The organism is Erwinia sp. 198 (assembly GCF_003937915.1).
Lineage (GTDB): Bacteria > Pseudomonadota > Gammaproteobacteria > Enterobacterales > Enterobacteriaceae > Erwinia > Erwinia aeris.
In genome coordinates this window covers 165,403-267,068 of record NZ_RHUM01000008.1, presented here as the reverse complement: position 1 = coordinate 267,068, position 101,666 = coordinate 165,403, and the positions used below count along the sequence as shown (strand labels likewise).

97 protein-coding genes, 1 tRNA gene and 2 other RNA genes (1 of these 100 running past the window's edge) are annotated in these 101,666 nt (G+C 56.7%); 43 read left to right on the top strand and 57 right to left on the bottom strand.

What is annotated here, in order from left to right:
• Positions 1-79 precede the first annotated feature (79 nt).
• The 4 genes from EGK14_RS13500 (at position 80) to EGK14_RS13485 (ending at position 972) form a co-directional block, all read left to right on the top strand.
• Positions 80-155, top strand: a tRNA-Lys gene (locus tag EGK14_RS13500).
• Between the two features lie 31 nt (positions 156-186).
• A non-coding RNA gene (locus EGK14_RS13495) (RtT sRNA) lies at positions 187-311 on the top strand.
• A 31-nt stretch (positions 312-342) separates the two neighbouring features.
• A non-coding RNA gene (locus EGK14_RS13490) (RtT sRNA) lies at positions 343-467 on the top strand.
• Between the two features lie 154 nt (positions 468-621).
• Entirely contained in the window at positions 622-972 is a 351-nt protein-coding gene (locus EGK14_RS13485; protein WP_125289612.1) for a FlxA-like family protein, read from the top strand.
• Here the strand turns inward: EGK14_RS13485 and EGK14_RS13480 are convergent.
• Positions 969-1,889 (bottom strand): LysR family transcriptional regulator, encoded by a 921-nt coding sequence (locus tag EGK14_RS13480; RefSeq protein ID WP_125289611.1) that lies wholly within the window; start codon positions 1,887-1,889, stop codon positions 969-971. The two genes, EGK14_RS13485 and EGK14_RS13480, sit on opposite strands and share 4 nt — an antisense overlap.
• Before the next feature lie 95 nt (positions 1,890-1,984).
• Between EGK14_RS13480 and EGK14_RS13475 the strand changes: the two genes are divergently transcribed.
• A complete protein-coding gene (locus tag EGK14_RS13475) occupies positions 1,985-3,001 on the top strand; it encodes a bile acid:sodium symporter family protein (RefSeq protein WP_125289610.1) in 1,017 nt (338 codons plus the stop codon).
• Positions 3,002-3,033: 32 nt separating this feature from the next.
• Here the strand turns inward: EGK14_RS13475 and EGK14_RS13470 are convergent, their stop codons facing one another.
• The 3 genes from EGK14_RS13470 to zipA form a co-directional block, all read right to left on the bottom strand.
• Positions 3,034-3,249 carry a DUF3820 family protein gene (locus tag EGK14_RS13470; protein ID WP_125289609.1) on the bottom strand — a complete coding sequence of 72 codons (216 nt, stop codon included), beginning with the start codon at positions 3,247-3,249 and terminating at the stop codon, positions 3,034-3,036.
• Positions 3,250-5,268: an NAD-dependent DNA ligase LigA gene (gene ligA, locus EGK14_RS13465; protein ID WP_125289608.1), complete on the bottom strand. Its 2,019-nt coding sequence runs from the start codon at positions 5,266-5,268 to the stop codon at positions 3,250-3,252. It lies immediately after the preceding gene.
• Between the two features lie 73 nt (positions 5,269-5,341).
• The gene (gene zipA / locus EGK14_RS13460) at positions 5,342-6,379 is read right to left on the bottom strand and encodes a cell division protein ZipA (protein WP_125289607.1); all 1,038 of its coding nucleotides are present in this window, start codon (positions 6,377-6,379) and stop codon (positions 5,342-5,344) included.
• A gap of 219 nt (positions 6,380-6,598) precedes the next feature.
• Here zipA and cysZ point away from each other — a divergent pair, with 219 nt between their 5' ends.
• From cysZ to crr, 5 genes are all read left to right on the top strand, one after another.
• Entirely contained in the window at positions 6,599-7,360 is a 762-nt protein-coding gene (gene cysZ / locus EGK14_RS13455) for a sulfate transporter CysZ (RefSeq protein WP_125289606.1), read from the top strand.
• 128 nt (positions 7,361-7,488) lie between these two features.
• A complete protein-coding gene (gene cysK, locus EGK14_RS13450; RefSeq protein ID WP_125289605.1) occupies positions 7,489-8,457 on the top strand; it encodes a cysteine synthase A in 969 nt (322 codons plus the stop codon).
• A 389-nt stretch (positions 8,458-8,846) separates the two neighbouring features.
• On the top strand, positions 8,847-9,104 hold the full coding sequence (gene ptsH, locus EGK14_RS13440) for a phosphocarrier protein Hpr (protein WP_125289603.1): 258 nt from the start codon (positions 8,847-8,849) through the stop codon (positions 9,102-9,104).
• 185 nt (positions 9,105-9,289) lie between these two features.
• Entirely contained in the window at positions 9,290-11,017 is a 1,728-nt protein-coding gene (gene ptsI, locus EGK14_RS13435; protein WP_125289602.1) for a phosphoenolpyruvate-protein phosphotransferase PtsI, read from the top strand.
• 43 nt (positions 11,018-11,060) lie between these two features.
• Positions 11,061-11,564, top strand: a complete 504-nt coding sequence (gene crr, locus EGK14_RS13430; protein WP_125289601.1) for a PTS glucose transporter subunit IIA — start codon at positions 11,061-11,063, stop codon at positions 11,562-11,564.
• A 51-nt stretch (positions 11,565-11,615) separates the two neighbouring features.
• On the opposite strand, the gene EGK14_RS13425 is transcribed toward crr, so the two are convergent.
• From EGK14_RS13425 to EGK14_RS13375, 11 genes are all read right to left on the bottom strand, one after another.
• Positions 11,616-12,299, bottom strand: coding sequence for a GntR family transcriptional regulator (locus tag EGK14_RS13425; RefSeq protein WP_125289600.1), 684 nt, complete (start codon positions 12,297-12,299; stop codon positions 11,616-11,618).
• Positions 12,300-12,356: 57 nt separating this feature from the next.
• The gene (locus EGK14_RS13420; protein WP_125289599.1) at positions 12,357-13,706 is read right to left on the bottom strand and encodes an ATP-binding protein; all 1,350 of its coding nucleotides are present in this window, start codon (positions 13,704-13,706) and stop codon (positions 12,357-12,359) included.
• The gene (locus tag EGK14_RS13415; RefSeq protein WP_125289598.1) at positions 13,703-14,383 is read right to left on the bottom strand and encodes a response regulator transcription factor; all 681 of its coding nucleotides are present in this window, start codon (positions 14,381-14,383) and stop codon (positions 13,703-13,705) included. Before EGK14_RS13415 ends, EGK14_RS13420 begins: the two co-directional genes overlap by 4 nt.
• 145 nt (positions 14,384-14,528) lie before the next feature.
• The gene (gene cysM / locus EGK14_RS13410) at positions 14,529-15,416 is read right to left on the bottom strand and encodes a cysteine synthase CysM (protein ID WP_125289597.1); all 888 of its coding nucleotides are present in this window, start codon (positions 15,414-15,416) and stop codon (positions 14,529-14,531) included.
• Between the two features lie 74 nt (positions 15,417-15,490).
• A complete protein-coding gene (gene cysA, locus EGK14_RS13405) occupies positions 15,491-16,585 on the bottom strand; it encodes a sulfate/thiosulfate ABC transporter ATP-binding protein CysA (protein WP_125289596.1) in 1,095 nt (364 codons plus the stop codon).
• Positions 16,582-17,442, bottom strand: coding sequence for a sulfate/thiosulfate ABC transporter permease CysW (gene cysW, locus EGK14_RS13400; protein WP_125289595.1), 861 nt, complete (start codon positions 17,440-17,442; stop codon positions 16,582-16,584). The genes cysA and cysW overlap by 4 nt, the downstream gene beginning before the upstream one ends.
• Entirely contained in the window at positions 17,442-18,275 is an 834-nt protein-coding gene (gene cysT / locus EGK14_RS13395) for a sulfate/thiosulfate ABC transporter permease CysT (protein ID WP_125289594.1), read from the bottom strand. Before cysT ends, cysW begins: the two co-directional genes overlap by 1 nt.
• Positions 18,275-19,288 (bottom strand): sulfate ABC transporter substrate-binding protein, encoded by a 1,014-nt coding sequence (locus tag EGK14_RS13390; protein WP_125289593.1) that lies wholly within the window; start codon positions 19,286-19,288, stop codon positions 18,275-18,277. The genes cysT and EGK14_RS13390 overlap by 1 nt, the downstream gene beginning before the upstream one ends.
• A 359-nt stretch (positions 19,289-19,647) precedes the next feature.
• Positions 19,648-20,259 carry an RpoE-regulated lipoprotein gene (locus EGK14_RS13385; RefSeq protein ID WP_125289592.1) on the bottom strand — a complete coding sequence of 204 codons (612 nt, stop codon included), beginning with the start codon at positions 20,257-20,259 and terminating at the stop codon, positions 19,648-19,650.
• Positions 20,260-20,353: 94 nt separating this feature from the next.
• Positions 20,354-20,806, bottom strand: coding sequence for a DUF2919 domain-containing protein (locus tag EGK14_RS13380; RefSeq protein WP_125289626.1), 453 nt, complete (start codon positions 20,804-20,806; stop codon positions 20,354-20,356).
• Between the two features lie 19 nt (positions 20,807-20,825).
• Positions 20,826-21,251: a GNAT family acetyltransferase gene (locus EGK14_RS13375; RefSeq protein ID WP_125289591.1), complete on the bottom strand. Its 426-nt coding sequence runs from the start codon at positions 21,249-21,251 to the stop codon at positions 20,826-20,828.
• Positions 21,252-21,527: 276 nt separating this feature from the next.
• On the opposite strand from EGK14_RS13375, the gene amiA reads away from it, so the two are divergent.
• The 7 genes from amiA to tkt all read left to right on the top strand — a co-directional run bounded on the left by amiA (position 21,528) and on the right by tkt (position 27,977).
• On the top strand, positions 21,528-22,388 hold the full coding sequence (amiA, locus tag EGK14_RS13370) for an N-acetylmuramoyl-L-alanine amidase AmiA (protein WP_125289590.1): 861 nt from the start codon (positions 21,528-21,530) through the stop codon (positions 22,386-22,388).
• A gap of 48 nt (positions 22,389-22,436) precedes the next feature.
• Complete coding sequence (gene hemF, locus EGK14_RS13365; protein ID WP_125289589.1) at positions 22,437-23,345, top strand: oxygen-dependent coproporphyrinogen oxidase; 909 nt, start codon at positions 22,437-22,439, stop codon at positions 23,343-23,345.
• Between the two features lie 280 nt (positions 23,346-23,625).
• Positions 23,626-23,895 carry a hypothetical protein gene (locus EGK14_RS13360; protein WP_125289588.1) on the top strand — a complete coding sequence of 90 codons (270 nt, stop codon included), beginning with the start codon at positions 23,626-23,628 and terminating at the stop codon, positions 23,893-23,895.
• Positions 23,888-24,199 carry a contact-dependent growth inhibition system immunity protein gene (locus EGK14_RS13355; RefSeq protein ID WP_125289587.1) on the top strand — a complete coding sequence of 104 codons (312 nt, stop codon included), beginning with the start codon at positions 23,888-23,890 and terminating at the stop codon, positions 24,197-24,199. Before EGK14_RS13360 ends, EGK14_RS13355 begins: the two co-directional genes overlap by 8 nt.
• On the top strand, positions 24,154-24,555 hold the full coding sequence (locus EGK14_RS13350; protein WP_158616053.1) for a hypothetical protein: 402 nt from the start codon (positions 24,154-24,156) through the stop codon (positions 24,553-24,555). The genes EGK14_RS13355 and EGK14_RS13350 overlap by 46 nt, the downstream gene beginning before the upstream one ends.
• 376 nt (positions 24,556-24,931) lie before the next feature.
• Positions 24,932-25,882, top strand: coding sequence for a transaldolase (gene tal, locus EGK14_RS13345; RefSeq protein WP_125289585.1), 951 nt, complete (start codon positions 24,932-24,934; stop codon positions 25,880-25,882).
• 94 nt (positions 25,883-25,976) lie between these two features.
• A complete protein-coding gene (gene tkt / locus EGK14_RS13340) occupies positions 25,977-27,977 on the top strand; it encodes a transketolase (protein ID WP_125289584.1) in 2,001 nt (666 codons plus the stop codon).
• Here tkt and EGK14_RS13335 read toward each other — a convergent pair.
• Together EGK14_RS13335 and hprR are read right to left on the bottom strand one after the other, a co-directional pair.
• Positions 27,974-29,353 (bottom strand): heavy metal sensor histidine kinase, encoded by a 1,380-nt coding sequence (locus tag EGK14_RS13335; RefSeq protein ID WP_125289583.1) that lies wholly within the window; start codon positions 29,351-29,353, stop codon positions 27,974-27,976. The two genes, tkt and EGK14_RS13335, sit on opposite strands and share 4 nt — an antisense overlap.
• Positions 29,346-30,026 (bottom strand): response regulator transcription factor HprR, encoded by a 681-nt coding sequence (gene hprR, locus EGK14_RS13330; protein ID WP_125289582.1) that lies wholly within the window; start codon positions 30,024-30,026, stop codon positions 29,346-29,348. Before hprR ends, EGK14_RS13335 begins: the two co-directional genes overlap by 8 nt.
• A gap of 134 nt (positions 30,027-30,160) precedes the next feature.
• Between hprR and hiuH the strand changes: the two genes are divergently transcribed.
• Positions 30,161-30,571: a hydroxyisourate hydrolase gene (gene hiuH / locus EGK14_RS13325; RefSeq protein ID WP_370256381.1), complete on the top strand. Its 411-nt coding sequence runs from the start codon at positions 30,161-30,163 to the stop codon at positions 30,569-30,571.
• Positions 30,572-30,671: 100 nt separating this feature from the next.
• Here the strand turns inward: hiuH and EGK14_RS13320 are convergent, their stop codons facing one another.
• The 4 genes from EGK14_RS13320 to EGK14_RS13305 form a co-directional block, all read right to left on the bottom strand.
• Positions 30,672-31,757, bottom strand: coding sequence for a DUF1176 domain-containing protein (locus tag EGK14_RS13320; RefSeq protein ID WP_125289580.1), 1,086 nt, complete (start codon positions 31,755-31,757; stop codon positions 30,672-30,674).
• Positions 31,758-32,337: 580 nt separating this feature from the next.
• Positions 32,338-32,919 (bottom strand): GDP-mannose pyrophosphatase NudK, encoded by a 582-nt coding sequence (gene nudK / locus EGK14_RS13315; RefSeq protein ID WP_125289579.1) that lies wholly within the window; start codon positions 32,917-32,919, stop codon positions 32,338-32,340.
• A gap of 116 nt (positions 32,920-33,035) precedes the next feature.
• The gene (gene ansP / locus EGK14_RS13310) at positions 33,036-34,505 is read right to left on the bottom strand and encodes an L-asparagine permease (RefSeq protein WP_125289578.1); all 1,470 of its coding nucleotides are present in this window, start codon (positions 34,503-34,505) and stop codon (positions 33,036-33,038) included.
• Positions 34,506-34,816: 311 nt separating this feature from the next.
• The gene (locus tag EGK14_RS13305; RefSeq protein WP_125289577.1) at positions 34,817-35,089 is read right to left on the bottom strand and encodes a YdgH/BhsA/McbA-like domain containing protein; all 273 of its coding nucleotides are present in this window, start codon (positions 35,087-35,089) and stop codon (positions 34,817-34,819) included.
• 111 nt (positions 35,090-35,200) lie between these two features.
• Between EGK14_RS13305 and EGK14_RS13300 the strand changes: the two genes are divergently transcribed.
• The 3 genes from EGK14_RS13300 to acrD all read left to right on the top strand — a co-directional run bounded on the left by EGK14_RS13300 (position 35,201) and on the right by acrD (position 40,296).
• A complete protein-coding gene (locus tag EGK14_RS13300) occupies positions 35,201-35,491 on the top strand; it encodes a hypothetical protein (protein WP_125289576.1) in 291 nt (96 codons plus the stop codon).
• Positions 35,485-36,999 carry a type IV pili methyl-accepting chemotaxis transducer N-terminal domain-containing protein gene (locus EGK14_RS13295; protein WP_125289575.1) on the top strand — a complete coding sequence of 505 codons (1,515 nt, stop codon included), beginning with the start codon at positions 35,485-35,487 and terminating at the stop codon, positions 36,997-36,999. The genes EGK14_RS13300 and EGK14_RS13295 overlap by 7 nt, the downstream gene beginning before the upstream one ends.
• Positions 37,000-37,179: 180 nt before the next feature.
• Entirely contained in the window at positions 37,180-40,296 is a 3,117-nt protein-coding gene (gene acrD, locus EGK14_RS13290; protein ID WP_125289574.1) for a multidrug efflux RND transporter permease AcrD, read from the top strand.
• 94 nt (positions 40,297-40,390) lie between these two features.
• Here acrD and ypfM read toward each other — a convergent pair whose 3' ends face one another.
• Positions 40,391-40,453, bottom strand: a complete 63-nt coding sequence (gene ypfM, locus EGK14_RS21165; protein ID WP_148101251.1) for a protein YpfM — start codon at positions 40,451-40,453, stop codon at positions 40,391-40,393.
• Between the two features lie 415 nt (positions 40,454-40,868).
• Positions 40,869-41,063, bottom strand: a complete 195-nt coding sequence (locus EGK14_RS13285) for a hypothetical protein (protein ID WP_125289573.1) — start codon at positions 41,061-41,063, stop codon at positions 40,869-40,871.
• Positions 41,064-41,195: 132 nt separating this feature from the next.
• On the opposite strand from EGK14_RS13285, the gene EGK14_RS13280 reads away from it, so the two are divergent.
• Genes EGK14_RS13280 through EGK14_RS13270 form a run of 3 tightly spaced genes read left to right on the top strand, consistent with a single transcriptional unit; the run spans position 41,196 to position 42,883 of the window.
• Positions 41,196-41,555, top strand: a complete 360-nt coding sequence (locus EGK14_RS13280; RefSeq protein WP_125289572.1) for an ArsC family reductase — start codon at positions 41,196-41,198, stop codon at positions 41,553-41,555.
• Between the two features lie 2 nt (positions 41,556-41,557).
• A complete protein-coding gene (gene dapE, locus EGK14_RS13275) occupies positions 41,558-42,685 on the top strand; it encodes a succinyl-diaminopimelate desuccinylase (RefSeq protein WP_125289571.1) in 1,128 nt (375 codons plus the stop codon).
• Between the two features lie 9 nt (positions 42,686-42,694).
• Positions 42,695-42,883 (top strand): YpfN family protein, encoded by a 189-nt coding sequence (locus EGK14_RS13270; protein WP_125289570.1) that lies wholly within the window; start codon positions 42,695-42,697, stop codon positions 42,881-42,883.
• 24 nt (positions 42,884-42,907) lie between these two features.
• On the opposite strand, the gene EGK14_RS13265 is transcribed toward EGK14_RS13270, so the two are convergent.
• The 5 genes from EGK14_RS13265 to dapA all read right to left on the bottom strand — a co-directional run bounded on the left by EGK14_RS13265 (position 42,908) and on the right by dapA (position 48,758).
• On the bottom strand, positions 42,908-44,926 hold the full coding sequence (locus tag EGK14_RS13265) for a tRNA(Met) cytidine acetyltransferase TmcA (RefSeq protein WP_370256379.1): 2,019 nt from the start codon (positions 44,924-44,926) through the stop codon (positions 42,908-42,910).
• Position 44,927: 1 nt separating this feature from the next.
• The gene (locus tag EGK14_RS13260) at positions 44,928-45,785 is read right to left on the bottom strand and encodes a neutral zinc metallopeptidase (protein WP_125289569.1); all 858 of its coding nucleotides are present in this window, start codon (positions 45,783-45,785) and stop codon (positions 44,928-44,930) included.
• A gap of 169 nt (positions 45,786-45,954) precedes the next feature.
• Positions 45,955-46,668 (bottom strand): phosphoribosylaminoimidazolesuccinocarboxamide synthase, encoded by a 714-nt coding sequence (gene purC, locus EGK14_RS13255; RefSeq protein WP_125289568.1) that lies wholly within the window; start codon positions 46,666-46,668, stop codon positions 45,955-45,957.
• A gap of 164 nt (positions 46,669-46,832) precedes the next feature.
• On the bottom strand, positions 46,833-47,864 hold the full coding sequence (gene bamC / locus EGK14_RS13250; RefSeq protein ID WP_125289567.1) for an outer membrane protein assembly factor BamC: 1,032 nt from the start codon (positions 47,862-47,864) through the stop codon (positions 46,833-46,835).
• Positions 47,865-47,879: 15 nt separating this feature from the next.
• A complete protein-coding gene (dapA, locus tag EGK14_RS13245; protein WP_125289566.1) occupies positions 47,880-48,758 on the bottom strand; it encodes a 4-hydroxy-tetrahydrodipicolinate synthase in 879 nt (292 codons plus the stop codon).
• 158 nt (positions 48,759-48,916) lie between these two features.
• Between dapA and EGK14_RS13240 the strand changes: the two genes are divergently transcribed.
• Both EGK14_RS13240 and bcp read left to right on the top strand, forming a co-directional pair.
• Positions 48,917-49,528 carry a glycine cleavage system transcriptional repressor gene (locus tag EGK14_RS13240; protein WP_125289565.1) on the top strand — a complete coding sequence of 204 codons (612 nt, stop codon included), beginning with the start codon at positions 48,917-48,919 and terminating at the stop codon, positions 49,526-49,528.
• Positions 49,488-49,955, top strand: a complete 468-nt coding sequence (gene bcp, locus EGK14_RS13235; RefSeq protein WP_125289564.1) for a thioredoxin-dependent thiol peroxidase — start codon at positions 49,488-49,490, stop codon at positions 49,953-49,955. Before EGK14_RS13240 ends, bcp begins: the two co-directional genes overlap by 41 nt.
• Before the next feature lie 51 nt (positions 49,956-50,006).
• Here bcp and EGK14_RS13230 read toward each other — a convergent pair whose 3' ends face one another.
• From EGK14_RS13230 to EGK14_RS13210, 5 genes are all read right to left on the bottom strand, one after another.
• Positions 50,007-50,297, bottom strand: a complete 291-nt coding sequence (locus EGK14_RS13230; RefSeq protein ID WP_125289563.1) for a hypothetical protein — start codon at positions 50,295-50,297, stop codon at positions 50,007-50,009.
• Between the two features lies 1 nt (position 50,298).
• Positions 50,299-50,859 carry a peptidoglycan-binding domain-containing protein gene (locus tag EGK14_RS13225; protein ID WP_125289562.1) on the bottom strand — a complete coding sequence of 187 codons (561 nt, stop codon included), beginning with the start codon at positions 50,857-50,859 and terminating at the stop codon, positions 50,299-50,301.
• 197 nt (positions 50,860-51,056) lie between these two features.
• Entirely contained in the window at positions 51,057-52,130 is a 1,074-nt protein-coding gene (locus tag EGK14_RS13220) for an AI-2E family transporter (protein WP_125289561.1), read from the bottom strand.
• Positions 52,131-52,209: 79 nt separating this feature from the next.
• On the bottom strand, positions 52,210-53,808 hold the full coding sequence (locus EGK14_RS13215; protein ID WP_125289560.1) for a sensor domain-containing diguanylate cyclase: 1,599 nt from the start codon (positions 53,806-53,808) through the stop codon (positions 52,210-52,212).
• A 234-nt stretch (positions 53,809-54,042) separates the two neighbouring features.
• Positions 54,043-54,648, bottom strand: coding sequence for a DsrE family protein (locus tag EGK14_RS13210; protein WP_125289559.1), 606 nt, complete (start codon positions 54,646-54,648; stop codon positions 54,043-54,045).
• Between the two features lie 657 nt (positions 54,649-55,305).
• Between EGK14_RS13210 and EGK14_RS13205 the strand changes: the two genes are divergently transcribed.
• Positions 55,306-56,760, top strand: coding sequence for a M48 family metallopeptidase (locus tag EGK14_RS13205; protein ID WP_125289558.1), 1,455 nt, complete (start codon positions 55,306-55,308; stop codon positions 56,758-56,760).
• A 4-nt stretch (positions 56,761-56,764) separates the two neighbouring features.
• The gene (arsC, locus tag EGK14_RS13200) at positions 56,765-57,121 is read left to right on the top strand and encodes an arsenate reductase (glutaredoxin) (RefSeq protein ID WP_125289557.1); all 357 of its coding nucleotides are present in this window, start codon (positions 56,765-56,767) and stop codon (positions 57,119-57,121) included.
• On the opposite strand, the gene hda is transcribed toward arsC, so the two are convergent.
• The 3 genes from hda to upp form a co-directional block, all read right to left on the bottom strand.
• On the bottom strand, positions 57,118-57,825 hold the full coding sequence (gene hda, locus EGK14_RS13195) for a DnaA inactivator Hda (protein WP_125289556.1): 708 nt from the start codon (positions 57,823-57,825) through the stop codon (positions 57,118-57,120). The genes arsC and hda overlap by 4 nt on opposite strands.
• An 85-nt stretch (positions 57,826-57,910) precedes the next feature.
• Positions 57,911-59,188, bottom strand: a complete 1,278-nt coding sequence (gene uraA, locus EGK14_RS13190; RefSeq protein ID WP_125289555.1) for a uracil permease — start codon at positions 59,186-59,188, stop codon at positions 57,911-57,913.
• Positions 59,189-59,348: 160 nt separating this feature from the next.
• On the bottom strand, positions 59,349-59,975 hold the full coding sequence (gene upp, locus EGK14_RS13185) for a uracil phosphoribosyltransferase (protein WP_125289554.1): 627 nt from the start codon (positions 59,973-59,975) through the stop codon (positions 59,349-59,351).
• A gap of 243 nt (positions 59,976-60,218) precedes the next feature.
• Between upp and purM the strand changes: the two genes are divergently transcribed.
• Both purM and purN read left to right on the top strand, forming a co-directional pair.
• A complete protein-coding gene (gene purM, locus EGK14_RS13180; RefSeq protein ID WP_125289553.1) occupies positions 60,219-61,259 on the top strand; it encodes a phosphoribosylformylglycinamidine cyclo-ligase in 1,041 nt (346 codons plus the stop codon).
• The gene (gene purN, locus EGK14_RS13175; RefSeq protein WP_125289552.1) at positions 61,256-61,894 is read left to right on the top strand and encodes a phosphoribosylglycinamide formyltransferase; all 639 of its coding nucleotides are present in this window, start codon (positions 61,256-61,258) and stop codon (positions 61,892-61,894) included. The genes purM and purN overlap by 4 nt, the downstream gene beginning before the upstream one ends.
• Positions 61,895-61,922: 28 nt before the next feature.
• Here purN and pstB read toward each other — a convergent pair whose 3' ends face one another.
• Genes pstB through EGK14_RS13160 form a run of 3 tightly spaced genes read right to left on the bottom strand, consistent with a single transcriptional unit; the run spans position 61,923 to position 66,462 of the window.
• Positions 61,923-62,690, bottom strand: a complete 768-nt coding sequence (pstB, locus tag EGK14_RS13170; RefSeq protein WP_125289551.1) for a phosphate ABC transporter ATP-binding protein PstB — start codon at positions 62,688-62,690, stop codon at positions 61,923-61,925.
• Positions 62,691-62,704: 14 nt separating this feature from the next.
• Complete coding sequence (gene pstA, locus EGK14_RS13165) at positions 62,705-64,342, bottom strand: phosphate ABC transporter permease PstA (protein ID WP_125289550.1); 1,638 nt, start codon at positions 64,340-64,342, stop codon at positions 62,705-62,707.
• Positions 64,339-66,462, bottom strand: coding sequence for an ABC transporter permease subunit (locus EGK14_RS13160; RefSeq protein WP_125289549.1), 2,124 nt, complete (start codon positions 66,460-66,462; stop codon positions 64,339-64,341). Before EGK14_RS13160 ends, pstA begins: the two co-directional genes overlap by 4 nt.
• A 157-nt stretch (positions 66,463-66,619) precedes the next feature.
• Here EGK14_RS13160 and ppk1 point away from each other — a divergent pair, with 157 nt between their 5' ends.
• The 3 genes from ppk1 to tehB are packed head-to-tail and all read left to right on the top strand — an operon-like array spanning position 66,620 to position 70,808.
• Positions 66,620-68,680 carry a polyphosphate kinase 1 gene (gene ppk1, locus EGK14_RS13155; protein WP_125289548.1) on the top strand — a complete coding sequence of 687 codons (2,061 nt, stop codon included), beginning with the start codon at positions 66,620-66,622 and terminating at the stop codon, positions 68,678-68,680.
• Between the two features lie 5 nt (positions 68,681-68,685).
• The gene (gene ppx, locus EGK14_RS13150; protein ID WP_125289547.1) at positions 68,686-70,215 is read left to right on the top strand and encodes an exopolyphosphatase; all 1,530 of its coding nucleotides are present in this window, start codon (positions 68,686-68,688) and stop codon (positions 70,213-70,215) included.
• Positions 70,212-70,808, top strand: a complete 597-nt coding sequence (tehB, locus tag EGK14_RS13145) for a tellurite resistance methyltransferase TehB (RefSeq protein WP_125289546.1) — start codon at positions 70,212-70,214, stop codon at positions 70,806-70,808. The genes ppx and tehB overlap by 4 nt, the downstream gene beginning before the upstream one ends.
• Positions 70,809-70,811: 3 nt before the next feature.
• On the opposite strand, the gene EGK14_RS13140 is transcribed toward tehB, so the two are convergent.
• The gene (locus EGK14_RS13140; RefSeq protein WP_233598495.1) at positions 70,812-73,061 is read right to left on the bottom strand and encodes an EAL domain-containing protein; all 2,250 of its coding nucleotides are present in this window, start codon (positions 73,059-73,061) and stop codon (positions 70,812-70,814) included.
• A gap of 284 nt (positions 73,062-73,345) precedes the next feature.
• Between EGK14_RS13140 and EGK14_RS13135 the strand changes: the two genes are divergently transcribed.
• The 5 genes from EGK14_RS13135 to EGK14_RS13115 all read left to right on the top strand — a co-directional run bounded on the left by EGK14_RS13135 (position 73,346) and on the right by EGK14_RS13115 (position 78,998).
• Positions 73,346-73,522, top strand: coding sequence for a YfgG family protein (locus tag EGK14_RS13135; RefSeq protein WP_125289545.1), 177 nt, complete (start codon positions 73,346-73,348; stop codon positions 73,520-73,522).
• A 101-nt stretch (positions 73,523-73,623) separates the two neighbouring features.
• Complete coding sequence (mgtE, locus tag EGK14_RS13130; protein ID WP_125289544.1) at positions 73,624-75,063, top strand: magnesium transporter; 1,440 nt, start codon at positions 73,624-73,626, stop codon at positions 75,061-75,063.
• A 506-nt stretch (positions 75,064-75,569) separates the two neighbouring features.
• Entirely contained in the window at positions 75,570-76,346 is a 777-nt protein-coding gene (locus tag EGK14_RS13125; RefSeq protein WP_125289623.1) for an MBL fold metallo-hydrolase, read from the top strand.
• Between the two features lie 57 nt (positions 76,347-76,403).
• Entirely contained in the window at positions 76,404-77,366 is a 963-nt protein-coding gene (locus EGK14_RS13120) for a GlxA family transcriptional regulator (protein WP_125289543.1), read from the top strand.
• Positions 77,367-77,840: 474 nt separating this feature from the next.
• Complete coding sequence (locus tag EGK14_RS13115) at positions 77,841-78,998, top strand: epoxide hydrolase family protein (protein ID WP_199746434.1); 1,158 nt, start codon at positions 77,841-77,843, stop codon at positions 78,996-78,998.
• Between the two features lie 311 nt (positions 78,999-79,309).
• Here EGK14_RS13115 and EGK14_RS13110 read toward each other — a convergent pair whose 3' ends face one another.
• A complete protein-coding gene (locus EGK14_RS13110) occupies positions 79,310-80,497 on the bottom strand; it encodes an MFS transporter (RefSeq protein WP_125289542.1) in 1,188 nt (395 codons plus the stop codon).
• Positions 80,494-81,477, bottom strand: coding sequence for an aldo/keto reductase (locus tag EGK14_RS13105; RefSeq protein ID WP_125289541.1), 984 nt, complete (start codon positions 81,475-81,477; stop codon positions 80,494-80,496). Before EGK14_RS13105 ends, EGK14_RS13110 begins: the two co-directional genes overlap by 4 nt.
• Positions 81,478-81,538: 61 nt before the next feature.
• On the opposite strand from EGK14_RS13105, the gene EGK14_RS13100 reads away from it, so the two are divergent.
• Positions 81,539-82,480, top strand: a complete 942-nt coding sequence (locus EGK14_RS13100; protein WP_125289621.1) for a LysR family transcriptional regulator — start codon at positions 81,539-81,541, stop codon at positions 82,478-82,480.
• A 70-nt stretch (positions 82,481-82,550) separates the two neighbouring features.
• Here EGK14_RS13100 and guaA read toward each other — a convergent pair whose 3' ends face one another.
• Together guaA and guaB are read right to left on the bottom strand one after the other, a co-directional pair.
• On the bottom strand, positions 82,551-84,131 hold the full coding sequence (gene guaA, locus EGK14_RS13095; RefSeq protein WP_125289540.1) for a glutamine-hydrolyzing GMP synthase: 1,581 nt from the start codon (positions 84,129-84,131) through the stop codon (positions 82,551-82,553).
• 76 nt (positions 84,132-84,207) lie between these two features.
• The gene (guaB, locus tag EGK14_RS13090; protein WP_125289539.1) at positions 84,208-85,674 is read right to left on the bottom strand and encodes an IMP dehydrogenase; all 1,467 of its coding nucleotides are present in this window, start codon (positions 85,672-85,674) and stop codon (positions 84,208-84,210) included.
• A gap of 170 nt (positions 85,675-85,844) precedes the next feature.
• Here guaB and xseA point away from each other — a divergent pair, with 170 nt between their 5' ends.
• Positions 85,845-87,215: an exodeoxyribonuclease VII large subunit gene (gene xseA / locus EGK14_RS13085; RefSeq protein WP_125289538.1), complete on the top strand. Its 1,371-nt coding sequence runs from the start codon at positions 85,845-85,847 to the stop codon at positions 87,213-87,215.
• A 112-nt stretch (positions 87,216-87,327) separates the two neighbouring features.
• Here xseA and EGK14_RS21300 read toward each other — a convergent pair whose 3' ends face one another.
• From EGK14_RS21300 to EGK14_RS13075, 3 genes are read right to left on the bottom strand one after another with little or no spacing between them, the layout of a single operon-like run.
• A complete protein-coding gene (locus EGK14_RS21300; RefSeq protein ID WP_158616052.1) occupies positions 87,328-87,480 on the bottom strand; it encodes a hypothetical protein in 153 nt (50 codons plus the stop codon).
• Positions 87,481-87,489: 9 nt separating this feature from the next.
• Positions 87,490-87,753: a hypothetical protein gene (locus tag EGK14_RS13080; protein WP_125289537.1), complete on the bottom strand. Its 264-nt coding sequence runs from the start codon at positions 87,751-87,753 to the stop codon at positions 87,490-87,492.
• A 20-nt stretch (positions 87,754-87,773) separates the two neighbouring features.
• Entirely contained in the window at positions 87,774-87,965 is a 192-nt protein-coding gene (locus EGK14_RS13075; protein ID WP_125289536.1) for a hypothetical protein, read from the bottom strand.
• 89 nt (positions 87,966-88,054) lie between these two features.
• Here EGK14_RS13075 and EGK14_RS13070 point away from each other — a divergent pair, with 89 nt between their 5' ends.
• Positions 88,055-89,068: a M4 family metallopeptidase gene (locus tag EGK14_RS13070; protein WP_125289535.1), complete on the top strand. Its 1,014-nt coding sequence runs from the start codon at positions 88,055-88,057 to the stop codon at positions 89,066-89,068.
• Positions 89,065-89,397: a protealysin inhibitor emfourin gene (locus EGK14_RS13065; RefSeq protein ID WP_125289534.1), complete on the top strand. Its 333-nt coding sequence runs from the start codon at positions 89,065-89,067 to the stop codon at positions 89,395-89,397. Before EGK14_RS13070 ends, EGK14_RS13065 begins: the two co-directional genes overlap by 4 nt.
• A 47-nt stretch (positions 89,398-89,444) precedes the next feature.
• On the opposite strand, the gene EGK14_RS13060 is transcribed toward EGK14_RS13065, so the two are convergent.
• Positions 89,445-91,877, bottom strand: a complete 2,433-nt coding sequence (locus tag EGK14_RS13060) for a glucose/quinate/shikimate family membrane-bound PQQ-dependent dehydrogenase (protein WP_125289533.1) — start codon at positions 91,875-91,877, stop codon at positions 89,445-89,447.
• A gap of 322 nt (positions 91,878-92,199) precedes the next feature.
• Here EGK14_RS13060 and EGK14_RS21595 point away from each other — a divergent pair, with 322 nt between their 5' ends.
• Positions 92,200-92,343 (top strand): hypothetical protein, encoded by a 144-nt coding sequence (locus tag EGK14_RS21595; RefSeq protein ID WP_233598494.1) that lies wholly within the window; start codon positions 92,200-92,202, stop codon positions 92,341-92,343.
• Here the strand turns inward: EGK14_RS21595 and EGK14_RS13055 are convergent.
• The 9 genes from EGK14_RS13055 to EGK14_RS13015 all read right to left on the bottom strand — a co-directional run.
• Positions 92,318-92,545, bottom strand: a complete 228-nt coding sequence (locus EGK14_RS13055) for a zinc ribbon domain-containing protein (RefSeq protein WP_125289532.1) — start codon at positions 92,543-92,545, stop codon at positions 92,318-92,320. The genes EGK14_RS21595 and EGK14_RS13055 overlap by 26 nt on opposite strands.
• A gap of 218 nt (positions 92,546-92,763) precedes the next feature.
• Positions 92,764-94,254 carry a ribosome biogenesis GTPase Der gene (der, locus tag EGK14_RS13050; RefSeq protein WP_125289531.1) on the bottom strand — a complete coding sequence of 497 codons (1,491 nt, stop codon included), beginning with the start codon at positions 94,252-94,254 and terminating at the stop codon, positions 92,764-92,766.
• Positions 94,255-94,406: 152 nt separating this feature from the next.
• On the bottom strand, positions 94,407-95,588 hold the full coding sequence (bamB, locus tag EGK14_RS13045; RefSeq protein ID WP_125289530.1) for an outer membrane protein assembly factor BamB: 1,182 nt from the start codon (positions 95,586-95,588) through the stop codon (positions 94,407-94,409).
• A 31-nt stretch (positions 95,589-95,619) separates the two neighbouring features.
• Positions 95,620-96,240, bottom strand: coding sequence for a YfgM family protein (locus EGK14_RS13040; RefSeq protein ID WP_125289529.1), 621 nt, complete (start codon positions 96,238-96,240; stop codon positions 95,620-95,622).
• Between the two features lie 11 nt (positions 96,241-96,251).
• Entirely contained in the window at positions 96,252-97,541 is a 1,290-nt protein-coding gene (hisS, locus tag EGK14_RS13035; RefSeq protein ID WP_125289528.1) for a histidine--tRNA ligase, read from the bottom strand.
• A gap of 60 nt (positions 97,542-97,601) precedes the next feature.
• Complete coding sequence (gene ispG / locus EGK14_RS13030; RefSeq protein ID WP_125289527.1) at positions 97,602-98,723, bottom strand: flavodoxin-dependent (E)-4-hydroxy-3-methylbut-2-enyl-diphosphate synthase; 1,122 nt, start codon at positions 98,721-98,723, stop codon at positions 97,602-97,604.
• A 37-nt stretch (positions 98,724-98,760) separates the two neighbouring features.
• Complete coding sequence (gene rodZ / locus EGK14_RS13025) at positions 98,761-99,756, bottom strand: cytoskeleton protein RodZ (RefSeq protein ID WP_125289526.1); 996 nt, start codon at positions 99,754-99,756, stop codon at positions 98,761-98,763.
• Positions 99,746-100,468: a type IV pilus biogenesis/stability protein PilW gene (gene pilW, locus EGK14_RS13020; RefSeq protein ID WP_125289525.1), complete on the bottom strand. Its 723-nt coding sequence runs from the start codon at positions 100,466-100,468 to the stop codon at positions 99,746-99,748. Before pilW ends, rodZ begins: the two co-directional genes overlap by 11 nt.
• Positions 100,469-100,534: 66 nt before the next feature.
• On the bottom strand, positions 100,535-101,666 hold the 3' portion of the coding sequence (locus EGK14_RS13015; RefSeq protein ID WP_125289524.1) for a bifunctional tRNA (adenosine(37)-C2)-methyltransferase TrmG/ribosomal RNA large subunit methyltransferase RlmN. Its footprint extends 29 nt past the window's final position; the window shows 1,132 of its 1,161 coding nt (coding positions 30-1,161); its start codon lies beyond the right edge, outside the window — the gene reads right to left on this strand; it ends in the stop codon at positions 100,535-100,537.

Below are 101,666 nucleotides of genomic sequence, written 5' to 3'. Positions count from 1 at the left end.
GGTGATTAGCTCAGTTGGTAGAGCATCTCCTTTACACGGAGGGGGTCGGCGGTTCGAGCCCGTCATCACCCACCACTTCGGGTCGTTAGCTCAGTTGGTAGAGCAGTTGACTTTTAATCAATTGGTCGCAGGTTCGAATCCTGCACGACCCACCAATGTAAAAAGGCGCCCTAAAGGCGCCTTTTTGCCGTGCGTAATTCGGGCAGGGTTCGAACCTGCAGCAGGTCGGGTCGACCAAAGGGAGACAGCGTTGCCGCAGGCAACGACCCGAAGGGCGAGGCTTCAGCCGAGTCATCCTGCACGACCCACCAATGTAAAAAGGCGCCCTAAAGGCGCCTTTTTGCCGTGTGTCATTCGGGCAGGGTTCGAACCTGCAGCAGGTCGGGTCGACCAGAGGGAGACAGCGTTGCCGCAGGCAACGACCCGAAGGGCGAGGCTTCAGCCGAGTCATCCTGCACGACCCACCAATGTAGAAAAGTTAACTTTCGCACATGCCTTTTGCCGGCAACGTAATTTTCCGCCCCCTTTTCAAATCCTTATCACTTCTTTTACGCTTTATAAGTTCAAGTCTCCTGGGATGCTTACCGATAACCGTAGTGGTTAATTACAAAGGAGATAGCGATGACAACGATTACAACCAGTACCAACACTTCGATCGGTTCCGGCAGCTCATCGACCGGTGCGACGTCTAAAATTGCTGCGTTGAACAAGCAGGTAGTCAACCTGCAAAACCAGCTAAAATCGCTGGCGACGGATACCACCCTCACCGATGAGCAAAAAACGGAGCAGGAGCAGGTTATCAACAGCCAGATCCAGCTGCTGCAGGCGCAGATCGCCCAGCTTGAGCAGCAGCAGACGCAGAAAGCTCAGGACAAAAAGGAAGCACAGCAGGATCCGACTGCGGCCTACAGCAAAGTAGCCGACGGCGTAAACCGGCCAACCGCAGCTAATTCGCTCAACGTTTATATCTAAAACGCAGGCGCAAGCGCGCGTTGCTGCGTCAGCAGGGCAGCCTGCTGACGCACTTCCTGCCAGATAGCTTCCGCCGCGGGCGACAGCGAGCGGTTTTTGCGTCTGACCAGCATAATCGAGCGATTGATTTCCGGCGTTATTCTTCTTACCAGTAGCGGCCTCCCCTGCGGCAGCGGCAGCGCAAGCGCCGGCAAAATGCTGATGCCTATTCCCGCTTCCACCATTGGATAAAGCGTCGCCGGATGCCCTATCTCCTGCACGATGTCCACTTTTACCTGTTGCTGGCGCAACGCCTCGTCGATTAATACCCGACTGCCCGATGAATAGTCCTGGAGCACCAACAGCCGCCGGTTCAGCATCTGCCAGCTAATTTTTTTCTCTGCGGCGAGCGGATCGTCCTGACGACAGAGCAGCAGAAAGGGTTCCTCCAGAATCGCTTCGTCCTCCAGATCCTCTACCTGGAGCGGCCCTATGACGATCCCGAAATCCACTTCCGCATTGCGGATGCTTTGCAGTACCCACTGCTGGGGCCTGTCGCGAAGCATGATTTTAATTTCAGGAAAATGCAGCTGACTGGCGGCCAGACACTGTGGCATCAGATGCGCGGAAATCGTCTGGCTGGCGGCGATCCTGACCGTGCCGCTGCGCTGCTGACCGTAGCTGCGCACGTCCAGCAGCGTGGTATTCAGCTCTTCTAACAGGCGCTCCAGGCGACTGGCCAGCTGTACGCCGGCTTCGGTCAGCATCACTTCACGCGTCGTGCGATCGAGCAGACGAATACCCATCTCGCTTTCCAGCTCTTTGACGCTGTGGCTGACGGCCGACTGGCTCAGTCCTATCATCTGGCCCGCGTGGCTGAAACTCCTCTGCTGCGCGACGGCGACAAATACCCGCAGCTGCCTGAGCGTATAATTCATCGATTTAACTCATATATGAATTCAATAAATCAATTTTATTTCTAAACACTGCTGACGCACAATAGCGGCATTGATTTATTAACGAGGCATTAACAATGCGGTTTCTCCGGCTCGATCCCATGATGGTTAAACTGATTATTACCGTACTGCTGGCAACATTTCTGCCCGCGCGCGGCCACTTTGTGACTTTCTTTGAATGGCTGACCACGGCCGCTATCGCCCTGCTGTTTTTTATGCACGGTGCCAAGCTGTCACGTGAAAAAATCATTGCCGGCGGCGGCCACTGGCGGCTGCATTTATGGGTAATGATCAGTACCTTCGTGCTGTTTCCTTTGCTCGGCCTGCTGTTTGTGTGGTGGCATCCACTACCGGTCAGCGCAGAAATCTATACCGGCTTCCTCTACCTCTGTATTTTGCCCGCGACCGTGCAGTCGGCGATTGCGCTTACTTCACTGGCAGGCGGCAACGTGGCGGCTGCGGTGTGCAGCGCGTCGGCTTCCAGCCTGCTGGGCGTGTTTATCTCTCCGCTGCTGGTCGGGCTGGTGATGAACGTGCATAACGATGCCGCCAACGGCAGCCTGACGCAGATCGGCAGCATTATGCTGCAGCTGCTGGTGCCTTTTATTCTGGGACATATCTCACGTCGCTGGATTGCAGAGTGGGTTGAAAAACATCGCGGGCTGATTGGTAAAACGGATCAGGCTTCTATTCTGCTGGTAGTCTATTCCGCCTTTAGCGAAGCGGTGGTAAACGGCATCTGGCACCGCGTCGGCGCGATGACCCTGCTCTACATCCTGATCGGCAGCCTCGGTATCCTGTTTGTGGCGCTGACCCTTAATCTGCTGGCCGCGCGTCTGTTTGGCTTTAACCGGGCGGATGAGATTACCATCCTGTTTTGCGGATCGAAAAAGAGTCTGGCGAACGGTGTGCCAATGGCGAATATTCTGTTTCCTTCTGCTGCGGTCGGCATCATCGTGCTGCCGCTGATGATTTTCCATCAGGTACAGCTGATGGTCTGCTCTGTGCTGGCGCAACGCTATAAAAAAGCCGGAGAAAAACAGGCGGACAAGCAGGTGCAGAAAGCTAAAACGGTGGTGGAATCGCAGAAATAGCCGCAGCGGGGGAAGCAACTTCCCCCGGTACTTCAGCTTTTTTTGAGTGGTTTAAGCAGGCCTTCCAGGCCTTCAATCTTTATTGCCAGCGTAAGACGCATTAACTCGCCCAGATGGCCTGCCGGAAATTCATCCTTACGCGCAAACCACAGCAGATAAGGCTCCGGCAAATCTATCAGGAAACGCCCTTTATATTTTCCAAAGGGCATTTCGGTGTTGGCAATCTCAATCAGGTGCTCTTTTTCCATTTATTCACCCAGCAGTCGAATCATCTCCGCTTCGTCGATCACCGTAATTCCCAGCTCCTGCGCCCTGGCCAGCTTGGAGCCTGCTGCTTCCCCGGCAATCACCAGATCGGTTTTTTTCGAGACGCTGCCGCTGACTTTGGCGCCCAGCGTGGTCAGGCGATCTTTGGCCTCATCGCGCGAAAGCTGCGTCAGCGACCCGGTCAGCACCACGGTTTTACCGGCAAAAGGACTGTCGATCTCCTCCGCTTTGACTACCGCAACCGCTGGCCAGTGAATACCGGCCTCTTCCACCAGCTGGCGGATAACCTCGCGGTTGCTCTCCTCGTCCATGAAATTTCGCACATGGGCAGCCACTACCTTACCGACATCCTGCACGCCGATCAACGCGTCCAGATCGGCGCTGATGATGCTTTCCAGCGAGCCAAAATGCGCGGCGAGATTGGCCGCCGTCGCCTCGCCCACTTCCGTAATGCCCAGCGCATAGAGGAAACGGGCCAGCGTGGTTTGCTTCGATTTTTCCAGCGCGTCCACCACATTCTGCGCAGACTTCGGCCCCATGCGCTCCAGACCGGTGAGCTTGCCCGCGGTCAGCTTATACAGGTCGGCAGGCGTTTTGACGTACTCTTTTTCCACCAGCTGATCGATAATTTTATCGCCCATGCCGTCCACGTCCATTGCACGGCGGGAAACGAAATGTTTTAACGCGCCTTTGCGCTGCGCGCCGCAAATCAGGCCGCCGGTGCAGCGCGCCACCACTTCGCCTTCTACACGCTCCACGTCCGAACCGCAAACCGGGCAGTGTACAGGGAATTCTACCGCTCTGGCATCTGCCGGACGATCGGCTTCGATCACGCCGACCACCTGCGGGATAACGTCACCCGCACGGCGGATCACCACCCGATCGCCGATACGCAAGCCCAGACGGTCTATCTCATCAGCATTGTGCAGCGTGGCGTTGCTGACCATCACGCCCGCGACCTGTACGGGCTCCAGCCTGGCGACAGGGGTAATCGCGCCCGTCCGGCCAACCTGAAATTCAACGTCGCGCACGTGCGTCATCTGCTCCTGAGCCGGGAACTTAAACGCTATCGCCCAGCGCGGCGCGCGCGCCACGAAGCCCAGCTGCTCCTGGAGATCCAGCGAGTCCACTTTGATCACCACGCCATCAATATCGAAGCCCAGCGTAGCGCGATCCTCTTCCACCTTGCGGTAGAAAGCCAGCACCTCTTCCGGCGTATGGCAGAGGCGTACACGGTCACTGACCGGCAGCCCCCACGCCTTGAACTGTTGTAGACGGCCCAGGTGGCTGCGCGGCATCTCGCCGCCTTCCAGCAGCCCCAGCCCGTAGCAGAAAAACGTCAGCGGACGCCTGGCGGTAATACGCGGATCGAGCTGGCGCAGCGACCCGGCCGCTGCATTACGCGGGTTGGCGAAAACTTTACTGCCGGTACGCCGCGCTTCTTCGTTCAGCGCCTCGAAACCGGCCTGCGGCATAAAAACCTCACCGCGTACTTCAACGCGTGCCGGGATATTGTCACCGTGCAGCCGCAGCGGTATAGCGCGGATAGTGCGCACGTTAGAGGTAATATTCTCGCCGGTGGTGCCGTCGCCGCGCGTTGCCGCCCGCACCAGCAGGCCGTTCTCATACAGCAGGCTGACGGCCAGGCCGTCCAGTTTTAGCTCACAGCAGAAAGTGATTTCATCAACGCTTTTCAGCCTGTCCTGCACGCGTTTGTTAAAGGCAAGGTAGCTTTCATCATCGAAAGCATTGTCCAGCGACAGCATCGGGATTTCATGACGTACCTGCTCAAACGCGCTCAGCGGCGCGGCGCCTACGCGCTGGGTCGGCGAATCGGGCGTCACCAGATCGGGATGCGCCGCTTCCAGCTTGCGCAGTTCGCCCATCAGGCGATCGTATTCCGCGTCAGGCACTACCGGCTCATCAAGGACGTGATACTGGTATTCGTAATGGCGGAGCGTGGTTTGTAGAGCGATGATTTTGTCTTGTACGGATTCCATAGCGGCACCATAGCGATAAAAAACCCCCGGCTGGCGGGGGTCTTGTGTACAGAGAGGAAGGCGTGCCGGTAACTCAGGCATTCGCCTCAATAACGTCACGAATGCGGTTTTTATAGGTCTCCAGCTTTTGCGGCGTCATCATGCGCCGCTCGTCGTCCAGCACCACGCCGCCAACGTCGTCAGCGATGCGCTGGGCGGACTGCAACATCAGCTTAAAGTTCTGATTCGCATCGCCGTAGGAAGGCACCATCATAAAGATAGAGACGCCAGGCGTAGAAAAATCTGACATTTCATCAGGATTAAACGAGCCGGGCTTGACCATGTTCGCCAGGCTAAACAGCACCGGCCCGCTGCCCGCCGGGCTGAGATGACGATGGAAAATGTTCATTTCGCCAAACTGGAAACCAGCCTGCAGCACGCCCTGCAGGAGCGCCTCGCCGTTCAGTACGCCGCCGGCGTGGGCGCTGACATGCAGCACCAGTACCGTCTCTTTAGGTTTTTCCTGCGGTACGACCGGGCGTTCAGGCTGCGGCGCGGGTTCCGGCGCCGGCTCGACGAAGGTCGGTTCAGGCTGAACCGGCTGCGAAGGCTGCGGCCGTGCCGGAGCGGACTGAACCGGCTGAGACGGCTGCGGCTGTACCGAAGCAGGCTGAACCGGCTGAGGCTGTACCGGAGCAGACTGAACCGGCTGCGGCGCCTCCGGCTGCCTGCGGCCTGCCGGAACGGACGGTTCATCATCGGTTTCCTGCGGCAAATCGCCGCCGAAGAGCGGATCCAGCTCGGGAGACTCATCGACCGGGTGCTGATGACGAACGGGTTCTGGCTGAGCGCGCGGTTTTACCGGGCGCGGCGGCGCCTGCTCGTCAAAGCTGCCGACCACCGGCTCATCTTCTTCTGCTTTACGCGGACGCAGGCTTTTGCCGCGAGCGCTGCCCGCGTCATCATCGACGTCGTCAAAAGCCTCTTCTCTATCCTGTTTTAAACGTTTGTGAGGACGATCGCGAAAAACGGATGAGCGCTCTTTACGGCTGGTCCAGAAGCCGTGAAGCAGAAGCGCTATTATAGCGATCGCGCCAACAACGATTAATATCAGACGCAAATCCTGCATCATTGTATTCTCTGTTGTTCCAATACCTTGCCACCGCGGCAAACTTTATCCCCTAACTGTATTTGCCCCGCTGCACAAGTGCAAGTCCGTGCAGTATTTTCTGACAAATAAGCGTGAAACGACACGGTTATTTGCTGTTTTTTCGCGCAAATCTCTTCTGCTCAGCGCAAACGGCTGAGTTATGATAGCCGCGCACGGCTTGTTAACTTAAGGAAAGCAGACATGGCTCTTCATCGTACCGGCGCTTCCGGCAATGGGATCCACTATTTTGCCCGGGGCTGGCAGCTGATCCGACTGCCCGGCATTCGCCGCTTTGTTATTGTGCCTCTGGCGCTTAATTTTTTATTGATGGGCGGCGCGTTCATCTGGCTGTTCTTCAAGCTGGAGCAGTGGCTGCCCGCTTTAATGTCTCATGTACCCGACTGGCTGCACTGGCTCAACTATCTGCTGTGGCCGCTAACGGTTATTTTTGTGCTGCTGGTATTCAGCTATTTTTTTTCGACCGTCGCTAACTGGATAGCCGCGCCCTTTTGCGGGCTGTTAGCCGAACAGCTGGAGGCTAAACTCACCGGAAAACCGATGCCGGACAGCGGCTGGGCGGGCATGGTGAAGGATGTCCCGCGCATTATGAAGCGCGAATGGCAAAAACTGGCGTGGTATCTGCCACGCGCGCTCGTTCTGCTACTGCTCTATTTCATCCCCGGATTTGGGCAAACGGTCGCGCCTGTGCTGTGGTTTTTATTCAGCGCCTGGATGCTGTCGATTCAGTACTGTGATTATCCATTTGATAACCATAAGGTCAGTTTTCGGCAGATGCGTACATCGCTAAAGCGGCATAAAACGGATGTGATGCAGTTCGGCGCGCTGGTGAGTTTATTTACCATGGTGCCGATACTGAATCTGGCGATTATGCCGGTGGCCGTTTGCGGCGCGACCGCCATGTGGGTCGATCGCTATCGCGGCGCGCTGGGGCAGGTAAAATAAGGCTTATGCTTTTTGCTTCACCCTTATTGCCGCAGAACATATATATATACTATTTCTTTACTTCCTTGAAAAATTGAACCGGGTATGCTTGATGCAGTTCCCATTTTTCATACAGTTAAGGACGGGTTATGAGTAAGATCTATGAAGACAATTCGTTAACAATCGGCCATACGCCTCTGGTTCGCCTGAACCGGATTGGTAACGGACGCATTCTGGCTAAAGTCGAATCCCGTAACCCGAGCTTCAGCGTAAAATGCCGCATCGGCGCCAACATGATTTGGGATGCCGAGAAAAGAGGCATTCTGAAACCTGGCGTTGAACTGGTTGAACCAACCAGCGGCAACACCGGCATTGCGCTGGCCTACGTAGCCGCCGCGCGCGGCTACAAGCTGACGCTGACCATGCCGGAAACCATGAGCGTGGAGCGCCGCAAGCTGCTGAAGGCGCTGGGCGCGAATCTGATCCTGACGGAAGGCGCCAAGGGCATGAAGGGCGCAATTGCCAAAGCGGAAGAAATTGTCGCCGGCGATCCGGACAAATTTGTGCTGCTGCAGCAGTTCAGCAACCCGGCCAACCCGGAAATTCATGAAAAAACCACCGGCCCGGAAATCTGGGAAGATACTGACGGCGAAGTCGACGTCTTTATCGCTGGCGTGGGCACGGGCGGCACGCTGACCGGCGTCAGCCGCTATATCAAAAATACCAAAGGCAAAAAAGATCTGATCGCCGTCGCGGTAGAGCCTGCGGATTCACCGGTCATTGCTCAGGCGCTGGCTGGCGAGGAGATCAAGCCTGGCCCGCATAAAATTCAGGGTATTGGCGCCGGTTTTATCCCTGGCAACCTGGATTTGGATCTGGTCGACCGCGTGGTGGCTATCACTAACGAGGAGTCTATCTCTACGGCGCGCCGTCTGATGGAGGAAGAAGGCATTCTGGCCGGGATATCCTCTGGCGCTGCGGTTGCCGCTGCTCTCAAGCTGCAGGAAGATGAAGCTTTTGCCAATAAAACTATCGTGGTGATCCTGCCTTCTTCCGGCGAGCGTTATTTAAGTACGGCGCTGTTTGCCGATCTCTTTACCGAGAAAGAATTACAGTAGCGATTGCGATTGCCTGAAACTGTCTGAAAAAGCACCCGCCAGGGTGCTTTTTTGTGGAGCACGTCAAACTTTTGCCACTTCCCACATTGCTTTTACCTGCGGGTGTCTGGTATCTAAGCAACCAATTATTTCGAACCTCAAAATTAATCGCTGCGTGAATTGCCCGTAGCTGAATCGATTTACCGGTTTGGCGCGAAAGCAGAAAGCACGGCATAATGAAGAGGGAGAAAGCGCAGCCGGTGTGCCATGTTATCCGCGCGCTATCTGTCATATTCGGCGCATTTCTGGCACGTTGTTAAACACGGACCTGCGCGAGACATTCAGGCCAAAGCGGCGCCGCCAGGCTAAGCTTTGGAATAACGCCAAATAAATTAAGTTGGGGAAACAACATGTTCCAGCAAGAAGTCACCATTACCGCGCCTAACGGTCTACACACTCGCCCTGCCGCTCAGTTTGTTAAAGAAGCTAAGGCTTTCGTTTCTGAAATTACCGTGACCTCCAACGGCAAATCTGCCAGCGCCAAAAGCCTGTTTAAACTGCAGACGCTGGGCCTGACTCAAGGCACCGTCGTGACGCTTTCCGCAGAAGGCGAAGACGAGCAGAAAGCCGTTGAGCATCTGGTCAAACTGATGGCCGAACTCGAATAAGCGCCAGCTTTTTCTACGCGACAGGCACTTTATTGCAACATAATTGATCGCGGACAGCATGTCCGCGTTGTTGTTTTAATACAGTGGAGCGCCTGTCAGATGCGGGTGGCCGCCGGGTTTCTCGCCGGTGCCGGGTTCGCCGCAGTTTCTCGCTCGCGATTATCAGTAATTAAAAAGGTAGGGTTATGATTTCAGGCATTTTAGCATCACCGGGTATCGCTTTTGGCAAAGCGCTTCTGCTGAAAGAAGATGAAATAGTCATCAACCGGAAAAAAATTACTACCGACCAGGTTGAGCAGGAAGTTCAGCGTTTTCTCGATGGTCGCAGCAAGGCTGCCGCGCAGCTTGAGGCGATTAAAACCAAAGCCGGAGAAACCTTCGGTGAAGAGAAAGAGGCCATCTTTGAAGGCCACATCATGCTGCTGGAAGATGAAGAGCTTGAGCAGGAAATCATAGCCCTGATTAAAGACGAGCTGGCTTCAGCCGACTCGGCCGCCCACTCCGTGATTGAAGGCCAGGCGAAAGCGCTGGAAGAACTGGACGACGAGTACCTGAAAGAGCGCGCCGCTGACGTGCGCGACATCGGTAAACGTCTGCTGCAAAACATTCTTGGCCTGCATATCGTCGATCTCAGCGCCATTGCCGAAGAAGTGCTACTGGTTGCCAAAGATCTGACGCCGTCTGAAACCGCACAGCTGAACCTGAACAAAGTGCTTGGGTTTATCACCGACCTGGGCGGCCGCACCTCCCACACCTCCATCATGGCGCGCTCGCTGGAGCTGCCGGCCATCGTCGGCACGGGCGACGTGACCAGCCAGGTGAAGAATGGCGATTATCTGATTCTGGACGGCGTGAACAACCACGTTTACGTCAATCCAACGCCGGAGCAGATCGACGAACTGAAAGCTATCCACACCCAGTACGTGACGGAAAAGAACGATCTGGCCAAGCTGAAAGATCTGCCTGCGGTAACGCTTGACGGTCATCAGGTTGAGGTCTGCGCCAACATCGGCACCGTGCGTGATGTGGCTGGCGCGGAGCGTAACGGTGCAGAGGGCGTAGGCCTCTACCGTACCGAGTTCCTGTTTATGGATCGCGACTCGCTGCCGAGCGAAGAAGAGCAGTTCCAGGCCTACAAAGCCGTGGCGGAAGCGATGGGTTCACAGGCCGTTATCGTGCGCACGATGGACATCGGCGGTGATAAAGATCTGCCGTACATGAACCTGCCGAAAGAGGACAACCCGTTCCTGGGCTGGCGCGCCATCCGTATTGCTATGGATCGCCCGGAAATCCTGCACGCCCAGCTGCGCGCTATCCTGCGCGCCTCCGCTTTCGGCAAGCTGCGCATCATGTTCCCAATGATAATTTCCGTTGAGGAAGTACGCACGCTGAAGGCCGAGCTGGAAACGTTGAAGGCGCAGCTGCGTGAAGAAGGCAAAGCTTTTGACGAGCAGATTGAGGTCGGCATTATGGTGGAAACGCCCGCTTCAGCCGCAATCGCCCATCATCTGGCTAAAGAAGTCGATTTCTTCAGTATCGGCACCAACGACCTGACGCAGTACACGCTGGCGGTCGATCGCGGTAACGATCTGATTTCGCATTTGTACAACCCGATGACCCCTTCCGTGCTGACGCTGATCAAGCAAGTTATTGACGCATCTCATGCTGAAGGGAAATGGACAGGGATGTGTGGTGAGCTGGCAGGCGATGAACGTGCTACACTACTGTTACTGGGAATGGGGCTGGACGAATTCAGCATGAGTGCCATTTCTATCCCGCGCATCAAAAAAATTATTCGTAATACGAATTTTGAAGATGCAAAGGCGTTAGCAGAACAGGCTCTGGCTCAACCGACAGCGGAAGAGTTAATGAACCTGGTCAACAAGTTCATTGAAGAAAAAACACTCTGCTGAGATCCAGAAGCGCTGGCCAAATATTACTGCTTAGGAGAAGATCATGGGTTTGTTTTCAAAACTTTTTGGCGATAAGTCAGATACCGCATCTGGTGCCATTGAGATCGTGGCACCGCTGTCCGGCGAAATCGTAAACATTGAAGACGTGCCGGACGTGGTATTTGCGGAGAAAATTGTTGGCGACGGTATCGCAATCAAACCTGCCGGCAACAAAATGGTGGCGCCTGTTGACGGTACCATCGGTAAAATCTTCGAAACCAATCATGCATTTTCCATTGAATCGGACAGCGGCATTGAGCTGTTCGTTCACTTCGGGATTGATACCGTTGAACTGAAGGGTGAAGGGTTTAAGCGTATCGCTGAAGAAGGCCAGAAAGTGAAGAAAGGTGACGTGATCATCGAATTCGATCTGCCTTTGCTGGAAGAAAAAGCGAAATCTACGCTGACGCCGGTGGTGATCTCCAATATGGACGAGATCAAAGAGCTGGTTAAGCTGACGGGTAGCGTTACCGTGGGCGAAACACCGGTGATCCGCATTAAAAAGTAAGCCGCCGTGTCTGTCTGAAAGGTCGCCTGAGCAATCAGGCGGCCTTTTTTTTCAGGCCAACGCGTCGCGCAGGCTGGGTACTTCTTCTATCTCATCCAGCGACAGCTGTAGCTCAAGTTCGTGCATATGATGGTGCATTAACTGCTGCGCGCGGTGGTTGTCACCCGCCTGCAGCGCAGCAACTATCGAGCTGTGCTGTTCGCAGTGGCTGGCCGGATCCTCATTGCGCTGGTAGAGCGCGACGATCAGTGAACTACGTACGGTAAGATTGGCAAGGATTTCACTGAGCACGCGATTATCGCTGATTTCTGCCAGCAAAAGATGGAACTGCGACAGCTGACGTACAATTTCCAGGCGGTTATTGCTGGCAATCGCCTCTTTTTCCGCCTGACGCTGCGCGATCAGCTCCGGCTGATAGCGCTGCATCTGCTGCGTGGTGATACCGGCTATAATGGCACTCTCTACCGCTCGCCGGGCGGTAAAGACCTCCCGGGCCTCGCGCGCTTCCGGTTTGGCGACCATCGCGCCACGATGCGGTTCAATGGTGACGATATGCTGCATCGCCAGACGCTGTAGCGCACTCTGCACGTGATTGCGGTTGGCCACCAGCACCTCGACAATCTGGGCTTCGATTAACCGTGTGCCCGGCTTAAGCCGATGCTGCGCAATGGCGTTGGAGATGGCATCCACAATCCGCTGCACTTCCTGTTGCTTACTGGGCGACGCTTTATTCATCCTTTACCTCATAAATGCGAATAAAAGGTGTCGGACAATGATAGCATCCTCGTTAAGCTAAGCCACCCAGTGCGGCAGCTTCAGCGTCAGTTCCAGCCCGCCGTTTTTACCATTCACCGCGCTGACCTCGCCCTGATGCGCCAGGATCACCTTACGCACGATTGACAGCCCCAGGCCATAGCCCTTCCCCGATAGCGGCGAATTCACGCGTACAAACGGATCGAAAATGCTGGAAAGCTTGTCCGCATCCACGCCAGGCCCCTGATCGCTGACGCCGATGGTGAGCCAGCCGCTGTCCTGCTGCAGCGAGATCCTGACCTGCTGCCCCTGCCCGGAAAAACGCAGTGCGTTACGCACCACGTTTTCCACTGCGGAACGGATCAGCTTGGCATCGCCTTTAACCGTATAGTCGCCGCTCTGGCCCGCCTCCAGCATGATTTCCACACCGGAACCCTGAGCCTCATAACGCGCATCGTTGGCGACCGCCTCCAGCAGCCCAAACAAATCGAAATACTGCTCGTCCGGCAGGCTTTGATGCTCGGCACGTGACAGCGTCAGCAGCTCGCCGATCATCTTATCCAGCCGCCGCGCCTCTTCGTCGATCCTGTCGAGCGATTGCCCTACCGACTCCGGCGTTTGCCGCGCCAGACCGGTCGCCAGCTGAAGACGCGCCAGCGGCGAGCGCAGCTCGTGAGAAACATCGTGCAGCAGCTCTTCGCGCGCCTTAACCAGCACGGAAAGGCGTTCAACCATGGCATCAAAGTCCCGCGCCACCACCGACAGCTCGTCATGTCGCCGACGCATTTCAGGAAACAGCCGCACGGAGAGATCGCCTTTGGAGACGCGATCGAAACCTTCACGCAGCTGACGCATAGGCCGGGTCAGGTTCCACGCCAGAAACAGGCTGAACAGCAGCCCGCCGCCGCCCGCGATAAACAGCATGGGTTCAGGAATATTCAGAAAGCTACGGTGGCCACCGGCCATATGGCTGTCTTCGCGCAGTCCCTGCACGTCGTAGCGCAGCTGATACTGCTGACCATCGGCACCGGTCACCCATTCGATCACTTCTTTCGGGAAAGCGCCGGGCCGTAAATCACGATTAAGATCGCCGTGTGGCAGCTCCTGTGGCGGCTTTTTCATCACCTGTACCGAGAAGAAACGGCGATCGTTAGCGGACCAGTCCGCCATCATATCGTTAAGCGCATCCATGCCGCCGCGCTGCAATACCGAGACGGCCGAGGTCATCTGCAAATTAACGATGCGCCGGGCCGCCAGATTTTCCGGCGGTTCGTGGTGCCGGCCATACAGGGAAAAGCTCAGCCACAGCAGCTGGCTCATAATCAGAAACGTCAGCCAGAAACCCAGCAGGATCTTCCAGAAGAGCAGCCCGCGTAAGCCCGCCGTCATCGGATGCGATAGCCGATGCTACGAACGGTTTCAATGGTGATGGCGTCACGGGTTAAAGCGGAAAGCTTCTGACGAATATTACTGATATGCACGTCCACGCTGCGATCGTAGGCTTCGCGAGGACGACCCAGCCCCTTTTCCGACAGCTCATCTTTAGAGACCACGCGGTCGGGCGAGCGCAGCAGCAGATCCAGCAGATTAAATTCCGAAGCGGTGAGATCGAACGGCTGCTTCTGCCATTGGCTGATACGCGTGGCCGGGTTTAGCGTCAGCTCGCCCCAGCTGACCACTTCACGGCTTTCCACCACCACCGGCTGTTCTTCAACGCGGCGCAGCACGGCGCGCAGCCGGGCGACCAGCTCGCGCGGATAGCAAGGTTTAGGCATATAGTCATCGGCCCCCATTTCCAGGCCGATGACGCGGTCGATATTGTCGCCCTTCGCTGTCAGCATGATGACCGGCAGGCGGCTACTCTGCCGCACCTGACGCAGCACATCAATGCCGCTCATATCCGGCAGCATGATATCCAGGATCATTGCGCTATAGCCGCCCGACATCGCCCCTTCAATCCCTGCTTTGCCGCTCAGCACCAGCGTGGCGTCAAATCCTTCGGCAATCAGATACTGGCTGAGCATGGTGCCCAGCTCCAGATCGTCATCAACCAGTAAAATTTTCATGCGTTATCTCTCTCCAGGCCAGGCACTATTTTCACCTGTTGCTCAAACAATAGCAGCAGGTTTTACCCAATCCTTACAGTGTAACGGCATGAGCACAAATTGAACGGAAGAGCGGCCCGAAAACGCGGGCCGGTCAGGAGGGATATCAGGCTGGCGTGTGCACGCCGGTAGAGAGGTATCTGTCGCCACGATCGCAAACAATAGCGACAATAACGCTGCCGGGCTGCTCTTGCGCAATACGCAGCGCGCCGGCCACCGCCCCGCCGGAACTGACGCCGCAGAAAATACCTTCACGGCGCGCCAGCAGACGCATGGTTTCCTCCGCCTCCTGCTGGGTCATATCCAGGATGCGGTCGATCAGCTCCGGCCGATAGATGGCGGGAAGATAGGCCTGCGGCCAGCGGCGAATGCCGGGAATGCTGTTGCCTTCGGCGGGCTGTAATCCCACGATAGCAACCGTTCCGCTCTGCTCTTTCAGATAGCGTCCCACGCCGGTGATGGTGCCGGTGGTGCCCATACTGGAGACAAAGTGCGTCAATCTTCCTGCGCTTTGCTGCCAGATTTCCGGGCCGGTGGTGGCGTAATGGCCCAGCGGATTATCGGGATTATTAAACTGATCGAGCACTTTGCCCTCTCCACGCGCTTCCATATCACGGGCTAAATCACGCGCGCCTTCCATGCCCCGCTCGCGGCTTACCAGCAGCAGCTCCGCGCCGTAGGCCCGCATCGCCGCCTGGCGCTCGATGCTCATGTTATCGGGCATCAGCAGCTTCATACGGTAGCCTTTCATCGCGGCGATCATCGCCAGCGCGATACCCGTATTGCCGCTGGTCGCCTCGATCAGTATATCGCCGGGCCGGATTTCGCCACGCTGCTCCGCCTGTTGGATCATCGACAGCGCGGCGCGATCTTTGACCGAGCCGCCGGGGTTATTGCCCTCAAGCTTCAGCCAGATTTCGCTGCCGTTATCCGGTGTCAGCCGCTGAAGCCTGATCAATGGCGTGTTGCCGATGGTTTGTTCGAGCGTGGTCAAGTGATGGTTCCTGAAGAAGGCCTTACCGGCAAAAAAGGTCAGGCATAACCTGACCCGGATGGCGGTAGAAAATATCAGGCGCTCTGCGCAAAGGCAACCTGCCGCAGCGGCGTATCGCCTTTATAAAGGCGCGCCTGTTGCAGGCCGACAAAGAGGCGCTCGCCGCGGATCGGCGCGCTTTGCTCGCCTTCCATCACTACCGTGATCGGTTCATGCTGCTCACCCCAGCCCGCCGGCTGCGCCACCAGCTGCCAGTAGTGACCGCGCGGGCTGACTTCCAGCACCTGCACCGGCAGCGGCGTTTCCAGGCTGCTCTGGCGGCTGACGTCGATTTCCCACGGGCGCAGGAACAGTTCGACCGCGCCCTGATGCGCTGGCGCATAGCCCAGCGGCCAGCGATGCGCGCCAACGTGGAACTGCGAACCGTGCACTTCGGCATCAAAGCGGTTCACTTCGCCCAGGAATTCCAGCACGAAACGGGTGGCCGGCTCGCGCCATACTTCATCCGGCGCGCCAGCCTGCTCAATATTACCCTGGCTCATCACCACCACGCGATCGGCGACTTCCATCGCCTCTTCCTGATCGTGGGTAACAAAGACGCTGGTGAACTTCAGCTCTTCGTGCAGCTGTCGCAGCCAGCGGCGCAGCTCTTTACGCACCTGCGCATCCAGCGCGCCGAAGGGTTCATCAAGTAGCAGAATTTGCGGATCGACAGCCAGCGCGCGCGCCAGCGCCACACGCTGTTTCTGTCCGCCGGAAAGCTGTGCCGGGAAACGCCCGGCCAGATGTCCCAGCTGCACCATCTCCAGCAGGCGCGTGACTTTTTCTTTAATGGCCGCCGCAGAAGGGCGTTCCCGACGCGGCAGCACGGTCAGGCCAAACGCGATATTGTCGAATACCGTCATATGACGGAACAGCGCATAGTGCTGGAATACAAAGCCGACGCGACGATCGCGGGCGTGCAGCCGCGACACGTCGTTGCCGTGAAAGCTCAGACGGCCGCTGTTCTGGCTCTCCAGGCCAGCGATAATACGCAGCAGCGTGGTTTTCCCGGAGCCGGACGGGCCCAGCAGCGCCACCATCTGACCAGAAGGGATATCCAGCGAAATATCGTTCAGCACTTTAGTCCGGCCAAAGGATTTGTTGATGTTACTGATTTCAATGCTCATTGTTCCCCCTCCCGTTGCGCGCGGCGTTCTAAACGCCATTGCAGCGCGCTTTTCAGAAACAGCGTGACTATCGCCATCAGGGTCAGCAGCGCGGCGGCGGTAAAAGCGCCCACGCTGTTGTAGTCCTGATGCAGTAATTCTACCTGTAGCGGCAGCGTGTAGGTTTCGCCGCGAATCGATCCCGAAACCACTGAAACCGCGCCAAACTCGCCAATCGCACGCGCGTTGGTTAATACCAGGCCGTACAGCAGCGCCCAGCGGATATTCGGCAGCGTAACGCGCCAGAACATCTTCCAGCCGGAGGCGCCAAGCAGCACTGCGGCTTCATCTTCACTGCTGCCCTGGCTCAGCATCACCGGCACCAGTTCGCGCACCACAAACGGACAGGTCACGAAAATGGTGACCATCGCCATACCCGGCCAGGAGAACATCAGCTGAATGCCGTGCTCGTCCAGCCAGCCGCCAGCCGGGCCGTTAACCCCCCAGAACAGCAGATACATCAGCCCCGCCACCACCGGCGACACGGCAAAAGGAATATCAAACAGCGTCAGCAGCAGCTGGCGGCCAGGAAAGGTAAAGCGCGTCACCAGCCAGGCCAACAGCGTGCCGAACACCAGGTTAACCGGCACGGTGATCAGCGCCATCAGCACGGTCAGCCAGATGGCGTGCAGCATGTCGCCATCTTTCAGGTTGCTGAACATCGCCATCACGCCGTCGGAAAAGGCGCTGGCGAAAATAGCGATAAGCGGTACCACCAGCAGGCCGAGCGAGACGATCATGCCCGTGGCGATCAGCAGCCACTTGCCCCAGCGCGGACGATCGCGTCCAATGTGATTCAGTTCGGTAACGTCAGCCATTATTGACCTCCAAGACGACGGCCAAAGCGGCTTTGTAGGATGTTAATCGCAAACAGCAGCAGCAGCGAGGCGGCCAGGATCACCGAAGCGATGGCGCTGGCTGCCGGATAGTCGAACTCCTGCAGGCGCACGAAAATCATCAGCGAGGTCACCTCGGTTTTCCAGGCGATATTACCGGCAATAAAGATCACCGCGCCGAACTCGCCCAGGCTGCGGGTAAAAGAGAGCGCCGTGCCGGCCAGCAGCGCCGGGCCAACTTCCGGCAGTACTACGCGGCGGAAACTCTGAAACGGCGTGGCGCCGAGGGTTTCTGCCGCCTCTTCATATTCCGGGCCAAGCTCTTCCAGCACCGGCTGCACCGTGCGCACCACGAAAGGAATGCTGGTAAAGGCCATCGCCACGGCGATCCCGAGCCAGGTGTAGGAAACTTTAATATCGAACTGCGCCAGCCACTGCCCGTACCAGCCGTTCACGGAAAAAAGCCCGGCCAGCGTCAGGCCCGCTACCGCCGTCGGCAGCGCAAAAGGTAGATCCATTAAGCCATCCAGCAGCGCGCGCCCCGGAAAACGGTAGCGGGTCAGGATCCAGGCCATCAGCATGCCGAAAAAGGCGTTAAACAACGAGGCGACGCCCGCCGACAGCAGCGTTACCTTATAGGCCGCAATCATTTGAGGATTGGTTACCACGTCCCAATACTGCGCCAGTGTCATCTCAGACAGCTGCATCAGCAGCGCGCTGATCGGCAACAGCAGGATCAGACAGGTAAAAAACAGACTACTGCCCAGGCTCAGTCCAAAGCCGGGCAGCACGCGCTTACTTTTAGTGGCAAACATTACTCACGTCCCGCTGCTAACAACTTATCCAGTTCGCCACCGCTGGCGAACTGCGTTTTCATGACCTGCTCCCAGCTGCCGAATACCTGTTCCACGCGGAACAAATCGACGGCCGGAAAGCGCTGCTGCTGCGCCATCAGCTCAGGATTATTTACGCGGTAATAATATTGAGTGATGATTTTCTGCGCCGCAGGCGTGTAGAGATAGTTCAGGTACGCTTTGGCCGCTTTTTCCGTATGGTTGACCGCCACGTTTTTATCGATCCATGTGACCGGGAATTCCGCCAGCACGTTGCTGTGCGGGACAATTACCTCAAAATCCTGCTGCGGGTACTGATTACGGATAGTGTTCACTTCCGACTCAAAACTGATCAGCACGTCGCCAAGCCCGCGCTCGACGAAAGTGGTGGTCGCGCCGCGCCCGCCGGTATCAAAAACCTCGACGTTTTTAAGGAACTGCGCCATAAACCTTTCGGTTTTTGCTTTGTCGTGTCCGTCCGCTTTATCCGCCGCACCCCACGCGGCCAGCCAGGTATAACGACCGTTGCCGGAAGTTTTTGGATTAGGAAATATTAGCTTTACGTCGCTTTTGACCAGGTCGCGCCAGTCATGAATCCGCTTTGGATTGCCCTTGCGCACCAGAAAAGCCATGGTGGAATAGAAAGGCGAGCTGTTGTTGGGTAAACGCTGCCGCCAGTCCGCCGGAATAAGGTTGCCGCGATCGTGCAGGATCTGCACGTCGGTCAACTGATTATAGGTGACGACATCGGCTTTCAGGCCCTGCAAAATGGCCAGCGCCTGTTTGGACGAACCGGCATGTGACTGCCTGATCGTCAGCTTGTCACCGCCGTTTTGCTGCGCCCAACTTTGTTCAAAAGGCGTGTTCAGGGCCGCAAACAGTTCGCGTGAGACATCATAAGAGCTGTTCAGCAGCTCTGTCGCCTGGGCTGAGCCGGCCAGCAGCAGCAGAACGGCGCCGCTACAGATTTTTTTCAGTGTGGTCATGCTGTTCATCCCGGAAAGATGGCCCGTCTCACGGCCTGAGAGGGTTCAGTTTATTTATAACCACACGAAAAGGAGTAACTGTTTTATATACCGTTTGGTGATTTGGAAGTTTAAAAAGCTATAAGCGGGCGGGACAGGTTATGCAACGCGCAGAAATAGAAAGCCTGTTTGAAGAAACTACCGCGCAAGGGGAACGTCATGTAAAGGGAACAGCCGCGGATACGCCGGACGGCCTGTAATGACGCGGCCGGGAACGCTACGCGCGTAAAACAATCGGAAAAAGAACGGCAAGCGCAATTACTGTTCCAATCTGTTTCTGATAACGGTAGCGGCGGCGGCCCTTCTTCTGACACGCCGCCGCAGGCCAATCAGCGGCGCCAGACGATCTGGCTTACCTGCCATTTTTTCAGCGTATCGTCAGACGGCAACAGCCCTTCCGGCCCGTGCCATTCGCCGGTAAAGACGTAGCTGATATGCTGGCTGTCCGGCGCGCGGCACTCGACTCCCTTGCCGCCCGCCGCCTTCTGACAGGCACCGAAAGCGCGGCTATAGAGGTCGCTGAAAGGCGTGCCTATCTTCACGCCAGAGGTAGTCTGGATGCTGTCATCCATTACCCTCACCTCGCTGACGCTGGTTTCGCCCGTGATTTCCAGCTTCACCTCTTTGCCGTCGAGCGCCTGGAAGAAGGTGATAACCTTGCCGTTTTCGCCGCGCATCCCTTTACGTATCTGATAGTCGCCGTTCAGCGCTTCGCCAACCGCCTGCTCGTTCATCGCGGTAGCGCCGTTCAGGCCGCCAACGCCCTGCTCGCTGGCCTCAATAGCAGAACCGAACCAGTGCCAGGGCGAGAGGCTGGACCAGGAATAGGTCAGCGGATTCCACCAGGTGGCCCCGTGAGTGGCCGGTGCGGCGTCGCCGGAGCTGGCGCAGCCAGCCAGCATAACGGCCGCGGCCAGGGCTAAAGGACGAACGGTTTTCATGAAAACTCCTGACAAAAAGAGAGGCGGCTGCCATAGCACATCGCCTTTTACGGCAGCCCCAAAGAAAGGTTGGAGTACGGATCGGCAGAAAAGTTTATTCGAGGTGCTGCTCAGGCGCAAAACAGTCGCGCAGCCGTGCGCTAAAGGCAAACCAGCCCAGCGCCAGCAGATCGAAACCGGTAAACAGGATCATCCACGGCGACAGCGTGTCCTCGCCCAGCCAGAGGCTGGCGAACTGCACGCAGAGCATCACGGCCAGCGACAGGCAAAGTACCCAGCGCCACGTCTGCCAGAGCCGCGGCAGACGCTGGCGATAGCCGGTCAGCAGCAGCCCCAGCGCTGCAGGCACGCCCAGCGCAATGCCCGTCCAGAACGCGCGCGTATCCGGGTAGAACAGCGCCAGCAGCGCCGTGCCCTGGTCGCGAGAAGCACCGGCCATAATAAACAGTAGCCAGGTGCGCGCCTGCAGTAACAGCACGCCCCAGAAGGCCAGCGGCAGTTTCAGCTGGCCTTTGGCATCGTAATCGTCGGGCGTGTAGAAGCGCATGGCGGAACGGTCGGCTGGCTTAATATTCGCGGTCTTCAATCAGGCGCTTACCAAGTAACATGCTGTCCTGCGTCTCGTAGTCCAGCTTTTCATAGAAACCCAACACCGCGTCGTTCTCTTCCCGCACCATCACGTTGATTTTCGGGCAGCCGCGCGCAATCAGCTTTTTCTCAAGCCGGTTGATCAGCGCATTGGCGAAGCCACGGCCCTGATAGTCGGGATGCACGCCCAGATAGTAGGCTGAACCGCGATGGCCATCATAACCGCCCATCAGCGTACCGACCACGGCGCCGCCGACCACCGCCACCAGAAACAGGTCGGGATCGTGATTAAGTTTGCGCTCAATATCCATTTCCGGATCGTTCCACGGGCGCAGCAGATCGCAGCGTTCCCACAGGGTGATCACTTCTTCAAAATCGTCCTGGCTAAATACGCGAATTTCCATAGCGTTGTCCCAGATGTTAACCACAATTCGTTGATTATCGCGGTTTCTTTCGCGGGCGCAACCCTCCGAAGAGATAATTGCCTGAAAGTGGCAGAAAGCGGCTACATAATCCCCAGATAGCGCGCGATCGCTTTTCCAGCTGGCTGCACGAGCAGTGAATTTACGCTGCCGTTAGCGGCCTGAAATAAAAAGTAAAACGTTGAAATAGTTCCCGCCTCGCTGTCGCCTTATTGTTACGATATAACAGTAAGCACTTTGCGCCCTGAGGATGTTGTAATGAAAAAGTTTGGCCCGATGACCCCGCTTACTTCCCGCCGTCAGCTGCTGCTTTCCGGCCTGGCGCTGGCGCTGCTGGGCGGCAGTGCCGCCAGGGCAAAAGAAGCGCCGCTTAAAACAGCACCCGCGCACGGGGCCACGCCGCCTAAAGCAAAGGGTAAAAGGATTGTGATGATCGATCCCGGCCACGGCGGCATCGATTCCGGCGCGGTAGGGGAAGAAGGTTCGGAAGAAAAACACGTGGTGCTGGAGATAGCCGGACATATCCGTCAGATGCTGAGCGATCATCCTCATATCGAGGCGCGACTGACGCGGGATAACGATCGCTTTATCCCGCTGGGCGAGCGCGTGGAAATTGCACACCAGCACGGCGCCGATCTTTTTATGTCGATACACGCCGACGGTTTTACCAGCCCCGATGCCAACGGCGCTTCGGTTTTCGCCCTTTCCAACCGTGGTGCCAGCAGCCGAATGGCCCGCTATCTGTCCGAGCGCGAAAACGCTGCCGATGCCGTGGGCGGCGTCAAGGTAGCGCAAAAGGATCACTATCTACAGCAGGTGCTGTTTGATTTGGTGCAGACTGATACGATTAAAAATAGCCTGACGCTGGGCAAACACGTGCTGAGCCAGATCCGGCCGATTCACCATTTGCACAGTCAGCATCCCGAGCAGGCCGCTTTTGCCGTGCTGAAATCGCCTTCTATCCCTTCGGTGCTGGTGGAAACCTCTTTTATTACCAACCCCGCCGAAGAGCGCTTGCTGGGCACCACCGCTTTTCGTCGGAAAATCGCCGGCGCTATAGTGGATGGCGTTATCAGCTATTTTAATGAGTTCGATGCCAACAACCGCCGCCCCGGCTAGGGCATTTTGACGTATACTTCGCGCGTCATTTTACAGTCAGGCAAAACCATGAATACACCCGATATCGCCCTGGTAAAGCAGTTTCTGCTCAGGTTACAGGACACAATCTGTCAGCAGCTGGCGCAGGCTGACGGCAAGGCGCAGTTTGCGGAAGACAGCTGGACGCGCGAAGGCGGCGGCGGCGGCAGAAGCCGCGTGCTGCGCAACGGCGCGGTGTTTGAACAGGCTGGCGTTAACTTTTCTCATGTGCACGGCGACCAGATGCCCGCCTCCGCCACCGCGCATCGGCCGGAGCTGGCCGGCCGCAGTTTTGAAGCGATGGGCGTATCGCTGGTGATCCATCCGTCCAATCCTTACGTGCCCACCAGCCACGCCAACGTGCGCTTTTTTATTGCCGAAAAGCCGGGCGCCGACCCGGTATGGTGGTTCGGCGGCGGTTTCGATATGACGCCTTACTATGGCTTTACGGAAGACGCGGTGCACTGGCATCAAACCGCGGCCGATCTCTGTCAGCCATTTGGCGAAGAGGTCTATCCGCGCTACAAAAAGTGGTGTGACGACTATTTCTTTATCAAACACCGTAACGAGCAGCGCGGCATCGGCGGCCTGTTTTTTGACGATTTGAACACGCCGGATTTTGACCACTGTTTTCGCTTTATGCAGGCGGTCGGCGAAGGCTTCCTGACCGCCTATTTGCCGATAGTGGCGCGACGCAAGGCGCTGCCGTGGGGCGAACGCGAGCGCCAGTTCCAGCTTTACCGCCGTGGCCGCTACGTAGAGTTCAACCTTGTGTGGGATCGCGGCACGCTGTTTGGTCTGCAGACCGGCGGCCGTACCGAATCCATTCTGATGTCGATGCCGCCGCTGGTGCGCTGGGAATACGACTACCAGCCGCAGCCGGGCACGCCGGAAGCCGCGCTGTACACCGATTTCCTGCCGGTTAAAGCCTGGATTTAATAATTCAGCCTGTTATGCGAGACCGCTTCAAAAGTTAGCAGCCGCTGCTATCACTTACCTTAAGCCTGTCATATTGTGAGAGGCTTAAAATATTTATGCTAAGTGAGACCTGAATGGATCTGTGGAATCAGCCTTTGACAGGTGACGTTGAGGCAAGGCTGCTGACTGACATCATGTCAGATATCTTGAAAACCGATTTAAGACAGCATGAGGCGCCCACAAAACCCGGCGGCCATACGCTTGCGCGTCACGTTAATAAAACCGATACGGAACTGACTGAATGCGCGATTTTCTCAGCCCCGTGCACCTTCCAAAAACGGCTGGTGCGGCAGCTGGAATCGATGAGGAAGAAGTTCGGGATTTAGCGGTAGAATATACGAATAATTATCCCATCGGACGTTTTTTTCGTTACCGTCCCGCAGGCGGCGCGCCGATAGTTAGCAGAACATTAATTGTTATCCTGCAATGGGCGGAAGAAGGCCTGACGATTCATGATCGTGACAAATTTATTCTGACGGTCTATCCAAAACCGGAGCCGACGTATGATTGACAGCTACCCGCGATTGAAAAAGCTAATGATGACGTACATCAATATGGATGCTGAAGAGATCACCGGCGAAGATACGCTTGAAGGAATGCTTAGTTATTACGCGACTCGCGTTTCCGGTAAAGCGATCCGGGAACTGCTGGCCGAAGTTTCTGTTTTCCGGCAGGCATATCAGGACGATCTTGACACCGCCTTTTTACGCCGTTTCGATTATGGTGCCGATATTCCTGACGTAGCGTCTTTTTTTCAACCATTGAGCAAGTGCTGGCCAGTAAGCAGCCTGCGCAAGCTGACAAGCCGGCGTTAACTTTAACGACGCCGATTAATGAGCAAGGTACGGTAGCAAATGTGCTACTGAAAGCTATTGCCTGTGTCGGCTTAAAAGCGTTTTTAAATGAAATGGAGTCTTCAGACGCTGTCAGGGCGCTGATAAAGTCATTGCGCGGTTCCGCATTCCCGGAAAACGAGGCGCAAGCTTCACTGTCCTTTAAGAAAGATCTTTATCATCAGCTGGTGAACTTGACGCTTAATACCTGTGGCCCTGAAAGCAGCGAGTATCAACATGCTCTAAAGAGCGCCGTTAAGCATTCAGGCTATCTGCAAGAGAGATCGCAGGAGACAACCGATTATAAAAACTTTTCTGAACAACTCCCCAAACACTAGTTCACTATAAACAAGCAGCCGGTGCTGGAGGCATTGTTCCCGATAGCTCGGCTGGATGTACTCCGCGATACCCAAAATGTAGCAGCCAGTGCTGCCGCCTGCCGCAATCCTGAAGAAGTGCTACACTTTCAGGTACCGCGTTTTACCAGCCATTGGGCTAACCCATTGCAACAATCAGAGAAAACGCATTCCCATTACAGGACGTCTGATGCAATGTTTGGCCTGAGAATAATCCACCGCGTCGGAAGCCGGCCCTGCGTAAATGCACAGGATTGCGGCCCGGTTCGTTCGCTATTGGGCTTTGTAGCCCGGCGACAGCCGATGTTCCGGCACGGTCATCATTAGTTTTGCAGATTGCCCATCAAGGAGCCATGAGATGAACCAGCTAGACGCACTGAAACAATACACCACCGTGGTGGCGGACAGTGGCGATATCGAATCTATTCGTAATTATCACCCTGAAGATGCCACCACCAACCCATCTCTGATCCTGAAAGCCTCCAGCCTCGACTCTTACAAGCACCTGATCACCGACGCTATCGACTACGCCAAAAAACAGGGCGGCAGCAAAGAGACGCAAATTATCAACGCCAGCGACAAAGTCAACGTCAACCTCGGTATGGAAATCCTGAAAAGCGTGCCTGGCCGCGTTTCTACCGAGGTGGACGCTCGCCTGTCGTTTGACCGCGGCATGTGCGTGACCAAAGCCGAGAAGCTGGTGAGAATGTACGAAGACAACGGTATCGACCGTTCGCGTATTCTGATCAAGCTCGCTTCCACCTGGGAAGGCATCCGCGCGGCGGAAGAGCTGGAGAAAAACGGCATCAACTGTAACCTGACGCTGCTGTTCTCCTTTGCCCAGGCGCGCGCCTGTGCGGAAGCGGGCGTGTTCCTGATTTCGCCGTTTGTCGGCCGTATCTACGACTGGTACAACAGCCGCAAGCCGCTTGACCCTTATGTAGTGGATGAAGATCCAGGCGTGGTTTCCGTTCGTAAAATCTACGAGTACTACAAGCAGCACCGCTATAACACCATCATTATGGGCGCCAGCTTCCGTAAAACGGAGCAAATCATCGCGCTGGCGGGCTGCGATCGCCTGACTATTTCACCAAACCTGCTGGAAGAGCTGCAGGCCAGCGACGCGCCGGTTGAGCGCAAGCTGACGCCGTCAACTGAAGCTTTCCATCAGCCTGCTCCGCTTTCTGAATCGGAGTTCCGCTGGGAGCACAATCAGGATCCTATGGCGGTAGAAAAACTGGCCGAGGGCATCCGCCAGTTTGCCGTTGACCAACAGCACCTGGAAGACGTGCTGGCCGCTAAGCTGTAATTTCGTTCACGGGCCTCCCCGACGCGCGCGTCGGGGAAAGTCGCCCGACGTTTATTTGCCCAGTTCGTCCCCAAAAAATATCAGGGAGAAAAATATGTCTTCACGTAGAGAGTTGGCTAATGCAATCCGTGCGTTGAGTATGGATGCGGTGCAAAAAGCCAAATCGGGTCACCCAGGCGCCCCAATGGGTATGGCAGATATCGCAGAAGTGCTGTGGCGCGACTTTTTGCATCACAACCCGACTAACCCTGCCTGGGCCGATCGCGACCGTTTTATCCTTTCCAACGGTCACGGCTCCATGCTGCTGTACAGCCTGCTGCACCTGAGCGGCTATGACCTGCCGATTGAAGAACTGAAAAACTTCCGCCAGCTGCATTCCAAAACGCCGGGCCATCCGGAAATCGGCTACACGCCGGGCGTGGAAACCACCACCGGCCCGCTGGGTCAGGGTCTGGCCAACGCCGTGGGTCTGGCGATTGCCGAACGCACGCTGGCCGCGCAGTTTAACCGTCCCGATCATGAGATCGTCGATCACCATACCTATGTGTTTATGGGCGACGGCTGCCTGATGGAAGGTATCTCGCATGAAGTTTGCTCGCTGGCCGGCACGCTGGGCCTTGGCAAGCTGATCGGCTTCTACGATCATAACGGCATTTCGATCGACGGCGAAGTGGAAGGCTGGTTCAGCGATGATACCGCCAAGCGTTTTGAAGCCTACAACTGGCATGTGATCAGCGAAGTAGACGGTCACGACGCCGAAGCGGTAGCGAAAGCGATCAAAGAAGCGCAGAGCGTCACCGATAAGCCTTCTCTGATCATCTGCCGTACCATTATCGGCTACGGTTCACCGAATAAAGCCGGTAAAGAAGAAGCGCACGGCGCGGCGCTGGGCGATGAAGAGATCGCACTGACCCGCAAACAGCTGGGCTGGAACTATCCGCCGTTTGAAATCCCGCAGGAAATCTACGCACAGTGGGATGCCAAAGAAGCGGGCCAGCAGTACGAAAAAGCGTGGAACGACAAATTTGCTGCTTATAAAGCGGCTTATCCGGAACTGGCGAAAGAGTACGCTCGTCGTATGGATGGCGGTATGCCGGAAAACTGGCAGCAGGAAACGCAGAAGTTCATCGAACAGCTGCAGGCTAATCCGGCGAAAATCGCCAGCCGTAAAGCTTCTCAGAACTCGCTGGAAGCCTACGGCAAGCTGCTGCCGGAATTCCTGGGCGGTTCCGCTGACCTGGCGCCAAGCAACCTGACTATCTGGTCCGGTTCCAAATCGATTAAAGACGATCTGGCGGGTAACTATATTCACTACGGCGTGCGCGAATTCGGTATGACCGCTATCGCTAACGGCATCGCGCATCATGGCGGCTTTGTGCCTTATACCGCTACCTTCCTGATGTTCGTCGAGTATGCACGTAACGCCGTGCGTATGGCCGCGCTGATGAAGGCGCGTCAGATCCTGGTCTACACGCACGACTCCATCGGCCTGGGCGAAGATGGCCCGACGCACCAGCCGGTTGAGCAGATCGCCAGCCTGCGCGTTACGCCAAACATGAGCGTCTGGCGTCCTTGCGACCAGGTAGAAACCGCCGTGGCCTGGAAACACGCGATTGAGCGCCACCACGGCCCGACCGCGCTGATCCTTTCCCGTCAGAACCTGGCGCAGCCGGAGCGTACTAAAGAGCAGCTGGAAAACATTTCTCGCGGCGCCTACGTCCTGAAGGATAGCGAAGGCACGCCGGAAGCGATCCTGATTGCAACCGGTTCTGAAGTGGAAATCACGCTGGGCGCGGCAGCAAAACTGACCGCCAACGGCCATAAAGTTCGCGTGGTGTCTATGCCGTCAACCGACCTGTTTGATAAGCAGGATCTGGCCTATCGCGAATCGGTGCTGCCTTCCGGCGTTACCGCTCGCGTGGCGGTGGAAGCGGGCATCGCAGACTACTGGTATAAGTATGTCGGCCTGAACGGCGCAATTGTCGGTATGACTACCTTTGGTGAATCCGCACCGGCAGAGAAGCTGTTTAATGAGTTTGGCTTTACGGTGGAAAACATCGTCAGCCACACGGAAAAATTGCTGAAGCCTCACTAAGCCTGTTCTCCTGCCCGCCCCCGGCGGGCAGGAGTTTCACCGCCCAGCCTGATACCAAACAGATTTTCCCCTTCGCGATGCTGATACCAGGCGTAGCCGCCGTGCAGTTCCGCAATAGCTTTAACCAGCGCCAGACCCAGCCCCGACCCCACGCTGTTGCGCGCCTCGTCTCCGCGCCAGAAGCGCTCGAATAATTTTCCCGTCTCCGCCAAAGGCTCACCCTTGTTACTTACGGCTATATCGACAGCCTCGCCTGCCGCCTCGGTTATTATACGAACAAGCGTGTTTTCCGGCGCGTGGCGCACGGCATTGGTAATCAGATTGACCAGCGCCCGCTGAAACAGCATCTTATCGGCCTGAATATTACCCTCTGCCTCCAGCGCAAAACGTAACCCTTTTTCTTCCGCCAACGGCTCCAGAAAATCGGTGATATTTTCCAGCGTGTCGGGCAGCGAAAAAACCTCTTTTCTGAGCGCCACGTTGTGGTGATCGGCTCTGGCGAGAAACAGAATGTTGTCGGTCAGGCGAGAGAGATTCTCCAGCTCTTCGATATTACCTTCCAGCAGCTGCTGGTACGCTTCCGGCGTACGCTCCTGCCCCAGCGCAACCTGATTCTGGCTGAGCATGACGTTGACCGGCGTGCGGAGTTCGTGGGCCAGATCGTCGGCAAATCGGGTCAGCCGGGTAAAATCGTGCGCCAGGCGACTGCGCATCACGTTAAGCGCCTCACCCAGCGGCAGCAGCTCGCGAGGCAGCGTATTTAGCGGGACGCTATCGGAAAGCCTGTCGGCATGGGTGGCCGCGGTGATCTTGCTGAGCGCGCCTATGGCTCTTAGTCCCCGTCGGATTAGCAGAGGGCTCAGGATAGCCCCCAGCGTCAGCGCAGCCAGGCACACCAGCAGGCTTTCTCGCCGATACTGCTCCAGCATTTTGGCTCTTTCGCGCGCCAGCCGCGCTACGGTCAGCGTTACCGCGCCGCCGTTCGATTCGCCTTGCAGGCTGAAAACGGTTAGATCTTCGCCTTCGTTAGTCCGCTGTCGGCGAAGCACGCCCGGCTGGTTTTCTGCGGTCAACGCCGCCAGTCCAATGCCCGTCTGGTTAATCGTCACGTCCGGCCCCGCCGCCTGACGGATTAGCAGGATATCCTGCTGCGTGTCCACCATCCGGCTGAAATAAAGCGGCAGCATTTCCGGCTTCGCGCCATCCTGCAATAGCTGGCGCAGCTGAAGCGCCCGATTAATCAGCGTGCGATCGTCACGCCAGATCAGTTCGTGGCGTAACGCGCCGTAAAGCGTCAGAGTAATGCCGCCACAGGCCGCCGCCATAATCAGAACAAAAATGATCGTGAGCCGGGCCGTCAGCGAGATCTTACGCATTTGGTTCTCCCGGATCTGCCAGCCGGTATCCCATCCCGCGCACGGTATCGATCAGTTTCGGCTCATAGGGATCGTCTATCTTGCGGCGCAAACGGCGGATGGCTACGTCAACCGTGTTCGTTTCACTGTCAAAATTAATACCCCAGACCTCACTGGCGATCAGCGTTCTCGGCACTATTTCTCCGCGTCGGCTGACCAGCAGCCACAGCAGCGCGAACTCTCTACGGGTCAGCGCGACCGATTCGCCCTGCCGGCTGGCCGTCTGCCGTACCGAATCCATTACCAGATCGCCAACCTTCAGCACCGCTTGTGTAGGGTGATTCTGGCGCAGCTGCGCTCTGATGCGGGCCAGCAGCTCGGCAAAAGAGAAAGGTTTGACCAGGTAATCATTGGCGCCCAGCTCCAGCCCTTTAACGCGATCGTTAACCGAATCTCTTGCCGTCAGGCAAATCACCGGCGTGGCGCGGGCGGTACGCAACGAGCGTAACACCTGCCATCCGTCCATGCCGGGCAGCATAATATCCAGCACGATGAGCGCATAGTTCTGGCTCAGGGCCAGGTGCAGCCCGTCGCGGCCGTCAGTGACGCTGTCCACCACAAATCCGGCCTCGCGCAGGCCCTGACAAAGCCAGTCGCTGGCTTTCTGGTTATCTTCAATCAGCAATAGTTTCATAAGCACAAGTCTGCCACGAGGCGGAAATTTTGTCCCCGAACTTCAGCCAATCTGACATTTTTGTCATGCTCGCGTCAGGTTGTTTGTGTTTGTTCTGGGTTATAAAGAGGAATATTCAAACAGGAGAAGTCATGATGAAACAGTATTTCAACGTGGCGGCGCTGGCGCTGGCCCTCACCGCTTCTGCCTCCGCAATGGCCGCTGAGCAGAATCTTTTAAGCGTACACGTGCTGAACCAACAAACCGGCAAACCGGCACCGAATGTGGAAGTTACGCTGGAGCAGAAGCAGGACGCGGGCTGGAAATTCCTTAACAAGGCCAGCACCGATAAGGATGGACGCATTAAACAGTTCTGGCCTGCACAGCCTGCGGCTACCGGCGATTACCGCGTCGTATTTAAAACCGGACGCTATTTTAGCGAGCAAAAGCAGGAGAGCTTCTTCCCGGAGATCCCGGTAGAGTTTCATATCAGCAACACGACCGAGCATTATCATGTGCCGCTGCTGCTTAGCCAATACGGCTACTCAACCTATCGCGGCAGCTGATCGCGTAAACGGGCGCCTCACCGGGCTGGGGCGCCGCAATGCCGACAGGCGTGATTTTTGATTTTGCGGCGGTCGGGAAAGCCTGGTGACTAAAGCCTTTTCAATCCATAGCCGCCTGCTCTGGCGCAGACGGCATATCCCTTTTACTGGTCCAGAGCGTCGGCCAGTCGTCGCTGCCGTGCCACGCATCGCAGGTTCCTTCTTCCGCATATTCCGTCAGCACAAACTCACGCCCGTCATACTGCCAGCGGGTAGCCGTGCCGCAGTCGCCAAGACCTCTTCCTTTGCCAAACGTCAGCAGCTCGCCGCGACTGGCATCGTAATCGGCATTGATGAGTTCCAGCTTTTTTTCTCCATGACGCGGCGGCGTAAAAGGCAAGGTCAGAGTCAGTCCTCTGGCCATATAAGGCTGGCTGCGCGTGACCTCGAAAGCAAGATCGATAACGTTATAGGCGCCCATTTCACAGCTGACCAGCAGCAGAGCTTTTTTATCGTTCAGCGGCGCGACGCTGACCTGTCGACGCTGAGGATCCAACGAGCAGCGATCGGTATTGACGCGCCAGGTGCCGTAATCCAACAGGCCGGTGGTTTCTTCACGCGTCAGGGCGGGCGGCACCGGTTGCGAACGGGGAGCTTCGGGGAAATCGGGCGGCGGCGGCACGTCCATTGCCGGACGTTCGCCCTTTTTAATCCAGGCGCTCATGCCGTTGACCCGGCCCTGGATATCATCCATCAGCAGCAGCGCCGCTTTCAGGCCATGCAGCGAAATAGTGGCGCGCGGCCGATAAAGCAGCTGTAGATTATCCGCGTCCATCACCAGCGACAGAAACTCATTGATGGAGATAGCATGGCCGGTAGAAAGGTGATGCGGCTGAACCTCCCAATGTTTTAAATCGGGCTTCAGCCGCTGGCCGTCCAGCAGCAGATTGTCCTGCAAAGGTGCGCCGCTTAGCCTGCCGGTATAGCGACTGCCGTAATCAATGCGCAGAAAAGGCCGATCGTTAACCCCGGCATGACGGCTGATGGTCATCACCAGCCCGTTGACGCCCGGCACGCTCCGGGCCACGCAATAGTTCTGGTTATTACAGGTTATCTGCCAGTCAGAAAAGGTTTTTTGCAGGGGTTCGGCATGCAGTCCGGCGGCAAAAAACAGCAGCGCCAAAGGTAACTTTATCCAATAATGCATCGATACCCGTATCCCCGAATGACAGTTAAGCAGTAAGCATAGCGTAGCGGTTAACGCCCGGCACAATTAAATCAGCCGCAGCGCATTAAAAGAAGAGTTACCCGCTTTAATTATATTGAACTTTATGTGCAGGCGGCTCAATCAGATAAATCGGACAAGGAAAAAAGCGCCGCAGGGCCGTCAAAAAATCGCTTATTATCGGATGAAAATAAAGTTATTTTGTTTGGACAGCATTAAACCTGAGGTAATAGTGTGAGCTTTATCACCTTTTTTATGCCATGCGGCAAAGCCTGTGCGACGGCGGCCATCTGTCCGAATAAGATGATTAAGCCTGAAATTTCATCGCTTAAGCAGATAGTTCTGAGGCCATCCTGAATAGCCTGCTCAGAGACGCATCCGAAAAGTTTATTATCCTCCCCGTTTAGCTTAAATTTATGCCATCGTCTGCGAAGTGATTAAATAAATTATTAACTGAAGTTAACCCGCAAAAACTAAGGTTAATATTTACGGGTTATTTTATTTATTGAGCCGGGCATTTTTATCTTATTAAGCCCCGCTGTTAACCATAAGGCCGTCATTTTTAACCCAGCGTTAACCAGCCTTCAATCAGCGCATACTGGAGCAGCATCACCGTTTTAGCATCTTTAATCTGTCCTGTTTTCACCCTGCTCCAGGCGTCGGGAAAGCTCAGCTCCATCACGTCAATATCTTCATCGTCAACGCCGCCGCCTGCCGTGGCCCGCAGCGAATCGTTATACTCTGCGGCAAAAAAATGCAGCCGTTCGGTTACCCCCCCTGGCGACATATAAAGATCGTAAAGCTTGACCACTTCTCCCACTTCGTAGCCGGTTTCTTCAACCGCTTCCTTACGTATACAGATTTCCGGCGAGTCATCGTCCAGCAAGCCGGCGCAGGTTTCGATTAGCAGGCCGCTGTCATTGCCGTTCAGCCAGGTGGCGATACGAAACTGACGGGTCAGTACCACGCTGTTTTTTTCACGGTTGTAAAGCAGGATAGTGGCGCCGTCGCCGCGATCGTAAACTTCGCGTTTATGACGCAGGGTTTCTCCATTTTTCGTCGTAAGGTCATAGGTGAAGTTGCGCAGCAGGAACCAATTTTCCGACAGGATTTTATCTTTGATCACTTCGACTTTAACTGACATACAGGCTCCGTTGCCTTTAGCGAAAGTGAGCCATCATAAAGCCTGCCTCAGGGGAAAACTATCAGCAGACATAAAAAAGGCGGCCACCGGGGCCGCCTTTTATTGCTGTTTCAGCTTCAGCGCGTTGTCTCTTCCGCCACGTGATCGTGCTCGGTCTGCGCGATTTGGTTAGCGCGTTTACGCACGCCAAACCAGCCCAGTACCAGCACGACGGCGATCAGCGGCACGGCGGCGATAGTGTAGGTGCCGTTCGGATAGTCAAACGCCATCAGCACCAGTACGCTGGCCAGGAACAGCAGCGTCAGCCAGGAGGTAAACGGCGCCCACGGCAGCTTAAAGCTGACGTCTTCCGCGCGGCCTTCTTTAATCGCCTTACGCAGACGCATCTGGCAAACCACAATAAAGGCCCAGGAAGAAATAATCCCTAATGAAGCGATATTCAGCACGATTTCGAACACGCGCGAAGGCACGATATAGTTCAGCCAGACGCCCACGATATAGACGGCTATGGTAACCAGGATCCCCATATAAGGCACCTGTTGACCGCTCATTTTAGAGAGGAACTTTGGCGCCGATCCGCCCATGGACATCGAGCGCAGAATACGGCCGGTAGAATAGAGGCCAGAGTTCAGGCTGGAAAGCGCTGCGCTGAGCACCACGATATTCATGATGCTGCCGATATAGGGCACGCCCAGCTTCGAGAAAAAGGTCACAAACGGACTTTGCCCCGCCTGATAGGCGTTCCATGGCAGCAGCAGCACCAGCAGCACTACCGAGCCGACATAAAACAGGCCGATACGCCAGATCACGCTGTTGATCGCTTTCGGCAGCATGGTCTTCGGATCTTTACACTCTCCCGCCGCCGTGCCGACCAGCTCAATAGAGGCGAAGGCGAAAACGACGCCCTGCACCAGCACCAGCGCAGGCAGCAAACCGTGCGGGAAGAAGCCGCCGTTATCGGTAATCAAGTGGAAGCCGGTGGCGTTGCCGTCCAGCGGCTTGCCGCTGCCAAGAAATACCACGCCCACAATCAGGAAAAGCGCGATAGCCAGCACCTTAACCAGCGCAAACCAGAACTCCATTTCGGCAAACCATTTGACGCCGATCATGTTCATGGTGCCGACGATAGCCAGCGCGCCCAGCGCGAATACCCACTGTGGCACGTCGCCAAACGCGCCCCAGTAGTGCATATAAAGCGCTACGGCGGTGATATCCACGATCCCGGTCATCGCCCAGTTCACAAAGTACATCCAGCCTGCGACATATGAGGCTTTTTCGCCCAGGAACTCGCGTGCATAAGAAACGAAGCTGCCGCTGGAGGGACGATGTAAAACCAGCTCGCCCAACGCGCGGAGTATAAAGAAAGAGAAGATGCCGCATACCAGGTAGACGATAGCCAGCGCCGGACCGGCAATTTGTAGTCGTGCGCCCGCGCCCAGGAACAGGCCTGTACCAATAGCCCCGCCGATAGCAATCATCTGCACGTGGCGATTGTCCATCGCTTTGTGATAGCCGGAATCATGAGAATTTAACCAACGTCTTCTTGCGGCGCGCTTGTCTGCTACCGCTTTTTTATCAGCTTTCATTTTCTTTCCTAATTATCCTGTCCACAGTGATACGGCTACCATTCCCGGGCGACCTGATTTCTGTTGCGCTAACCAAACGATTGCGTTGCCCGCAGGCGTTCGGGCGTTTTCCCCTCTTCCTGTAGTTATTGTGTTGACGGAAGCGGGAAAATCACGGCGATGCATCCTAACCGTTCTGTAAAGCCGACGCAAAAAATCTGTAGGCGAAATCGTGAGGTTTTGTGACTTCCATCAGAGGAGGCAAAAAAAAACCGACCGCTCAAGACGGTCGGTTCTCCAACAGGGAAAGGCTACATGGGACAGGAAAGGTTCTAGCGGTAAATCTCGGCGTTGCCGCTCCACAGGCTGGAGTCGCCGGGGGTGTCGGCACGGATCACACGATAGTGGCTGGCGCCCATCTCTTCGGCTTTTTGCGCCAGCTGCGCAGTAGCATCATCCAGCGAGCCGGTCACGCCGGTCACCGAAACCGTGCCCATTTGTTGCAGATTTTGACTCTGTTCCGTGCTGACCTGGGTGGCGGCCAGCGTTGAAAATGAGGTGGCGGCCAGAATGGCAGCGGCAATCGTTGCAGGTAGTTTATTCATAGTTAGCTCCTTATCCGGATTAGCGGATAGCATGATTCGGGATACGGCGTTAACTATGGTGGATGGGTTGCAAAGCAGGGTAAGCACGCGGTAAAAGCGTTAAAGGAATGTGTGCATGGCAAACATTTATACAAAGAAGCGTCAATGAAAGTTACTTTTTCTGCAGGATGTAACTTTGTATTAATGCGCAGCGCGGTTTCACGACACCTTTTTAACTTTACCCGCCGCCGCGTCTGGCTTCAAGCGTGCGACCGCACACTTTTGATCTTTCGCAAAGCGCCGGCGTTCGTTCGCTGCTCCGCGTGGGAAAAAGCTTATACTGCGGCAGGCCTTACCTGGCTGACGCTGGCGGATGACGCTATCCGCAGCGTTAACGGCCTTTACGGGAGCATTGCATGTTAAAACGTTCCGTTACCCGCAGCCTGGCCCGCGCGCTGTTCGCTATCGTGCTGCTGGCCGTGTGCTGTTCTTTTCTGGCGCTGCTGACGCTTTCAGCCAGCCTGCGCGATGCCGAGGCGCTCAATATGGCCGGTTCGCTGCGCATGCAGAGCTACCGTCTGGCGCTGGACGCCGCAACACGCTCGCCCTCGCTGGACAGCGATATCCTCAGCTATCAGCAGTCGCTTCAGGCGCCGGTGCTGCTTTCGCTGCAGCATGCCTGGGTGCCAAACAATGTTAAAGCGCGCTATCACGAAATGCTGACGGCCTGGCAAAAGCTACAGCCCGAACTGACCAGCGACGATGGTCACCGCTTCCGGCAGCATGTCCCGCACTATGTCGCGCAGATAGATGGGTTTGTGCTTGCCCTGCAGCGCTGGGCGGAGCTGAAAATGAAACTGGTGACGGCTGCCTGTCTGCTGGGCTTTATTGCGATTGCCTTGCTGGCGAAAGCCTTTGCCCGCATGTCGGGCGATTTGGAAAAACAGTATCTGTGGCTTGAACAGGCGGTTAAAGAGCGAACCGGCGATCTGCGCCAGGCGAATCGCCGCCTGAAACTGCTTTATCGCTGCTCCGAAATGCTGCGTGGACACGATAAAGCCTATGCGCAGGTGCTTGAGCTGGCGAAAGAGCATGAAAATCTGCCGATTATCGCTCTGGACGTGGCGCCTCGCTGGCAGCTGACCGCAGGCCTGGAGGATAAAGGCCTCGCCTGGCACAGCCTGCCGCTGGAGCAGACGCAAGGGGGGGTGCTGCGCTGGCAGGCGAGTGCCAGCGAACCCTCGCTGATGCAGGGGCTGGCGACGATGCTGGGCCGCTCGTTACAGCTGGACGACGCCGAAGAAAAAGGCCGCCATTTGCTGCTGATGGAAGAGCGCGCCACTATCGCCAGAGAGCTGCACGATTCCCTGGCGCAGTCGCTGGTTTACCTGCGCATTCAGCTGGCGCGGCTGAAGCGCGTGGTCGACAAAGAGACGCCGCCGGCGGCTATCGTCGGCGAAATCGATGTGGCGCTGGCCGAGGCCAATCGCCAGCTGCGCGAACTGCTGACCACTTTTCGTCTGTCGGTGGAGCCGGCCGACCTCACAACCGCGCTGGGACAGGTCGTCGCGCAGCTTAACCGGCAAACGGAAACGGATATTAAGCTTATCAGCGAGGCGCGGCAGCAGCGTCTGAATGCGCAACAGCAGGTACATGTTTTACAAATTGTCCGGGAAGCGCTGCTCAACGCTATCCGCCACGCGCGCGCCAGCGACATTGCGGTAAGCGTTACGCAGTCGGCCGCCGATTTGCTACAGATAGAGATCAGCGATAACGGCCAGGGATTTCGCCTGGCCGACGCCAAACCCGGCCACTACGGTTTGGCTATAATGCAGGAGCGAGCAAAAAGTCTGAACGCGCAGCTGGACATCACCCCGCAGGCGCAAGGCGGCACGCAGGTGCTCCTCCGTTTTGTGCCGGACAAAAGCTAAGGCGCGCGGCGCTGGAATTTTGCATGGTAATTTACATTTTATCCTCATTTTCTCCACGATTCCGCCAGGGACGCCGGGTAAAGTGAAACGCTCTGCTTAAACGCTTTGTTACGGGCAGCGATGCATTCTGCACGGTGTCGCCCGGTCGTAACCTTTCCCGACGCTAGCCTGGAGCCGCTGATGGCGAATTTTTTTATCGATCGCCCCATATTTGCGTGGGTGATAGCGATTTTGCTGTGTCTGACCGGTACTCTGGCTATTTTTTCGCTGCCCGTAGAGCAATATCCGGCGCTGGCGCCGCCTAACGTCCGTATTACCGCTAACTATCCCGGCGCTTCCGCGCAGACGCTGGAAAATACGGTTACCCAGGTAATCGAGCAGAATATGACCGGCATCGATAACCTGATGTACATGTCTTCGCAGAGCAGCAATACCGGCCAGGCGACGATTACGCTGACTTTCGTCGCGGGCACCAATCCCGACGAGGCGCGCCAGCAGGTGCAAAACCAGCTGCAAACCGCGCTGCGCAAGCTGCCTCAGGCCGTGCAGTCTCAGGGAGTGACGGTAACCAAAACCGGCGACACCAATATCCTGATGGTGGCCTTCGTCTCTACCGACGGCAGCATGGACAAACAGGACATTGCGGATTACGTCGCCAGCAACGTGCAGGATCCGTTGAGCCGCATCGACGGCGTGGGCCAGGTAGACGCCTACGGCTCGCAATACGCCATGCGGATCTGGCTCAATCCTGACAAATTGATCGACTATGCGCTGACCACCTCCGATATCGTCAGCGCCATCGAATCGCAAAACAGCCAGGTCGCCGTAGGCCAGCTGGGCGGCCTGCCTTCCGTAGAACGCCAGGCGCTCAACGCTACTATTAACTCTCAGTCGTTACTGACCACGCCCGAGCAGTTCCGTCAGATTACGCTGCGCGTAAACCAGGATGGTTCGGCGGTGCGGCTGGGCGACGTGGCGCAGGTGGCATTGGGCGCGGAAAAATATGACTATCTGAGCCAGTACAATGGCCAGGCCGCTTCGGGTCTGGGCGTGAAGCTGGCTTCGGGCGCGAACGAGCTGCAAACGGACAGGCTGGTCAGAGCGCGGATCGCAGAACTTTCCCACTATTTCCCGCCCGGCCTTAAGGCGGAGATCGCTTATGAAACCACGCCTTTCGTGGTCGCCTCTATCGAGGACGTGGTGAAAACGCTGCTGGAGGCCATCGTCCTGGTGTTCGTAGTGATGTACCTGTTTTTGCAGAATTTTCGCGCCACGCTGATTCCCACTATCGCCGTGCCTGTGGTGCTGCTTGGCACCTTCGCCATTCTCTCCGCCTGCGGGTTCAGTATCAACACGCTAACGATGTTTGCAATGGTGTTGGCGATCGGCCTGCTGGTGGACGACGCGATTGTGGTGGTGGAAAACGTCGAGCGAATCATGAGTGAGGAAGACCTGTCGCCGCGCGAGGCCACACGTAAGTCGATGGGGCAAATTCAGGGCGCGCTGGTGGGGATAGCGCTGGTGCTCTCCGCCGTTTTCGTGCCGATGGCCTTTTTTGGCGGCACCACCGGCGCGATTTACCGGCAGTTTTCCATCACTATCGTTTCCGCGATGGTGCTTTCCGTGCTGGTGGCGATGGTGCTGACGCCCGCTCTTTGCGCCACGCTGTTAAAACCGCTTACGCCGGGCGCACATCATGAACCACGAGGATCCTTCGGCTGGTTTAACCGCACCTTTAACCGTAACGCAGATCGCTATAAGCGCGGCGTAGGGCGCATCGTGGCGAAAGCGGGACGCTGGCTGCTGCTCTATGTGCTGCTTATCGCCGGTATGGCGCTGCTTTTCCTGCATCTGCCGACCTCTTTTCTGCCGCTGGAAGATCGCGGCGTCTTTACCACTCAGGTGCAGCTACCGCCAGGATCCACGCTGCAACAGACGAATAAAGTGGTGAATAAAGTTGAGCAATATTATCTGACTCAGGAAAAGGATAACGTGCTGTCGGTGTTTTCAACCATCGGCGCCGGGCCAGGCGGCAACGGGCAGAACGTGGCGCGCATGTTTGTGCGGCTGAAAGACTGGCGGGATCGGCCGGGCGAGGACAACAGCTCGTTTGCCATTATTGAACGCGCGACCGCGGCCTTTAAAAACGTTCGCGAGGGCCGGGTTATTGCCAGCAGCCCGCCCGCCATCACGGGCATGGGCAACTCGGCCGGTTTTGATATGGAATTACAGGATCATGCCGGTCTGGGTCACGACGCGCTGATGCAGGCTCGCGATCGGCTGCTGACGATGGCGGAGAGCAATCCGTCACTGGCTCGCGTGCGTCATAACGGGCTGGACGATACGCCGCAGCTGCGGATCGATATCGATTGGCACAAGGCGCAGGCGCTGGGCGTGTCCGTGGATGATATCAACGATACGCTCACCACCGGCTGGGGATCGACCTATGTTAATGACTTTCTCGATCGCGGGCGCGTAAAAAAAGTCTACGTTCAGGCGGCCGCACCTTTCCGCATGTTGCCGGACGATATCAATAAATGGTACGTACGCAACAGCAGCGGCGGCATGGTGCCCTTTTCCGCTTTCGCCAGCACCCGCTGGGAAACCGGCTCGCCGCGTCTGGAACGCTATAACGGCTACTCGTCGGTAGAAATCGTTGGCGAACCCGCTCAGGGCGTCAGCACCGGCACCGCTATGGACAGCATGGAGCAACTGGTCAGCAAGCTGCCGACCGGTTTTGGCGTGCAGTGGACCGGCGCGTCGTTTCAGGAGCGGATGAGCGGCTCTCAGGCGCCCGCGCTCTATGCCATTTCTCTGCTGGTGGTTTTTCTTTGTCTGGCGGCGCTTTATGAAAGCTGGTCGGTGCCTTTCTCCGTAATGCTGGTCGTACCGCTGGGCGTAGCAGGCGCGCTGGCGGCGACCTGGCTGCGCGGGCTGGAAAACGACGTCTATTTCCAGGTAGGGCTGCTGACGGTGATCGGGCTGTCGGCGAAAAACGCCATTCTTATCGTGGAGTTTGCTAACGAGATGAACAGTAAAGGACGCGATTTGCTGGAGGCGACGCTGGAAGCCTCGCGTCAACGCCTGCGCCCTATTCTGATGACGTCGCTGGCCTTTATTTTTGGCGTGCTGCCGATGACCGTCGGCAGCGGCGCAGGCTCCAGCAGCCAGCATGCGGTAGGCACGGGCGTGATGGGCGGGATGATTGCCGCCACCGTGCTGGCGCTGTTTTTCGTGCCGATTTTCTTTGTGCTGGTACGCCGACGCTTTCCGTTAAAGGAGAGGCCGGTCGCATAAAAGAGCAAAGGCAGCCGGAAGGCTGCCTTTTTTAAATTCGGTTACTGTAGGTAAAGCTTGCTGGCACACTGCCGGGCTTTTCTTTATGAATGTGTTACTTACGAGTCAACATCGTTTCGATAAAGTCTTTCCAGTTCCCCAGTTCTAAATCAATCATACATCACCTCTCTCGTTGTGTTGTGGTCATTATAGGATTATTCCTAAGGCAAAGTGAACAACTTTCGGCCATGGACAGGGGTGTAAAATTAAGAATTATCTTAAAATGTGCGGCCGCGCACATTTCTTATCGGTTGATTTTTAAGAGAATTAATAGCCTGCTTATCATCAGGGAGCGCAGAATCGGCTAACCGCTTGATTAGGCTGACGTGACAGAAAAAAGCATTTGGCAAGACAAAAAGCGGGCTTCAGATACGAAGCCCGCGGTATGAGGCATCAGGCACGAAGTACAAGGTATGAAGCGCGCGGTAAGCAGTAAGCAGTAAGCAGTAGAAGGCAGGAGGCATGAAGCACAGGATACGAAGCATAAAACACGGGAAATTTTTGAGGGGGCCTGAAGCCCCCTCGCGCCTTTACTACTTCAACACAATAATTTTGTCGTAGCCGCCGCTCTCGCTGTCTATATGGGTTTTGGCATCGGGATGCTCGGCCAGTACCGCTTCAACGATGTGATTAAACTCATCGCAGCGGGTCTCTTTTTTTCTGGCGATCACAATTGTCGATTTCGTCTCTTCAACCGTATGGGCGGAAGACGCTTCCATATAGTTCATATTATCCCTCCCTCTCCTCTGTTCCTGGGTTTATGCCGTCTTCCGTGCCTCGCAGGCGTATCCATTGTAAACTCAGCGCCTGAGCAGTATCGAATATAGATGAAGCCCACAGAAAATAGAAGGGAACCCGCCATGCTGACGATGTACGGCATTAAAAACTGCGACACCATCAAAAAGGCACGAAAGTACCTGGACGCTAACGGTGTAGCTTACCAGTTTCACGACTATCGCGCAGACGGACTGGAGGCGGATTTGCTCCGGCGCTTCAGCGATACGCTGGGCTGGGAGGCGCTGCTGAACACGCGTGGAACCACCTGGCGCAAGCTGGATGAAGCGACGCGCAGCGCGGTAGACAACGCGGCTGCCGCGCAGCAGCTTATGCTGGCACAGCCGGCGATGATTAAACGCCCATTGCTCTGCCGGGCCGACGGCTCTATGCTGCTGGGTTTTAACGAAACCGCTTACTCATCTTTTATCGTGGAGAAGTCCTGATTATGTATTGTCCGGTCATTGAGCTGACGCAGCAGCTTATTCGTCGCCCTTCCCTCAGCCCGGATGATGCCGGTTGCCAGGCTGTGATGATCGAGCGCCTTAAGGCGCTGGGCTTTACCGTTGAATTGATGAATATTGGCGATACGCAAAATTTCTGGGCATGGCGCGGCGAAGGCGAAACGCTGGCGTTTGCCGGGCATACCGACGTGGTGCCCGCAGGTGACGCCAACCGCTGGATTAACCCGCCGTTTGAACCCGCCATCCGCGACGGCATGCTGTTTGGACGCGGCGCGGCGGACATGAAAGGCTCGCTGGCCGCCATGGTTGTCGCCGCCGAGCGTTTTGTTGCCGCCCATCCGCACCACAAGGGCCGCCTGGCCTTTCTGATTACCTCAGATGAAGAAGCCAGCGCCGTAAACGGCACGGTCAAAGTTGTCGAGACGCTGATGGCGCGCAACGAGCGCCTGGACTACTGCCTGGTCGGCGAGCCTTCCAGCACGGAAATCGTGGGCGACGTGGTGAAAAACGGCCGTCGCGGCTCGATGACCGCCAACCTGACCATTCATGGCGTACAGGGCCACGTCGCTTATCCGCACCTCGCTGATAATCCGGTACATCGCGCGCTGCCTGCGCTGAACGAGCTGACGGCGACAGAGTGGGATCGGGGCAACGAGTTTTTCCCGCCAACCAGCATGCAGATTGCCAATGTCCAGGCGGGAACCGGTAGCAACAACGTGATCCCCGGCGAGTTTTTCGTGCAGTTTAATTTTCGTTTCAGCACCGAGCTGACCGACTCGCTGATTAAACAGCGCGTACAGGAGCTGTTGGATCGACATCAGCTGCGCTATACGCTCGACTGGGTGATTTCCGGCCAGCCTTTTTTAACCTCCACCGGCAAGCTGGTCGAGGCGGTGGTAAACGCCGTTGAGCACTATAATGAGATCAAGCCGCAGCTGCTGACGACCGGCGGCACGTCCGACGGTCGCTTCATTGCCCGTATGGGCGCGCAGGTTGTGGAGTTAGGGCCGGTCAACGCCACCATTCACAAAATAAATGAGTGCGTTAAGGCCGCCGACCTCCAGCTGCTGAGTCGGATGTATCAGCGCATTATGGAACAATTGATAGCGTAAGGATTAAATATGGAATGGCTGAAAGAGTACTGGTGGTTGATAGGGATTGTGCTGATGGTGGGCATTCTGATGAATGTGTATAAAGACCTGAAGCGTATTGACCATAAAAAATATATGGATAACCGCCCGGATCTGCCGCCGCATCGTGATTTTAACGATAAATGGGACGATGAAGACGACTGGCCGAAGAAAAAATAAACGACAGGGGCGATGGCCCCTGTTTTAATTTGCGTCCGACTGCCCTGTCTTCATTATCTTTAGCCGCCATGCTTCTGCCCGCTCATTATCCAGCGCTGTCAGCGTCCGTTCCGCCTCCTGCCGCCAGCCGTTCAGCAACGCCTTACGCCCCGACAGGCCCGACAGTTTCACCAGCTCTGCCTGAGCCAGCCCTTCCGTCAGCGCGCCCTGTAATAACGGCAGCGGCTGCGGGGCGTTTTGCAGCAGTCGGCCCAGCGCGCCGATAGCGGCCTCGAACGAGCGCTGCGCCCACGCAAAGCCCGCCAGCTCGCGCCAGTCGTCCTCATCCAGGCTCGTGACCTCAACGTCCGGGTACGTCAACGCGACGTCATGAAGAAAAGGCCGCAGCCAGCGCCAGTCGCGCGCCAGGCGACGCTCCGCCCTGTCGGCCAGCGCCCTTCCCCGCTCGCTCAGCGGCTGTATCGCCATTGCGGTATGGCAGCCGCTGCTCGCTTCCGTTCGCGTGCCCACCCGCACCAGCCGAAACCCGCAGGCCTGCCAGAAACGCCATAGCGAGGGCGTATAGCCAAAACTGACCGAGAAAAAGTCCAGCCCTTCCGCCTGACTGACGCTGTGCCGCACCATCTCCCTGCCGACGCCCTGCCGCCGTAGCGCGGGCATTATGGCGATGCGGCTGATACGGCGTGAGCGCATCTGCGCCGCTTCCGGCCAGCCGCCGTGGGCCGCCAGCGACTGCGCCACCAGGTTACCTGCCGGACGACGCAGTCCCGCCCACACGGCCTGCGCCAGCTCCGCCGTTAATCCGCCTTCCTCTACCAGCCAGAGCGCGCCCTGAACTTTATCCGCCTGGAGCGCGGCGCTGAAGCGCATTCCCGGCGCGTCCATCATGCGCCGAAGATCGATCGGCGAAGTGCGGTAGTGCGCGCTGGCAAGCAGCTGATAAATCCCCTTCAGCACCGCCGGTTTTTTCTGCCATTCCGCCTGCTGCGGAAAACAAAAGCGCACCGGCGCGCTGACAATTTCAGGCTCCGCTTCGCTGAACAGCAAGGCGCGATCGATAAACTGCTCAAGCGGATCGTGCACCGACCAGCGTAAAGGCTGGTCGAGACGGCACAGCTTCGCGTTGGGCAGGCTGTCGCAGAACTTCAGCATAAAACCGCGCCCCGTTCCTTCATAACCCTGCAGGGTGGTGGTTAACAGCGTGCGCGGAAAAAGCCTGACCAGCTGCTCAAGCATCGGCGCGGGGATGGCCGCCGCTTCGTCAATCAGCAGCCAGTCAACATCCCGTGGACGCGCCTGCGGGCCGAGTGCCAGCAGCCTGTCCGGCGCGATAAAATCAAATGCGTCGCCCGCGTAGGTCGACAGCACCTCCGTGGCGGCTTTCGCGGGGGCGGAGATAAGTACACGGCCAGGCCAGCGGGCGGCAAGCAGCCCGGCAAGCGCGGATTTGCCTCGTCCTCGCGGCGCGGTGACCACGTAGATACCCGGTTTCGCCGTCAGCAATTGCGCCAACAGAGCCTGCTGCTGACCGTCGTCATCGGGCTGCCAGTCTGGCGCGACCTGCGGCGCAGGCAGCACGGGTGCCTGATGCTGGCAAAACCGCGCGGCCTGCGGATCGGCCAGTAGCAGCTTTTGCAGGCGGGAGACAAAATTGGGCGTGGCTATCGGCGTGTCGGTATCGCCCCAGCGCAGCGAATCTTTATCGGGTTGCGTTATCCAGCTGGCCCATTCCGGCACCAGCATCAGCAGCCAGCTTCCCGCTTTCAGCGTGCCCGCCAGCACCGCCAGCGCCTCGGCGTTGAAGCCGTGACGCGCGTCAAACACGGCGTGCAGAAACTCCTGCCCCAGCAGCGTCCGCACCGCTTCGGGCGCGCAGTGCAGTGGACTCTGCGGCGCATCGCCAAGCCACAGCCAGTCGCCGGGCAGCAGCGATAGCCACTGCTGCGCCTGCTGCTGGCACCACTCCGCCTCGCCGCTGATAACCATCAGCCTGCGCATTCCCTGCCGCTGTAGCTGCTCCGTTTGCGTAATGACGTCGCGCAGATCAGCCACTGAAAGTGTCACACTGGCCGGGATTGCCGCTGTCGAACCCTTTTTTAAACCAGCTGTAGCGCTGCTCCGAGGTGCCGTGGGTGAAACTGTCCGGCACCACGCGTCCCTGGCTTTTCTGTTGCAGACGATCGTCCCCGATCGCCTCGGCGGCGTTCAGCGCCTCCTGCAAATCGCCCGGCTCCAGCACGTTTTCCTGCTGCATATAGTGGCCCCAGACGCCGGCAAAGCAGTCGGCCTGTAGCTCCAGCTTCACGGAAAGCTGGTTCGCCTGCTTTTGGCCGCCCTGCTGCTGCAGCTGACGCACCTTAGGTTCAATACCCAGAAGATGCTGCACGTGGTGTCCGACCTCGTGCGCAACCACGTAGCCCTGCGCAAAGTCGCCATCGGCGCCAAGCTTGTTTTTCATTTCATCATAGAATGACAGATCGATGTAGACGGTGCTGTCGGTCGGGCAGTAGAACGGCCCCATCACGGACTGTCCCGTGCCGCAGCCGGTACGGGTTGCACCGCGATACATCACCAGCTTAGGTGGCGTATAGGTTTTGCCCATTTTCTCGAAGATTTTTTGCCAGGTGTCTTCCGTGGTGGCCAGCATCACCGAGGTGAATTTCGCCGCCTCGTCCTGCTGCGGCGTGCTTCGCTGCTGCTGTGAAGAGAGCGAGGTCGACTCGCCGGTCAACAAAGGCGTTAAATCGTAGCCGTAGTAGCCCGCAATCATCACCACGATCAGCAGAACGATGCCGCCTTTGCCGCGCGGAATACGCATCCGTCCCGCGCCCATTGAGTTACCACCGGATTCATTACGGCGATCTTCCACGTTATCGCTCTCACGGCGCCCTTGCCAACGCATACACTACCTCGGATTATGAACTGTTGGAGTGATTTTAGTCGCGCATAGCCGCTAACACCAGCCTTGCGGCGGCTGCAGGGCCGGAACGGAAAGGTATTTCAGAATAAAGGGAGGTTAACGCAGCAGGTAAGAAAAAAGCGGCCGTGGCGACACCCACGGCCGGGAAAAATCAGTCCAGCTTCACGCCCAGACGATTCGCCACTTCTTCATAGGCTTCAATCAGACCGCCCAGACTCTGGCGATAGCGATCTTTATCCATTTTATTCAGCGTCTCTTTGTCCCACAGGCGCGCGCCGTCCGGGGAAAACTCATCGCCCAGCGTGACTTCGCCGTGGAACAGGCCGAACTCAAGCTTGAAGTCCACCAGGATCAGACCGGCATCGGAGAAAAGCTGGCTCAGCACGTCGTTCGCTTTGTAGGTCAGCTCGCGCATACGCGCCAGATTCTCTTTGCTCACCCAGCCAAAGGTTTCGCAGTAGGATTCGTTGATCATGGGATCGTGACGCGCGTCGTCTTTTAAAAACAGATCGAACAGCGGCGGGTTAAGGACAGTGCCCTCTTCCACGCCCAGGCGCTTCACCAGCGACCCTGCCGCGCGGTTGCGCACCACGCATTCCACCGGCACCATTTCCAGCTTTTTGACCAGCGCTTCATTATCAGACAGCAGCGCCTCCATCTGGGTGGGGATGCCTGCGGCCGCCAGTTTGCTCATAATAAAGTGATTAAATTTATTGTTAATCATTCCTTTGCGGTCAAACTGTTCGATGCGCTCACCGTCCAGGGCTGATGTATCGTTGCGGAATTCGAGTATCAGCAGATCCGGATTTTCGGTGCTGTAAACGGTTTTCGCTTTGCCGCGATACAACTCAGCTTGCTTTTTCATCTCTTTACTCCAAACGTGAAATGCCCGGTGCTTTGCGCCTGCGAACAGGCCGAAACCGGTCGGGTATGAACTGTTGCGTCCATTGTATGATCGGACGCGAAAAAACCGAAGCAATCGATTACGCGGCAGCAAATAAAAAAGGCCGACGCGCGTCGGCCTTTCAATTATTTGTTAAATGCCGCCTGGAATACGGCGACCAGCGCATCGTTTTGCGACTGGGTCAGCGCATGGCCTTTTGGATCCAGGAACTGCAGGCTGCTGCGGTTATCCAGATCGCCGACCTGAAGCTTATAGTTGCCGTCGTTCAGCTCAGGGTCTTTCGCGCCAATGCTGTCCCAGGTCTCGCTGGACGGCGCGCTGTAGGTCACGTTCAGGCTGCCCTGCGGACGATTGCGGTCGGTAATCTTCATGCCCACGCGCTCCAGTGCGGTCGGCAGACGTTCCCAGACCAGGTTAAACGGCGCACGCACCACCAGCGTAGGCAGGCCGGTATCGTCCGCGCCGCTCTGCACGTTGATTTGCGCAGTGCTGCCTTTGACCGCCGCGTCGTCGCGAGAGGTAGCGATTTTATCCAGACCAGCGCTCAGCTCATTCAGCATCTGCGCGGTGTAGCGCTGCAGCTGGACGGGTGAAGTAACGGCTTTACCTTCCTGCTCCAGTTCCAGCAGCTTCACGCTCAGCGCCTGCTGATAGCCCTGCTGCTGCACGGCTATCTGGTAGCGGCCGCGATACTGATGATCTTCATCAGCGCGGTTCCACTGCACCCAGTCGGTGGTCAGCGTCTGGCTGCCGTCGGTGCGGCTGGCAATCGGATAGTTGCGCGTCTGCACTACCGTCACAACCTGCGGCCACAGCGCGCCGCTGGCGTTATCGACCAGCAGCACGCCGGAGTTGCCGGCAAACTGAGTGCGGGCGCCGTTGATCAGCGCCAGCGGCTGGGCCGGTGGACGGATATCCAGCTGCTTGCCGACGGCGCCTTTCGCGCTGGCGGAAGGAATATCAAAATCACCGTTTTGCAGCGGCAGGATCATCCCTGCTGGCGCTTGCAGCTCGTTGATATCCGCAGCTTTGAGGTAAGATTCGTCGCCGCTGACCTGGCGCTTGTAGCGCTGATCGCTCGAACATGCCGCCAGCAACATTACCAGCGACAGGCCAACCACTTTTGCGATTGCCGACTTTTGTACTGAGTAAGCCATTACTTCTCCCTAAATTTACAGCAGGCCTGCGTCTTTCAGTGCCTGCTCAACAACCGGACGACCGGCATCAGTCATCGGCGTCATTGGTAGACGCAGCGTATCGGTTGCAATTAATCCTAATTTTTTAGCCGCCCATTTTACCGGGACAGGATTAGGCTCAATAAATAGCTTCTGATGCAGAGGCATCAGACGCTGGTTAAGGCGGCGCGCTTCCCGGAAGTTGCCCTGCTGCGCAAGCGCACAGAGCTCCGCCATTTCGCGCGCGGCGATGTTGGCCGTTACGGAGATAACGCCCCTGCCGCCCAGCTGCATAAAGTCGAGGGCGGAAAGATCGTCGCCGCTGACCAGCACGAAATCGTCATCGACCAGCTCTTGGATCTGGCTAACCCGCGATAAGTTCCCGGTCGCCTCTTTGATTCCGATAATATTTTTGATCTTCGCCAGACGGCCTACGGTTTCCGGCAGCATATCGCAACCGGTACGCGACGGCACATTGTAGAGCATTTGCGGAAGATCGGTGCTTTCGGCGATGGCTTTAAAATGCTGGTACAGCCCTTCCTGGGTTGGACGATTGTAATATGGGGTGACGGTAAGGCAGCCAACCACGCCGCTGTTTTCAAAACGATGCGTCAGCGCGATACCTTCCGCCGTGGCGTTAGCGCCGGTACCGGCAATGATGGGAATGCGTCCGTCGGCCAGCTCCAGCGTCAGCATGACCACGTCACCATGCTCGTCGTGGCTTAATGTTGCCGATTCGCCCGTTGTTCCTACGGAGACAATTGCCGCTGTTCCGCTGGCAACATGATAATCAATCAGTTTTTTCAGACTTGCGCGACAGACGGACCCTTTGTCGTCCATCGGCGTAACGAGCGCAACAATACTTCCCGTAAACATTAGCCATCCCCTCCACAAACAAGTGCTTCATGGTACGTTTGACGGCCCACGAAAAGCAAGCGGGCAAGCCTGCCAGGCCCCTTGGCACAGGGTATTTTTTATGTTTACCTAAGAGTTATCACAATTGCTAATCACTGAGACGTACAGGAAGCATTATTTTGCCGCAGTCAGAGCAACATCACCTGGTTATTACCGCCGTGGGCGTCGACCGACCGGGGATTGTTAATACCATTACCCGCCACGTCAGCAGCTGCGATTGCAATATCGAAGACAGCCGCCTGGCCATATTGGGGGATGAGTTCACTTTTATTATGCTGCTTTCAGGAAGCTGGAACGCTATCGCGCTGATTGAATCGACGCTGCCGCTGAAAGGCGCCGAGCTGGAGCTGCTGATCGTGATGAAGCGCACCACCTTTCGCGAAAGGCCGCCCATGCCGGCTACCGTCTGGGTGCAGATTGAAGTCACCGACTCCGCGCATATTATCGAACGCTTTACCGATCTCTTTGATTCCCATCAGATGCATATTGCTGAACTGGTCTCACGCACGCAACCTGCGGCAGAAAATCAGCCGCCCTTGCTCTATATTCAAATTACCGCGCACAGTCCTGCCAGCCAGGATGCTGCCATTATTGAGCAGGCGTTTAACAGCCTCTGTACAGAGTTAAGTGCACAAGGCACTATTAGCGTCGTCCAGTATCCACAGCATGATGAAAAAACGGAGAATAGTGATGAATCCACTGAAAGCCGGCGATCCCGCACCCGTCTTTAGCTTACCCGACCAGGATGGCGAGCAGGTAAACCTGACCGACTTCCAGGGACAGCGCGTTCTGGTCTATTTTTACCCGAAAGCCATGACGCCGGGCTGCACCGTACAGGCGTGCGGTCTGCGCGACAGCATGGACGAGCTGAAAAAAGCGGGCGTGGAAGTGCTGGGCATCAGCACCGATAAACCGGAAAAACTCTCGCGTTTTGTCGAGAAGGAGCTGCTGAACTTCACGCTGCTGTCGGATGAAAATCATCAGGTTTGCGAGCAGTTCGGCATCTGGGGCGAGAAAACCTTTATGGGCAAAACCTATGACGGCATCCACCGCATCAGCTTCCTGATTGGTACCGACGGCAAAATCGAAAAAGTGTTTGATGATTTCAAAACCAGCAACCACCACGATATCGTGATGGACTATTTGCAATCGGCCTGATGGTGCAACGGGCGGTGTGATTACCGCCCATTGCGATAACGTTTTCTGATGTCAAAAATCGTAGTCATCCAGCTGTGCTTCAATCATTTTATTTCCATAATACCTTTTCTTTAATTTTTCCTTTTGTCTTCTGGCCTGGTCACAGACGGTTTCCACCTTCTTTTCTATCTCATTTTGGCGTGCCGCTGAAAGCGTACTGTCCCATTCGCCTGAGAAGTGCTGGCAATCTTCGGCGTTATCCAAAAATGCCTTCACATCTTTGGGTACAGATGGAGGCTTATTGGCATACGAACAACCGCAAACAGTAAAAGTAAAAACTAGACCAGCTAAGTGAGCTTTCATATTACCGCCCATCCGAGGACCAATGAGGTTTATCGCTTATACCACCACGGTATTTAATGACGCCAAATGTTTTCCCCACCTCATGAAGTTCTTTATTCATGCCGTCTTTCGGAAATGATCTGATAGTTAGCTTTTTTTTATTATTGTCTTCTATTATTAATATCCCAGACCAGGAAATGGCCATATCAATGGCTTTCCCTTCCGTATGCCGGCTTCTTAATGATGGCGCAACGTTCAGGTTTGTCATGCCAAATGCTGCCACCATTTCCGCTGCTGCGGCCAGGCTCTTATCCTGGGTATCATGGACCCATTTAATATCAACATTAGCGCGAGATGGAACAGCTTGAGGCTCTACTTTCCGCCTGTATATTTTCCATGACCAATGCATCAGATAAGCCCGTTCCGGAGGACGAAAAGCGGCATTAACACTTACTCTCGCATCCGCTTTTTCCAGAGCAGAAATAAAATGCCGAACATTGCTGCCAAAGTCAGGATTGAGATCGCCGATCCTGTTGCTGCCAACAAACTCTTTTACCCAATGTTTTCCGCTTAATCTTTCCATAAAAATCCTTTTGAAGAAGAGTTAAAGGGAGGGATTTAAAACAACCTAAAACATTACGCGTCCTTCCACGGAAAAACAACTTTAATTCATTATCCCTTTGCGGAATAGCAACTCGCTTATACAGCCAGTAATTTCATGAATAGCGCAACAAGAATTAATAGATAAAGAGAGGAGATATTCTCTCCTCTCTTTATTACCTATTTAAGCCCTGAACGTTCAGAATTCAGTTCATCAGGCCAGGCATGGAGCACCGCTTTCACCAGCGAGGCCAGCGGAATAGCGAAAAACACGCCCCAGAAGCCCCACAGGCCGCCAAAGATCACCACCGACAGAATAATCACCAGCGGATGCAGATTTACCGCTTCGGAAAACAGCACCGGCACCAGAATATTGCCGTCCAGCCCCTGAATAATCAGATAGACGATAATCATCGTCCAGAAATCGCCGCCCAGCCCCCACTGCGCCAGGCCCACGCCAATGACCGGCACGGTCACGGCCAGCGCGCCTATGTAAGGGATCAGTACCGACACGCCAACCAGCACCGCCAGCAGCAGCGCGTAGTTCATGCCGATAGCCAGAAAACCGATCCAGCTCGCCACGCCGACCACCACCATTTCCAGCACTTTGCCGCGAATATAGTTGGAAACCTGCTGATTCATCTCCAGCCAGACCTGTCCGGCCAGGCCGCGGTTACGCGGTAAAATGCGGCCGATCGCCGCCAGCATCTGCTCTTTATCCTTCAGCAGGAAGAACACCATCAGCGGCACCAGCACCAGGTAAATCGCCAGCGTCATCAGGCCCACCAGCGAAGCCAGAGAATAGCGCAGCAGCTGATCGCCGATACCGCTCAGCCTGGCGCGCAGGTTTTCCACCACGATATCGACCAGCCCGACATCTATCAGCGCCGGAAAACGCTCCGGCAGACGCGTGGCAAAGTGATACAGGCTGGTTAGCATCGTAGGCAGCTCGTGCGCTAAATTGATCCCCTGTTGCCAGGCGACGGGCGCCACGACCAGGATCAGCACCAGCACAATAGTGGCGAAGAAAATCAGCACGATAGTGGTGGCCCAGGCGCGCGAGCAGCCAAGCCGTTCCAGGCGCACCGTCGGCCACTCCAGCAGATAAGCGACAACCAGCGCCACCAGCAGCGGCGCCAGCAGGCCGTTAAAGAAGAAGAGGATGCCGAAAGCGGCGAGCAGTATCGCCAGCAGCGCGATAGCCTGGGGGTCGCTAAAGCGCCGGCGATACCACTGTAGTAGAAGATCCAGCATGGAAAAGTCCTGGCTTACTGAAGGAAGCCGCAGAGTCTACCTGAAAAAATGGCTGGCCGCGCGGCTTCCGGCACAGGCCTCAACCATACTGACGATAAACCTCCTGCGCCGTTTCCTGCCACTGCCCGCTCATTACCACGCGGTTGCGTCCGGCATGTTTGGCGCTGTAGAGGGCGTCGTCCGCCTGTTTAAATACCTGCTCCAGCGGCACCTCATCCGCATTCCACAGCGCTACGCCAATCGACAGCGTCACGCACCCCACCGGGGCCATCGCCAGCTGTTCGATTTTTTTGCGTACGCGTTCGGCAATGACCGCCGCCATTTCCCGGTCCGCGCCCGGCAGGATCATCAAAAACTCTTCGCCGCCGTTGCGGCACACCACGTCGGTCTGGCGCGAGCTTTTGCTCAGCTCCTGCGCCACGCTTTTAATCACGCTGTCGCCCACGTCGTGACCCCAGCCGTCGTTGACGCGTTTAAAGTGATCGATGTCCAGCGCCAGTACGGCAAAAGGCTGGCGCGTGGCGTAAAAATACTCCAGCACGGCATGCAGGCCGCGACGGTTCAGCAATGAGGTCATAGGATCGGTCTGCACCTCAAACTTCAGGCGACCGATTTTATCCTGAAGCAGGCCGAGGCCAGTGAGCATTGCCCGCTTGATCTGCGCCGCTTCGTAATACCAGGAGCGGATGGCGCCAATCTCCGTAGACGCGCCGGACGCATCCATCTGGCTGGCGTTGTCCGCCAGCCGCCCCAGCGGCCGCGCGATCAGCCAGGCAAACAGCCAGGCTAACGCCAGCGTCAACAGCGCCAGCGGAACGGCGCGCTGCACCACCTGCAGCATCATGCTGGTAAGCGGCGTCAGCGTGGTTGGCGTCGGCTTCATCGCCACAATCATCCAGCCGGGCGTGGCGACCATCGCGTAGCCTGCCAGCATCGGCTCGTCGTTTTGCTTCGACACCTGCTGAGAGCCGTTATCCTGTTTCATTGCATCGCTAATCAGCGGCGCGATTTTCTGCCCGATTAACGTGCCGTTTTGGTGATAAAGCACGCGGTTGCCGCTGTCGACAACGTAAAGAGAAGAGCCGTCACGGTAGAACTGCTCGCCCAACAGCTCGTTGAGAATGCTCTTTTTCTTCAGGTAGATTGTACCGCCGACAAAACCCAGATAGACGCCGTTGGGCGACCAGATGGGATAGGAGACGAACACCATTAAATTATTAGCGACCGACAGCGAAGGCTGGCTGACCAGCGGTTTACGCTCTTTCAGCGCCTGTCGGGTAACCGGCGTAGTCAGATGCACGCCTTTGAGCATCAGCGAGTCGGGGGAGATGGCTTTTACCCAGCCGTTGGCATCGACAATCACCGCCGAGTTAAAACTGTTGGTCTGTTCGCGCAGGCGCATGACTTCACGCTGCATCAGCGCTTCATCATTGCCGCCCTGCCCCAGCGTTTTGGCGCTGAAAGCCAGCTGCGATTCCGCCAGCTGAAAAAACATTTCCGTGGTAGAGGCGAGCTTGGTCGCATAAACCCGGTTGGATTCCAGCGTATTTTCAATCAGCACTTCCCGCTGCACTTGCCGGGTGGCGTACAGTGAGTTGGCCAACGTGATGGCAATGCTGGCAAAGGCCAGCAGCATAATCAGCGTGCGCAAATCCAGCTTCAGACGAGGAAGCCTCATGGATTAGCCCCGAGGAAACATTTCATAGATGTCGCTTATTTTTTAATTTGGTTTGGTAACGCGTCATGCCCTGGTGAAGCATGGAGTCATACAAGGAGTATCGTCAGCATTAGGAATAATCTTAGTGATTTTAACTCAATTTTTTGCGGATGGGCAGAGGTGACTGATAAGAAGGCAGATTCAGGCGATAGCGGGAGTAGCATCCCGCCCCGGTAACGGGCGGGACGAAGATAACTACATAGCGAGGAAAGCATAGCCCTGGTTTTCCAGCGTGGCGACCGTGGTCGGGCTGGAAAGCGCATGGGTAACGGAGGTATCAATCCACTCATGCTTAAAATGGTGGAAAGCCACTGACTGATCGCAGACGGAGACGTCCACGCCTTTAGCGCGCAGTTCGCTAATCAGTTTCAGATTAGGGTTATCCACGCCGAAGACTTTTTTATATTCCGTGTTATTTAACATCGCTGGCGTACCGTCGCCGGTAACAGAGACCACAAATTTAAGCTGCTCCTGCGGCACGCCGGAAGCAATATATAAATTCACCACGCGGGCAACGCGCTCCAGACCAAGGTTAGGGACTTTAGGGCCATTTTCCGCTTTGGTTATCTGGAACACGACTTTATTGCTATCGCCCACGGCCGGCTTATAAGCAGCATCCGCTTCATAATGAATTTTGCCGTAGCCATCGATAGCCGGCGTGCTCCAGAAACCGTCAGGATCGTTATCCCGGGCGCCGAAATGCTGGCTGATTTTATCTGCAATAGCCGGCGCGGAAGAGAAGCTGGCACCAATAAAGCCGGCCACGGCAGCGATTAAAACGTAAGACACAACAGGACGCATAGCATGCTCTCCAGAAAGCGTAACGAATCGGAAACGGAACAGTGGGAAGTAAAGTTATCTTGTAAATCTGTAGCAAAGATTGAGTAAATTATTTCTTGCTGTAAATAAGCGCTACTCTGCTTTTATAAAAACAGTGCTGCTTGCCGGTTTTATTTATCTTTTTTATTTAAAAGTGAAATACGTTTTCACTCAAAAAAAGTGCCAGCGTATAAAATTATTTTTTCCTTAACGCTATTTGTTATTCTTACTGGATCCGCAAGAATTTTTTGACTAAGCAAAAAATTCTGATAAAGGCTGGAACGGCATTATGAAGATAAACGCAAGGAAGGCCTGTAGGAGAGACGGCGAGAAGGGCCGGTTCGCGGCCATTTTTAGGAGTAAACCTAAACAATTTTCGTGCCACATTCAATTTTATTGAATAAATTTACCTGAGTTTACTTAATAGCCCGCTTTTCTGCCCCCGTGTGCTGGCAGAGCCTACGTTCAGTTTTTTTCGCTGACTTTAAGGTAGGCTCGTCCAGCCCGATATTTATTCATGCCTGGCGGCGTTTCCTTCCTTATCGCCTCTGGTTAAGATAGCCGCTGAAGAGGGCCGTTCTGCAGGATCATCCATCCTTCTGCCGGGCGATTGAGGACGTTATCAGAATAGGATTTTGCATGATTAACCGACTGAAAAGGTGCGCGCTGGCGTCGCTGATCCTGCTGCCCACGCTGGCCGCGCAGCCTGCCAGGGCCGACATCAGCGATAATTTGCCGGATATCGGCACCACCGCAGGCAATACGCTTTCCGTTAATCAGGAACTGGCGATGGGGGATTTCTATGTTCGCCAGCTGCGGGCCAGCGCGCCGCTGATCAACGATCCCCTGCTCAACGACTATATTAACCAGCTGGGCCAGCGGCTGGTGGCGCACGCCTGGTCGGTCAAGACGCCGTTTCACTTTTTCCTGGTCAGCAATGACGAGCTGAACGCCTTCGCCTTTTTCGGCGGCAACGTGGTGCTGCATTCTGCCCTGTTCCGCTATACCGAAAACGAGAGCCAGCTGGCCTCGGTGCTGGCGCACGAGATTTCTCACGTTACGCAGCGCCACCTGGCGCGCGCGATGGAAGAGCAGCAGCGTAACGCGCCGCTGACCTGGGTCGGCGCGCTCGGCTCCATTCTGCTGGCGATGGCGAACCCGCAGGCCGGGATGGCGGCGTTAAGCGGCACGCTGGCAGGCGCGCAGCAGGGCGTAATCAGCTTTACCCAGCAGAACGAGCAGGAGGCTGACCGTATCGGCATTCAGGTTTTGCAGCGCGCGGGGTTCGATCCCCAGGCAATGCCCAACTTTCTGCAAAAGCTGTCCGACCAGTCCCGCTTCGCCTCTAAGCCGCCGGAAATTTTGTTGACCCATCCCCTGCCCGACAGCCGCCTGGCCGATGCCCGCAACCGCGCCAACCAGATGAAGCCTGTCGTGGTGCAGTCGTCACAGGATTTCTATATGGCGAAGGTGCGCGTACTGGGCATGTACGCGACGGGAAAAAACCAGCTTGGTGACGATCTGCTGGAAACATTGAGTAAAGGCAACGCGCGCGAGCAGACCGCCGCACAGTACGGCAAGGCCGTTCAGTTCCTGCAGGCGAAAAGCTATGATAACGCCCGCCGCATCATCGCGCCGCTGCTGGCCGCTCAGCCGACTAACGTCTGGTATCTGGATCTGATGACCGATATTGATATCGGCCTGAAGCAGCCGCAGCGCGCTATCGCCCTGCTGGAAAAAGCCAAATCATCCAGCCCGGTAGTGCAGCTCAACCTGGCTAACGCTTACGTCGAGGCGAAGCAGCCCGCCAGCGCCAGCAAGATCCTTTATCGCTATACCTGGACGTATAAAGACGATCCCAACGGCTGGGATCTGCTGGCGCAGGCGTCGTCCGCTCAGGGGCTGACGGATGAGGAAGCGGCGGCGCGGGCGGAAAGCCTGGCGCTGAACGGCCAGCTGGATCAGGCGATCCGCAGCTTAAGCGATGCCAGCGCCGCCGTGCCGCTGGGCAGCCTCAAGCAGGCCCGCTACGATGCCCGTATCGATCAGCTGCGTTATTTACAGCAGCGTTTCCGTCAGTATCAGAAAAGGTAGGCGAATGATGTCAAACGTTGAGATTTACCATAACCCACGCTGTTCCAAAAGCCGCGAAACGCTGGCGCTGCTGCAAAGCAAAGGGATTGAACCGGAAGTCGTGCTCTATCTGAAAAATCCGCCGACGGTCGCCACGCTGGAAAGACTGCTCCGTCAGGCGGGCTTCCGCTCTGCGCGCGAGCTGATGCGCCGTAAAGAAGCGCGCTATCAGGCGCTGAACCTGGACGATCCCGCGCTTAGCGAAGCGGATTTGCTGGCGGCAATGGTCGCTTATCCGGAGCTGATTGAGCGCCCTATAGTGGTGGCTAACGGCAAGGCACGGCTGGGCAGGCCGCCGGAGCAGGTGCTGGCTATCCTTTAAAGATCCAGCGCCTCTTTCACGAAGGGAATGGTCAGCTTGCGCTGGGCGCTGATCGAGGCGCGATCCAGCTTGTCCAGCGTCATAAACAGCGTGCGCATTTCCCGATCCAGTCTTTTTAGCAGAAAGCGGCCGACGTCTTCCGGCAGTTCAAAACCGCGCAGCCGCGCCCGCAGCTGGAGCGCCTGAAGCTTGTCATCATCCGACAGCGGCTGCAAACGATAGATTTGTCCCCAGTCCAGACGGGAAGCAAGATCGGGCAGCTTCAGGTTCAGCTGGCGCGGCGGACGATCGCCGGTGATCAGCAGCCGGGTGCGGCCGGTTTCCAGAATACGGTTATAGAGATCGAAAATCGCCATTTCCCAGGGCTCATCGCCGGCGATGCACTCGATGTTGTCGATGCAGATCAGCGCCAGCTGTTCCATACCGTCCAGCACTTCAGGCACGAACCAGGTGCGCTTGTCGAGCGGCACATAGCCCACGGCTTCGCCACGCGCGGAAAGTTCCGCACAGGCCGCGTGGAGCAGATGGCTGCGCCCGCCGCCTTCACGCGACCAGAAATAGAGATAGCTGCCGTGCTCCTGCTGTAACGCACCTTGCAGCGCGGCGATCAGCGACGGGTTATCCCCCGGCCAGAAGCTGGCGAAGGTTTCATCATCGGGCAAATAGAGCGGCAGTGAGAGCTGTGCCGGAGTGTTCAGAAGCACCTCAGTAATGGGTCGAAATCCGGCGGCAGTTTATCACAGTTCTTTAAGGATTATGAAACGGGCAGCGCTGCCGCCCGTCAGATCTTTACTCGCGATCCTGCGGCTCCAGAATGACCTCTTCCGGGCGGATCAGCGTAATCAGCCGGAAGATCAGACTCAGCCCGATGCCGACGATAGTCGCCAGCGCCATGCCCTTCAGCTCTGCCGCGCCAATGTGCACCGTGGCGCCGCTGACGCCGATAATCAGGATCACCGAGGTCAGGATCAGGTTCTGCGCCTTGTTATAATCTACTTTGGATTCAATCAACACGCGGATACCGGAAGCGCCAATCACGCCGTACAGCAGCAGCGACACGCCGCCCATCACCGGCACCGGCACCGCCTGGATCGCGGCGGCCAGCTTGCCGACGCAGGAAAGCAGAATGGCAAGAATAGCCGCGCCGCCAATCACCCAGGTGCTGTAAACGCGGGTAATCGCCATCACGCCAATATTTTCGCCATAGGTGGTGTTAGGCGTGGAGCCAAACAGGCCGGAAAAAATCGTCGAGACGCCGTTGGCAAACATTGAGCGATGCAGGCCGGGATCTTTCAGCAGGTCTTTTTTAACGATGTTCGCCGTGACCACCAGATGCCCGACATGCTCGGCGATCACCACCAGCGCCGCAGGCAGGATGGTCAGCATTGCCGCCCACTCGAAGCGCGGCGTGTAGAAGGTCGGCAGCGCAAACCACGGCGCCGCTTCTACTGACGACCAGTTTACGATGCCCATAAGCCAGGAAAGCGCATAGCCGACCAGCACGCCGATCAGGATAGGGATAATCGCCAGAAAGCCGCGGAACAGCACCGAGCCGAAGACGGTAACCGCCAGCGTCACCATGGAAATCAGAATGGTTTTGCCGTCGACCGCCGCGCCGTTAGCCGGCAGCAGGCCGGCCATATTCGCTGCCACGCCGGCCAGCTCCAGCCCGATGACCGCCACGATAGCGCCCATCGCAGCCGGTGGAAACATCACATCCAGCCAGCCCGTTCCGGCTTTTTTCACAACCAGCGCCACCAGGCAAAACAGCACGCCGCAAAGGATAAAGCCGCCCAGCGCCACCTCGTAGCCCAGCGGCAGCAGCAGCAGCACCGGCGAAATAAAGGCAAAACTGGAGCCCAGATAGGCCGGAATTTTCCCTTTACAGATAAAAAGGTACAGCAGCGTGCCGATACCGTTAAACAGCAGCACGGTAGCCGGATTGATATGAAACAGGATAGGCACCAGCACCGTCGCGCCAAACATGGCGAACAGATGCTGGAAGCTGAGTGGTATGGTTTGCAGCAGCGGTGGCCGCTCGCTTACGCCGATAGCGCGACGCGTCATGGTGAGTTACCCCTTATTTTTCACAATAAAAAACCGACTCTCTGGTCGGCTTGATCGCTGGCAGTCATGATAAAACGCGGGTTGCAGGCCGATGCCCGGCGCGACCGTTGGGCAACGCGCGGCGATGCCGGACGGACGGATAAAAAGGCCTGCGGATTTATCATTTCGTTCCGAAGATCTTATCGCCCGCGTCGCCAAGGCCCGGGATAATATAGCCTTTTTCGTTCAGTCCCTGATCGACGGAGGCGGTATACAGCTCCACGTCCGGATGCGCTTTTTCCAGCGCCGCGATGCCTTCCGGCGCGGCAACCAGCACCAGCACTTTAATACTGCTGCAGCCCGCTTTCTTCAGCAGATCGATCGTGGCAATCATCGAGCCGCCGGTCGCCAGCATAGGGTCAACCACCAGCGCCATGCGCTCTTCGATATTGGACACCAGCTTCTGGAAATAAGGTACTGGCTCCAGCGTCTCTTCGTCGCGATAAACGCCCACGACGCTGATACGCGCGCTGGGTACGTGCTCCAGTACGCCTTCCATCATGCCCAGGCCGGCACGCAGGATAGGCACAACGGTAATTTTTTTGCCTTTAATCTGGTCGATTTCCACCGGGCCGTTCCAGCCTTCGATGGTGACCTTTTCCGTTTCTAAATCCGATGTGGCTTCATAAGTCAGCAGACTTCCCACCTCCGAGGCGAGCTCACGAAAGCGTTTGGTGCTTACGTCCTGTTCACGCATCAGACCCAGTTTATGTTTGACCAGCGGGTGTTTGACTTCCACGATCTTCATTGTTTTACTCCCGGAGTGTATGGCTGCAAAAAAAAAATCGCGAGATTATAGCGCCATTTAGCAGCCAGTACCTATTACTTAATCCGACTTCTGCCGGATCCCTCCCATCCCCTTAAGGATTAGCGCAAAGTGAGCGCGACGCAACAGGTGCCGAAGATGAGGCTCGCAAACGTTTGCCTGCGCTGTTAGAATTGCCGCGCTTTATTACCAACCACCAACCGCAAACCGCGTGGGGATTTCGCAGTGACCGACAAAACCTCTCTCAGCTATAAAGACGCCGGTGTAGATATCGATGCTGGCAATGCTTTAGTCGACCGTATCAAAGGCGTAGTGAAAAAGACTCGTCGCCCGGAAGTGATGGGCGGACTGGGCGGTTTCGGTGCGCTTTGTGCGCTGCCGCAAAAATACCGTGAACCGGTTCTGGTTTCCGGCACTGACGGCGTCGGCACCAAGCTGCGTCTGGCCATGGACCTGAAGCGCCACGATGCCATCGGTATCGACCTGGTTGCGATGTGCGTGAACGATCTGGTGGTTCAGGGCGCCGAGCCGCTGTTCTTCCTTGATTACTACGCCACCGGCAAGCTGGATGTGGAGACGGCCGCCAGCGTGATTACCGGTATTGCAGAAGGCTGCTTACAGTCCGGCTGCGCGCTGGTCGGCGGCGAAACGGCTGAAATGCCCGGCATGTATCACGGCGAAGATTACGACGTGGCGGGCTTCTGCGTTGGCGTGGTGGAAAAGTCGGAAATTATCGACGGCAGCAAAGTCAAAGACGGCGACGTGCTGATTGCGCTGGGTTCAAGCGGCCCGCACTCCAACGGCTATTCGCTGGTACGCAAAATTCTGGCGTTCAGCAATACCGACCCGGAAACCACCCTGCTTGAAGGCAAGCCGCTGGCGGATCATCTGCTGGCGCCAACCCGCATTTACGTTAAAAATATTCTCAGCCTGATTGAGCAGGTTGACGTCCACGCTATCGCCCACCTGACCGGCGGCGGCTTCTGGGAAAACATCCCGCGCGTGCTGCCGGACAACACCCAGGCGGTGCTGTCGGAGTCAAGCTGGCAGTGGCCTGCCGTGTTCGGCTGGATGCAGGAAGCGGGCAACGTCAGCCGCTTTGAAATGTACCGCACCTTTAACTGCGGCGTCGGCATGGTGATTGCGCTGGACGCCAGCGAAGCGGATAAAGCGGTAGAGCTGATGACCGCCGCCGGCGAAAAGGCCTGGAAGATTGGCGTGATTAAAGCCTCCGATGCCGAAGAGCGCGTGGTGATTAACGCATGAAGCGGCTCGTCGTGCTGGTTTCCGGTCAGGGGAGCAATCTCCAGTCCATTCTGGACGCCTGCCGACAGGGACGGATCCACGGCAGCGTTGCTGCCGTGTTCAGCAATAAAGCCGACGCTTACGGCCTGACGCGCGCGCGCGAGGCGGGCGTGCCCGCTCATGCGCTGGCGGCCGCGCAGTTTGCCGATCGCGATGCCTTCGATCGCCAGCTGATGCTGGAAATTGACGCCTACGCGCCCGACCTGGTGATTTTGGCAGGCTATATGCGTATTCTGAGTGCGGATTTCGTGGCGCGCTACGCGGGCAGAATGCTGAATATCCACCCTTCCCTGCTGCCGAAATATCCCGGTCTGCACACGCATCGCCAGGCGATTGAAAACGGCGACGAAGAGCACGGCACCTCGGTGCATTTCGTTACCGAAGAGCTGGACGGCGGCCCGGTGATCCTTCAGGCCAAAGTACCGGTTTTTTCCGGGGATACGATCGATGAGGTCGCGGCGCGCGTACAGCATCAGGAGCACGCTATTTATCCGCTGGTGGTCGGCTGGTTTGCGGATGGCCGCCTGAAAATGCAGGACGGCGCGGCCTGGCTGGACGGCGAGCGCCTGCCGCCGGAAGGCTACGCCTGGGGCTAAAAGGGAAACCGGCGTTTCCCTTTTTTATTCAGCCATAGCGTCCCGTAATATAATCCTCTGTGCGGCGCTGGCGCGGCGCGGTAAAAATCCTGTCCGTTTCGTCAAACTCCACCACGCTACCGTGATGCATAAATGCGGTATAGTCGGACACGCGCGCGGCCTGCTGCATATTGTGCGTGACCAGCACCAGCGTGAAATGCTGTTTCAGCGTGCTCATCAGTTCTTCAATGACCAGCGTGGAGATCGGATCGAGCGCCGAGGTCGGCTCGTCCAGCAGCAAAATTTCCGGTTCAATGGCGATGGCTCTGGCGATCACCAGCCGCTGCTGCTGGCCGCTGGAGAGCGTTAAGGCATTCTGCCAAAGGTTGTTTTTCACCTCTGACCAGAGCGCCGCCGCACGCAGCGCGCTTTCCACCGCCTCGTCCAGCACGCGCCTGTCGCGTACGCCCTGAAGACGCAGGCCGTACACCACGTTTTCATAGATGGTTTTGGGAAACGGGTTTGGCCGCTGAAAAACCATGCCGACTCTTCTGCGCAGCGCCGCGAGATCCTCATTGCTGCCCAGAATCGACTGCTGCTGCAGGCGGATATCGCCCGCCACGCGACAGCCGTCAATCAGATCGTTCATGCGGTTAAAGCAGCGCAGCAGCGTCGATTTACCGCAGCCTGACGGGCCAATCAGCGCGGTAATGCGGTTTTTTGGCACGCGCAGATCGATTGCCTTCAGCGCCTGTTTCTCGCCATACCACAGCGAAAGTTTCTCCACCTCCAGCGCGGTGTCCTGCTCGTTTGGCATTACGCTCTTCTCCATTAATTAATCAGCGCGCGATAGCGTTCGCGCAGCCGGTGGCGCAGCGCCATTGCCAGCAGGTTCAGCGCCAGAATAATCAGTACCAGCAGCAGCGCCGTGGCGAAAACCAGCGGCCTGTCCGCCTGCGCGTGGGGATTCTGAAACGCCAGATCGTAGATTTGAAAGCCAAGATGCATAAATTTGCGGTCAAGATGCAGATAAGGGAAAACCGCATCTACCGGCAGCTCCGGCACCATTTTCACCACGCCAACCAGCATCAGCGGCGCGGTTTCACCTGCCGCCCGCGCCACCGCCAGGATCAGCCCGGTCAGCATAGCCGGGATCGACAGCGGCAAAACCACATGCCACAGCGTTTCCGCCTGGGTCGCGCCCAGCGCCAGCGATCCCTGCCGCAGCGTCTGTGGAATGCGCGACAGCCCCTCTTCCGTAGCGACAATCACCACCGGCAGCGTCAGTAGCGCCAGCGTCAGCGACGCCCAAAGCAGGCCCGGCGTGCCGAAAGTAGGATCCGGCAACGCGTGCGCGAAGAAAAGCCTGTCCAGGCTGCCGCCGACCAGCCAGACAAAAAAGCCCAGCCCGAACACCCCGTAAACAATGGAGGGCACGCCGGCAAGATTGACCACCGCGATGCGCACAAGACGCGTAAGAAAACCGTTGCCGGCATACTCATGCAGCCAGATCGCCGCTACCACGCCAAGCGGCATGACTACGACGGACATCAGCAGCACCATTAAAATCGTGCCGAAGATAGCCGGAAATACGCCATCTTCCCCCAGGCTGCCGCCAGAAGCGCCGCTGACAAAATGCCACAGCTGCGAGCCAAAATGGCGCCACTTTTCGCCGTAGCTCATGGCGTTTGGATACCAGGCGGCCAGGATCTGCGTCAGCGGAATAAGATGCTGCGATCCCGTGACGTCGCGCAGCACCAGTACGGTGCCTTCGTTCTCCTGGCTCAGTCCGGTCAGCGCCTGCGCCTGCTGGCGAAACTGCCGCTGAAGTTCGGCGCTGTCCGCCTGCCAGATGCTCTGCGCCTGCGGCGTATAGCGCTGCTCCTGCTCCAGGCGCTGCCGTTTACGATCCAGCTGCTCCATTTCGCTGTTCAGCCGCGCCAACGCCACATGGCGAATTTTTTCTGCCTGCCGCTCACGCTGTCGCGTCTCTTTAATCCGCTGCTGTAGCACGCGCATCATATCGGCAGCCACCAGCGGCTGGCCGTTTTCCCGCAGCCCGTCAAACCAGCCGTGGGCCATACCACCAACGCGACGTTGCAGGGTGATTACGTCGCCTGGCCGCTCCGTCGCGATAATATCGCTGCTGAGCAGGCTGTGAAAATCGCTGTCGCTGAAGTCGCGGTTGCCGGTTTTAATCAGGTAACGCGTCACGTGTTCCGGCAGATTATCCGGCAGCGGCGCGCCGCTGGCCTGGAGACGCTCGCGTGGAATAGCCTGCGAACTGGCGATTTCGCCCAGCGTCTGCGGCGCATGATTAACCGTAAACAGCGTCACCGGCTGCGGCCAGAAGTAGCGCATGGCCGACCAGCCGAGCAGCGCGATCAGCAACAGAAACGCCAGCAGGCTCAGCGCAACCGCGCCGCCGGTCAGCCATCGCCAGCGATGATTGCGGCTAACGACGCTCATCCCTGCATTTCCTGCTGGCTGAAGCGCTGACGCAGCCGCTGACGCACCAGCTCCGCCAGGGTATTGACCACCAGCGTAAAGATCAGCAGTACCAGCGCGCTCAGAAACAGCACCCGATAGTGGCCGCTGCCCGCGGCGGCTTCCGGCATTTCTATCGCCACGTTAGCGGAGAGCGTGCGTACGCCCTGTAACAATCCGCCTTCCGTCACCGGCGTGTTGCCCGTCGCCATCAGCACGATCATGGTTTCTCCTATCGCCCGGCCAAAGCCGATCATTAGCGCCGCAAAAATCCCGGCGGACGCGCCCGGCAGCACGACGCGGGTTAAGGTTTGCCACTGCGTTGCGCCCAGCGCCAGCGATCCCTGTCCCAGCGCTGGCGGCACGCTGAAAATGGCGTCCTCGGCCAGGGTGAAGATCAGCGGCACCAGCGCAAAACCCATCGCCACGCTGGCGATCAGCAGGTTACGTTGCTGATAGCCGCCGCACAGGCTGTCGGCCAGGCTGATACCCCATACCCGATGTTCCAACATCGGCAGCAGCCAGAGGCAGCACAGCGTCACCAGCAGCAGCACCGGCAGTAAAATCCAGATTTCACGCCCTTCATCGCACAGCCGCCTGCGCCATTTTTCCGGCAGCCGTTGCGAAACGTGGCTGCACAGCAGCAGCGCGGCGGCAAGCGCCAGCGGCCACAGCAGCACGCCCGCCAGCCGATCCGCCAGCTGCGGCGCCAGCCACAGGCCGGCAATCAGCCCAATTACCACGCTGGGCAGCGCGCCCATCATCTCTATCGCCGGTTTTACCCAGCGACGCAGCGCGGGCGCCATAAACCAGGCCGTATACATAGCGGCGGCCAGCGCCAGCGGCGTGGCGAACAGCATCGCCAGTCCTGCCGCCTTCAGCGTGCCGGCCACCATGGGCACCAGGCTGAACTTGCCCTGGTAATCGTCGTTGGCCGACGTGGACTGCCAGACATAGTCCGCGTGCGGATAGTGCTCATACCAGACTTTTTGCCACAGATTGCGCCAGCTGATATCCGGCCAGGGATTGCTAAGGTGATAATGCTGCCAGCTGCCCTGTCGCTCCACCAGCAGCCCGTCGCCGCGCGGTGCAAAGGCCGCGTTCAGGACGCCGGGATCGAGCTGGCTGCGCAGCACTACGCCTTCCTGCTTGCTGGCGAACAGCTTAAATTCGCCCGCCGGGTTTAAGGTAGCGAACACGCGGCGATGCGCCTCGCTTAACAGCAAAAGCTGGTTGCTGGCGTGATGAAAAGCACGGATAGCGTTCAGATGCGGGCCGGTTGCGCTGGCGATATCAAACCACTGGGTAATGCTGTCGTGGTCAGCCACCAGCAGAGTGCTGCCCCCGCTAAGCTGAGCCAGCCGTTCCGGCTGTTGCAGTAAGGTGTGGGTTTCGCGCAGCGCCAGCCCGCCGTCGGTGATGCGCCAGACGCGTAGGCTGTTTTTGGCAAGGCCGTACAGCAGCCGTCCATCGGGCGAAATCATCAGCTGGCTGACGTCCGCTACGCTAATGCTGGCGCTTGCCGTCGCCTGTAGCGGCTGAAAACGGTAAAGCGTGATCTGCGTGGCGCTGGCCTCGGCGGCCAGCCAGCGGTTTTCCGCCGTCTGCGCCAGCGCAATAACGTTAGCGTCGGGATTGCCGCCCAGCGGCTGGTCGCCCAGCGGAAACTTCCAGCGCGGATCCGCTTCGCTGAAGTCGGGCTGCACCAGCGTCAGGCCGGCGGCGCTTTTCAACAGCACGCTGTCGTTATCCGTCGCGACGGTGACGCGGCCCTGGGCCAGCCGTAGCGCAGGCACCCTCGCCCGCTTCGTTAACGCAAGGAACTCCGCCCTGCCCTGCGCGTCAATGCGCCATCCCCACTGCTGCTGCGCATCCATGCCCATCGCTATAGCCGGCTGGTCCTGATCCAGCGCGATGCGGCTGACGCTGCTGAGCGTCGGCGACGAAAAAAGCGGCACCACTACCCAAATCAGCCAGACGAATAGCAGCAGCATCACCAGCAAAATCGCCAGTCCGCAGGCCATCACCACGCGTCGGGTCAGCCGATCGATAAACTGCCGCCGCCGATCGTTATAATGTGCAGGAATGGGAATTGGGTTCATGCCAGTCTTCGCTATAAAATGCGCTTAAGCGCCTTATGTTGCCCGTATGTGGCTAATAAGACAATCGGGATTCACCATAGACAGGGCTGTCATACTCTCGTCATAATGCCTCGAGACAATGCCTGGTTTTTTACAGGATCTGTGGAACGGAGTAAAAATGGGTCAGGAAAAGCTTTATATAGAGAAAGAACTAAGCTGGTTATCCTTTAATGAGCGCGTTTTACAGGAAGCAGCGGACAAATCCAATCCCCTGATTGAACGGATGCGGTTTTTGGGCATCTACTCCAATAATCTGGAAGAGTTTTATAAAGTCCGCTTCGCCGATCTGAAACGCCGCATTTTGATTGGGGAAGAACAGGGTTCACCCGATACGCCGCGCCATCTGCTGAAAAAAATCCAGGCGCGCGTGCTGAAAGCCGATCAGGAATTTGACGGGTTGTATAACGATCTGCTGCTGGAAATGGCGCGCAACCAAATTTTTCTGATCAACGAACGCCAGCTCTCTCCCAATCAGCAAAGCTGGCTGCGCCACTATTTTAAACACGAGCTGCGGCAGCACATCACGCCGATCCTGGTTTATCCCGACACCGATCTGATTGAGTTTCTGAAAGACGACTATACCTATCTGGCGGTAGAGATTATTCGCGGCGAAAAGATTGACTATGCGCTGTTGGAGATCCCGTCTGATAAGGTGCCGCGCTTTGTCAACCTGCCGCCGGAAACGCCGCGCCGCCGCAAACCGATGATCCTGCTGGATAATATCCTGCGCTACTGCCTGGGCGATATCTTCCGCGGCTTTTTTGATTACGATGCGCTGAACGCCTATTCGATGAAGATGACCCGCGACGCGGAATACGATCTGGTTACCGAAATGGAGTCCAGCCTGCTGGAGCTGATGTCTTCCAGCCTGAAGCAGCGCCTGACCGCCGAGCCGGTGCGCTTTGTCTATCAGCGCGATATGCCCGACGCGATGGTGGAAATGCTCAGCAAAAAGCTGAACATCAGCAACTACGACTCCATCGTACCCGGCGGGCGCTACCATAACTTTAAAGACTTTATCGGCTTCCCGAACGTCGGCAAGGCCAATCTGGTCAACAAACCGCTGCCGCAGCTGCGCCACATCTGGTTTGACCGCTTCCGCAACGGCTTTGACGCCATCCGCAATCGCGACGTGCTGCTTTACTACCCTTATCACACCTTTGAGCACGTACTGGAGCTGCTGCGCCAGGCTTCTTTCGACCCTGCCGTGCTGGCGATAAAGATCAATATTTACCGTGTGGCGAAGAATTCACGCATTATCGATGCGATGATCCACGCGGCCTATAACGGTAAAAAAGTCACCGTGGTGGTGGAGCTACAGGCGCGCTTCGACGAAGAGGCGAATATTCACTGGGCGAAACGCCTGACGGAAGCGGGCGTGCACGTGATTTTCTCCGCGCCCGGCCTGAAAATTCACGCCAAGCTGTTTTTGATTTCCCGTCGTGAAAACGGCGAAATCGTCCGCTATGCCCATATCGGTACCGGCAATTTCAACGAAAAAACGGCGCGAATTTACACCGACTACTCCTTGCTGACCGCAGATGCCCGCATCACCAACGAGGTCAGACGCGTCTTTAACTTTATCGAAAACCCCTATCGTCCGGTGAGTTTCGAGCACCTGATGGTGTCGCCACAGAACTCGCGCCAGATGCTCTATCAGCTGATTGATAACGAGATAGCCAACGCGCAGAAAGGCGTGCAGGCCGGCATCACCCTGAAGATCAACAATCTGGTCGATAAAGGCCTGGTGGATCGGCTCTATACCGCCTCCAGCGTCGGCGTGAAGGTTAACCTGCTGGTGCGCGGCATGTGCTCGCTGATCCCCAATCTGGAAGGCATCAGCGATAATATCCGCGTGATCAGCATTGTCGATCGCTATCTGGAGCACGATCGCGTTTATATTTTCGACAACGGCGGCGACAAAAAAGTGTTTCTCTCCTCCGCCGACTGGATGACGCGCAATATCGATTACCGCATTGAAGTTGCCTGCTGCATCCTTGACCCTATTCTGAAACAGCGGGTGCTGGATATTATTGGCATCCTCTTCAGTGATACGCTTAAGGCGCGCTTCGTAGACAAAGAGCTTAGCAACCGTTATGTTCCGCGCGGCAACCGCCGTAAGGTGCGCGCGCAGCTGGCTATTTACGATTACATTAAATCTCTGGAACAACCTGACTAACCCCTATGCCAATATCCCAGAAAAGTACGCCCAAACCCCAGGAATTCGCCGCCATCGACTTGGGCTCCAACAGTTTTCATATGGTGATTGCCCGCGTGGTGGACGGCGCCATGCAGGTGCTCGGCAGGTTGAAACAGCGGGTGCATCTGGCCGACGGTCTGGATCACAACAACGTGCTGGCCGAAGAGGCGATCGAACGCGGCCTGAGCTGCCTGGCGCTGTTCGCCGAGCGTTTGCAGGGCTTCAGCGCGGCCAACGTCACCATTGTCGGCACCCACACGCTGCGCCAGGCGGTGAATGCGGAGGACTTTTTACGGCGCGCGGCGGACGTGATCCCCTACCCGATTGAGGTCATTTCCGGGCAGGAAGAGGCGCGCCTGATTTTTATGGGCGTGGAACACACCCAGCCTGAAAAAGGCCGCAAGCTGGTAATCGATATCGGCGGCGGCTCGACCGAACTGGTGATCGGTGAAGATTTTGAACCCAAACTGGTGGAAAGCCGCCGCATGGGCTGCGTCAGCTTCGCCAATCTCTATTTTCCCGGCGGCGCCATCAGCAAAGAGAATTTCCGCCGCGCGCGGCTGGCCGCCACACAAAAGCTGGAAACGCTTTCCTGGCAGTACCGCCTGCACGGCTGGCAGTACGCGCTGGGCGCGTCCGGCACCATCAAAGCCACGGTAGAAGTGCTCCAGGCGATGGGCGAGAAAGACAAGCTGATTACCCCGGAGCGGCTGGAGAGTCTTTATGACGAGGTGATCAGGCACAAATCTTTCGACAGCCTGAGCCTGCCTGGGCTTTCCGACGAGCGTAAAGTGGTGTTTGTGCCGGGTCTGGCGATCCTCTGCGGCGTTTTTGACGCGCTGGCTATCCGCGAACTCCGGCTTTCCGACGGCGCGCTGCGCGAAGGCGTGCTTTATGAGATGGAGGGCCGCTTCCGCCATCAGGATATTCGCAGCCGTACCGCGCAGAGCATGGCGAACCACTACGCCATCGACAGCGACCAGGCCCGGCGCGTACTGGATACCACCGAACAGCTCTATGTCCAGTGGCGGGATCAAAATCCTAAGCAGGCGAACCCGCAGCTGGCCGCGCTGCTGAAATGGGCGGCGATGCTGCATGAGGTGGGGCTGACCATCAACCACAGCGGCCTGCATCGCCATTCGTCCTATATCCTGCAAAACACCAATATGCCGGGCTTTAATCAGGATCAGCAAACGCTGCTGGCGACACTGGTGCGCTGGCATCGCAAAGCAGTGAAGGTGGACGAGCTGCCGCGCCTGACGCTGTACAAGAAAAAACAGTTTCTGCCGCTGGTGTTTCTGCTGCGGCTGGGCACGCTGTTGAACAATCAGCGCCAGGCGACCTCTACGCCCGATTCCCTGCTGCTGGAGACGGACGACGGCCACTGGACGCTGACCTTCCCCCGTGATTACTTTAGCCAGAACAATCTGGTTCAGCTCGATCTGGAACGCGAACAGAGCTACTGGAAAGAGGTGACCGGCTGGCAGCTGACGATCAAAGAGTCCGATGAATGAACCAGAAGCCCGACGATTACTACACCGAAAAGTATCAGCTCACCGCTCCGCACTCTGAAGTGGTGGCGGCCGTGGGCCAGATAGCGCCCGGCGGTCGGGCGCTCGATCTGGGCTGCGGCAGCGGCCGGAATTCGCTTTATCTCCATCTGAAGGGGTTTGAGGTGACCGCCTGGGATCGCAATCCGGCGCGGCTTGAGCAAATCATGGCGGAAGAGCAGCTGAGCGGCATTCACACGGTGGTTAAAGATCTTAATGACGTGAGGTTTAACGGCGCTTACGAGCTGGTGCTCTCTACCGTGGTAATGATGTTTTTACAGCCGGAAGCCATACCGCAGCTGATTGCCGATATGCAGGCCAGCACGGTACGGGGCGGCTATAACCTGATTGTCTCGGCGATGGACACGGAGGACTATCCGTGTTCGCTGTTCCCCTTCACCTTTAAATCCGGCGAGCTGAGCGAGTACTATCGCAAATGGCGGATCGTGAAATATAACGAGCATGTCGGCCAGCTGCACCGCACGGACGAGCACGGCAACCGCATTTCGCTGCGTTTCGCTACGCTGCTGGCGCAAAAAGAGCGGGTGAAAGAGTAGCGGCTAATCGGGCAGCCTCTGCGGCGGGGCCTCGTCCTGCTCCACCAGCGAATGCAGCGGCTTTGCTTCGCCGTATAGCGTGCCCTGAAGGTAATCCACGCCCAGCTTGCGCAGCAGATTGTCTGCCTCCTGTGTTTCCACGTCCGCCGCCACGACCTGCATTTTTTTCAGCCGGGCCATAATGCAGGTTGATTCAATGATTTGATAATCCAGGCTGTTATTGAACATATTGCGGACAAACTCGCCGTTAAGCCTCAGCATATCCGCCTCAATCTGCTTTAACAGCGCGTAGCTGCCGTAGCCGTGCCCGAAGTTGCTGATAGCGACGCGGCAACCCAGATAGCGCAGCTGGTCGATGGCCCGATAGCCGCCGCCGTGCGGCGTCAGCATCGGCGACTCTTCCACGTAAAAGATCAGCTGCCACGGCTCAACGCAGTAGTCCTGCAGCATCGCCTGTATCTCTTTCGCCAGCCCCGGCCTGCACAGGCTAAGGGTGAAAAGCGCCGTCGCAATGCGGATGCCGGGCAGCTTTGCACGATGCTGGTTGATAAAAGAGAGAACCTGGCGCAGCCGCCAGCAGTCCAGCTCCCAGGTTAAGCCGAACTCGTTGATCACCGCATAAAATTCTGCTGCCGGTACCGGCTCGCGACGGTCATTTTCCAAAGCAAGCCAGACCGCGTGATAGTCGTCGCCGCGCACGCCGCAAATTTTCTGCGCAATCAGCTGGAAACCGTTGGATTTTAGCGCCTGCTGGACGGTGTTCAGCAGCGCGATTTTTTTGCTGATGCGGTACTGCACCGGCTGCGTCATTTTCTGCTGCAGGTTCTCCGTTATGCCGCTGGTCAGCGAGAGTTCCGCCATGCCGCTCAGCTCGCCCAGCAGCTCATAAAGATGATTGACCGGCGGCAGAACGCTGCAATAGCTGACGCCGATACCGGGATGTACCGGCAGGCCATCCCAGTTCAGGCAGTAATCTTTCAGCCGGGCCGTGATATTTTCAATCCGCGCCAGCTGCCCGCTCCCTTCCAGCCGCATCACTAAATCGAAGCCGGGGAGCTGATAAACGTCTTCCCCCGGCTGAAGTTCAGGCTTCAAATGGGCGGCCAGGCTGCTTTTATAGTGAATACGCAGACGCAGACCATAGGTGCGGCTCAGGCGATCCAGATCGGGAATAGTCAGAAAGCAGAGCGTGGAGCCGGCGCTGTTTGCCAGTGCCAGGCTCAGCGCGCGCAAATTAGGCAGGTTCATTACGGGATCGTTTAACGCCGCCGCTTTGGTTCTGGCCAGCGTGCGGCGCTGGCGCGTGGTGATAGCCGCCATCAGCAGCAGGCTAAGACTAAACACCAGCAGGTTGGCTGAAATAACCGCCAGCTGATAAGGCCCGGTATCCGGATGAAGAAAACGATCGCGCAGCTGATAAAGCACCATCAGCAGCAGCGCCCAGACCAGCCCGGTAAAAAGATAGCCAAAACGCATCGCTGCCCAGAGCATTAAAGGCAGCATCAGGGGCAAACCGTATTCGGTTGCCAACAGATTCTGCCGGCCAGGCGCGAACTGTAGCAGCATGGTCAACAGAAACGCCAACAGCAGCGCCCATACCGCGCCTTCCGTTTTGCTGACCTCAGGCGAAAATTGCTGGCGAAGGCGAAAGATCGTCAGCCGCAGATAGCCCGGACTACGCAGGCTGCGGATGAACAGATAGCACACCGGCACCATAGTGACACAAGCCAGCAGCGCGGACTGAAAATTCAGCAGCGTGTGCAGCGAAAAGGGTTCCCAGTGGAAAATCGAGCCTTTTAGCGGCACAAGGCCCGCCATCGCCAGGGTCTGCATCATAAAAACAAACAGCGACGGCATAAAAAAAGCCAGCCAGAACAGTCTGTTGGGCATCAGACGCAGCTCGCCATAGCGGACGCCCCAGCGCCGTTTCACCTGAAGCCGGTAGCCGCTCCAGCCGCTTAACAGCACCATCAGCCAGCTCGCGACGATCGCCGCCGCAGGCCCGGGCGCGTAGCGGTTAAAATAGTAGAGGCTCAGCCCTGTTGCTATCCCCGGAAAAGCCTTCCAGTCATACACCAGCAGCATCGCTATGATCGTAGCCAGCGGCAGATAGATCAGATAAACGTAGCCATCCAGCATCCAAAGGCGCACCGAAAGCTGCGTGGTGAGCGGCATCAGAATAGCAGGCAGTATGAGGGCTAGTCCCCAGGGGCTTTGACGGAAGCGGTTAAGGCGGGTCGTGACGATCATCATACTCGCTGAGTAACAGGGCAATCACGCCCGAACTGGATAGGCCGGAGCAGACCGGCGCTGGCATATCCGCCATACTATGCATATTCCTTCGGCTAAAATTGATCTTTATCATTTTCAATGCTTTTCTCTGCCAGAATCTCGCTGCCGTCAAGGAAGTTGAGAGGTAAACCCGCCGTGCCGCGTGTCTGAACAAAGCCCTTCTCTTCGGGCGATCGGCATTGACCTGGCGACCGCACTGTGTCTAAATTGTGCAATTGCCTACGGGCTAACTTCAGGAAACTTGCGTGAACCGCGCCATGCCATTCAGAAAACAGCGTAAAACAAGCCGTATGACCCGGATCGTTTTGCTGGTCAGCTTTATTATCCTGGCAGCACGTCTGCTTTATGTGCTGCCCGGAGCTATCGAACACCACAAACAAAAACAGCAGGAAACGACGGTCTCTGCCCCCGGCGCTAAATAGCGGCCAGGCCGCCTGAAAAAGCGCAACTTATTCCGGTCATCCGCTCAAATTAAGCAATACTTACTTCTTTGTCCGCTTTTGCCAGACACAAGGGAATTTTTATGTCTGTAGCTCAGTCACATGCTCAGCAGCTTGCTGAAATCCGTAACCGTATACTTAACCTTCTGCTCAACGATAACGACCTGGTGGATACGCTGCTTCGCAAACCGCTGAAACAAAGCGAAGCCGAAGCTGCAGCGCATCAGGAGCAGGTACAGGAGCTGAGAGATTACCTGCCGCTGCTGCACGCTGCGGATATCGCCGACCTGCTGGAAGCGCTGCCGGAAGAGGAACGCCAGGCGCTCTGGCAGCTGGTCGGCACTAACCGACGCGGCGAAGTGCTGGTCGAAGCATCTGAAAACGTCTGGGAAAGCCTGATCGAGGAGATGAGCGATCGCGATCTGCTCCAGGCGATTGAACCGCTGGATATTGATGAACAGGTTTATCTCGCCAAGTATTTATCGCGTGATTTAACGGGCCGGCTGCTGACCTCGCTCGATCCGGCGCAGCGTTCACGCGTGCTGGAAGTGATGGATTTCGACCGCGACCGCGTCGGTCGCATCATGGACTTTAAGCTGGTTACCGTACCGGCCGATATCAAACTTGCAACCGTACAGCGCTATCTGCGACGGAAGAAAGTGATGCCGGAAGGCACCGATAAGCTTTTTATTACCGACGAAAACAATATGCTGTTGGGCGAGCTGACGCTGATGGATATTCTGCTGAACAAGCCCGGCAAACGCGTTTTCGAGGTGATGAACGACAGGCCTGTGACCTTTCGGCTGGATGACAAGGCTGAAGACGCGGCGGGCGCGTTTGAGCGTTACGATCTGATCTCTGCCGCCGTTATCGATGCCAAAGGTAAGCTGATGGGGCGCGTCACTATTGAAGACGTTATCGACCTGGTTAACGAGGCGAACGACAGCAATATTCGTAAGATGGGCGGCGTAAACCCTGACGAGGACGTTTTCGCCCCGGTCAGGAAAGCAGTACGCACTCGCTGGACATGGCTGGCAGTCAACCTCTGTACAGCCTTTGTCGCCTCACGCGTGATCGGTTTGTTTGAGGATACGATTTCCCAGCTGGTGGCGCTGGCGACGCTGATGCCCATCGTAGCCGGGATCGGCGGCAATACCGGCAATCAGACCATTACCATGATCGTGCGCGCGCTGGCGCTGCATCAGGTCGAGCCAGGTAACTTTTCGTTTTTGATCGCGCGTGAGCTCGGCGTGGCGTTGATTAACGGTCTTTGCTGGGGCGGTATTATGGGCGGCGTCACCTGGGCGATGTACGGCAATCCGGCGCTGGGCGGCGTAATGATGCTGGCGATGGTGCTGAACCTGCTACTGGCGGCGCTGATGGGCGTCCTTATTCCGCTGATTATGACCAAACTAAAACGCGATCCGGCAGTCGGCTCCAGCGTACTGATTACCGCGCTGACCGATACCGGCGGCTTTTTCATTTTCTTAGGCCTGGCGACGATTTTTTTACTGCATAAGTAACAGCCTCCTCCGGGGCGCGGGCATAAAGTCTGTTCGCTTTTGTGCCTGTGCCCCACGGCCGCTCTTTTATCCTCGCCCGATACTCTCTGAAGAGACGCCATGCCGCCAGCACTTTAAAACAAGCAAAGCTCGGTGCCTGTTTCACGGCGTTGCCTGTTAAAAGGCATCTCGTAATATCTGCCGGTTAATTATCCATTGCATGAGGCAACCTGGCATATTTTTCCTGTCGCCTGCAAAAGGATTGCCGCTAATTTGTGCGTCCCCTTTCATTCCTGGCACGGCGATATTGTTATTTAACCGGGAGTAGAGACAAAAAAACGCAGTCTATTTCAGCTGCGGACTTGATTATAACGGCCCGGCTCGCCGCCGCTTTCAGGTTGGCCCAATCTCATCGCTTATTGACCGTCGGGCTACTCACGCCTCGCTGCTGATCCTTCTTATACTGCTTCCGTACCTGCTTAAAACCATTTCGCTACGCGGAAACAGACCACAGAAGGAAAAAAATGATGAAACTGACGCAAATCCGAAACGCCACGCTTATTCTTGAATATGCCGGAAAAAAATTTCTTATCGATCCCATGCTGGCTGAAAAAGAAGCCTGGCCGGGCTTTCCCGGAACGGCACGTCCTCATCTGCGTAACCCGCTGGTGGCGCTGCCGGTTGCCGTTGATGCCCTGCTAAACGTCGATGCGGTGATCGTGACCCATACTCACCTCGACCACTGGGACGATGCGGCGCAGCAGCTTATTCCTGACGACAAGCTTATTTTTACCCAGCACGACGCGGATGCCGCGCTGATCCGCAGCCAGGGCTTTACCAACGTCCGCGTGTTGACGACGGAAAACAGCTATGAAGGCGTTACTATCATTAAAACGGACGGACAGCACGGCAGCGATGAGGCCTATGCAAACCCGGAAATGGCTGCCATGCTGGGTGATGCATGCGGCCTGGTGTTCCGCCACGCCGATGAAAAAGTGCTGTATATCGCTGGCGATACTATCTGGGTGAAACCTTATGAAGAAAGCCTGCAAAGCCACCGGCCGGACGTCGTGGTGCTCAATGCCGGTTTTGCTCAGGTCGATGGTTATGGCGCCATTATCATGGGCACCGAAGATATCCTGCGTACTCACCAAATGCTGCCGGAGGCAACGATCGTGGCTTCGCATCTGGAAGCCGTCAATCACTGCGTGCTGACCCGCGCAGCGATCCGTGAGTTTGCTCAGCAAAAGGGTATGCAACAGAGCGTGCATGCGCCTGAAGATGGCGAAACGCTGGTATTCTGATGCTTTTGGGGAACCTGTTCAGCTCGGCGGGTTCCCAGCCCAGTCAGGAGAAAAAACGTGACCGTTCCTGTTGTTGCCGTGATTGCCACTGCCGGAGTCAGCACCTTTCACTTTTCCGTCCCCTGTATCGTTTTCGGCAAGGCGCTGCCCGAGCCGGAGCGCTTCGATCTGCAAATCTGTGCGGAAACGCCCGGCAACGTTCTGTCCGATATTGGCCTGTTTATTAATGTAAAACACGGGCTGGCGCTGTTGGAAAAGGCCGATATTATCGTGGTGCCTTTCTGGGATCGTCCGGAAGAAAAACCTTCTCCGGCCCTGCTGAGCGCGCTAAAAGCAGCCTGGCGACGCGGCGCAGAAATAGTGGGATTATGTCTGGGCACCTACGTGCTGGCCTATGCAGGCCTGCTGGAAAACCGACGGGCGGCCACCCACTGGGAATATGAAAAAGACTTCAGGGAACGCTTTCCGCAGGTGCATCTTGATACCAACGCGCTCTATATCACTGATGAGCGCCTGACCACTTCCGCCGGTACGGCTGCCGGCATCGACTGCTGCCTGAGTATCGTGCGCGACCATTATGGCAGCGTGTTAGCCAACAAGGTCGCCAGACGCATGGTAATGCCGCCCTATCGGGAAGGCGGACAGGCGCAGTATATCGAGCGCCCCGTTCCGGAAACCACTCGCGATAATGCGATTAACGACCTGATCGGCTATCTGCGCAGAAACCTCGAAAGACCGCACACTATCGATTCGCTGGCAGCCTTTTGCAATATGAGCCGCCGCACCCTGACCCGCCACTTTTTTGCCGCTACCGGTCTGACGCTGAGCGACTGGCTGATCGGCGAGCGGCTTCAGCGTAGCCAGGTGCTGCTGGAGTCGACGGATCACAGTATTGAGGTGGTGGCAGCCATGTCGGGATTTCAGTCGCCGGTGTCGTTCCGCCAGAATTTTAAACACCGGTTTGCTGTCAGCCCCAGCGAATGGCGCCGGGCCTTCAGGGGGCCGACTGCGCTGCTGTAGAGAACAGGAGACCGCTGATGAGAAGCTGCTGCGCGCGCCTGCAAAGCTCTGGTTATGGGGCGACAACGGCGATTTTCCGCTCCGTCAGCGTGCAGCCAATGGCAATAGCGGTATGGCGTTTCCCCCGTCCGGCAGGACATGATAATAAAGCCTGGAATGGATCAACGACATGACCTGCAACTTATCCATGCCTTGTTTGTTCGTTAATTAAACGGTAACGTCAGATAAATCAACGCGCGTAACCGTTGTTTTACTTATCCGCATCCACTAACCAACAGGGGCTTTATGGATCACACCACCCGGCAACATCGGTACGCTGTCCGCCCTTATCAGCGTAGCGCGCGTAACTCCCTTTCCCGCCCGGCAGGGTTACCTGCAAGATAGCGGCTCAATCCGGATAACGCTCGCTATGGCCTGCGGGAATGAGCTTTTCATCCGCAACACACTGGCCCACACCTGTATGCAAGGAATCAAATGATGACTAGTCCTGTAGAGTCCTTCCCCATTCACATTCCCCAGGCACAGCTTGACGATCTGGCCCAGCGCCTGGCGCAAACCCGGTGGCCGGATCCGGAAACCGTATGCGACAACAGCCAGGGGCCGAAGCTTGAACGTCTTCGCGCTCTGGTAGCGCACTGGCAAAAAGACTATGACTGGCGCGCCACTGAAACCCAACTCAACCAGTGGAACAGCAGCCGCACCGAGATCGACGGCCTTGGCATTCACTTCCTGCATATTCGCTCACCCCATTCCGACGCCCTTCCCCTGCTGATGACCCATGGGTGGCCAGGCTCTGTTCTTGAATTCAGAGCAATGATCGGCCCGCTTACCGACCCTACAGCATATGGGGGACAAGCCAGCGACGCGTTCCATTTGGTTATCCCTGCGCTACCGGGTTTTGGTTTCAGTGATAAGCCAGCCTCCCCGGGCTGGGGCGTGGGTAGAACCGCCAGCGCCTGGGTGCAGCTAATGGAGCGTTTGGGCTATGGCCAGCGCTGGGCTGCACAGGGCGGAGACTGGGGATCGGCCGTGACCACCGTCCTTGGGCACCTGCGCCCGCCAGGCCTGGTCGGCATTCACCTGAACATGGTGATGTATCAGCCGACCCGGGATGAAATCGCACAGGCCACCCCTGAAGAGCAGCGCATGCTGGCTGATGCGCAACGCTACGACCAGGAGCTTTCGGGCTATATGAAGGTGCAAAGCACCCGCCCGCAGTCGGTAGGCTTTGCCCTGGCGGACTCCCCCGTGGGCCTGGCTGCATGGATATACGCGCTGTTTCAGGACGCCTCCGACAGCGGCGGCGAACCTGAGCGGGCGATCGACATCAATGCCCTGATCGATGACATCATGCTGTACTGGCTGCCAAATGCCGGCCCAAGCTCGGTTCGCTTCTATTGGGAAGGAATACGTGAAATGCAAAAGCAGGGCCCCGCTTCCGCCATACCCACTCCTGCGGGCGTGAGCATGTTTCCAGGCGAGCTGCTTCGCCTCTCACGGCGCTGGGCGCAGGCGCGTTTCGAGGATCTGAGGTTCTTTGCGGAAGCTGAGCACGGCGGCCACTTCGCCGCTATGGAAAACCCGGCAGTGCTTACCGACCATGTGCGTGAGACTTTCCGCTTGCTGCGTTGAGCGGACAGGCGTGCCTGATACCCTGTCAGCATTAACCAACTGAACAGGGTATCAGGGGGATTTTCTGATGAGGACTTCACTGCGCACCAAAACCATTGATGACGCAGAAAACTCACCGCCTGAGATTATTACAGCAATAAAAACAGGCGGTTAACTACAGTACTATTCCCACTCGAACATCAACCAGAAGGAAATGAATCTAAATAACAGCCAGTCAGAAAGGCAGCTTTTATCGATACCCTCATCTATACCATGCGCAAACTTTTTTTGATTTTTTGCTGCTCGTCGATGTATTTAAAGACTTTCCGAACTTATACCATAGTAGCTTGTTCCGTAGGCCCTTTATTACTAACAACCACCAAAGCAAGACTTAGCAGCGTAATTAATGAAGCAGATAAATAAAGCGTACTAATATTCCAATGGTCTAAAATTCCTGCTCCTGATACGGCCCCTATACCAAGAGCGCCATTGAATATAGCAGCATAGATAGCTGAAGCTGGTAAAGCATCGTCTTTTGCTAATAGGATGATCCATGTTTGAAGGCCAACGAATAGTATCGCAACACCAAGCCCCCATCCGGATACGAGCAGCAATGTAGTGACTTTGCCGTTAACAGTCGGAAAGCTAATTAACGTCAAACACAATGAAATAAGTAAAAGCCCTGTGCTAAGGACTCTTTTTAAGTGGTTGTCTATATACATTCCGCACATGAAGTTACCGAGTATACCAGCAACACCAAATGTCAACAGGCAAATAGAGACCCAACTGTTTGGCAGAGCAATCACAGAAGAAAGTAGCACCTCAACATAAGTAAATGCAGCAAAGTGTGAAACGATACCACAAGCCGCAATGAGGTATACGATTCTCAACTTCGAATTTCGAAACACAGAGAAGAGTTGCCCCCTTCCCAAACGCGGTATACCTGACACATGCGGAAGACTCAGAGCCAGAGTTAATGCCGTAACAACAGATAATATTCCTAAAAGTGAAAATGATAATCGCCAACCAGCATCAGCGCTTATCCAATTAATCATTGGGACGCCTAAAACACTCGCGGTTGAAACACCCCCGAAAATAATGGCAGTGGCTTTCCCCACGCTACTTTTTGAGACCAACTGTGCGCCCAAAGTGCCAATCATTGCCCAGAAAGCACCATGAGCAAGAGCACCGACAAGCCTGGCAGCCAGCAATACGCTAAAACTATAACTGACAGCTGCCATACCATTAGACAACCCCAACAATAGCATCAGTCCCACTAACAATGGTCGGCGGGGTAAATGGCTAATCATCATGACTGAAATTAAAGCAGCAGCGGCACCAAGCCATGCATACAATGTAACAACTAACCCTGTAGAGCTCGTGCTCTGCTGCATATCCTGTGCAATGGAAGACAACATACCTATTGGTGCTAACTCAGTAGCAACAACCGTAAATGACGCAATACCAAGCATAAAAACAGCGACCCAGCTGCGCCAATTTGTGTAATTTGACGGGCTCAAGCGTTCACTCCTTTCATACCTTCAGTTGTATAACGCTCCCCTGAGGGCTGAAATTTCCGCATGGCAGATTCAATGCGGGCCAAATCCGCTGCCGTTAATACGACATCAGGAGCCCGCAGGTTATCGACCAAATGCTTCATTTTCTTTGTGCCCGGAATAGGTACGATGTCAGGCCCTTGTGCTAATAACCATGCCAATGCAATTTGTGCCGATGAGCATGACTTACTACTGGCCATGCCAGCAACCACCCTTGTTAGCGGAAGGTTCGCTCTTAGGTTATCAGGAGTGAATCTCGGTAATGATTGTCTTGCATCTTCAGGAGTAAAGTCACTGTCAGGCGTAATATTCCCTGTCAAAAAACCACGCCCTAATGGGGAATAAGGCACAAAACCAATACCTAATTCTCTACAGGTTGGCAAAACATCTTGCTCCACATCACGGGTCCACAGTGAATACTCGGTCTGCACGGCACTAATTGGATGAACAGCATGCGCTTTTCTCAGCGTACTTGCGCTGACCTCAGATAAACCAATATTTGCAATTTTCCCCTCCTTGACCAATTGAGACAACGTAAAAACGGTTGTTTCTATAGGCACATGAGGATCCAGTCGATGGATATAGTATAAGTCGATGCATTCAACGCCTAAGCGGCGTAGCGAACTCTCACAAGCACGGCGAATATAATCCGGACTGTTATCAATTACTCGTTGGTACTCCCCAGGACGGCGTACAATTCCACACTTAGTCGCAACTTTAATTTCAGCACGGCTTTCTTTCAAAAACTCCCCAAGTAGCTGCTCGTTATGATAATGACCATAAGTATCTGCGGTATCTAAAAAAGTGCAGCCAAGATCAACAGCTTTATGGAGTACCGCCCTGGATTCGGCGTCATTTCCAGGCCCATAGAATTCACTCATGCCCATACAGCCTAATCCTATCTCGGAGACTTCAAGGCTTTGACCTAATACACGTTTCTTCATGATTGATATCCCTTGGTTTACGTTGAGATATTCAGTATATTTTCCGAAAGTGGAGATTCATATGCACACAAACCGCAATCAGATTTCCGAAAATGGAAACCAGAACAGTACGCCATCTTTGAATTGGGATGATGCCAGAATATTTCTCGCCATCGCTCGAGAAGGCACATTAAGTCACGCAGCAAAACGATTAAATTTGGGGATTGCCACCACCTCTCGACGTTTAGAACGTCTGGAGTCTGCGCTACAGGTTCGCTTATTTACGCGTGATCAACAGGGCTATACATTAACCGATGAAGGCAGCGATCTGATTTCACCGGCTGAAGCCCTGGAGCAGGCTGGATTTGCTTTTGGAGATACGACTTATCGTAATAATGATGAAGTAATGGGTCATGTACGCCTGGCAACAGCGCAAGGATTAGCCGATCATCTCATTATTCCAGCCATGCCAAAACTTATTGCTGCTCATCCAAATTTAACCGTGGAGATAATCACGAGCGTATCCACTGTTAACCTGCACCGACGCGATGCTGATATTGCCTTACGTATGGTAAGACCGGAACGTGGAAATGTGAGCATCCGTCGATTAGGTACACTAGGGTTTGGGCTTTATGCCTCACAAAACTACGCAAACAACAGAAAGAGTTCAGACACCGCCAGCCTGTCTTTCGAACATGATGATTTCATCGGGTGGTCTGAAATGCAGCAAAATTTGCCAGCAGCGCAATGCTTAACAAAAATGTTGAGAGGAAAGCCTTGCCGCTTAATCACAACCAGTCTATCGGCACAAATGAGCGCTGTAGAGGCGGGGATTGGTATGGCTATACTCCCTCATTTTACCTCCAGGAAAAAAAACCTGGTTTGTGTGCAAGAAGATGTGGGTTGTGATCAGCCTGTTTGGTTGGCTATTCACTCAGATTTAGCACACTCACGTAGAGTTAGAGCTGTTGTCGATTTTCTGGAGGCGATTATTTCTGAAAACCAACAATCATTATCCCCATAAAAATGCCAGTCAGAAACTGACCGGCATTTCAATTATTTTCTAAGACCTGATTAGCTATTTATAACCAGCTTTATTCCCACTCGATCGTCGCCGGCGGCTTGCCGGAGATATCGTAAACCACGCGGGAAATGCCGTTGATTTCATTGATGATGCGGTTAGAGACGCGGCCCAGGAACTCATAAGGCAGATGCGCCCAGTGCGCGGTCATAAAGTCGATGGTTTCTACCGCCCGCAGCGAAACCACCCAGTCATACTTACGCCCGTCGCCCATTACGCCTACAGAACGCACCGGCAGGAATACGGTGAATGCCTGGCTAACCTTGTTATACAGATCGGCCTTGTGCAGCTCTTCGATAAAGATCGCATCGGCGCGACGCAGCAGATCGCAATACTCTTTCTTCACTTCGCCCAGCACGCGCACGCCCAGACCGGGTCCAGGGAACGGATGACGGTAAAGCATGTTGTACGGCAGGCCAAGCTCCAGGCCGATTTTACGCACTTCGTCTTTGAACAGCTCACGCAGCGGTTCAACCAGGCCCATCTTCATCTCTTTCGGCAGGCCGCCCACGTTATGGTGCGACTTGATAACGTGCGCTTTGCCGGTGGCAGAAGCGGCGGATTCGATCACGTCCGGATAGATGGTGCCCTGCGCCAGCCACTTCACGTCTTCCAGCTTCAGCGCCTCTTCATCGAACACTTCCACGAAGACGCGGCCGATGATTTTCCGCTTGGCTTCCGGCTCGTCGACGCCGGCCAGCGCGTCCAGGAAACGTTTTTCGCCTTCCACGTGCACAATGTTCAGGCCAAAGTGATCGCCGAACATCTCCAGCACCTGCTCCGCTTCGTTCAGGCGCAGCAGGCCGTTGTCGACGAATACGCAGGTCAGACGATCGCCGATGGCGCGGTGCAGCAGCATCGCGGTAACGGAAGAGTCTACGCCGCCGGACAGACCCAGGATCACCCTGTCGTTACCCACCTGCACGCGCAAACGCTCAACCGCATCTTCGATGATTTTTGCCGGCGTCCACAGCGCTTCACACTGGCAGATTTCCAGCACAAAACGCTCCAGCATTCGCTGGCCCTGACGCGTGTGCGTCACTTCCGGGTGGAACTGTACGCCATACAGGCGCTTCTCTTCGTTAGCCATAATGGCAAACGGGCAGCTTTCGGTGCTGGCAACGGTTACAAAGTCGGATGGAATAGCGGTAACTTTGTCGCCGTGGCTCATCCAGACGTCCAGCAGCGGTTTGCCGTCCGCGCTCAGGGAATCTTCAATGCCGCGAGTCAGCGCGCTGTCCACGCCAACTTCTACCTGCGCATAGCCAAACTCGCGCTCGCTGGAGCCTTCCACCTTGCCGCCAAGCTGCAGCGCCATGGTCTGCATCCCGTAGCAAACGCCGAATACCGGCACGCCCGCGTTGAAAACGTATTCCGGCGCGCGCGGGCTGTTGTGTTCGGTGGTGCTTTCCGGGCCGCCGGAAAGAATGATGCCGTTTGGATTAAACTGGCGGATCTGCTCTTCAGTGACGTCCCACGCCCAAAGTTCACAGTAGACGCCCAGCTCGCGCACGCGGCGTGCCACCAGCTGCGTATACTGCGAGCCGAAATCAAGGATCAGGATGCGGTGTTTATGGATATTTTCCGTGGTCATTGGGCTATTCCAGAGCGATAAACAAATACAGGATTAAGTAAAATGCCCGGTCAGCGCCGGGCATCAGGCCGGGTTATCAGGAACCCATGCGGTAGTTTGGCGACTCTTTGGTGATGGTGACGTCGTGCACGTGGCTTTCGGTAATGCCCGCGCCGCTGATGCGAACGAATTCCGCTTTGGTGCGCAGCGCTTCAATGGTGCCGCAGCCGGTCAGGCCCATACAGGAGCGCAGGCCGCCCATCTGCTGATGTACGATCTCTTTCAGACGGCCTTTATAGGCCACGCGGCCTTCGATACCTTCCGGCACCAGCTTGTCCGCCGCGTTATCGGTCTGGAAGTAACGGTCAGAAGAGCCTTTGGACATCGCGCCCAGCGAGCCCATGCCGCGATAGGATTTGAACGAGCGGCCCTGGTACAGTTCGATTTCGCCCGGCGATTCTTCGGTGCCCGCCAGCATAGAGCCGACCATGACCGCGCTGGCGCCGGCCGCAATCGCCTTGGCGATATCGCCGGAGAAGCGGATGCCGCCGTCGGCAATCACAGGAATACCGGTGCCTTCCAGCGCGGCGACCGCGTCAGAAACCGCAGTGATCTGCGGCACGCCCACGCCGGTGACGATACGGGTGGTACAGATGGAGCCAGGGCCGATACCCACTTTCACCGCGCTTACGCCAGCCTCAACCAGCGCCAGCGCGCCAGCGCCGGTCGCGACGTTGCCGCCGAGGATCTGCAGGTCAGGATATTTTGCACGGGTTTCACGGATACGCTGCAATACGCCTTCAGAGTGGCCGTGAGAAGAGTCAATCAGCAGCACATCAACGCCAGCCGCGACCAGCGCATCCACGCGCTCTTCGTTGCCCGCGCCCGCGCCTACCGCTGCGCCGACGCGCAGACGACCGGCCTGGTCTTTACAGGCGTTAGGCTTACGTTCGGCTTTCTGGAAATCTTTAACGGTGATCATGCCCAGCAGATGGAAAGCATCGTCCACTACCAGCGCTTTTTCGATGCGTTTTTCGTGCATCTTTTGCAGCACGACTTCGCGCGCTTCGCCTTCGCGAACGGTGACCAGGCGCTCTTTTGGCGTCATCACCGCCGAAACCGGCAGGCTCATATCGGTGACAAAGCGCACGTCACGACCGGTGATGATGCCTACCAGCTCGTTGTCGTCGTTAACCACGGGATAGCCCGCGAAGCCGTTACGCTCGGTCAGCAGCTTCACTTCGCTCAGCGCCGTACCGGGCAGCACGGTTTGCGGATCGGTCACCACGCCGCTTTCATGTTTCTTCACCTTGCGGACTTCTTCCGCCTGGCGCTCCACAGACATATTTTTATGAATGAAGCCCAGCCCGCCTTCCTGCGCCAGCGCAATAGCCAGGCCCGCTTCGGTCACGGTGTCCATAGCCGCAGAGAGCATAGGAATATTCAGGCGAATGGTTTTGGTAAGCTGGGTACTGAGGTCGGCCGTATTAGGCAACACAGTCGAATGAGCGGGAACGAGCAGCACGTCGTCAAATGTCAGGGCTTCTTTAGCGATTCTTAGCATGGCAATATCTCAACCTCAGGGTGAATGAGAACTTGTAAAATATTGCCGCGGCATTATACAGGGCGTAATCGATTGCCTCCAGCATTATTTACGAAAAAGTCTTGATCCCTCCCGTCAGGCATGTAGTATCGGTTAATTAACCCTCTGATTTAAAGTTTGATCTCTATCACATGTCGCTACCGCCAACCGCCAATATTTTTACCGTCAGCCGCCTGAATACCACGGTGCGCAAGCTGCTGGAAATGGAGATGGGCCAGGTCTGGCTGAGCGCCGAGATCTCTAACTTTTCCCAGCCCTCTTCCGGCCACTGGTATTTTACGCTGAAGGACGACGGCGCACAGGTACGCTGCGCGATGTTCCGCAACAGCAACCGCCGCGTAACCTTTCGGCCGCAAAACGGCCAGCAGGTGCTGGTCAGGGCCACCATCACGCTTTATGAACCTCGCGGCGACTATCAGCTGATTGCTGAAAGTATGCAGCCTGCCGGCGACGGCCTGCTTCAGCAGCAGTTTGAACAGCTGAAGCAAAAGCTGGCGAGCGAAGGCCTGTTTGAACAGAGCCATAAGCAGCCGCTGCCCGATCCGGCACGCCAGGTAGGCGTGATCACCTCTGCCACCGGCGCGGCGCTGCACGATGTGCTGCGGGTTTTACACCGTCGCGACCCTTCACTGCCGGTGGTGATTTATCCCACGCCGGTTCAGGGCGCGGATGCGCCAGCCAGCATCGTGCGCGCCATTGAGCTGGCCAACCAGCGCGCAGAGTGCGACGTGCTGATCGTCGGGCGCGGCGGCGGCTCGCTGGAAGATCTGTGGAGCTTCAACGACGAGCGCGTGGCGCGGGCGATTTTCGCCAGCCGCATCGCTATCGTCAGCGCCGTAGGGCACGAAACCGACGTGACCATCGCCGACTTCGTGGCGGATCTGCGCGCGCCCACCCCTTCTGCGGCGGCCGAGCTGGTCAGCCGCAACCAGCTTGAACTGCTGCGCCAGCTTCAGTCGCAGCAGACAAGGCTGGAAATGGCGATGGACTACTATCTTGCGCAGCAGAACCGCACCTTTACCCGCCTGCACCACCGTTTACAGCAGCAGCATCCCCAGCTGCGGCTGGCGCGCCAGCAGACGACGCTGATGCGGCTTCACCGCAGGCTGGATGACGCCATGCAGCTGCGGCTGCGCCAGGCCGCTCGTCAGCAGGAACAGGCCTCGCAGCGGCTTGCCGCCTCGCAGCCGCAGAACCGGCTTTATCGCGCGCAGCAGCAGCTTCAGCAGTGGCGCTACCGTTTACAGCAGGCGATGCAGGCGCAGCTCAACGGCGGCAAACAGCAGTTCGCCACGCTGACGGCGCAGCTGGAAGGCGTCAGCCCGCTGGCAACGCTGGCGCGCGGCTTTAGCGTCACGACGGCAGCCGACGGCCAGGCAATTAAAAAGGCCGCGCAGCTGAAGGCGGGCGACAGGCTGAAAACCCGGCTGAGCGACGGCTGGATAGAGAGCGAAGTTACGGCGGTCACGCCCGTTAAAAAAGCCCGCGCTAAAAAGGCATGAGGCCTGCAGACTGATGATCGATGGCAGAGTAAAGAAAGCGATGCCGGTTTTGCATTCAGAAAGTAGCCGGGAGTGATAATGCCCGCCAGCTGGCGGGCCGTCCATCTACTCATTACGTTTTTGCTTTAAATAAGCCGACAGCCAGCTCAGGAAATCCAGCCACGGCGAACGGAATGATCATATCGACAGCTATCCCAGTCTGCTCAGTAGCGTTGTCAGAAGCGCCGGGATCCTTAGCAATACCCGCCGTGGCGCGGGCGGTCATTGATGCTTTTTATTTGCCGGTGTACACCTGATAAGCGGATGAACCGATCCCGTCCAGACTGTGAGCGCCCATGACAATGCAGCCCGCCTTAGTTAAATCTCCAGGCTCAGGTACCAGACACAGGGCAGTCGCGCTGGCAAGTTTGGATACGCTTCCCAGAAATCCTACTCCGTCCCCTGTGCGGTTGCTGACTGAATCCCCTGTAGCGGTTTCATCTGCTATTACAGCCGCAAGCTGTACCGGCATCATCGCAATACTAAAACCGTTTTCCATAACATGTCCTTTTACGATAATTATCCAATACCGACAGTAAAGGCCTTAGCAACATCAGGAAAATCAATTCCGGCACTGATGATATCTTTTAAGAAAAAAGGCTGGTTTTGTATAAAATGGCCTGTCCAGTTTGGGATTTCTGGCTGCCTTATCGCTCTGACGCCCTGCATTACGTTGACGAGAACCCAGGCTGTGGCGGCTTGTGCAGACATGGTGCGAATATACCGCAGGCCTGTTTATGCGCGTACGCAAAGCAGCCACTATACTTTTTGGACATTTACGATGGACCAAGGAGCATGGTATGCATTACGGCGTCATCCCTCCCTATATGCTTAGCAAAATCATTGATAACGGCTCCGGCCTGCAGCAGAGCTGCGCGCGTCAGACTCTGGCGCACGTGCAGACGCTGATGGCGGAAACCTGGGCCAAACCGGACGGGGCAAAAACCGCCGCGCCGGGCCAGGTTCAGCGGGAAATCTATGATTCAGAGCAGACCCAAAATCTTCCCGGTACGCTGGTGCGCAGCGAAGGCCAGTCAGGCAATAACGACGTTGCCGTCAATGAGGCTTACGACTATCTTGGCGTCACCTACGACTTTTTCTGGCAGGCCTATAAGCGTAATTCTCTGGATAATCAGGGGCTGACGCTCAAAGGCACCGTGCACTATGGCAAAGACTATCAGAACGCCTTCTGGAACGGTCAGCAAATGGTGTTCGGCGACGGCGACGGCGAAATTTTCAATCGTTTTACCATCGCGCTGGATGTGGTCGGCCACGAGCTGGCGCACGGCGTAACGGAAACCGAAGCCGGACTGATCTACTTTGAGCAGGCCGGCGCGCTGAATGAATCGCTGTCGGACGTTTTTGGCTCGCTGGTTAAGCAGTTCAGCCGTAAGCAGACGGCCGACCGGGCGGACTGGCTAATCGGTGAAGGGCTGCTGGCCGAAGGCATTAACGGCAAAGGACTGCGCTCTATGTCGGCGCCGGGAACGGCCTACGACGATCCGTTGCTGGGCAAAGATCCTCAGCCTGCGGATATGAAAGGCTATATCCAGACGCGCGAAGACAACGGCGGCGTGCATCTGAACTCCGGCATTCCCAACCGCGCTTTCTATCTGGCCGCGAAGACGCTCGGCGGCTACGCCTGGGAACAGGCCGGCTACGCCTGGTATGATACGGTATGCGATAAAACGCTGCCGCAGAATGCCGACTTTAAAACCTTCGCGCAGTATACTGTTAATCACGGTCAGAAACGTTTTAATAAATCGGTAGGTCAGGCTATTGAAAATGCCTGGAAGGAGGTTGGCGTGTTATGAATTCACTTCCGGAACTGAGCGACGACGCGGTCATCGACGTGGCGCGCGAAGGCGGTTTTGCTTTTATCCCTAAACTGTCCAGCCCAAGACGCATCGCGCTGGCCCAACTGGATCCTCCGCAGCGGGAACATGTGTGCAGCGTACTGCGCCATGCGCTGCGGCTGGGAGAACCGCCGGGAGAGCAAAGCCGCGCCGGAAGAGGCGATCAGCGCTATTACCGTATCGAAATCAGCTATGCCACGCGGCAGCAGGTCGGCAATCTGGTGATCCTAATCCCTGAGGATCTGGCGCCGCCCGAACTGGTGCAGCTCTGGCACGACGGCCAGTAGCCAGAAAAAAGCCCCGCCATTGCTGGCGGGGCTTTTTATTACCGCGCTTATTTATCCAGCGCGTAAGCAATTACGTAGTCGCCGCGATCCGGAGACTGACGCGCGCCGCCGGCTGAAATCAGGATGTACTGCTTGCCTGTTTTCGGCGACTTGTAGCTGACAGGGCCGCCCTGACTGCCAACCGGCAGGCGTGCTTTCCACACCTCTTTACCGGTAGCCGAGTCAAACGCGCGCAGATAGTAATCCTGCGTGCCCGCGATAAATACCAGGCCGCCTTGCGTAGCCAGCGTGCCGCCCAGCGTCGGCATCCCTACCGGCATCTGCGCGTGCATTTTGATGCCGAACGGACCGGTATCCTGCACCGTACCAACCGGAACCTGCCACACCAGCTTCTGCGTTTTCAAATCGATAGCGGAGAGCGTACCGAACGGCGGTTTCTGGCAAGGGATGCCCAGCGGCGACATAAAGCGGTTTTTGTTTACCGCATAAGGCGTGCCTTTCAGCGGCACCGCACCCATGCCGGTGTTGATCGCTTCCCCGCCGTTGCTGCCGCGAGCGGTAGCGCCGGTATTGGCCGGGATCATCTGCACCCACAGGCCAAGACGCATGTCGTTGACGAAGATGTAGTGATTGTTCGGATCGGTAGACAGGCTGCCCCAGTTCATGCCGCCCAGCGAGCCTGGGAAGCTCAGGGCTTTGTCGGTGCCCGGCACGGTGTACAGACCGTCATAGCGCATGGATTTAAAGGCTACGCGGCAGGCAAGCTGATCGAACGGCGTAGCGCCCCACATATCAGACTCTTTCAGCGTTTCCGCGCCAATCTGCGGCATGCCGACAGACTTAGGCTGCGTCGGCGTATACTGCTCGTTCGGGATATTGCCTTTTTTAACCGGCACTTCTTTTACTTCGGTCAGCGGCCTGCCGGTCAGACGATCCAGCACGTAGATCTGGCCCGCTTTGGTGCCAATCACTACGGCCGGTTTGCTGGTGCCATCCTTCATCGGGAAGTCGATCAGGCTTGGCTGCATCGGCAGGTCAAAGTCCCACAGATCGTTGTGCACGGTCTGGTAAACCCACTTCTCTTTGCCGGTAGTCGCATCGACCGCCAGAATGGAAGCACCATATTTATGGTTCAGCGCGGTACGCGTTGCGCCATACAGATCGACCGATGAACTGCCCATTGGCATAAACACGGTATTCATCGCGGGATCGTAGGACATCGGCGCCCAGGAGTTAGGCGTGCTGCGGGCATAGCTCTGGTCCGGCTGCAGTGTTGCATTCGGATCGTCGTTGCCCGTATCAAAGGCCCAGCGCATCTGGCCGGTGATCGCGTCAAAGCCGCGGATCACGCCGCCAGGCATATCGGTCTGAACGTTATCCGCAACGCGGCCGCCGACCACCACGGTGGTGCCCGCAAGCGTTGGCGCAGAGGTCAGCTGATATTTTGGATCCTGCGCTTCGCCCAGGCCCGCTTTCAGGTCAACCACACCGTGGTCGCCAAAGTTCTGGCACAGTTCGCCGTTGTCGGCGTTGATAGCCATCAGGCGCGCGTCGATGGTATTCATCAGCAGACGACGCTGGCAGCTGTCGCCCGCAGGCAGCACGGCCTGCGGCACCGGCGTAGAGCCAGGCACTGAAGGCTGTTTCAGTGGCTGAGTGGCGTCAAAGTAAGCCAGGCCGCGACAGCGGTTCCAGACCTCTGCCTGCGCATTCACCACGTGTTCCCAAATCTTTTTCCCCGTGTCGGCGTTGACCGCGATCACGTTGTTGTGCGGCGTGCAAAGGTAGAGCACATCGCCAATCTGCAAAGGCGTTTGCTGATCTTCCGCGCCGTTGCCGGTTGGGCTGTCAGGAATATCGCCGGTGCGGAAAGTCCAGGCTACCTTCAGGTCTTTCACGTTGTCGCGCGTAATCTGGTCCAGCGCCACAAAGCGGCTGCCGCCCGGCGTATTGCCGTAGTTGTCCCAGTTTTTCTGTTCGGTCGTTTTATTTACCGGTACCAGCGGCAGTTCGCTGCCGTCGGCAACCGGGGCGTGCGGCTGGAACATCTGTATAAAGGTCGCCACCAGGCCTACCACCAGCACGGCAGCAGAAATATAAGCAGGCCTGGCCGCAGCCGATTTCCCTTCGTGCTTGCGCAGCGCGGGCAGCGTAATCACGGCCAGCAGCATCAGCCCGGCAATGGTCATCAGGCGCGAAACCAGCGGCCAGAAATCCAGACCAACGTCCAGCAGCGCCCAGATGACCGTGCCGATAAAGACCAGCGCGTAAACCGCAACGGCGGAAGATTTGCGGCGGAAAAACTGGATAGCGGCAATCACGGTCAGAATACCGGCGATCATGAAATACCAGCTGCCGCCCAGCGACAGCAGTTTCCCACCGCCAACCACGAAGAAGAGGCCGGTTGCCAGCAAGATCAGGCCCAGCAAAACGCACCAAAGGCCCAGCCATTTCGACGACCGGGCAGTTGTTTGAGACATGAAAAACACTCCTGGAAAACAGCGCTTAGCCTAATCTCAGGCTGCTTCTGTACGCCTTGTAAACAGGCAAGGCGTGAAACAGCTCAACATTATGCTATGGACGCTTAACAAGGCGATACGGGTTAAACCCGTCCTGCGTTGGCGGCCTGCCGACCGCTAACCGAAAAATTGTACCACGCGGTTCGTAAATAACTACACAGAAAATTAACAAACTTCACACTCGTGAATATTAAACACATTTATTGGTACGTTATTTTAACTTTTGCTAAACAATTTCGGCGTATAACAGTTCACGCCGGCTTAATAAGTAACGGGCGACGGGATGAAAAAAGAAGGGGTTAAAGCGGATTCAGAACGGGAAAATAAAAGCAGCATTGATGAAAACGGCCTCGCCACCTGGCAGCAACCTGCATTCCGAGCGAAGCATTATTTTAATACGCCTACAGCGTTTCAATCAGCGGCCTGAAGACAACCCGCTTTCTGGATATTAAACCGTCGCCGTTGGGGCAAAAATAGTCGGTAGCGCCGCAGGCCTTGAGTAGCTGTAGCGGCCGATCGCAATCAGGACAGATAGCTTTGGCGGCAAAATCACGCTGGCAGCTGGCGCAGTACAGGCGTTCATCCCGGGCGACAAGGGGGTGTTGGCAAATCGGGCAGTGTTCGCTCATCGTTTTCTCCTGTTTTATATTGATAAGTATAAAACAAAGTTAACCCGCCGCGGTTAAGAAGCAGCCTTTGTCGGACGATATGATAAGAGGTAACCGGCTGAAGGCCCGCAAAGAGAAAAGCCGCTCGCCGAATCGATTCCGACGGCAAACAAGCGAGCCCGACAGAATGCCGGGCCCGAAAAACACCCTTGTCAGGGCGATGAAGCATCGCCCGCCAATCAGCGTTTGTTCTTTTTCAGATGGCTCAGCAGGCGTTTGCGCTTGCGCTGCTGGTTAGGCGTCAGCAGGTTGCGTTTACCGGCAAAAGGGTTATCCCCTTCTTTAAACTGGATACGAATAGGCGTACCCATCACTTCCAGCGAGCGGCGGAAGTAGTTCATCAGATAGCGCTTGTAGGAATCCGGCAGATCTTTCACCTGGTTGCCGTGGATCACCACAATTGGTGGATTGTAGCCGCCGGCATGCGCATACTTCAGCTTCACGCGGCGGCCGCGCACCAGCGGCGGCTGATGATCGTCGGCTGCCATATTCATGATCCGGGTCAGCATTGAGGTATTCACGCGACGGGTTGAGCAGTCGTAAGCTTCGGTAACCGATTCGAACAGGTTGCCCACGCCGCTGCCGTGCAGCGCGGAGATAAAGTGCACGCGGGCAAAATCGATAAAGCCAAGACGGAAGTCGAGGGTTTCTTTAACTTCTTCGCGAACTTCCTGCGACAGGCCGTCCCATTTGTTCACCACAATCACCAGCGAGCGACCGCTGTTGAGGATAAAGCCGAGCAGCGACAGATCCTGGTCGGAAATCCCTTCGTGAGCGTCGATCACCAGCATCACTACGTTAGCGTCTTCGATCGCCTGTAGCGTTTTGATCACCGAGAATTTCTCGACCGTTTCGGTAATTTTTCCGCGCTTGCGCACGCCTGCCGTGTCGATCAGGATATATTCGCGACCGTCGCGTTCCATCGGGATATAGATGCTGTCGCGCGTGGTGCCCGGCATATCGTAAACCACAACGCGATCCTCACCGAGGATACGGTTAGTTAACGTGGATTTACCCACGTTAGGCCGACCGACGATAGCCAGCTTGACAGGCAGATCCAGCGGGTTGAAGTCGTCTTCCTCTTCTTCCTGCTCTGCGCCGCTCTCTTTCGCCGCCAGCTCCGCCCAGTAGGCTTCGTTCTCTTCTTCTTCCGTCAGCTCCGCCTGCGGCGCAACCTCATCCATCCACGGCAGCAGCACCATTTCCAGCAGGCCGGTAACGCCACGGCCGTGCGAAGCGGCGATAGGATGGATTTCACCCAGTCCCAGCGAATAGAAATCGACCACGGCGGAATCCGGATCCATGCCGTCGGTTTTGTTGGCTACCAGAAAAGTGGGTTTCTCACGTGAGCGTAAATGTTGGGCAATGGCCTGATCGGCAGGCATCAGGCCCGCACGCGCATCGACCATAAACAGCACCACATCGGCCTCTTCAATCGCCAGCAGCGACTGTTCGGCCATGCGGGTTTCCACGCCCTCTTCATTGCCATCGATACCGCCGGTATCAATGCAGATAAACTCACGCCCTTCGACCTCGGCGCGACCATACTTACGGTCACGGGTTAGCCCAGGAAAATCCGCTACCAGCGCATCTCGCGTGCGCGTAAGACGGTTAAAAAGTGTAGATTTTCCCACATTGGGACGCCCGACCAGCGCGACCACAGGTACCATATTGAAGCCTCATTACTAAAATTAAACGCCTGACCGCTTGCAACTTGATTACTGGCGCACACGCAGGCTGAAGGCGTAGAGGATACCACGCCTGTAAAAAAACGAAACGGCCCCTGAACAATCAGGAGCCGTTTCGACGTGCAGACAGCGTATTAGCGAGTGAAAGCGTAGACTTTGCCGCCTTTCGCCTGAATCAGCAGCTTGTCGCTGGCAACCACCGGCGAGGTCTGGAAGCCAGAGCCGTCCACTTTCTGCTGGGCAACAAAACGCCCGTCGGTGGTATTGACCCAGTGCAGGTAGCCTTCACTATCACCCACGACCAGATAGCCATTATAGAGCACCGGCGCGGTCAGATTACGGTGCAGCAGGTCGCTCTGACGCCACAGGGTCACGCCGCCATCGGTGCTCAACGCCACCACGCGATCGTCCTGGTCAACCAGATAGATGCGTCCCGCGTCCACGATCATATCGTGTACCGAGCCGATCTCGCGTTTCCACATGATCTGCCCTGAACGCAGATCCAGCGCCGCGAGGCTACCGTTGTAGGCCAGCGCGTAAACCACGCCGTCAACGACAACCGGCGTGGTATCCACATCGGCAAGACGATCGATTTCCGTAGCGCCGCCCGGCTGGGAGATGCGCTGCTGCCAGATAATCTGGCCCTGGTTCATCATCACCGCGCTGACGCGACCGTTGTCGCCGCCGACGATTGCCGCGCCGAAGGCGGTGGCAGGTGCGGACTCACCGCGCAGCGACAGCGCCGGTACATCAAGGTTAACCGTCCATTTCACGACGCCGCTGTTCTGATCCAGACCCTGCAACATGCCGTTGCTGGTGTGCACCAGCACCAGGCCATCGCTGGCGACCGGGCGCGACAGCACTTCGCCAGCCGCTTTGGTCTGCCAGGCGATAGAGCCATCGCTGCTGTTCAGCGCATAAACCTGGGCGCGCTCGCTGCCGACATAGACGTGACCGCCGTCGTAAAAGAGGCCGCCGGAAAGCAGCGCGGGCAGGTTCTTAGAGAAGAAGCCCGTTTTGGTCGACAGATCGACCTTCCACTGTTCTTTGCCGTCGCCGGCGTTCAGCGCTTTTACCACGCCGAAACGATCGGCGGCGTATACGGTGTTCTCAGACCAGGCCGGATGCAGATTGGAGTAGTAATCGCCCACGCCATCACCTACCGACGTGCTCCAGACCTCTTCCGGGGTAAACTGATTTTCCACTTTCGGCAGCGGCGACATTTTGACCACGTCTTCTTCACCGCTGAACCATGAACATCCGCTGAGCAGCGTGACTGAAATCAGTGCCGGCAGCAGTATCTTACGCAATTCCATGAAATCCCTCTTAAGCCCGTTGCGGCAATTATTAACCTGGCAAATTATTCATTTTCATCTGCAGCATCTCTTTCAGCGCCGGCGAGGCGTTGGAAGCAATGCCTTTACTCCAGGCTTCGCGAGCGCCCTTGCTGTCGCCCTTGCTGAGCAGCGCTTCGCCGCGTACGTCGGCAACGATAGCCGTCCAGCCGTCGCCCTTAATCGCATCCAGGGTCTTCAGTACCGCATCCGGCTGCTTCTGCTGCAGCTGAATACGCGCCAGGCGCAGGTTCAACACCGCCTGCAGATTGGCGTCTTTGGTCGCCTTCAGGCCGCTTTGCAGCTGCGCGGCGGCTTTATCCAGCTCATTGTTGTCAACATAGCGTTTTGCCACGTCCAGCGAAGCCAGCGCGCCGTAGGTGTTGCTGTTGTCGTCGGCGAATTTCGCCGCTGCCGTCAGCGTTTCCGGCTTGCTGGCATCCAGCGCGCCCGAAACCTGCTGGTAGGTCGCCGAGACTTCGCGGCTGCTGGTGTCCTGATGGCTGCTCCAGTAGCGCCAGCCCGCCAGCGCGCCGATGCCGACGATCACGCCGATAGCCAGCGCCTTGCCGTTCTGCGCGAAAAAGCCTTTTAGCGCGTCGACCTGCTCGTTTTCGTTGCTATATACTTCCACGCAAACTCTCCTTAAATCGCGGCCGTCTGCTTCAGCATTGCTGCCAGCGTCGCTGCCGCCTCATGCTGCTCCAGCTTTTGCTGCTCGCCGTTGCGCAAATCTTTAATGACGACCTGATTGTTGGCCACTTCTTCCTCGCCCAGCACCAGCGCGACGCGTGCGCCCCACTTGTCCGCGCGGGCAAACTGCTTCTTGAAGTTGCCGCCGCCAAAATTGGTCATCAGCTTCAGAGACGGATCCGCATCACGCAGTTTTTCCGCCAGCTGCATCGCCGCAGACTGTACGCCAGCCCCTGAAGCGATAACATAGACATCGACAACGCGCGTCGGTTCAAATTCCGGATTCACCGCCTGCACCAGCAGCACCAGACGCTCCAGTCCCATCGCAAAACCGACGGCCGGCGTGGCGCGGCCGCCCAGCTGTTCGACCAGACCATCGTAGCGGCCGCCAGCGCACACCGTGCCCTGCGCGCCCAGGCTGCTGGTCACCCATTCAAAGACGGTGCGGTTGTAGTAGTCCAGGCCGCGCACCAGGCGCTGGTTCACCGTGTAGGCGATACCGGCGGCATCCAGCAGCTGGCAAAGACCGTCAAAGTGTTCGCGGGAGTCGGCGTCCAGATAGTCGCCCAGCGCTGGCGCGTCGTTCAGCAGGTGCTGGACGTCCGGGTTTTTGCTGTCCAGCACGCGCAGCGGATTGCTGTACATGCGGCGTTTACAATCCTCGTCCAGCACCTCTTTATGCTCTTCCAGGAAAGCCACCAGCGCATCGCGGTAGTTGGCACGCGCCTCCAGCGAACCGATCGAGTTCAGCTCCAGACGAACGTGATCGGCAATGCCCAGCGCCTTCCACCAGCGCGCGGTCATCATAATCATTTCGGCGTCGATATCCGGCCCCTGAAGGCCAAACACTTCCGCACCGATTTGATGGAACTGACGATAGCGGCCCTTCTGCGGACGCTCGTAGCGGAACATCGGTCCGATATACCACAGGCGCTGTTCCTGATTGTAGAGCAGACCGTGCTCGATGCCGGCGCGCACGCAGCCTGCCGTGCCTTCAGGACGCAGCGTCAGGCTTTCACCGTTGCGATCGTCGAAGGTGTACATCTCTTTTTCAACCACGTCGGTGACTTCACCGATAGCGCGTTTGAATAACGGGGTCTGCTCTACAATCGGCGTGCGAATTTCGCTGTAGCCATAGCTGGCCAGCACCTGCTTAAGGGTTTGTTCAATACGCTGCCACACCGCGGTATCCACAGGCAGGTAGTCGTTCATGCCGCGGATTGCCTGAATATTCTTCGCCACTGTTTTCTCTTCTTTCCTTTTGGGGGCGGGCGCGCAAGCTGCGGCCCGCCCCGCCGTTATTTATTTTTCAACCTGCTGCACATCAATACGACGGGATTCGTCCATCATCGCGGCTTTGGCACGTATACGCGCTTCCAGCTGGTCAATCATATCGTGGTTATCCAGACGCTCGCGCAGGCGCACGCCGTCCTCGTAGAACCCGCTTTTCTTGTTGCTGCCGGTGACGCCAAGCGTGGAAACCAGCGCCTCGCCCGGCCCGTTGACCACGCAGCCGATAATCGAAACGTCCATGGGCGTAATGATATCTTCCAGCCGCTGCTCCAGCGCGTTAACGGTGCCGATCACATCAAACTCCTGGCGGGAGCAGGTTGGACAGGCGATAAAGTTAATGCCTCTGGAACGAATGCGCAGCGATTTCAGAATATCAAAACCGACCTTTACCTCTTCGATCGGATCGGCCGCCAGCGAAATACGCAGCGTATCGCCAATGCCTTCCGAGAGCAGCAGGCCCAGGCCAATCGCGGATTTCACCGCGCCAGCGCGTGCGCCGCCCGCTTCGGTAATGCCCAGGTGCAGCGGCTGCTCGATCTGCTTAGCCAGCAGGCGATACGACTCCACCGCCAGGAATACGTCCGACGCTTTTACGCTGACCTTGAACTGGTCGAAGTTAAGACGATCGAGGTGATCGACGTGGCGCATAGCGGATTCCAGCAGCGCCTGCGGCGTCGGCTCGCCATACTTTTCCTGCAGATCCTTTTCCAGCGATCCGGCGTTAACGCCGATACGGATTGGGATATTATTGTAACGCGCGCAGTCAACGACCTGCCGAATACGCTCTTCATTGCCGATATTGCCGGGGTTGATGCGCAGGCAGTCAACGCCGTATTCAGCTACTTTCAGCGCGATACGGTAGTCAAAATGGATATCGGCAACCAGCGGGACGTTAACCTGCTGCTTGATAAGGCGGAACGCTTCGGCGGCATCCATGGTGGGAACAGAGACGCGAACGATATCAACGCCGACGCGCTCAAGCGCTTTGATTTGGTTAACCGTCGCGGCCACATCGGTGGTTCGCGTATTGGTCATGGACTGGACGGCGATAGGCGCGCCGTCGCCCACTGGCACCTGGCCGACGTAAATGCGCTTTGATTTGCGACGGATAATGGGTGCTTCGTTATGCATATTCTTTCTCCGAAATTACTCGCGACCAGAAGATGCGTTATTGCGCACCGACTGTCAGGCGGGCAACCTGGTTGCTACGGATAAAACGACTCAGATCGACCGGCTGGCCCTGATACTGGATCTGAACGGCGCCCGGCGCGCCAATCTTAAGACGATATGGCGCCGTGCCGGAAAGGCTGAGTTTACCACCACTACGCTGGATCCCGCTGAACAGTTTCTTGCCTGTCGCATCGGAAACTTCCAGCCAGCACTCTTTACTGAAGTTCATAACCAGCGCGTTGGCCTCGGCGGCTGGCACGCTAACGCCTGCAGAAGCCGTCGGCATCTGGCCGTTGTCGGCCGGCACCTGCGAAGGCGAGACCGCAACCGGCGCGGATGAGCCGGCTGATGTATTGGCTGCGGAAGCGGCTGAACCGGTCGCGGCGGCTGAAGTATTGGCCGCAGGGGACGTGGCAGCAGCGTCAGGCGCGGCCGCGGTATCCGCAGGCGCGCTCTGGGTCGGCGCCTCTTCGGCTGGCGACACGCCGTCCGCGCCGCTGTTGTTCAGCGGAATGGACTGGCTGTTATCGCTGCCTGCGCTGACGTTCTGATCGGCCATGGAAACCAGATCGTCCTGCGCCGCCTTGTGGTTCTGCCACCACCATGCGCCGGTCAGGCCTACCACGACAAACAGCACCAGCCAGGTAAAAATCATCAGCCAGCCGTCGCGTTTTTTGCGGCGTTTGCCCAGGGAAAAGCTCTGCATCGGCTCGACTTTGGCGGCCCGTACGGGTGCCTGTTTCGCCATCATCGGCAGCAGCTCTTCTTCCGGCACGTGCACCAGCCGGGCGTAAGAACGGATATAGCCACGCAGGAAGGTAGACGCCAGATCCGCAGGCGCCTTGTCCTCTTCAATATCGCGGACGGTGGAAAGTTTCAGGCAAAGGCGCTCCGCAACGTTCTGCTGAGACAGGCCCATTTGCTCACGGGCTACGCGCAGGCGCTCGCCTGTTGAATTTACTGCTGATTTATCTTGAGTGGCTTCAGTATTCATTAGCTAAAAAATGCAGGTACTGTATCGATTGTGGAAAATTTCGCGCCAGCTTTTCCCCGGCAAGCCGGATGCTCTCCGGATGCCCTGCCCGCGCGGCGAAGCGAATCTCTAACCACAAGCTCTGCGCCGAAGCGGCAAAGTTGCGTTGATAAACATCTAACAGGAGCCGCGATGAATCGCGCTCGTTCTTTCCAAATCGCCTTTCGGCTTCCGCCAGCAGCGCAGCACCCTTTTCCGCATCGTTTTGCGTCGCTTCCAGCAACGCGGCTTTGGCCTTCTGCGCTTCACCCGCCCGCAGATAGCAATAGCCGGCATTTTCCAGGGCGTCGGCGCGACCCGGTAGTCGGCTCGCCTTACTGAACTGCTGCTGGGCCGCATCATACTGCCCTAAAAGACAGAGAAACGCACCGTAATTATTGATTACGTCACGGTTTTGTCCTGCCAGCGCCGCGGCTTTTCGGTAATGCTCCTGCGCCGAGGCGTTGTCCCCCACACGCTGAAAATAGCGGGCCATAGCAAGCCTGCAGCGATAGTCGTCAGGCGCCAGCTGCAGCGCCTGGCGTAAATTACGTTCCGCCGCGGCCAGCTGGTCCTGCGCCAGCCAGGCCAGGCCTAATTGTAGTCGCGTCCCGGCCAGCTCGCCGCGCGGTGTCGTCAGGCTACAGCCCACAAGCAGCAGCGCGGCCAGCCAAAATGATAATCCCTTACCCATCATCGCCTCCTTAGCGGAAGCGATGTTACGCCCTTTTGCTCAGCGGACAAGCCGCGAGCCTGGCTTTCAGAGCGCTTTCACAGAAATCGCTTCGCCGGCCATTTTTTTACGCATTGTGCGGCGCGTGCGGTCGATAACTTCACCAGCAAGCTGGCCGCAGGCGGCATCAATATCATCGCCACGGGTCTTACGCACAATAGTGGTAAAACCATAATCCATCAACACTTTAGAGAAGCGATCGATGCGACTGTTCGAACTACGGCCATACGGCGCACCCGGGAAGGGGTTCCACGGGATAAGGTTAATCTTGCACGGCGTCTCTTTCAGCAGCGCGGCCAGCTCGTGCGCGTTATCGGTGCTGTCGTTGACGTGATCCAGCATGACATACTCAATGGTCACGCGGCCCTGATTGGCGTTGGACTTGGAGATATAGCGCGCGACGGAAGCCAGGAAGGTTTCGATATTATATTTTTTGTTAATCGGCACGATTTCGTCGCGGATAGCGTCATTTGGCGCATGTAGCGAAATCGCCAGCGCTACGTCGATCATATCGCCCAGCTTGTCCAGCGCGGGAACGACCCCGGAGGTCGACAGCGTCACGCGGCGTTTTGACAGCCCGAAGCCGAAATCGTCCAGCATGATTTCCATCGCCGGGACAACGTTGTTCAGGTTGAGCAGCGGCTCGCCCATGCCCATCATCACCACGTTGGTGATAGGACGCTGGCCGGTCACTTTCGACGCGCCGATAATTTTAGCCGCGCGCCAGACCTGGCCGATAATTTCGGATACGCGCAGGTTGCGGTTGAAGCCCTGCTGCGCCGTCGAGCAGAATTTACACTCCAGCGCGCAGCCGACCTGCGAGGAGACGCACAGCGTGGCGCGATCTTTCTCCGGAATATAAACGGTCTCCACCTGCTGGCCACCGACCGTAATCGCCCATTTAATGGTGCCGTCCGCCGAACGCTGCTCTTCCGCCACTTCCGGCGCGCGGATTTCGGCCAGCTCTTTCAGCTTGTTGCGGAAAACCTTGTTGATGTCGGTCATCTCATCGAAATCATCACAGCAGTAGTGATAAATCCACTTCATTACCTGATCGGCTCGGAATGGCTTTTCGCCCAGGCCAACAAAAAATTCGCGCATTTGCTGACGGTTCAGATCGAGCAGGTTGATTTTTTCTTTTTTTGGCGTGGTGATAGCA

What these genes read in the sequence shown, in the direction of transcription:
- EGK14_RS13485 (WP_125289612.1), top strand. Translation starts at nt 622, where the DNA reads ATGACAACGATTACAACCAGTACCAACACTTCGATCGGTTCCGGCAGC.
- EGK14_RS13480 (WP_125289611.1), bottom strand. Translation starts at nt 1,889, where the DNA reads ATGAATTATACGCTCAGGCAGCTGCGGGTATTTGTCGCCGTCGCGCAG.
- EGK14_RS13475 (WP_125289610.1), top strand. Translation starts at nt 1,985, where the DNA reads ATGCGGTTTCTCCGGCTCGATCCCATGATGGTTAAACTGATTATTACC.
- EGK14_RS13470 (WP_125289609.1), bottom strand. Translation starts at nt 3,249, where the DNA reads ATGGAAAAAGAGCACCTGATTGAGATTGCCAACACCGAAATGCCCTTT.
- ligA (WP_125289608.1), bottom strand. Translation starts at nt 5,268, where the DNA reads ATGGAATCCGTACAAGACAAAATCATCGCTCTACAAACCACGCTCCGC.
- zipA (WP_125289607.1), bottom strand. Translation starts at nt 6,379, where the DNA reads ATGATGCAGGATTTGCGTCTGATATTAATCGTTGTTGGCGCGATCGCT.
- cysZ (WP_125289606.1), top strand. Translation starts at nt 6,599, where the DNA reads ATGGCTCTTCATCGTACCGGCGCTTCCGGCAATGGGATCCACTATTTT.
- cysK (WP_125289605.1), top strand. Translation starts at nt 7,489, where the DNA reads ATGAGTAAGATCTATGAAGACAATTCGTTAACAATCGGCCATACGCCT.
- ptsH (WP_125289603.1), top strand. Translation starts at nt 8,847, where the DNA reads ATGTTCCAGCAAGAAGTCACCATTACCGCGCCTAACGGTCTACACACT.
- ptsI (WP_125289602.1), top strand. Translation starts at nt 9,290, where the DNA reads ATGATTTCAGGCATTTTAGCATCACCGGGTATCGCTTTTGGCAAAGCG.
- crr (WP_125289601.1), top strand. Translation starts at nt 11,061, where the DNA reads ATGGGTTTGTTTTCAAAACTTTTTGGCGATAAGTCAGATACCGCATCT.
- EGK14_RS13425 (WP_125289600.1), bottom strand. Translation starts at nt 12,299, where the DNA reads ATGAATAAAGCGTCGCCCAGTAAGCAACAGGAAGTGCAGCGGATTGTG.
- EGK14_RS13420 (WP_125289599.1), bottom strand. Translation starts at nt 13,706, where the DNA reads ATGACGGCGGGCTTACGCGGGCTGCTCTTCTGGAAGATCCTGCTGGGT.
- EGK14_RS13415 (WP_125289598.1), bottom strand. Translation starts at nt 14,383, where the DNA reads ATGAAAATTTTACTGGTTGATGACGATCTGGAGCTGGGCACCATGCTC.
- cysA (WP_125289596.1), bottom strand. Translation starts at nt 16,585, where the DNA reads ATGAGCATTGAAATCAGTAACATCAACAAATCCTTTGGCCGGACTAAA.
- cysW (WP_125289595.1), bottom strand. Translation starts at nt 17,442, where the DNA reads ATGGCTGACGTTACCGAACTGAATCACATTGGACGCGATCGTCCGCGC.
- cysT (WP_125289594.1), bottom strand. Translation starts at nt 18,275, where the DNA reads ATGTTTGCCACTAAAAGTAAGCGCGTGCTGCCCGGCTTTGGACTGAGC.
- EGK14_RS13390 (WP_125289593.1), bottom strand. Translation starts at nt 19,288, where the DNA reads ATGAACAGCATGACCACACTGAAAAAAATCTGTAGCGGCGCCGTTCTG.
- EGK14_RS13385 (WP_125289592.1), bottom strand. Translation starts at nt 20,259, where the DNA reads ATGAAAACCGTTCGTCCTTTAGCCCTGGCCGCGGCCGTTATGCTGGCT.
- EGK14_RS13380 (WP_125289626.1), bottom strand. Translation starts at nt 20,806, where the DNA reads ATGCGCTTCTACACGCCCGACGATTACGATGCCAAAGGCCAGCTGAAA.
- EGK14_RS13375 (WP_125289591.1), bottom strand. Translation starts at nt 21,251, where the DNA reads ATGGAAATTCGCGTATTTAGCCAGGACGATTTTGAAGAAGTGATCACC.
- amiA (WP_125289590.1), top strand. Translation starts at nt 21,528, where the DNA reads ATGAAAAAGTTTGGCCCGATGACCCCGCTTACTTCCCGCCGTCAGCTG.
- hemF (WP_125289589.1), top strand. Translation starts at nt 22,437, where the DNA reads ATGAATACACCCGATATCGCCCTGGTAAAGCAGTTTCTGCTCAGGTTA.
- EGK14_RS13360 (WP_125289588.1), top strand. Translation starts at nt 23,626, where the DNA reads ATGCGCGATTTTCTCAGCCCCGTGCACCTTCCAAAAACGGCTGGTGCG.
- EGK14_RS13355 (WP_125289587.1), top strand. Translation starts at nt 23,888, where the DNA reads ATGATTGACAGCTACCCGCGATTGAAAAAGCTAATGATGACGTACATC.
- tal (WP_125289585.1), top strand. Translation starts at nt 24,932, where the DNA reads ATGAACCAGCTAGACGCACTGAAACAATACACCACCGTGGTGGCGGAC.
- tkt (WP_125289584.1), top strand. Translation starts at nt 25,977, where the DNA reads ATGTCTTCACGTAGAGAGTTGGCTAATGCAATCCGTGCGTTGAGTATG.
- EGK14_RS13335 (WP_125289583.1), bottom strand. Translation starts at nt 29,353, where the DNA reads ATGCGTAAGATCTCGCTGACGGCCCGGCTCACGATCATTTTTGTTCTG.
- hprR (WP_125289582.1), bottom strand. Translation starts at nt 30,026, where the DNA reads ATGAAACTATTGCTGATTGAAGATAACCAGAAAGCCAGCGACTGGCTT.
- hiuH (WP_370256381.1), top strand. Translation starts at nt 30,161, where the DNA reads ATGAAACAGTATTTCAACGTGGCGGCGCTGGCGCTGGCCCTCACCGCT.
- EGK14_RS13320 (WP_125289580.1), bottom strand. Translation starts at nt 31,757, where the DNA reads ATGCATTATTGGATAAAGTTACCTTTGGCGCTGCTGTTTTTTGCCGCC.
- nudK (WP_125289579.1), bottom strand. Translation starts at nt 32,919, where the DNA reads ATGTCAGTTAAAGTCGAAGTGATCAAAGATAAAATCCTGTCGGAAAAT.
- ansP (WP_125289578.1), bottom strand. Translation starts at nt 34,505, where the DNA reads ATGAAAGCTGATAAAAAAGCGGTAGCAGACAAGCGCGCCGCAAGAAGA.
- EGK14_RS13305 (WP_125289577.1), bottom strand. Translation starts at nt 35,089, where the DNA reads ATGAATAAACTACCTGCAACGATTGCCGCTGCCATTCTGGCCGCCACC.
- EGK14_RS13295 (WP_125289575.1), top strand. Translation starts at nt 35,485, where the DNA reads ATGTTAAAACGTTCCGTTACCCGCAGCCTGGCCCGCGCGCTGTTCGCT.
- acrD (WP_125289574.1), top strand. Translation starts at nt 37,180, where the DNA reads ATGGCGAATTTTTTTATCGATCGCCCCATATTTGCGTGGGTGATAGCG.
- EGK14_RS13285 (WP_125289573.1), bottom strand. Translation starts at nt 41,063, where the DNA reads ATGAACTATATGGAAGCGTCTTCCGCCCATACGGTTGAAGAGACGAAA.
- EGK14_RS13280 (WP_125289572.1), top strand. Translation starts at nt 41,196, where the DNA reads ATGCTGACGATGTACGGCATTAAAAACTGCGACACCATCAAAAAGGCA.
- dapE (WP_125289571.1), top strand. Translation starts at nt 41,558, where the DNA reads ATGTATTGTCCGGTCATTGAGCTGACGCAGCAGCTTATTCGTCGCCCT.
- EGK14_RS13270 (WP_125289570.1), top strand. Translation starts at nt 42,695, where the DNA reads ATGGAATGGCTGAAAGAGTACTGGTGGTTGATAGGGATTGTGCTGATG.
- EGK14_RS13260 (WP_125289569.1), bottom strand. Translation starts at nt 45,785, where the DNA reads ATGCGTTGGCAAGGGCGCCGTGAGAGCGATAACGTGGAAGATCGCCGT.
- purC (WP_125289568.1), bottom strand. Translation starts at nt 46,668, where the DNA reads ATGAAAAAGCAAGCTGAGTTGTATCGCGGCAAAGCGAAAACCGTTTAC.
- bamC (WP_125289567.1), bottom strand. Translation starts at nt 47,864, where the DNA reads ATGGCTTACTCAGTACAAAAGTCGGCAATCGCAAAAGTGGTTGGCCTG.
- dapA (WP_125289566.1), bottom strand. Translation starts at nt 48,758, where the DNA reads ATGTTTACGGGAAGTATTGTTGCGCTCGTTACGCCGATGGACGACAAA.
- bcp (WP_125289564.1), top strand. Translation starts at nt 49,488, where the DNA reads ATGAATCCACTGAAAGCCGGCGATCCCGCACCCGTCTTTAGCTTACCC.
- EGK14_RS13230 (WP_125289563.1), bottom strand. Translation starts at nt 50,297, where the DNA reads ATGAAAGCTCACTTAGCTGGTCTAGTTTTTACTTTTACTGTTTGCGGT.
- EGK14_RS13225 (WP_125289562.1), bottom strand. Translation starts at nt 50,859, where the DNA reads ATGGAAAGATTAAGCGGAAAACATTGGGTAAAAGAGTTTGTTGGCAGC.
- EGK14_RS13220 (WP_125289561.1), bottom strand. Translation starts at nt 52,130, where the DNA reads ATGCTGGATCTTCTACTACAGTGGTATCGCCGGCGCTTTAGCGACCCC.
- EGK14_RS13215 (WP_125289560.1), bottom strand. Translation starts at nt 53,808, where the DNA reads ATGAGGCTTCCTCGTCTGAAGCTGGATTTGCGCACGCTGATTATGCTG.
- EGK14_RS13210 (WP_125289559.1), bottom strand. Translation starts at nt 54,648, where the DNA reads ATGCGTCCTGTTGTGTCTTACGTTTTAATCGCTGCCGTGGCCGGCTTT.
- EGK14_RS13205 (WP_125289558.1), top strand. Translation starts at nt 55,306, where the DNA reads ATGATTAACCGACTGAAAAGGTGCGCGCTGGCGTCGCTGATCCTGCTG.
- arsC (WP_125289557.1), top strand. Translation starts at nt 56,765, where the DNA reads ATGATGTCAAACGTTGAGATTTACCATAACCCACGCTGTTCCAAAAGC.
- uraA (WP_125289555.1), bottom strand. Translation starts at nt 59,188, where the DNA reads ATGACGCGTCGCGCTATCGGCGTAAGCGAGCGGCCACCGCTGCTGCAA.
- upp (WP_125289554.1), bottom strand. Translation starts at nt 59,975, where the DNA reads ATGAAGATCGTGGAAGTCAAACACCCGCTGGTCAAACATAAACTGGGT.
- purN (WP_125289552.1), top strand. Translation starts at nt 61,256, where the DNA reads ATGAAGCGGCTCGTCGTGCTGGTTTCCGGTCAGGGGAGCAATCTCCAG.
- pstB (WP_125289551.1), bottom strand. Translation starts at nt 62,690, where the DNA reads ATGCCAAACGAGCAGGACACCGCGCTGGAGGTGGAGAAACTTTCGCTG.
- pstA (WP_125289550.1), bottom strand. Translation starts at nt 64,342, where the DNA reads ATGAGCGTCGTTAGCCGCAATCATCGCTGGCGATGGCTGACCGGCGGC.
- EGK14_RS13160 (WP_125289549.1), bottom strand. Translation starts at nt 66,462, where the DNA reads ATGAACCCAATTCCCATTCCTGCACATTATAACGATCGGCGGCGGCAG.
- ppk1 (WP_125289548.1), top strand. Translation starts at nt 66,620, where the DNA reads ATGGGTCAGGAAAAGCTTTATATAGAGAAAGAACTAAGCTGGTTATCC.
- ppx (WP_125289547.1), top strand. Translation starts at nt 68,686, where the DNA reads ATGCCAATATCCCAGAAAAGTACGCCCAAACCCCAGGAATTCGCCGCC.
- tehB (WP_125289546.1), top strand. Translation starts at nt 70,212, where the DNA reads ATGAACCAGAAGCCCGACGATTACTACACCGAAAAGTATCAGCTCACC.
- EGK14_RS13140 (WP_233598495.1), bottom strand. Translation starts at nt 73,061, where the DNA reads ATGATGATCGTCACGACCCGCCTTAACCGCTTCCGTCAAAGCCCCTGG.
- mgtE (WP_125289544.1), top strand. Translation starts at nt 73,624, where the DNA reads ATGTCTGTAGCTCAGTCACATGCTCAGCAGCTTGCTGAAATCCGTAAC.
- EGK14_RS13125 (WP_125289623.1), top strand. Translation starts at nt 75,570, where the DNA reads ATGAAACTGACGCAAATCCGAAACGCCACGCTTATTCTTGAATATGCC.
- EGK14_RS13115 (WP_199746434.1), top strand. Translation starts at nt 77,841, where the DNA reads ATGATGACTAGTCCTGTAGAGTCCTTCCCCATTCACATTCCCCAGGCA.
- EGK14_RS13105 (WP_125289541.1), bottom strand. Translation starts at nt 81,477, where the DNA reads ATGAAGAAACGTGTATTAGGTCAAAGCCTTGAAGTCTCCGAGATAGGA.
- EGK14_RS13100 (WP_125289621.1), top strand. Translation starts at nt 81,539, where the DNA reads ATGCACACAAACCGCAATCAGATTTCCGAAAATGGAAACCAGAACAGT.
- guaA (WP_125289540.1), bottom strand. Translation starts at nt 84,131, where the DNA reads ATGACCACGGAAAATATCCATAAACACCGCATCCTGATCCTTGATTTC.
- guaB (WP_125289539.1), bottom strand. Translation starts at nt 85,674, where the DNA reads ATGCTAAGAATCGCTAAAGAAGCCCTGACATTTGACGACGTGCTGCTC.
- xseA (WP_125289538.1), top strand. Translation starts at nt 85,845, where the DNA reads ATGTCGCTACCGCCAACCGCCAATATTTTTACCGTCAGCCGCCTGAAT.
- EGK14_RS21300 (WP_158616052.1), bottom strand. Translation starts at nt 87,480, where the DNA reads ATGACCGCCCGCGCCACGGCGGGTATTGCTAAGGATCCCGGCGCTTCT.
- EGK14_RS13080 (WP_125289537.1), bottom strand. Translation starts at nt 87,753, where the DNA reads ATGGAAAACGGTTTTAGTATTGCGATGATGCCGGTACAGCTTGCGGCT.
- EGK14_RS13075 (WP_125289536.1), bottom strand. Translation starts at nt 87,965, where the DNA reads ATGTCTGCACAAGCCGCCACAGCCTGGGTTCTCGTCAACGTAATGCAG.
- EGK14_RS13070 (WP_125289535.1), top strand. Translation starts at nt 88,055, where the DNA reads ATGCATTACGGCGTCATCCCTCCCTATATGCTTAGCAAAATCATTGAT.
- EGK14_RS13065 (WP_125289534.1), top strand. Translation starts at nt 89,065, where the DNA reads ATGAATTCACTTCCGGAACTGAGCGACGACGCGGTCATCGACGTGGCG.
- EGK14_RS13060 (WP_125289533.1), bottom strand. Translation starts at nt 91,877, where the DNA reads ATGTCTCAAACAACTGCCCGGTCGTCGAAATGGCTGGGCCTTTGGTGC.
- EGK14_RS21595 (WP_233598494.1), top strand. Translation starts at nt 92,200, where the DNA reads ATGAAAAAAGAAGGGGTTAAAGCGGATTCAGAACGGGAAAATAAAAGC.
- EGK14_RS13055 (WP_125289532.1), bottom strand. Translation starts at nt 92,545, where the DNA reads ATGAGCGAACACTGCCCGATTTGCCAACACCCCCTTGTCGCCCGGGAT.
- der (WP_125289531.1), bottom strand. Translation starts at nt 94,254, where the DNA reads ATGGTACCTGTGGTCGCGCTGGTCGGGCGTCCCAATGTGGGAAAATCT.
- bamB (WP_125289530.1), bottom strand. Translation starts at nt 95,588, where the DNA reads ATGGAATTGCGTAAGATACTGCTGCCGGCACTGATTTCAGTCACGCTG.
- ispG (WP_125289527.1), bottom strand. Translation starts at nt 98,723, where the DNA reads ATGCATAACGAAGCACCCATTATCCGTCGCAAATCAAAGCGCATTTAC.
- rodZ (WP_125289526.1), bottom strand. Translation starts at nt 99,756, where the DNA reads ATGAATACTGAAGCCACTCAAGATAAATCAGCAGTAAATTCAACAGGC.
- pilW (WP_125289525.1), bottom strand. Translation starts at nt 100,468, where the DNA reads ATGGGTAAGGGATTATCATTTTGGCTGGCCGCGCTGCTGCTTGTGGGC.